The sequence below is a fragment of the Bradyrhizobium oligotrophicum S58 genome (assembly GCF_000344805.1).
In the GTDB taxonomy this organism is placed as follows: Bacteria; Pseudomonadota; Alphaproteobacteria; order Rhizobiales; family Xanthobacteraceae; genus Bradyrhizobium; species Bradyrhizobium oligotrophicum.
The window spans coordinates 2,742,801-2,858,143 of sequence record NC_020453.1; the positions used below are offsets into that span (position 1 = coordinate 2,742,801).

General features: G+C 64.7%; 99 protein-coding genes and 2 pseudogenes (2 of these 101 cut by a window edge). 40 read left to right on the forward strand and 61 right to left on the reverse strand.

What is annotated here, in order from left to right; all coding sequences use genetic code 11:
• From S58_RS11915 to S58_RS11935, 5 genes are all read right to left on the reverse strand, one after another.
• A protein-coding gene (locus S58_RS11915) for a phenylacetate--CoA ligase family protein (protein WP_015665558.1) crosses the window boundary here: on the reverse strand, positions 1–305 show its 5' end (the start). Its footprint begins 916 nt before the window's first position; only the first 305 of its 1,221 coding nucleotides appear in the window; it begins with the start codon at positions 303–305; the stop codon falls past the left edge of the window.
• Positions 306–432: 127 nt separating this feature from the next.
• Positions 433–1,269 carry an ABC transporter ATP-binding protein gene (locus S58_RS11920; protein ID WP_015665559.1) on the reverse strand — a complete coding sequence of 279 codons (837 nt, stop codon included), beginning with the start codon at positions 1,267–1,269 and terminating at the stop codon, positions 433–435.
• Between the two features lie 163 nt (positions 1,270–1,432).
• Complete coding sequence (locus S58_RS11925; RefSeq protein ID WP_015665560.1) at positions 1,433–2,719, reverse strand: ABC transporter substrate-binding protein; 1,287 nt, start codon at positions 2,717–2,719, stop codon at positions 1,433–1,435.
• A 58-nt stretch (positions 2,720–2,777) separates the two neighbouring features.
• Positions 2,778–3,851: a branched-chain amino acid ABC transporter permease gene (locus tag S58_RS11930; RefSeq protein WP_015665561.1), complete on the reverse strand. Its 1,074-nt coding sequence runs from the start codon at positions 3,849–3,851 to the stop codon at positions 2,778–2,780.
• Between the two features lie 4 nt (positions 3,852–3,855).
• A complete protein-coding gene (locus S58_RS11935; RefSeq protein WP_015665562.1) occupies positions 3,856–4,749 on the reverse strand; it encodes a branched-chain amino acid ABC transporter permease in 894 nt (297 codons plus the stop codon).
• A gap of 89 nt (positions 4,750–4,838) precedes the next feature.
• Here S58_RS11935 and S58_RS11940 point away from each other — a divergent pair, with 89 nt between their 5' ends.
• Positions 4,839–5,204: an endonuclease domain-containing protein gene (locus S58_RS11940; RefSeq protein ID WP_042340707.1), complete on the forward strand. Its 366-nt coding sequence runs from the start codon at positions 4,839–4,841 to the stop codon at positions 5,202–5,204.
• Between the two features lie 245 nt (positions 5,205–5,449).
• Here the strand turns inward: S58_RS11940 and S58_RS11945 are convergent, their stop codons facing one another.
• Together S58_RS11945 and S58_RS11950 are read right to left on the reverse strand one after the other, a co-directional pair.
• The gene (locus S58_RS11945; RefSeq protein WP_015665564.1) at positions 5,450–7,381 is read right to left on the reverse strand and encodes a long-chain fatty acid--CoA ligase; all 1,932 of its coding nucleotides are present in this window, start codon (positions 7,379–7,381) and stop codon (positions 5,450–5,452) included.
• Entirely contained in the window at positions 7,378–8,247 is an 870-nt protein-coding gene (locus S58_RS11950; RefSeq protein ID WP_042339271.1) for an ABC transporter ATP-binding protein, read from the reverse strand. Before S58_RS11950 ends, S58_RS11945 begins: the two co-directional genes overlap by 4 nt.
• A 282-nt stretch (positions 8,248–8,529) precedes the next feature.
• On the opposite strand from S58_RS11950, the gene S58_RS11955 reads away from it, so the two are divergent.
• Together S58_RS11955 and fcl are read left to right on the forward strand one after the other, a co-directional pair.
• Positions 8,530–9,204: a Crp/Fnr family transcriptional regulator gene (locus S58_RS11955; RefSeq protein WP_015665566.1), complete on the forward strand. Its 675-nt coding sequence runs from the start codon at positions 8,530–8,532 to the stop codon at positions 9,202–9,204.
• A 21-nt stretch (positions 9,205–9,225) separates the two neighbouring features.
• Positions 9,226–10,203 carry a GDP-L-fucose synthase gene (gene fcl, locus S58_RS11960; protein WP_083938574.1) on the forward strand — a complete coding sequence of 326 codons (978 nt, stop codon included), beginning with the start codon at positions 9,226–9,228 and terminating at the stop codon, positions 10,201–10,203.
• Positions 10,204–10,332: 129 nt separating this feature from the next.
• Here the strand turns inward: fcl and S58_RS11965 are convergent, their stop codons facing one another.
• On the reverse strand, positions 10,333–11,175 hold the full coding sequence (locus S58_RS11965; RefSeq protein WP_015665568.1) for a uroporphyrinogen-III synthase: 843 nt from the start codon (positions 11,173–11,175) through the stop codon (positions 10,333–10,335).
• A gap of 154 nt (positions 11,176–11,329) precedes the next feature.
• On the opposite strand from S58_RS11965, the gene purU reads away from it, so the two are divergent.
• A complete protein-coding gene (gene purU / locus S58_RS11970; RefSeq protein WP_015665569.1) occupies positions 11,330–12,193 on the forward strand; it encodes a formyltetrahydrofolate deformylase in 864 nt (287 codons plus the stop codon).
• Between the two features lie 12 nt (positions 12,194–12,205).
• Here purU and S58_RS38975 read toward each other — a convergent pair whose 3' ends face one another.
• Positions 12,206–12,502 (reverse strand): hypothetical protein, encoded by a 297-nt coding sequence (locus S58_RS38975; RefSeq protein ID WP_015665570.1) that lies wholly within the window; start codon positions 12,500–12,502, stop codon positions 12,206–12,208.
• Positions 12,503–12,786: 284 nt separating this feature from the next.
• Here S58_RS38975 and S58_RS11980 point away from each other — a divergent pair.
• The 6 genes and pseudogenes from S58_RS11980 to S58_RS12005 all read left to right on the forward strand — a co-directional run bounded on the left by S58_RS11980 (position 12,787) and on the right by S58_RS12005 (position 19,106).
• Positions 12,787–13,969 (forward strand): annotated as a pseudogene (locus S58_RS11980) (ABC transporter substrate-binding protein).
• A gap of 239 nt (positions 13,970–14,208) precedes the next feature.
• Complete coding sequence (locus tag S58_RS11985; protein ID WP_015665572.1) at positions 14,209–15,078, forward strand: branched-chain amino acid ABC transporter permease; 870 nt, start codon at positions 14,209–14,211, stop codon at positions 15,076–15,078.
• 7 nt (positions 15,079–15,085) lie between these two features.
• Positions 15,086–16,123, forward strand: a complete 1,038-nt coding sequence (locus S58_RS11990; RefSeq protein ID WP_015665573.1) for a branched-chain amino acid ABC transporter permease — start codon at positions 15,086–15,088, stop codon at positions 16,121–16,123.
• Entirely contained in the window at positions 16,120–16,866 is a 747-nt protein-coding gene (locus S58_RS11995) for an ABC transporter ATP-binding protein (RefSeq protein WP_015665574.1), read from the forward strand. Before S58_RS11990 ends, S58_RS11995 begins: the two co-directional genes overlap by 4 nt.
• Positions 16,866–17,582, forward strand: a complete 717-nt coding sequence (locus tag S58_RS12000) for an ABC transporter ATP-binding protein (RefSeq protein ID WP_015665575.1) — start codon at positions 16,866–16,868, stop codon at positions 17,580–17,582. The genes S58_RS11995 and S58_RS12000 overlap by 1 nt, the downstream gene beginning before the upstream one ends.
• A gap of 405 nt (positions 17,583–17,987) precedes the next feature.
• Entirely contained in the window at positions 17,988–19,106 is a 1,119-nt protein-coding gene (locus S58_RS12005) for a cobalamin-independent methionine synthase II family protein (RefSeq protein ID WP_015665576.1), read from the forward strand.
• A 139-nt stretch (positions 19,107–19,245) separates the two neighbouring features.
• Here the strand turns inward: S58_RS12005 and S58_RS12010 are convergent, their stop codons facing one another.
• From S58_RS12010 to S58_RS12030, 5 genes are all read right to left on the reverse strand, one after another.
• Entirely contained in the window at positions 19,246–20,316 is a 1,071-nt protein-coding gene (locus tag S58_RS12010; protein ID WP_244440748.1) for an acyltransferase family protein, read from the reverse strand.
• 164 nt (positions 20,317–20,480) lie between these two features.
• Positions 20,481–21,173 (reverse strand): SGNH/GDSL hydrolase family protein, encoded by a 693-nt coding sequence (locus tag S58_RS12015; protein WP_015665578.1) that lies wholly within the window; start codon positions 21,171–21,173, stop codon positions 20,481–20,483.
• 116 nt (positions 21,174–21,289) lie between these two features.
• A complete protein-coding gene (locus S58_RS12020) occupies positions 21,290–21,667 on the reverse strand; it encodes a DUF2147 domain-containing protein (RefSeq protein ID WP_015665579.1) in 378 nt (125 codons plus the stop codon).
• Between the two features lie 186 nt (positions 21,668–21,853).
• A complete protein-coding gene (locus S58_RS12025; protein WP_042339276.1) occupies positions 21,854–23,527 on the reverse strand; it encodes a caspase family protein in 1,674 nt (557 codons plus the stop codon).
• 166 nt (positions 23,528–23,693) lie between these two features.
• The gene (locus tag S58_RS12030; protein ID WP_244440749.1) at positions 23,694–24,794 is read right to left on the reverse strand and encodes a retropepsin-like aspartic protease; all 1,101 of its coding nucleotides are present in this window, start codon (positions 24,792–24,794) and stop codon (positions 23,694–23,696) included.
• 152 nt (positions 24,795–24,946) lie between these two features.
• Here S58_RS12030 and S58_RS12035 point away from each other — a divergent pair, with 152 nt between their 5' ends.
• From S58_RS12035 to ahcY, 3 genes are all read left to right on the forward strand, one after another.
• Positions 24,947–26,296 carry a hypothetical protein gene (locus S58_RS12035; protein ID WP_042339280.1) on the forward strand — a complete coding sequence of 450 codons (1,350 nt, stop codon included), beginning with the start codon at positions 24,947–24,949 and terminating at the stop codon, positions 26,294–26,296.
• A 55-nt stretch (positions 26,297–26,351) separates the two neighbouring features.
• Positions 26,352–27,548, forward strand: a complete 1,197-nt coding sequence (gene metK, locus S58_RS12040) for a methionine adenosyltransferase (protein WP_015665583.1) — start codon at positions 26,352–26,354, stop codon at positions 27,546–27,548.
• A 189-nt stretch (positions 27,549–27,737) separates the two neighbouring features.
• Positions 27,738–29,159, forward strand: coding sequence for an adenosylhomocysteinase (ahcY, locus tag S58_RS12045; RefSeq protein ID WP_015665584.1), 1,422 nt, complete (start codon positions 27,738–27,740; stop codon positions 29,157–29,159).
• A gap of 71 nt (positions 29,160–29,230) precedes the next feature.
• Here ahcY and S58_RS12050 read toward each other — a convergent pair whose 3' ends face one another.
• Positions 29,231–30,109 (reverse strand): urea carboxylase-associated family protein, encoded by an 879-nt coding sequence (locus S58_RS12050; RefSeq protein WP_015665585.1) that lies wholly within the window; start codon positions 30,107–30,109, stop codon positions 29,231–29,233.
• A gap of 127 nt (positions 30,110–30,236) precedes the next feature.
• Positions 30,237–31,277 (reverse strand): hypothetical protein, encoded by a 1,041-nt coding sequence (locus tag S58_RS12055; protein WP_042339284.1) that lies wholly within the window; start codon positions 31,275–31,277, stop codon positions 30,237–30,239.
• 295 nt (positions 31,278–31,572) lie between these two features.
• On the opposite strand from S58_RS12055, the gene S58_RS12060 reads away from it, so the two are divergent.
• Positions 31,573–31,752: a hypothetical protein gene (locus S58_RS12060; protein WP_015665587.1), complete on the forward strand. Its 180-nt coding sequence runs from the start codon at positions 31,573–31,575 to the stop codon at positions 31,750–31,752.
• Between the two features lie 6 nt (positions 31,753–31,758).
• On the opposite strand, the gene S58_RS12065 is transcribed toward S58_RS12060, so the two are convergent.
• The 3 genes from S58_RS12065 to S58_RS12075 form a co-directional block, all read right to left on the reverse strand.
• Complete coding sequence (locus S58_RS12065; protein ID WP_042339287.1) at positions 31,759–32,364, reverse strand: cytochrome b/b6 domain-containing protein; 606 nt, start codon at positions 32,362–32,364, stop codon at positions 31,759–31,761.
• A gap of 43 nt (positions 32,365–32,407) precedes the next feature.
• Complete coding sequence (locus tag S58_RS12070; protein ID WP_042339290.1) at positions 32,408–32,683, reverse strand: PepSY domain-containing protein; 276 nt, start codon at positions 32,681–32,683, stop codon at positions 32,408–32,410.
• Between the two features lie 185 nt (positions 32,684–32,868).
• A complete protein-coding gene (locus S58_RS12075; RefSeq protein ID WP_244440750.1) occupies positions 32,869–33,651 on the reverse strand; it encodes a DUF6881 domain-containing protein in 783 nt (260 codons plus the stop codon).
• Between S58_RS12075 and S58_RS39300 the strand changes: the two genes are divergently transcribed.
• The 4 genes from S58_RS39300 (at position 33,650) to S58_RS12090 (ending at position 36,587) form a co-directional block, all read left to right on the forward strand.
• Positions 33,650–33,784, forward strand: a complete 135-nt coding sequence (locus S58_RS39300; protein ID WP_015665592.1) for a hypothetical protein — start codon at positions 33,650–33,652, stop codon at positions 33,782–33,784. The genes S58_RS12075 and S58_RS39300 overlap by 2 nt on opposite strands.
• 162 nt (positions 33,785–33,946) lie before the next feature.
• Positions 33,947–34,438 carry an AAA family ATPase gene (locus tag S58_RS12080; RefSeq protein ID WP_015665593.1) on the forward strand — a complete coding sequence of 164 codons (492 nt, stop codon included), beginning with the start codon at positions 33,947–33,949 and terminating at the stop codon, positions 34,436–34,438.
• Between the two features lie 24 nt (positions 34,439–34,462).
• Positions 34,463–35,713 carry an alpha/beta hydrolase family protein gene (locus S58_RS12085; protein WP_015665594.1) on the forward strand — a complete coding sequence of 417 codons (1,251 nt, stop codon included), beginning with the start codon at positions 34,463–34,465 and terminating at the stop codon, positions 35,711–35,713.
• A gap of 13 nt (positions 35,714–35,726) precedes the next feature.
• Positions 35,727–36,587, forward strand: a complete 861-nt coding sequence (locus S58_RS12090; RefSeq protein ID WP_015665595.1) for a lysozyme inhibitor LprI family protein — start codon at positions 35,727–35,729, stop codon at positions 36,585–36,587.
• 27 nt (positions 36,588–36,614) lie between these two features.
• Here S58_RS12090 and S58_RS12095 read toward each other — a convergent pair.
• Both S58_RS12095 and S58_RS12100 read right to left on the reverse strand, forming a co-directional pair.
• Positions 36,615–37,347, reverse strand: a pseudogene (locus tag S58_RS12095) (alanyl-tRNA editing protein).
• Between the two features lie 162 nt (positions 37,348–37,509).
• On the reverse strand, positions 37,510–38,229 hold the full coding sequence (locus S58_RS12100; protein WP_015665597.1) for a hypothetical protein: 720 nt from the start codon (positions 38,227–38,229) through the stop codon (positions 37,510–37,512).
• Between the two features lie 98 nt (positions 38,230–38,327).
• On the opposite strand from S58_RS12100, the gene S58_RS12105 reads away from it, so the two are divergent.
• A complete protein-coding gene (locus tag S58_RS12105) occupies positions 38,328–39,839 on the forward strand; it encodes a flavin-containing monooxygenase (RefSeq protein ID WP_277996611.1) in 1,512 nt (503 codons plus the stop codon).
• Positions 39,840–40,084: 245 nt separating this feature from the next.
• Here the strand turns inward: S58_RS12105 and S58_RS12110 are convergent, their stop codons facing one another.
• On the reverse strand, positions 40,085–40,537 hold the full coding sequence (locus S58_RS12110; protein WP_042340710.1) for a MarR family winged helix-turn-helix transcriptional regulator: 453 nt from the start codon (positions 40,535–40,537) through the stop codon (positions 40,085–40,087).
• 100 nt (positions 40,538–40,637) lie between these two features.
• On the opposite strand from S58_RS12110, the gene S58_RS12115 reads away from it, so the two are divergent.
• The 3 genes from S58_RS12115 (at position 40,638) to S58_RS12125 (ending at position 43,891) form a co-directional block, all read left to right on the forward strand.
• On the forward strand, positions 40,638–42,560 hold the full coding sequence (locus S58_RS12115) for an FAD-binding monooxygenase (protein ID WP_015665600.1): 1,923 nt from the start codon (positions 40,638–40,640) through the stop codon (positions 42,558–42,560).
• Positions 42,561–42,688: 128 nt separating this feature from the next.
• Complete coding sequence (locus S58_RS12120; protein ID WP_015665601.1) at positions 42,689–42,934, forward strand: PilZ domain-containing protein; 246 nt, start codon at positions 42,689–42,691, stop codon at positions 42,932–42,934.
• Between the two features lie 87 nt (positions 42,935–43,021).
• Positions 43,022–43,891, forward strand: a complete 870-nt coding sequence (locus S58_RS12125; RefSeq protein WP_042339296.1) for a tetratricopeptide repeat protein — start codon at positions 43,022–43,024, stop codon at positions 43,889–43,891.
• Between the two features lie 3 nt (positions 43,892–43,894).
• Here S58_RS12125 and S58_RS12130 read toward each other — a convergent pair whose 3' ends face one another.
• Genes S58_RS12130 through cpaB form a run of 4 tightly spaced genes read right to left on the reverse strand, consistent with a single transcriptional unit; the run spans position 43,895 to position 48,218 of the window.
• The gene (locus tag S58_RS12130) at positions 43,895–45,163 is read right to left on the reverse strand and encodes an AAA family ATPase (RefSeq protein ID WP_015665603.1); all 1,269 of its coding nucleotides are present in this window, start codon (positions 45,161–45,163) and stop codon (positions 43,895–43,897) included.
• Positions 45,160–45,897 (reverse strand): CpaD family pilus assembly protein, encoded by a 738-nt coding sequence (locus tag S58_RS12135; RefSeq protein WP_015665604.1) that lies wholly within the window; start codon positions 45,895–45,897, stop codon positions 45,160–45,162. Before S58_RS12135 ends, S58_RS12130 begins: the two co-directional genes overlap by 4 nt.
• 33 nt (positions 45,898–45,930) lie before the next feature.
• The gene (locus tag S58_RS12140) at positions 45,931–47,400 is read right to left on the reverse strand and encodes a type II and III secretion system protein family protein (protein WP_015665605.1); all 1,470 of its coding nucleotides are present in this window, start codon (positions 47,398–47,400) and stop codon (positions 45,931–45,933) included.
• A gap of 17 nt (positions 47,401–47,417) precedes the next feature.
• Positions 47,418–48,218, reverse strand: coding sequence for a Flp pilus assembly protein CpaB (gene cpaB / locus S58_RS12145; RefSeq protein WP_015665606.1), 801 nt, complete (start codon positions 48,216–48,218; stop codon positions 47,418–47,420).
• Positions 48,219–48,851: 633 nt separating this feature from the next.
• Here cpaB and S58_RS12150 point away from each other — a divergent pair.
• From S58_RS12150 to S58_RS12155, 3 genes are all read left to right on the forward strand, one after another.
• Positions 48,852–49,541: a PilZ domain-containing protein gene (locus S58_RS12150; protein WP_015665607.1), complete on the forward strand. Its 690-nt coding sequence runs from the start codon at positions 48,852–48,854 to the stop codon at positions 49,539–49,541.
• Between the two features lie 177 nt (positions 49,542–49,718).
• Entirely contained in the window at positions 49,719–49,874 is a 156-nt protein-coding gene (locus S58_RS38400; protein WP_015665608.1) for a hypothetical protein, read from the forward strand.
• 223 nt (positions 49,875–50,097) lie between these two features.
• Positions 50,098–51,027 carry an aspartyl/asparaginyl beta-hydroxylase domain-containing protein gene (locus S58_RS12155; RefSeq protein ID WP_015665609.1) on the forward strand — a complete coding sequence of 310 codons (930 nt, stop codon included), beginning with the start codon at positions 50,098–50,100 and terminating at the stop codon, positions 51,025–51,027.
• 1,177 nt (positions 51,028–52,204) lie between these two features.
• Here the strand turns inward: S58_RS12155 and S58_RS12160 are convergent.
• The 3 genes from S58_RS12160 to galE form a co-directional block, all read right to left on the reverse strand.
• The gene (locus S58_RS12160; RefSeq protein ID WP_015665610.1) at positions 52,205–52,906 is read right to left on the reverse strand and encodes a fumarylacetoacetate hydrolase family protein; all 702 of its coding nucleotides are present in this window, start codon (positions 52,904–52,906) and stop codon (positions 52,205–52,207) included.
• Positions 52,907–52,936: 30 nt separating this feature from the next.
• Entirely contained in the window at positions 52,937–54,742 is a 1,806-nt protein-coding gene (locus S58_RS12165) for an ABC transporter ATP-binding protein (protein WP_015665611.1), read from the reverse strand.
• Between the two features lie 102 nt (positions 54,743–54,844).
• Positions 54,845–55,858 (reverse strand): UDP-glucose 4-epimerase GalE, encoded by a 1,014-nt coding sequence (gene galE, locus S58_RS12170; protein ID WP_015665612.1) that lies wholly within the window; start codon positions 55,856–55,858, stop codon positions 54,845–54,847.
• Positions 55,859–55,985: 127 nt separating this feature from the next.
• On the opposite strand from galE, the gene S58_RS12175 reads away from it, so the two are divergent.
• Positions 55,986–57,035, forward strand: a complete 1,050-nt coding sequence (locus tag S58_RS12175) for a glycosyltransferase family 4 protein (RefSeq protein WP_144058299.1) — start codon at positions 55,986–55,988, stop codon at positions 57,033–57,035.
• Here the strand turns inward: S58_RS12175 and S58_RS12180 are convergent.
• From S58_RS12180 to waaF, 3 genes are read right to left on the reverse strand one after another with little or no spacing between them, the layout of a single operon-like run.
• Entirely contained in the window at positions 57,017–57,547 is a 531-nt protein-coding gene (locus S58_RS12180; RefSeq protein WP_015665614.1) for a D-glycero-alpha-D-manno-heptose-1,7-bisphosphate 7-phosphatase, read from the reverse strand. The genes S58_RS12175 and S58_RS12180 overlap by 19 nt on opposite strands.
• On the reverse strand, positions 57,548–58,144 hold the full coding sequence (locus S58_RS12185) for a D-sedoheptulose 7-phosphate isomerase (RefSeq protein WP_173424423.1): 597 nt from the start codon (positions 58,142–58,144) through the stop codon (positions 57,548–57,550). It abuts the gene before it with no gap.
• Positions 58,145–58,201: 57 nt separating this feature from the next.
• Positions 58,202–59,266 carry a lipopolysaccharide heptosyltransferase II gene (gene waaF, locus S58_RS12190; RefSeq protein WP_015665616.1) on the reverse strand — a complete coding sequence of 355 codons (1,065 nt, stop codon included), beginning with the start codon at positions 59,264–59,266 and terminating at the stop codon, positions 58,202–58,204.
• 149 nt (positions 59,267–59,415) lie between these two features.
• Between waaF and rfaD the strand changes: the two genes are divergently transcribed.
• From rfaD to S58_RS12210, 4 genes are read left to right on the forward strand one after another with little or no spacing between them, the layout of a single operon-like run.
• A complete protein-coding gene (gene rfaD, locus S58_RS12195; protein ID WP_015665617.1) occupies positions 59,416–60,396 on the forward strand; it encodes an ADP-glyceromanno-heptose 6-epimerase in 981 nt (326 codons plus the stop codon).
• 39 nt (positions 60,397–60,435) lie between these two features.
• Positions 60,436–61,908 carry a D-glycero-beta-D-manno-heptose-7-phosphate kinase gene (gene rfaE1, locus S58_RS12200; RefSeq protein WP_015665618.1) on the forward strand — a complete coding sequence of 491 codons (1,473 nt, stop codon included), beginning with the start codon at positions 60,436–60,438 and terminating at the stop codon, positions 61,906–61,908.
• Complete coding sequence (locus tag S58_RS12205; RefSeq protein ID WP_015665619.1) at positions 61,905–63,182, forward strand: O-antigen ligase family protein; 1,278 nt, start codon at positions 61,905–61,907, stop codon at positions 63,180–63,182. The genes rfaE1 and S58_RS12205 overlap by 4 nt, the downstream gene beginning before the upstream one ends.
• A gap of 1 nt (position 63,183) precedes the next feature.
• On the forward strand, positions 63,184–65,097 hold the full coding sequence (locus tag S58_RS12210) for a polysaccharide biosynthesis protein (RefSeq protein ID WP_015665620.1): 1,914 nt from the start codon (positions 63,184–63,186) through the stop codon (positions 65,095–65,097).
• Here S58_RS12210 and S58_RS12215 read toward each other — a convergent pair.
• The 11 genes from S58_RS12215 to S58_RS12265 all read right to left on the reverse strand — a co-directional run bounded on the left by S58_RS12215 (position 65,083) and on the right by S58_RS12265 (position 79,301).
• Positions 65,083–66,093, reverse strand: a complete 1,011-nt coding sequence (locus S58_RS12215; protein WP_015665621.1) for an MraY family glycosyltransferase — start codon at positions 66,091–66,093, stop codon at positions 65,083–65,085. The genes S58_RS12210 and S58_RS12215 overlap by 15 nt on opposite strands.
• Positions 66,090–67,247, reverse strand: a complete 1,158-nt coding sequence (locus S58_RS12220) for a glycosyltransferase family 4 protein (RefSeq protein ID WP_042339304.1) — start codon at positions 67,245–67,247, stop codon at positions 66,090–66,092. The genes S58_RS12215 and S58_RS12220 overlap by 4 nt, the downstream gene beginning before the upstream one ends.
• Positions 67,248–67,397: 150 nt before the next feature.
• On the reverse strand, positions 67,398–70,271 hold the full coding sequence (locus S58_RS12225) for an NF038122 family metalloprotease (protein WP_015665623.1): 2,874 nt from the start codon (positions 70,269–70,271) through the stop codon (positions 67,398–67,400).
• 193 nt (positions 70,272–70,464) lie between these two features.
• Positions 70,465–72,594 carry a TIGR04372 family glycosyltransferase gene (locus S58_RS12230; protein WP_042339308.1) on the reverse strand — a complete coding sequence of 710 codons (2,130 nt, stop codon included), beginning with the start codon at positions 72,592–72,594 and terminating at the stop codon, positions 70,465–70,467.
• Positions 72,591–73,658, reverse strand: coding sequence for a glycosyltransferase family 2 protein (locus S58_RS12235; protein WP_015665625.1), 1,068 nt, complete (start codon positions 73,656–73,658; stop codon positions 72,591–72,593). Before S58_RS12235 ends, S58_RS12230 begins: the two co-directional genes overlap by 4 nt.
• A 39-nt stretch (positions 73,659–73,697) precedes the next feature.
• Positions 73,698–74,447 (reverse strand): ABC transporter ATP-binding protein, encoded by a 750-nt coding sequence (locus S58_RS12240; protein ID WP_015665626.1) that lies wholly within the window; start codon positions 74,445–74,447, stop codon positions 73,698–73,700.
• A 36-nt stretch (positions 74,448–74,483) separates the two neighbouring features.
• A complete protein-coding gene (locus S58_RS12245) occupies positions 74,484–75,326 on the reverse strand; it encodes an ABC transporter permease (protein WP_015665627.1) in 843 nt (280 codons plus the stop codon).
• 159 nt (positions 75,327–75,485) lie between these two features.
• Positions 75,486–76,751: a class I SAM-dependent methyltransferase gene (locus S58_RS12250; RefSeq protein ID WP_015665628.1), complete on the reverse strand. Its 1,266-nt coding sequence runs from the start codon at positions 76,749–76,751 to the stop codon at positions 75,486–75,488.
• 71 nt (positions 76,752–76,822) lie between these two features.
• A complete protein-coding gene (locus tag S58_RS12255) occupies positions 76,823–77,563 on the reverse strand; it encodes an SDR family NAD(P)-dependent oxidoreductase (protein ID WP_015665629.1) in 741 nt (246 codons plus the stop codon).
• Positions 77,560–78,096: a WbuC family cupin fold metalloprotein gene (locus S58_RS12260; protein WP_015665630.1), complete on the reverse strand. Its 537-nt coding sequence runs from the start codon at positions 78,094–78,096 to the stop codon at positions 77,560–77,562. The genes S58_RS12255 and S58_RS12260 overlap by 4 nt, the downstream gene beginning before the upstream one ends.
• Positions 78,093–79,301 carry a methyltransferase domain-containing protein gene (locus S58_RS12265; protein ID WP_015665631.1) on the reverse strand — a complete coding sequence of 403 codons (1,209 nt, stop codon included), beginning with the start codon at positions 79,299–79,301 and terminating at the stop codon, positions 78,093–78,095. The genes S58_RS12260 and S58_RS12265 overlap by 4 nt, the downstream gene beginning before the upstream one ends.
• Before the next feature lie 150 nt (positions 79,302–79,451).
• Here S58_RS12265 and S58_RS37480 point away from each other — a divergent pair, with 150 nt between their 5' ends.
• The 3 genes from S58_RS37480 to S58_RS12275 all read left to right on the forward strand — a co-directional run bounded on the left by S58_RS37480 (position 79,452) and on the right by S58_RS12275 (position 82,153).
• A complete protein-coding gene (locus S58_RS37480) occupies positions 79,452–79,676 on the forward strand; it encodes a hypothetical protein (protein ID WP_144058300.1) in 225 nt (74 codons plus the stop codon).
• Between the two features lie 5 nt (positions 79,677–79,681).
• Positions 79,682–79,951, forward strand: a complete 270-nt coding sequence (locus tag S58_RS12270; protein ID WP_244440752.1) for a hypothetical protein — start codon at positions 79,682–79,684, stop codon at positions 79,949–79,951.
• Between the two features lie 153 nt (positions 79,952–80,104).
• Entirely contained in the window at positions 80,105–82,153 is a 2,049-nt protein-coding gene (locus S58_RS12275) for a TIGR04372 family glycosyltransferase (protein WP_244440753.1), read from the forward strand.
• A 148-nt stretch (positions 82,154–82,301) separates the two neighbouring features.
• On the opposite strand, the gene S58_RS12280 is transcribed toward S58_RS12275, so the two are convergent.
• Positions 82,302–84,440 (reverse strand): TIGR04372 family glycosyltransferase, encoded by a 2,139-nt coding sequence (locus S58_RS12280; RefSeq protein WP_015665634.1) that lies wholly within the window; start codon positions 84,438–84,440, stop codon positions 82,302–82,304.
• A 545-nt stretch (positions 84,441–84,985) separates the two neighbouring features.
• On the opposite strand from S58_RS12280, the gene S58_RS12285 reads away from it, so the two are divergent.
• Genes S58_RS12285 through S58_RS12295 form a run of 3 tightly spaced genes read left to right on the forward strand, consistent with a single transcriptional unit; the run spans position 84,986 to position 90,005 of the window.
• A complete protein-coding gene (locus S58_RS12285; protein ID WP_015665635.1) occupies positions 84,986–86,947 on the forward strand; it encodes an acyltransferase family protein in 1,962 nt (653 codons plus the stop codon).
• Between the two features lie 27 nt (positions 86,948–86,974).
• Positions 86,975–88,060 carry a hypothetical protein gene (locus tag S58_RS12290; RefSeq protein WP_042339312.1) on the forward strand — a complete coding sequence of 362 codons (1,086 nt, stop codon included), beginning with the start codon at positions 86,975–86,977 and terminating at the stop codon, positions 88,058–88,060.
• Positions 88,038–90,005 (forward strand): acyltransferase family protein, encoded by a 1,968-nt coding sequence (locus S58_RS12295; protein WP_015665637.1) that lies wholly within the window; start codon positions 88,038–88,040, stop codon positions 90,003–90,005. Before S58_RS12290 ends, S58_RS12295 begins: the two co-directional genes overlap by 23 nt.
• A 5-nt stretch (positions 90,006–90,010) precedes the next feature.
• On the opposite strand, the gene S58_RS12300 is transcribed toward S58_RS12295, so the two are convergent.
• On the reverse strand, positions 90,011–90,985 hold the full coding sequence (locus S58_RS12300; protein ID WP_015665638.1) for a TylF/MycF/NovP-related O-methyltransferase: 975 nt from the start codon (positions 90,983–90,985) through the stop codon (positions 90,011–90,013).
• An 18-nt stretch (positions 90,986–91,003) separates the two neighbouring features.
• On the opposite strand from S58_RS12300, the gene S58_RS38980 reads away from it, so the two are divergent.
• Positions 91,004–92,428 (forward strand): TylF/MycF/NovP-related O-methyltransferase, encoded by a 1,425-nt coding sequence (locus tag S58_RS38980; RefSeq protein ID WP_244440754.1) that lies wholly within the window; start codon positions 91,004–91,006, stop codon positions 92,426–92,428.
• A 21-nt stretch (positions 92,429–92,449) separates the two neighbouring features.
• Here the strand turns inward: S58_RS38980 and S58_RS12310 are convergent, their stop codons facing one another.
• From S58_RS12310 to S58_RS12380, 15 genes are all read right to left on the reverse strand, one after another.
• Entirely contained in the window at positions 92,450–93,400 is a 951-nt protein-coding gene (locus tag S58_RS12310) for a TylF/MycF/NovP-related O-methyltransferase (RefSeq protein ID WP_015665640.1), read from the reverse strand.
• A gap of 684 nt (positions 93,401–94,084) precedes the next feature.
• On the reverse strand, positions 94,085–94,747 hold the full coding sequence (locus tag S58_RS12315) for a class I SAM-dependent methyltransferase (RefSeq protein WP_015665641.1): 663 nt from the start codon (positions 94,745–94,747) through the stop codon (positions 94,085–94,087).
• Between the two features lie 27 nt (positions 94,748–94,774).
• Positions 94,775–95,827, reverse strand: a complete 1,053-nt coding sequence (locus S58_RS12320; RefSeq protein WP_244440755.1) for an aminoglycoside phosphotransferase family protein — start codon at positions 95,825–95,827, stop codon at positions 94,775–94,777.
• The gene (locus S58_RS12325; RefSeq protein ID WP_015665643.1) at positions 95,805–96,422 is read right to left on the reverse strand and encodes an HAD family hydrolase; all 618 of its coding nucleotides are present in this window, start codon (positions 96,420–96,422) and stop codon (positions 95,805–95,807) included. Before S58_RS12325 ends, S58_RS12320 begins: the two co-directional genes overlap by 23 nt.
• 9 nt (positions 96,423–96,431) lie before the next feature.
• Entirely contained in the window at positions 96,432–97,469 is a 1,038-nt protein-coding gene (locus S58_RS12330) for a zinc-binding dehydrogenase (protein WP_015665644.1), read from the reverse strand.
• Positions 97,470–97,477: 8 nt separating this feature from the next.
• Positions 97,478–98,401 (reverse strand): transketolase family protein, encoded by a 924-nt coding sequence (locus S58_RS12335; protein WP_015665645.1) that lies wholly within the window; start codon positions 98,399–98,401, stop codon positions 97,478–97,480.
• The gene (locus S58_RS12340; protein ID WP_015665646.1) at positions 98,398–99,246 is read right to left on the reverse strand and encodes a transketolase; all 849 of its coding nucleotides are present in this window, start codon (positions 99,244–99,246) and stop codon (positions 98,398–98,400) included. Before S58_RS12340 ends, S58_RS12335 begins: the two co-directional genes overlap by 4 nt.
• A 45-nt stretch (positions 99,247–99,291) precedes the next feature.
• Positions 99,292–100,290, reverse strand: coding sequence for a GDP-mannose 4,6-dehydratase (locus S58_RS12345; RefSeq protein ID WP_015665647.1), 999 nt, complete (start codon positions 100,288–100,290; stop codon positions 99,292–99,294).
• Between the two features lie 12 nt (positions 100,291–100,302).
• On the reverse strand, positions 100,303–100,911 hold the full coding sequence (locus S58_RS12350; RefSeq protein ID WP_006608947.1) for an SIS domain-containing protein: 609 nt from the start codon (positions 100,909–100,911) through the stop codon (positions 100,303–100,305).
• The gene (locus S58_RS12355; protein WP_015665648.1) at positions 100,908–101,846 is read right to left on the reverse strand and encodes an NAD-dependent epimerase/dehydratase family protein; all 939 of its coding nucleotides are present in this window, start codon (positions 101,844–101,846) and stop codon (positions 100,908–100,910) included. The genes S58_RS12350 and S58_RS12355 overlap by 4 nt, the downstream gene beginning before the upstream one ends.
• A 108-nt stretch (positions 101,847–101,954) precedes the next feature.
• Positions 101,955–102,677 carry a nucleotidyltransferase family protein gene (locus tag S58_RS12360; RefSeq protein WP_015665649.1) on the reverse strand — a complete coding sequence of 241 codons (723 nt, stop codon included), beginning with the start codon at positions 102,675–102,677 and terminating at the stop codon, positions 101,955–101,957.
• A gap of 21 nt (positions 102,678–102,698) precedes the next feature.
• Positions 102,699–104,204 carry a PfkB family carbohydrate kinase gene (locus S58_RS12365; RefSeq protein WP_015665650.1) on the reverse strand — a complete coding sequence of 502 codons (1,506 nt, stop codon included), beginning with the start codon at positions 104,202–104,204 and terminating at the stop codon, positions 102,699–102,701.
• Positions 104,205–104,706: 502 nt separating this feature from the next.
• Positions 104,707–105,816: a hypothetical protein gene (locus S58_RS12370; protein WP_015665651.1), complete on the reverse strand. Its 1,110-nt coding sequence runs from the start codon at positions 105,814–105,816 to the stop codon at positions 104,707–104,709.
• 153 nt (positions 105,817–105,969) lie between these two features.
• Positions 105,970–107,094, reverse strand: a complete 1,125-nt coding sequence (locus S58_RS12375) for a hypothetical protein (RefSeq protein WP_015665652.1) — start codon at positions 107,092–107,094, stop codon at positions 105,970–105,972.
• A gap of 72 nt (positions 107,095–107,166) precedes the next feature.
• The gene (locus tag S58_RS12380; protein ID WP_015665653.1) at positions 107,167–108,669 is read right to left on the reverse strand and encodes an MBOAT family O-acyltransferase; all 1,503 of its coding nucleotides are present in this window, start codon (positions 108,667–108,669) and stop codon (positions 107,167–107,169) included.
• A gap of 575 nt (positions 108,670–109,244) precedes the next feature.
• On the opposite strand from S58_RS12380, the gene S58_RS12385 reads away from it, so the two are divergent.
• From S58_RS12385 to asnB, 3 genes are all read left to right on the forward strand, one after another.
• On the forward strand, positions 109,245–110,306 hold the full coding sequence (locus S58_RS12385) for a hypothetical protein (RefSeq protein WP_144058301.1): 1,062 nt from the start codon (positions 109,245–109,247) through the stop codon (positions 110,304–110,306).
• Between the two features lie 474 nt (positions 110,307–110,780).
• Positions 110,781–112,745 carry a TIGR04372 family glycosyltransferase gene (locus tag S58_RS12390; protein ID WP_042339321.1) on the forward strand — a complete coding sequence of 655 codons (1,965 nt, stop codon included), beginning with the start codon at positions 110,781–110,783 and terminating at the stop codon, positions 112,743–112,745.
• A 38-nt stretch (positions 112,746–112,783) separates the two neighbouring features.
• Complete coding sequence (asnB, locus tag S58_RS12395) at positions 112,784–114,754, forward strand: asparagine synthase (glutamine-hydrolyzing) (RefSeq protein WP_015665658.1); 1,971 nt, start codon at positions 112,784–112,786, stop codon at positions 114,752–114,754.
• 1 nt (position 114,755) lies between these two features.
• On the opposite strand, the gene S58_RS12400 is transcribed toward asnB, so the two are convergent.
• On the reverse strand, positions 114,756–115,343 hold the 3' portion of the coding sequence (locus tag S58_RS12400) for a lysylphosphatidylglycerol synthase transmembrane domain-containing protein (protein WP_015665659.1). It continues 375 nt past the right edge of the window; 588 of the gene's 963 nt are visible here — the last part of the coding sequence; its start codon lies off the right edge, out of view — the gene reads right to left on this strand; the stop codon is at positions 114,756–114,758.

The window sequence follows — 115,343 nt, forward strand, 5'->3', positions numbered from 1 at the left end:
GCGGCCTCCGGCTCGAAGATCGGGCCGGGCGAGGTGAACAGACGCGAGAACGCGCCCGGCGCCTGCGCGACGAAGCCGCCGAACGGCGGTGCCGCCTTGTGCAGGGCGGGGAGCTCGGATTTGCGCAGCACCGGCAGCTGCGCCAGCGCGGCACGGGTCGTGATGTCGGCGGGATTGATGCCCTGCAGCAGCGCGGCGTAGGCCGGCGCTGTCATCGCCGCGCGCAGCACATCCGGCAGGCGGCTGAACAGGTCCTGCTCGCGGAGGGCGGGATCGCGGGTCTCGAGGGCGTCGTAGTGGGTCATCGTACCCAGTCCTTGAATCTTGCGGTCGTCATGCCCCGGGCTTGTCCCGGGCATCCACGTCGTTCGTCGTTGCGGCTCGTGCGTGGATGGCCGGGTCAAGCCCGGCCATGACGAGGAGACATATCGGCTACAGCCACCGCTTGCGGCGCTTGAAGCTCTTCAGGTTCTTGAAGCTCTTGCGCTGGTCGCCGGCGCCGCCGAGGTAGAACTCCTTGACGTCCTCATTGTCGCGCAAGCTGTCCGCGCTGCCGTCGAGCACCACCTTGCCCTGCTCCATGATGTAGCCGTGGCTCGCCACCGACAGCGCCGCGCGCGCGTTCTGCTCGACCAGCAGGATGGTGACGCCGAGATCGCGGTTGATCTCCTTGATGATCGCGAAGACTTCCTTCACGAGCAGCGGCGACAGGCCCATCGACGGCTCGTCCATCAGGATCATCTTCGGCCGCGCCATCAGCGCGCGCCCGATCGCCAGCATCTGCTGCTCGCCGCCGGAGAGATAGCCGGCGAGGCCCGTGCGCTCCTTCAGGCGCGGGAAATAGTTGAACACCATCTCGATGTCGCTGTTGACCTCGCGATCGCTCCGGGTGAACGCGCCGAGCTTGAGGTTTTCCAGCGACGTCATGTCGGATACGATGCGGCGGCCCTCCATGACCTGGAAGATGCCGCGGCGGACGATCTTCTCCGGATCGATGCCGTCGATGCGCGCGCCGTCAAACATGATCTCGCCGCGCGTGACTTCGCCATCCTCTGTCTTGAGCAGGCCCGAGATCGCTTTCAACGTCGTCGACTTGCCGGCGCCGTTGGCCCCGAGCAGCGCGACGATGGCGCCCTTGGGCACGTCGAGACTGAGCCCGCGCAGCACGAGAATGACGTCGTCATAGACGACCTCGATGTTGCGGACGGAGAGCAACGGGGCTGCGCTCGCGGTCGCATTTGCATTGGGCTTGTCGAGGGTCTCAACCATGTCCGTTCACCTCACTGTCGTCCCCCGCGAAGGCGGGGGACCCAGTATTCCAGAGACACCGATGCTCGATCGAGAGGCCGCGGCGTACTGGATCCCCCGCCTGCGCGGGGGATGACGATCGTGTGCAGCTGCCGCTGGTCTGGCTCAGCAGCAGCTCATCAGCTTACCACCCGGCCCATTCCGCTTTGCGCGGCAGCTCGATGGTCTTGACCTTCTCGAGCTTGATGGTGCCCTTGGCCATGATGTCGTTGAGGTCGCCATCGGTCGCGCCGGTGACCTTGGCGCGATAGAGGTCGACCTTCATGGTGCCGCGGTGGTCCTTCTCGGTCCATGTCGACGGGCTGCAGACGCCCTCCATGCCCGCGGGCACCCAGTCCTTCTTCTGGTGGAATCCCTTGGCGACGTTCTCGCCGGTGGCACCGCCGTTCTTGGCCGCCCACTCGATCGCCTCCTTCATGTAGAGCGACGAGCAGACCGCGGCGACATAGTGCACCGGGCGATAAACCTTGCCGGTGGGATCGGACATCTTGGAGATCTCCATGACCGTCTTCATGCCCGGCGCATCGCCGCCCCAGCCCACCGCCGTGCGCAGCGGAAAGATCACGCCATCGGCGGCATCTCCCGCGGTCTTCGCGGCGTTCTCGTCCATGCCCCAGACGTTGGACAGGAACTGCACCTCGACGCCGGCATTCTTGCAGGCCTTCATCACGGAGATGTTCGAGGCTGCGGTGTTACCGAGATACGCGTAGTTGGCGCCGGAGCTCTTCAGGCTCAGGCACTGCGCGCTGTAGTCTCCGGGCGCGAGCGCGAACACCAGCGGCGGCAGCACCTCGAAGCCGAGCTCGGTGGCGAGCGCTTCGCCCGCCGCCTTCGGTGCGTTGGGGTAGGGGTGGTTGGCGCCCATGTGGACGAATTTCGGCTTGCCCGGCTTGCCCTTGGCCTTCCAGTCCTCGGCCGCCCAGGTCAGCTCGGCGCGCAGCGCGTCGGAGTAGCTCGGGCCATAGAAGAAGTTGTAGGGCGCGGGCTTGGCCTTGCCGCTGGCTCCTTCCGGATCGGTCAGCGCGGCGGCGTACGAGCCGGACATGTCCGGGATCTTGTCATTGGCGAGGAAGCCGGTCAGCGCCTCGGTGTCCGCCGTGCCCCAGCCCATGATCGCGGCGACCTTGTTGTCCGGCGCCGACCACTTCTTGTACAGCGCGATCGCGCGCGGTACCTGGTAGCCATAGTCGTTGCTGTCGACCGCGAGCTGCTTGCCGCCGATGCCGCCGTTCTTGTTGACCCAGGCGAAGGTGTCCGCGACGCCCTGGCCATAGGGCGTGCCGACGTCGGACGTGCCGCCCGAGAGATCCTGCAGATGGCCGATCGCGATCTGCTGCGCCTGGGCCGAAGAGGCGAATGCGCCCGCCAATAGCGTCAGTGCCGCCGAGCCGAGCCATGATTTGATCGTCATAGTGCTTCCTCCTGTGGTGCGTCCGGGCCGGATTGTCGCCGGTCCCTGTTGGTTGGAATCAATGTGAGAACGGATAGAGCTTCCAGTAGGTCTTGATCTGGCGCCAGCGATGCGCGAGGCCGTCCGGCTCGAACATCAGGAAAGCGATGATGATCAGGCCGATCGCGATCTCGCGCAGGAACGTGATGTTGTTGTTGAGCGCGAGCGCCTTGTCGATCGCGCCGCCCTTGAGAAAATGACTGAGCCACTCCATGGCTTCTGGCAGCAGGACCACGAAGGCGGTCCCCATCAAGGTGCCCATGATCGAGCCGGTGCCGCCGATGATGATCATCGCCAGGAACAGGATGGAGCGCTCGATGCCGAAACCTTCCTGCGAGATCACCAGCTGGTAATGCGCATAGAGCGCGCCGGCGATGCCGGCGAAGAAGGCGGCCAGCCCGAACGACAGCGTCCGGTACTTGGTCAGGTTGATGCCCATGATCTCGGCGGAGAGATAATGGTCGCGGATCGCGATCAGCGCGCGGCCGTCGCGGGTGCGCATCAGGTTGGTAACCAAGAGATAGCAGACCAGCACATAGGCCAACACGACGTAGAAATATTGCCGGTCGCCGCGCAACGTGTAACCGAAGATTGAGAACGGATTGGCGGAAGCCGGCACTGAGCCGCCGGAGAACCACTCGGCGCGGGAGAAGAAGTCGAGGAGGATGTATTGCGCGGCGAGCGTGGCGATGACGAGATACAGCCCCTTCAGCCGCGCCGCCGGAAGGCCGAAGACCAGCCCGACCAGCGCCGTGATCACGCCCGCGAGCGGGATCGCGAAGAACACAGGAATCGCGTAGGCGTTGTTGATATAGGCCGAAGTGAAGGCGCCGAGCAGGAAGAAGCCGGCTTGCCCAATCGAGATCTGGCCGGTGAAGCCGACCAGGATGTTGAGGCCGAGCGCTGCGATCGCGAAGATGCCGATCTGGATCGAGACCGACAGCCAGTACTCGGAGAACACCTGCGGCGCGAAGCACAAGAGGATCGCCCCGGCGATCGCGAAATTGCGGCTGGTCCTGGTCGGGAAGATCGTGGTGTCGGCCGCGTAGGAGGTGCGGAAGTCACCGGCGGGGATCGTAGAGCGTGCAACCATGATTTTAGATCCGCTCGATGTCTTTGGTGCCGAACAGGCCGTAGGGCTTGATCATCAGGATGATGATCAAGACGTAGAACGGCGCGATCTCGTAGAGATTGCCCCAGTGCAAATATTGGCTGTCGACGTATTGGGCGACGTTCTCCAGGAGCCCGATGATGATGCCGCCGAGCACGGCGCCGCCGACCGAGTCGAGGCCGCCGAGGATCGCCGCCGGGAACACCTTGATGCCGTAGGCCGACAGGCCCGACGACACGCCGTTGACTACAGCGACGACGACGCCGGCCACGGCGGAGACCGTCGCCGAGATCGCCCAGGCCATCGCGAACACGTTCTTCACGGAGATGCCGAGCGATTGTGCGACCTGCTGGTTGAAGGCGGTGGCCCGCATGGCGAGGCCATATTTGGAGGCCTTGAAGAACCAGGCCATGCCCAGCATCATCAGCACCGAGACAACGAGGCTCATGACGTAGACGGTCTGGATCTGCAGCCCGAACAGATCGACCGCCGTGCTCGCGAACACCGGCGGGAACGGCTGCGGGTTGACCCCGAACATCCACTTCAGCGCCGCCTGGAACACGGTCGACAGCCCGATCGTCACCATGATCACGGAAATGATCGGCTCGCCGACCATCGGCCGGAGGATGACGACCTGCACCGCGATGCCGAACGCGAACATGAAGACGAGTGTCAGCGGCATGCCGACCCAGAACGGTACCTGGTATTTGGTCAGCAGCAGCCAGCACACCCAGGCGCCGATCAGCAGCAGCTCGCCTTGCGCGAAATTGACGACCTGCGTCGCCTTGTAGATCAGCACGAACGACATCGCGACCACGCCGTAGAGCGTGCCGACCACGAGGCCGTTGACCAGGAGCTGGAGCAGGAAGGAGGTGTTCATGATGGTGCGCGAGGTGCTAACCTCTCCTCGCCTGCGGGGAGAGGTCGGATTGCATCGAAGATGCAATCCGGGTGATCGGGACCATCCACATGCGCCCTGGTAATGAGGTCAAGACGAAGCGCGCGAGACGATTGCGGGGAAACTCGACCGACGCGGAGGCCGCGATCTGGTATCATCTCCGTGGCCGAAGGCTTCACGGGTACAAATTTGTTCGACAAGAGCCGATAGGACTCTACACGGTCGACTTTGTTTGCCGGGATCGTCGACTGATTGTCGAAGTCGACGGTGGGCAGCACGCTGATAGCCAGACTGACGTTGCGCGGGACACTTGGTTGAGGGCGCACAACTACAGGGTTTTGCGATTCTGGAACAACGACGTGCTCGGCAACTTGGACGGTGTTCTCCAGACGATTGCCACCGCCCTTGCGGAGGCCCCCCCTCACCCGGAGCGCTGACGCGCTCCGGCCTCTCCCCGCAAGCGGGGAGAGGCAAACGCCGCGGCTGCCACCGAGGTCTAGCCGAAAAGTCATGTCGGCCTGCGGAGACCATCGGGACGCTAACCTCTCCCCGCTTGCGGGGAGAGGTCGGATTGCATCGAAGATGCAATCCGGGTGAGGGGGGCTCTCCGCGCAGGAGGTGTTCGACACCGAAACGCCCCTGATGGCGCGAGCAGAAGCAGGACTGATGCGAACGCTCGTCATCATTCCGCGGCCTCCGCCATGCCGCCATGCCCGCCCAGATCCACCACCTTGAGCGTGGTGCGGATGCGTTGGGTGGTGCCGTCCTGGAAACGGATCACGGCGTCGACGGGGATCGCCGGCTTGCCGCCATAGATTCCATTGATGATATCGGCGTATTTCTCGTTGATGACGCTGCGGCGGACCTTGCGGGTGCGGGTCAGCTCGCCGTCGTCGGCGTCGAGCTCCTTGTAGAGCAGGAGGAAGCGGGCGATGCGTTGCGCCGGCGGCAGGTGCGCATTGACGGTCTCGACCTCCTTCTGCAGCAGTGCGTAGACCTCGTTGCGCGAGGCGAGGTCGGAATAGGTCGTGAAGGCGATGCGGTTCTTCTCCGCCCATTTCGAGATGATGGAGTAGCGGATGCAGATCATCGCGGCGAGATGCTCGCGACCGGCGCCGAGTACGACGGCCTCAGCGATATAGGGCGAGAACTTCAGCTTGTTCTCGATATATTGCGGCGAGAAGCGCTCGCCGCGCGCGGTCTCGGCGAGGTCCTTGATACGGTCGATGACGACGAGTTGCTTCTCGCCGTTGAAATAGCCGGCGTCGCCCGAATGCATCCAGCCGTCCTTGATATCGGCGGTCGAGGCTTCCGGTGCCTTGTAGTACCCTAAGAACATGTTGGGATGGCGCACCAGGATCTCGCCGATGCCCTGGCTGTCGGGCTGGTCGATCCTGATCTCGATGTCGTCGGCCATCGGCACCCCGGTGGTATCAGGATCGACCTTGTCTTGGGGATGCAGCGTGTAGGCGCCGAGCAGCTCCGTCTGGCCGTACAATGTCCGCAGCGGCACGCCCATGGCGCGGAAGAACTTGAAGGTGTCGGGCCCGAGCGCCGCGCCGCCGGTCGCGGCCGAGCGCAGCCGCGTGAAGCCGAGCCGGTCGCGCAACGCGCGAAACAGCAGCATATCGGCAAGGCCGGAATGCTGACCCTTCTCCAGCGCGGCAAGGCCGGTGGTCATGCCCAGATGATACAGCCGCTGCTTGAGCGGCGAAGCGTCCATGACGGCGGCGCGGACGTCGGCCGCGATCTGCTCCCACACCCTTGGTGCGAACAGCACGAAGGTCGGCGCGACCTCGCGGAAATCGTTCATCATCGTATCCGGCTCTTCGACGAAGTTGACCTTCATCCGGCAGAGCAGACCTTTGCCGAGCACGTAGACCTGCTCCATGATCCAGGGCAGCGGCAGCACCGAGACGTATTCGTCCTCAGGTCCCTTCGGATCGAAGGCGAGATAGGTAGCGCAATGCTTCAGCACGCGCCCGGCCGACAGCATCGCGAGCTTGGGGTGCGAGGTGGTGCCCGAGGTGGTGCAGAGAATGGCGACGTCGTCACCTACGGTCGCATCGACCATCCGGTCGTACAGATCAGGCTCGCGCGCGGCACGGGCGCGGCCCATCTCGGCGAGCTTATCAGCCGGCAGCAGCCGGCGATCATCATATTTCCGCATGCCGCGCGGATCGGAATAGACGATGTGCTTGAGCGCCGGCACCCGCTCGGCGAGGTTCAGGAGCTTGTCGACCTGCTCCTCGTCCTCGGCGAACACCAGCCGCGCCTCGCCATAGTTCAAGAGATAGGCGGCTTCGTCGTCGAGCACGTCGCGGTAGAGACCGAGGCTAAAGGCCCGGATCGCATGGGCGGCGATTTCTGCCGCGACCCAGTCTGGCCGGTTGTCGCCGATGATGCCGATCACGTCGTCCTTGCCGAGCCCGAGCTCGACCATGCCGAGCGCGAAGTCGCGCACCCGGGTCTGGTAGTCCGCCCAGGTGAAGGTGCGCCAGAGACCAAGATCCTTCTCGCGCAGCGCAATCTCGCGGCCGTGTTCTTGCGCATTCAGCCGCAGCAGCTTCGGATAGGTGTCGGCCTGTCTGACGCGACCCGCATAGTCCATCATGCCGCGTCCTCCGCGATGGACGGCGCCTCGTCGGGATCGACCAGCAACTCGTCCTCCTCGCCGAGATAGGCGCGCTTGACGTGGGGGTCGGCGAGCACGGCTGCGGGATCGCCCTCTGCGATCTTGCGGCCGAAATCGAGCACCATGACGCGGTGGGAGATGTCCATGACCACGCCCATATCGTGCTCGATCATGACGACCGTCATGCCGTATTCCTCGTTGAGGTCGACGATGTAGCGGGCCATGTCCTCCTTCTCTTCGAAATTCATGCCGGCCATCGGCTCGTCGAGGAGAATGAGATGCGGCTCGAGCGCCATCGCGCGGGCCAGCTCGACGCGCTTGCGCAGGCCGTAGGAGAGGGTGCCGGCCGGCGCCTTGCGCACCGATTGCAGGTCGAGGAAGTCGATGATCTGCTCGACCTTCTCGCGGTGCTTCAACTCCTCGCGCCGTGCGCCGGTGAGCCAGTACAGCGAGCCGGTCAGGAAGTTGTTCTTCAGCAGGTGGTGGCGGCCGACCATGATGTTGTCGAGCACGCTCATGTGGTGGAACAGCGCGAGGTTCTGGAAGGTGCGGCCGATGCCGATGTTGGCGCGCGCGTTCGGGGGCAGGCCGGTGATGTCGCGGCCGCGATGGAACAGGCGGCCCTCGGTCGGCTTGTAGCGGCCGGAGATGCAGTTGACGATCGAGGTCTTGCCGGCGCCGTTCGGGCCGATGATAGAGAACAGCTCGCCCTCGCGCACGCCGAAGCTGACGTCGGTCAGGGCTCGCACCCCACCGAAACGCAGCGAGACTCCGCGCGCTTCCAACGTATAGTCCAAGTCGTCCTCCCGAAGTCCTTGTCGGCGCTTGGCGCGCTCTTCAAGCATCGTGTCGCGACGAAGCCTCGTCGCATCGCCGCGATCCTATCCCGCTCGCCGGTTCCGCGCCATCCGACGAATGACGGGCCGGGCGATCGGTCATTTTGCCGCATCGCAGACCGGTCGGCTGCATCGGCGCTGGGGATGCCCAGCTCGAATGCGGTGGTCCTCGATAGGGGAAAGCGCTATCAGGAACTGTCTTGCGCCTGACAATTCCCAGGCAAAATTCACCACGGGATTGTTGCGATGCAATATGGTCGCCCGCGAGATTCGAAGTGACGAGATGACGGTTTGATCTCTCCCGATACCCTGCTGCGTGTTGCGCCCTGGTCGCGCCATCTCAAGCCCGAGGAGGTCGACGCGGCCTCTGCGGGGATCGTCGAGCGCTCCTTCGCGGCCAACGAGCACATCTTCTTGCGCGGCGACCAGTTCGACTATTGGACCGGCATCGTCACCGGTCTCGCGCGCATGAGCACGGTCTCGCGCGGCGGCAAGGCGACGACCTTCGCCGGCATGTCGGCGGGTGCCTGGTTCGGCGAGGGCAGCGTGCTGAAGAATGAGCCGCGCCGCTACGACGTGGTGGCGCTGCGCGACATCAGGGTCGCGCTGATGGAGCGGCCGACTTTCATGTGGCTGTTCGAGAACAGCGTCGGCTTCAACCGCTTTCTGGTCACCCAGCTCAACGAGCGGCTTGGCCAGTTCATAGGCCTCGTCGAGGTCGGCCGGACGCTGGACGCAACGGCGCGGCTCGCCCGCAGCATCGCCTCGCTGTTCAACCCGATCCTCTACCCGAATACGACCCGTCACTTGGAGATCACCCAGGAGGAGATCGGCGCCTTGTCGGGGCTGTCGCGGCAGAACGCCAATCAGTGCCTGAAAACGCTGGAGCGCGAGGGCCTGCTGCGCGTGGAATATGGCGGGGTCACCGTGCTCGATCTCGACCGCCTGCGCTGCTATGGAGACTAGATCTGCTGTACGACCGAATTGATGAGACACGTGAGGAGTTGCCCTGTGGCGTCAAGCTTTGATCTCGCGGGTAAGCGCGTCTTCGTCGCCGGCCATCGCGGCATGGTGGGCGGCGCGTTGGTGCGGCGCCTGGCGCGGGAGGGCGTCGAGCTCGTGACGGCGTCGCGCAGCGAAGTCGATCTGCGCGATCAGGCGGCGGTGTTTGCGTGGTTCGCTTCGGCGAAGCCGCAGGTGGTTTTCCTGGCCGCGGCGAAGGTGGGCGGCATCGTCGCCAACAACACGCTGCGCGCCGAATTCATCTACGACAACATCGCCATCGCCACGAACCTCATCCACGCTTCGCATGTGAACGGCGCCGAGAAGCTGATGTTTCTCGGCTCCTCCTGCATCTATCCGAAGCTCGCCGCCCAGCCATTGCGCGAGGATTCGATGCTCACCGGGCCGCTGGAGCCGACCAACGAACCTTATGCGATCGCCAAGATCGCGGGCATCAAGATGGTCGAGGCCTATCGCAGCCAGTATGGCGCCGACTTCATCAACGTGATGCCGACCAATCTCTATGGCCCCGGTGACAACTATCATCCCGAATACAGCCACGTCGTCGCGGCGCTGATCCGGCGCTTCCACGAGGCCAAGCTCGCCGATGCGCCCGAGGTCGTGGTCTGGGGCACCGGCACGCCGCGGCGCGAATTCCTCTATGTCGACGACATGGCGGATGCCTGCGTGCACCTGATGAAGACCTATTCGGATCACGAACTGGTCAACATCGGCACCGGCGAGGACATCACAATCGCCGATTTCGCCCGTGTGGTCGCCGCCGCCGTGGGCTATCAGGGGCGGATCGGCTTCGATCCCTCACGGCCTGATGGCACGCCACGCAAGCTGCTCGACGTGTCGCGTCTGGCAAAGCTCGGCTGGCGCGCGACGACCTCATTGGAGGACGGCATCGCCCGCGCGTATCGCGCGTTCCTACAGGAGACGGGGCAGGCCGCCGCCTGACACTCCGCTGTCGTCCCGGCCTTGGGCCGGGACCCATAGCGCGGACGCTATCGGGGAACGGGGCTGGTAGTTACCTGCCTCATCACGGTTGGTGGCTATGGGGCCCGGGTCAAGATCGGGACGACATCTTTAGTGAGGCCCCGCCCGGGGCGTCTTCCCGCCCAGCGTGGTCATCATGGCGGAGATCAGCGGCTTCATGAAATAGGCCTCGCCTGCCGGCGTGATCGACGGCGTGAGCCCATGAGCTGCGAGATCTTCGGTGACGACGGGGCCAACCGAGGCGATCGGCGTGCGCGCCAACCCCTGCCGCAGCCGCTCTTCCACGCCGTGGGCCTTGGCAACGTCGAACAATCGCCGCGGCTGGCCGGAGCTCGTCAGCGCGATCGCATCGACCTTGCCTGCCGTCATCTCGTCGATGGCGGTGAGGATGTTCGCATCCGCCGCCTTGGCGTCATAGACATAGGGCAGCACGGGGGCGACCTCGGCACCACCAGCCTTGATCGCACCGATCAGCGCTGTGTGATCCTTGTCGGGATAGAGCTGCAGGCCCAGCCGGTGGCCCTTGAGGTCGTACCGCGCCAGCAGCTCGGCGACGCCGTCGGAGGTCGGCTTCTCGGTGGTGATCTGCGGCTCGAGCCCGAGCTCGCGCAACGCGCGTCCCGGCTTCGGACCGCGGGTGAACTTGCGGGCCTTTCCGAGCGCGGCGATGAACTCGGTTTCGACGCCGATTCGTCGTACCACCGTCATCAGCCGTCGCAGGCCCTCGCCGGTCATCAGGACCAGGTCGTCGAACGGCGCGGCGATGGACCGGCGGATCCACGCCTCGATCGGCGCCGGGTCCGGCGCATCCTGGATCGTGAACATCGGACACTGCAGCACGTCGGCGCCTTGCTCCGCGAGCAGCCGCGAAAATTGCGCTTCCTCGCGCGTTTCCAGGATCAGGATGCGGGTGCCGGCGAGTCTGTCAGCCATGATGGTGCTCGAGCGAAATCAACCACGGTTTGTTCATCCTGACGCCTTTTGGAGCGTTGGCGCAAGGGTGCCGGGGGTGATAGAGCAGGGCGCGACAACGGCGGCTCAACCCCGCTGCACGCTTCATCATCATCCCGCCGGTTATCTCATCGCCATGTCCGACCACCAATACGTCCTGACCCTGTCCTGCCCGGATCGTCCCGGGATCGTTTCGGCCGTCTCCACCTTTCTCGCCCACAATGGCCAGAACATTCTCGACGCCCAGCAGTTCGGTGATTTCGAGACGGGGCACTTCTTCATGCGCGTGGTGTTCACGGCCGCCGATCTCGCCGTCAACCTGCCGGCGTTGCAGACCGGCTTCACCGCAATCGCCGACCGCTTCGCGATGGACTGGCAGATGCGCGATCGCGCCGGCCAGCGCCGGGTGATGCTGCTGGTCTCGAAGTTCGACCATTGCCTGGTCGACATCCTCTATCGCTGGCGCACCCGCGACCTGTCGATGATCCCGACCGCGATCGTCTCCAATCATCCGCGCGAGACCTATGCGGGTCTCGATTTCGGCGACATCCCGTTTCACCACATGCCGGTCACCAGGGACACCAAGCGCGACCAGGAGCAGGCGATCCTGAAGCTGGTCGACGACACCAAGACCGATCTGGTCGTGCTCGCGCGCTACATGCAGATCCTGTCGGACGAGATGTCGGCGAGCCTGTCGGGCCGCTGCATCAACATCCACCATTCGTTCCTGCCGGGCTTCAAGGGCGCCAAGCCCTATCACCAGGCTTATGAGCGCGGCGTCAAGCTGATCGGCGCCACCGCCCACTACGTCACCCGCGATCTCGACGAAGGCCCGATCATCGACCAGGACGTCGAGCGCATCAGCCATCGCGACACGCCCGACGACCTCGTGCGCAAGGGCCGCGACATCGAGCGCCGCGTGCTGGCGCGGGCCATCCGCTATCACCTCGAGGATCGCGTCATCCTCAACGGGCGCAAGACAGTCGTCTTCATGGATTGATGCCGCCGACCGTCACCGGCCGGGGACGGTCGCCTGGGCGTTGGCGTTGGACTGCGTCTCCTTGTCGCGCTCGGCGGCCGGCATCTGCCGCTGCCGCTCGCGCTCCTGCATGAACCGGTCGTACTCGACGGTGCCCGGCCGGGGCGGGGCACCCGCCGGCAGGCCGCCTGCCCATTGCGGCATGACATCGCCCATGCCGGCGCCGACCTTTTCGTTGATCGACGAGCAGCCAGACAGGGCCGGCGCGACCACCGCCAGCAGCACCATCGCGACAACAAGCTTGATCTGGGTTCGGCGACTGGCCGGCATCGAGGGGGGACCTTTCGTGCTGCGGGCGACCCGCGGCCGGACCCTAACGACTTGCCATCAATTGGCAAAATTTGGCTATTCGCGGACGGAGTATCTTTATACCTCAATCGGCTTCACTGGTCCATTTCGGAAACCAATCGTCCACGAAGCCCCCCATGATCGCCATTGACAAGACCCTGCCAAGTCCGCAGCGATGCGCGCGCGATATCGTGAACGACATCGCACGGTTAAGACAACAATGGCCGGGGGCTTTCGGTCCTGAACCGACCAGGGAGGTAGTTTCAATGTTCGTGCGAAACAAGACACTGACGTTGGCCGCCAGTGCGGCGTTTGCCGCGGTTGCGCTCGCGTCCGGTGCGGCGCGGGCCGACGACGTGTTCAAGATCGGCCTGATCGTGCCGATGACCGGCGGCCAGGCGTCGACCGGCAAGCAGATCGACAACGCGATCAAGCTCTACATGCAGCAGAACGGTGACACCGTCGCCGGCAAGAAGATCCAGGTCATCCTCAAGGACGACGCCGCGCTGCCCGACAATACCAAGCGGTTGGCGCAGGAGCTGATCGTCAACGACAAGGTCAATGTGATCGCGGGCTTCGGCGTGACGCCGGCGGCGTTCGCGGCCGCGCCGCTGGCCACCCAGGGCAAGATCCCGGAAGTCGTGATGGCGGCCGGCACCTCTGTCATCACCGAGAAGTCGCCCTACATCGTGCGCACCAGCTTCACCCTGCCGCAATCCTCCACCATCATCGGCGACTGGGCGGTCAAGAACGGCATCAAGAAGGTCGCGACGCTGACTTCCGACTACGCGCCGGGCAACGACGCGCTGGCCTCGTTCAAGGAGCGTTTCACCGCCGGTGGCGGCGAGATCGTCGAGGAGATCAAGGTCCCGCTGGCGAATCCGGACTTCGCGCCGTTCCTGCAGCGCATGAAGGACTCCAAGCCGGATGCGATGTTCGTGTTCGTGCCCGCCGGCCAGGGCGGCAACTTCATGAAGCAGTATGCCGAGCGCGGGCTCGACAAGAGCGGCATCAAGGTGATCGGGCCGGGCGACGTCACCGACGACGACCTGCTCAACGACATGGGCGACGCCGTGCTCGGCGCCGTGACGGCGCACATCTATTCGGCGGCGCATCCCTCGGCCAAGAACAAAGGAGTTCGTCGCCGCCTACAAGAAGGCCTTCAACAGCCGCCCCGGCTTCATGGCGGTCGGCGGCTACGACGGCATCCATCTGATCTACGAGGCGTTGAAGAAGAGCGACGGCAAGACCGACGGCGATTCGCTGCTCGCGGCGATGAAGGGCATGGCCTGGGAAAGCCCGCGCGGCCCGATCTCGATCGATCCGGAGACCCGCGACATCGTCCAGAACGTCTACATCCGCAAGGTCGAGAAGGTCGACGGCGAGCTCTACAACGTCGAGTTCCAGACCTTCGATTCCGTCAAGGATCCGGGCAAGGCGAAGAAGTGACGCTGCTTTAGCAGCGCTGGGCGCACGGACAGTGCGCTCCCTCCCACCGCTTGCGGGGGAAGGCTGGGGTGGGGGCGCCCCCACGGCACAATCTTCGTGTGGAGGGAAGTCCCCCACCCGCATCGCATCTTCGATGCGATCCGACCTCCCCCGCAAGCGGGGGAGGCACAGACCGAGCAAAGCATCACATGCGTGCCCTTCAGACGAAGGGATGAGATCGGGGACCGAACCAACCTGCCATGACCGCCATCCTCACCAACCTGTTCGACGGCGTTGCCTACGGCATGTTGCTGTTCGTGCTGGCCTGCGGGCTCGCCGTGACGCTCGGCCTGATGAACTTCGTCAATCTCGCCCATGGCGCCTTTGCCATGGCCGGCGGCTATGTCTGCGCCGTGCTCGTCAATCGGATGGGCTGGCCGTTCTTCGCCGCCCTGCCTCTCGCGTTCGTCGCGAGCGCCGTCATCGGCGCGGCTCTGGAGCGCACGCTGTACCAGCATCTGTATGCGCGCAGCCATCTCGACCAGGTGCTGTTCTCCATCGGACTCGTCTTCATGTCGGTCGCGGCGGTCGACTATGTGATGGGATCCTCCCGCATCTTCATCAAGCTGCCGGACGTGCTGCAGGGCCAGTTCGACATCTTCGGCGTCGGCGTTGGCCGCTACCGTCTCATGATCATCGCGATCTGCGGCCTGCTCACGGTGGGGCTGCAACTGGTGCTCTCCAGGACCCGGTTCGGCAGCCGCCTGCGCGCCGCGGTGGATGACCCACGCGCGGCGAGCGGGCTCGGCATCAACGTCCCCCAGGTGTTCGCTTTCACCTTCGCCTTCGGCTGCGGGCTCGCCGGCCTCGGCGGTGCGCTGAGCGCGGAGATCCTCGGCCTCGATCCATATTTCCCGCTGAAATTCATGATCTACTTCTTGATCGTGGTCACGGTCGGCGGCTCGTCCTCGATCACCGGCCCGTTCCTGGCCTCGCTGCTGCTCGGCATCGGCGACGTCGCCGGCAAATACTACGTGCCGAAGCTCGGTCCCTTCGTCATCTACACCATCATGATCGTGATCCTGATCTGGCGTCCGAACGGCCTGTTCGGTCGCACGGCGACGCGGTGAGGATCGCATGACGACGAATGCACAAACCGACGTCGGCTTCCACGCGAAGCAGCATGGCCGTTGGCACTGGAGCGAGTTCGCCTTCTGGATCGTCGTGCTGGCGGTCGGGCTGGCGTTCCCCTCGCGCTATCTGATCATGACCGAGATCCTGCGGCTGGCGCTGTTTGCGATGTCGCTCGACCTGATCCTCGGTTATGCTGGCATCGTCTCGCTCGGCCACGCCGCCTTCTTCGGCGTCGGCGCCTATTGCGCCGGACTGTTGTCGGTCCACGGCATCATCAACGAGCCGGTGCTGGCGCTGATCGTCGGCGGCCTTGCCGCCATGGTGCTCGGCTTCGCCACCAGCTTCCTCGTCATCCGCGGCGTCGACCTGACGCGGCTGATGGTGACGCTTGGTATCGCGCTCCTGATGGAAGCCTTGGCGGAGCGCTTCTCCAACATCACCGGCGGCACCGACGGTCTGCAGGGCATCGACATCCAGCCGATCTTCGGCGTGTTCGCTTTCGATATGTTCGGCAGGACCGGTTTCTTCTATTCGCTCGCGGTGCTGTTCGTGCTGTTCCTGCTGGCGCGAACCATCGTGCATTCGCCGTTCGGCCTGTCGCTGCGCGCCATCAAGAACAATCCGCTGCGCGCCGCCGCCGTCGGCATTCCCGTCAATAAGCGTCTGATCGCGATCTACACCGTCGCGGCGTTCTATGCCGGCATTGCCGGCGCGCTGTTCACCCAGACCACGGCGCTGGCCTCGCTCGACGTGTTCTCGTTCGAACGTTCCGCCGACCTCGTGCTGATGCTGGTCATCGGCGGCTCCGGCTATCTCTATGGCGGCTTGATCGGCGCCGCCGTGTTCCGGATGCTGCAGGAGCTGTTCCAGTGGATCACGCCGCAATACTGGATGTTCTGGATCGGCCTCGTGCTCGTCGTGATCGTGCTGGTCGGCCGCCATCGCATCCACGCCTATGCACTGTGGCTGCCCAACCTGATCCTGAAGCAGATCGCCGGCCGCAAGGCCGCGGTGGCCCTCACCGATAACGAGGCGCCATGACCTACGCATTGGAAACCCGCGGTCTCGACAAGCATTTCGGCGGCCTTCACGTCACCCGCGATCTGTCGCTCAAGATCGCGCCCGGTGCACGGCATGCGCTGATCGGGCCGAACGGCGCCGGTAAGACCACGGTCATCAACCAACTGACCGGCGTGCTCGAGCCGAGCGCCGGGCGCATCCTGCTCGAGGGCCAGGACATCACCGATCTGCCGGTGCACAAGCGCGTGTTGCGCGGCCTGTCGCGCACCTTCCAGATCAACCAGCTCTATCCGGATCTGACCCCGCTGGAGACCATCGGCCTTGCCGTGTCCGAGCGGCTCGGCGGTGGCGGCAACTGGTGGCGGCGCATGGGCACCCGCGACGACATCAATGCCGAGATCGCCGAGACGCTGGAGCGCTTCCGCCTGCTCGATGTCATGAACGATCGCACCTCGACCTTGCCGTATGGCAAGCAGCGCCTGTTGGAGATCGCGGTCGCGATCGCAGCCAAGCCGCGCGTGCTGCTGCTGGACGAGCCCGCCGCCGGCGTGCCCGAGGGCGAGCGCAAGGATATTCTGGCCGCCGTTGCCGCGTTGCCGCGCGACGTCACGGTGTTGCTGATCGAGCACGACATGGACCTCGTCTTCTCCTTCGCCGACCGCATCTCGGTCCTGGTCTCCGGCGCTTTGCTGGTGGAAGGGCCGCCTGACGAGGTCGCGCGCGATCCGCAGGTGAAGGCGGTCTATCTCGGCGAGGCCGCGTGATGACCGATCTGCTGACAATCGAGAATCTCCGCGCCGGCTACGGCCAGGCGGTCGTGCTGCCGAACATGTCGCTGGCCCTGCCGGAGGGCCAGGTGCTGGCGCTGCTCGGCCGCAACGGCACCGGCAAGACCACGCTGATCAATTCCATCGTCGGCGTCACCCGCCGCTTCTCCGGCAAGATCGCGCTGGCCGGCGCTGACATCACCAGCCTGCGCGCTGACCAGCGCGCCCGGAGCGGCATCGGCTGGGTGCCGCAGGAGCGCAACATCTTCCGCTCGCTCACGGTCGAAGAGAACATGACCGCGGTGGCGCAGCCCGGCCCGTGGACCGTCGAGCGGGTCTACCAGATGTTTCCGCGGCTGAAGGAACGGCGCAACAATTTCGGCAACCAGCTCTCCGGCGGCGAGCAGCAGATGCTGGCAATCGGCCGCGCGCTGACGCTCAATCCGAAGGTGCTGCTGCTGGATGAGCCGACCGAGGGGCTGGCACCGATCATCGTCGAGGAGCTGCTGGCCGCGATCGGCACCATCAGCCGCGCCGGCGGGCTGTGCTCCATCATCGTCGAGCAGCATGCGCAGAAGCTGCTGGCGCTGGCCGATCGCGTCGTGATCCTGGAGCGCGGCACCATCGTGCATGACGCGCCGTCGAGCGCCTTGAAGGCGGATCCGGCGCCGCTGGAGCGGCATCTCGGCGTGGCCAGCGCCGCGGCGCACTGATCCGGTTGAAAAGCTTGAAGGAGAGCTCTGTAACGGCCATTTTGGTTGCAGGATCGGTTATGCTCGCGTCCAGGGATGCGGTTTTGATGGCCGTTCCGAGAGAGGCTGGGGAAACCCTAACTGCATCTGTATGCAGGAATCAGGCATGAACGCTGTTCTCGCCTGTAGGGCGCGGGACGCTGACGCGATCGCCCGCAGTTATGCCGGCGGACGGTCGCAAAACAGGCTATTTCGCGATTTGGAAACCGTACCTGAACAGAATTGTATACCGGCCGGATACGAGGTAGGTGATGGACCTTGGCCTGCGCCCTGAACGGCAGTTGACCACGGGACAGCGCGCCACGGCAGATCATGACCGATCCAACAAGCTTACTCAACGAATCGACCCTTCCAAGGAGTGAACAGATGCAACGCACCAAGCCCCCGTTCCGCGCCGATGAAGTCGGCAGTCTGTTGCGCCCGCAGAAGATCAAGGAGGCCCGCGCCAGGCTCGAGAAGGGCGAGATTTCGGCCGACGATCTCAGCAAGATCGAGGACATGGAGATCGAGAAGGTCGTGCACCGCCAGGCCTCGACCGGCCTCAAGCTCGCGACCGACGGTGAATTCCGCCGCTCCTGGTGGCATTTCGATTTTCTCGCCAAGCTGACCGGCTGCGAGCTGTTCCATCCCGACGCCGGCATTCAGTTCACCGGCGTGCAGACCCGCCACGATGCGGTGCGTGTGATCGACAAGCTCGATTTCCCGGCCGATCATCCGATGCTCAATCACTTCCGCTTCCTGAAGAAGCACGCCGACACCGCACATGTGACGGCGAAGATGACGATCCCGTCGCCCGCCGTGCTGCACTTCCGCGGCGGCCGCAAGTCGATCTCCAAGGACGTCTATCCCGATCTCGACGCCTTCTATGAGGATCTCGGCAAGACCTACCGCAAGGCCGTGAAGGCGTTCTACGACGCCGGCTGCCGCTATCTGCAGTTCGACGACACCGTCTGGGCCTATCTGTGCTCGCAGGAGGAGCTGCAGAAGGCCCGGGAGCGCGGCGACAATCCGGATGGCCTGCAGCAGATCTATTCGCGCATCATCAACTACGCGATCGCCGAACGTCCGGCCGACATGACCATCACCACCCATGTCTGCCGCGGCAATTTCCGCTCGACCTGGATCTCCTCGGGCGGCTACGAGCCGGTCGCGGAGACCATGCTCGCCAACACGAACTATGACGGCTACTTCCTGGAATATGACAGCGAGCGCGCCGGCGGGTTCGAACCGCTGCGCTTCCTGCCGAAGGGCAACAAGGTCGTCGTGGTCGGTCTCGTCACGTCGAAGGTTGGCGAGCTCGAGAAGAAGGACGATATCAAGCGGCGCATGGAGGAGGCGTCGAAGTTCGCGCCGCTCGATCAGCTCGCGCTGTCGCCGCAATGCGGCTTCGCCTCGACCGAGGAAGGCAACATCCTGAGCGAAGAAGAGCAGTGGGCCAAGCTGCGCCTCTGCGTCGAGCTCGCCGAGGAAATCTGGGGCAAGTAGTTGGAGCCCAACTCGGCTCCGCTTGTTGGTGAGGTCGTCGAGCCGGACCAGGCCATGCCTGGTCCGGCTTTTTCGTGCTCTGACTGCGCAGAATTGCTTCGATGAAGCGGAATGCCAGGACGTGGCGTCTCGGCTGACATCAGTTCTGTCGAAGCGGAACCGGACTTGTCTGCCCTGCGTTCTGCCGGCGCAGCAGAGTATTGCGGATCAACCGCTGGGCCGGCGCTTCGAACCAGCGAAAAGTGAGATACGCGGCGACCAAGGTCGAGACCACGAAAGCCACCCAGAACAGATGATCTCGGTAGGGGATCGGCCGCTCCAGCCATGCAAAGGCGAGGGCGATCATGAGCTGAATCGGGAAGTGCAGCAGATAGCAGGAATAGGTCATGTTGCCGGCGGCCTGCAGCAGGTCCTCCACGCGCTGGGGCAAAGCGAAGTGGCGCGCGCAGACGAACAGCAGGATCGGCGTGTAGACGAGCAGGAGGGCTCCGGTGAGTTCGCCGGGGTCGACGTCGGCTAGCCAGAGTGCCACGGGCACTGCCAGGGAAGCACACCCTGCTATCGCTTCCAGCTTCGGCCGAAACGGAGAATTGGCGACGGCCAGCCGGGCCATCGCGGCAAGTCCGCCCGCGTAGAAGAAAACGAAGCATTTGCCGACCAGCGTGCCGCTCATGATCCCGGCCAGGATCACCGCGAGGTTGAGCAGCGGCGACGCCGGTACGATGCGCAGCGTCAGGAAGAACGCCGCATAGACCAGGATCTCGACTGAGACGGACCAGATCGGTCCGTTGAAGCTTGCCCCGGTGACCTTCAGCCAGTCGCTGGCCATGAAGAGCTGCGGGACGAAGTGGGAGACGTCGTTGTCCTGATAGACGAAGAAGAAGCCATGGCCCGCAACATAGACGACCTGCAGCACTGCGACCAGCACCAACGTGGCGAAATGGAGCGGATAGAGCCGCGACAGCCGATAGACGAAGAAGGTCCATCCGTCCATCCTGCCGTCCGCAACGACCGAGCTGTACTTCCAGAAGAAGATGAAGCCTGAGATGCACCAGAAGATCACGACGCCGCTCTGACCGGCCTCGTAGAATGGAAACAGTGCGCGGTAGAACGGCAGCTCGCTTCTGACGAGACCGACCGGTGCGTCGGCGACGAAGGCAAAGTGCTGATAGTGCCACAACAGCACCGCGACGGTTGCGAGAAAGCGCAATCCCTCCAATCCCAGCAGCTTCTGAGGCTCAGGCGTTGTCGACGTTTGGGGCGTGAGCATAAGGTTCAACAACCTTTGATGAAGGGCGCTTGCCCATTCTATCTTGAGTGAAAATGAAGGAATCTTTTCGCTTGGAGAGAGCGCGACGCGGAGGCACTTCGGCCTCAGCCGCAGGCGAGTTCCGTGCCGCGCTGGATGGCCTTGTCCCAGGAGCGATAGCCCGCCGTATTCAGATGAATGCCCTCGAGCGTGAATGGCGCCTCCAGAGGCGGCAAGGATAATAGAGTTGCGTTCGTATTCTGTGCAATTTTTGGTAGAGTTGTGCGATAGCTGGTGATTGCCGCCATCGCTGTCTCCGCCATCGCCGGCGTAAAGGGCCCGCGCGCCTCGACCGGGGGAAACTCGAGGATGAAGAGTCGTTCGGTCAGTTTCGACAGGTCGTGCAACAACGCCTCGTAGCGGTCGGCGAAAGCGGCGCTGGTGGCGGGCGGCGAAAAGGTCAGCGCATCGTTGACGCCGAGCGACACGATGATGGCGTAGGGCCGTCTGGTCCCGAGTGCGCCCTTGAGCCAGCCAGAGAGGTCGCTGCCTGTCGTCGCGCCAGCAAGACCAGCGTTGACGATGGGATGGCCGCAGGCGCTGGGCGGCAAGGTCGCGGCTTCGACGATGCTGTCGCCGAGCACGATGATGGGATCATCGATGCGAGCTACGGTGTAGTTAACGACGATTTGACGAATGTCGCGATGGTTCCCGCCGGACGGCGCCGCTCCGCGGCGCCCAAGCGCGAATGAGGCGGCTGCCGTGACAACCACGGCGAAGAGCACGACGCCCAGCCGCACCTGCGTGTTCCCTGCCATCCCCTAAGTCTGCGCTCCGTTTCCAAAGTTCGTGCCAAATTACCGCACGTTCAGTTACGAACTTCGAAACGGAGCCAAGCCGATTTGAGTATCAGCTCGAAGTTGCGATCGCTGATCTAATTCGCCCGCGTCCAGGTCGAGGAGCGGCAGATCACGCCGCCGAAGGCGCAGCCGGAGGTCGTGAGCGTGCCGCCGGATAGCGACATCTTGGCGTCGTAGGTCTTGCCGTCGTCGGGATTGCTGTAGCTGCCGGCCCAGGCGTTGGGTCCGGTTGATTTCATGCCGGAGAACAGCCGCTGGCCGACTTTGGCCGGCGTGTCCGTGCCTTCCTTGATCCAGACCAGCGTGCCGCAGATGGCGCCGCCGCAGGGCGCGAACTTCACTTTCGACGCGCCGCTCTCGCGTAGCCAGACGCCACTGACGTCGTCGGCGAGCGCCGGGCTTGCGGCCATCGCCAGCGAGAAACCAAATCCAAGAACGAAACGACCGATCATGCGAGCCTCCCCTGCATCCTTCGAGACGAAAATTGTTGCCTGCGGATCGTGTCGGCGACGCGGCATGCCGACGACGATGAGCTTCGTCTCTGTTGGTCGATCAGGATATCAGGATTCGGGGATGCTGCATCCCGGTTCGATGGTGGCTGCCGTGGTCGGCTGTCGCAGCGCCGAGAAGCCGCCGGTCTATTTTGCCGCGAGATAGACCTCGCCGAGCAGCGACGAGTTCGACCACGGCACCTGCTTGTTCTTCGTGCTGGCGACCACCTCGGCGCGCACCCGGGTCAGCATCTGCTGCACTTCGAGTCCCGGCGTGCCGATATGGCGCGACAGCGCAGCCGAGAACGGGCTGTTGTCGCCCTCGCCGTCTAGCGCGACCTTGCCGGGCGCAGTCGCGAACGCGATCAGCGTGCCGGCGCCCGATGTCGCGCCGGAGCCGAGCGCAGCCGGTGCGGCGAGCCCGCTCGCGCTGAGGCTCCTGCCCGGACCGGCGCGCGCGACCTCGGGCAGAGCGAACGGATTGTTGCGGCAGGCATCGAGAATCAGAATGTTGGTGCGGATCTGATCGTCCAGCCCGGCCAGGATCTGGTCGATGTCGACCATGGCCGTGACGACATCGCTGCCGGTGGACAGTTCGACGTCGGTGGGTACGAGATAGTTGCGTCCGTCGATCTGCACGCCATGCCCAGCAAAATAGACCACGGCGACCTGTGCCCGCGCCGCCTCGCGCAGGAAGTCGCGTGTCGTTGCCTGCATCGCTGCGCGGTCGAGATCGATGCCTTCGACCACCGTGAAGCCGATCTCGCGCAGGCTCCTGGCGATCGCGCGTGCATCGCGTGGCGGATTGGGCAGCGGCTGCACATGCGCATAGGCGCCGTTGCCGATGACCAGCGCCATGCGCTGTCCCTGCGCAACTGCGACCGGCTCTGCGGAGGAGGGCGCCGCCATATCCGCGCGCTGCCGCGGTTGAACGGCCGGCTCCGACAGCAGCGACAGCCGCACTTTGGCGGTGGCCTGGTTGGCCCTGCTGCCGGCGTCGGACGCGACCGGCTGCAGCGCCGCGGCATAATCCGCCTTGGCCGCATCGAACTCGCCCTTGGCCTCGTACGCCAACGCGCGATGCACGTGAGCCGCGATGACGACGCTCCCGGGCGGCGTCATGACGTTGACCGGCGGATTCTGCGCCAGCCGCACCGCCTCGGAGCCGTCGGCGATGGCGCGCTCGATGTTGCCCTTGGCGCGCCAGATCACGCTGCGGTTGATGAACGGCGAGGCCAGCGCGGGGTCGAGCCGGATCGCCTCGTTGATGTCGGTGAGCGCATCGTCGAGCTCGCCGAGCGCCTCCTTGGAGATGCCGCGGTTCTGCCAGGACAGTGCTGACTTCGGCATCAGCCTGATGGCCTGGTCATAGTCGGCGATCGCCTTGGCGTAGTCACCGGTGCCGCGATAGGCATTGCCGCGGTTGTGGAAGATGGTGCCGCTCGGCGGACCGCTCTTGAGAGCGTCATTGAAGTCGGCGATCGCGATCTCATACTCGCCTTTGTCGTAGTAGGCGGAGCCGCGCAGATTGTAGATGGCCTGGGCGGGCTGCAGCCGCAGCGCCTCGGCCGCATCGGCGATCACGTGCGCATAGTCGCCTTTCTTGTTCCAGCCGACCGCGCGCCAGAAATAGATCGTGGCCAGCTGGGCCCCGGAAAATACTTTCAGCGCGATGATCTTGTTGCAGGCCGCGATCATCTGATCCGCCGGCGTCGTCTCGGTGGTACAGAGCGGCCCGAGCTGGGAACGGGACTGGGCGGAGGCTGGCTGCGCAAGCAGGGCGGCAAGTAGAGGCAGGTACAGCAGCAGCCAACGGCGCATCGGCACGGACCGGAACGGGAGGAGGGGAAGCCTTCCGTTTTGTTGCGGCCGGTGATCCCGAGGTTCAACAAGCAAAAGGGAGACGCGGGCATCCCTGGATGCCGCACATGGGCGCTGACCATTGCCCACGACCGATCGCGTTGCCCGGGAGCGAATCTGGGCTGCGCTAGGGTTTCTGAACCCGGCGGGGACGAACCTCGACGAAGTCGGCGGCGATCTGGACGTCGAAGCGTGAGAGGAAGCTCATGCCCAGCAAGCCGTCGATCCCGGTGCCGTAGTCCTTCCGCTCGCCGTCCTGAACCGCGACTGGAATCCCGGTCGCCTGGAGCGAATTGAGCTTGATCTTGTCCGCCCGGGACAGCCGCGCCTTCGTTTCTCCGTTGGCCGTGATCAGCGTGATGTCGCTGCCACCACTCTGAGGCAGCTTGGCCCGCTCGGCGAAGGCGGCGCGAACCGACACGTAGCTCGCGCCGGTGTCGAGGATGAACGATCCCTTGACGCCGTTGACCTCCGCCTTGACCACGACGACGTTCTTCTGTCCGCGCAGGGGAAAGCGCTCGTGATGCGCGTCGGTCGAAGCAGCGCAATTGCCCTGGCGCTCGTAGTCGGCGATCATCCGCTGGGTCTGGCTGGTATCCCGGGCGCGCGGATCGAACGAGACCCACAGGCTGATCGGCGCCACCGCTTCACAGTAGCGCTTCAGCGCCGCATAGGCCTCGGCCATCTGCGTGAACACACGGCTGGCCACCCGGGCCTTGTCCGGCGAGAGTTCAATCGTGTCCGAATAGTCGGCAAGTGCGCGCTGGTGGTCGCCTGCACCGGCGAGCGCCGTCGCGCGCAAATAATGCGCCTCCCGGTTCGATGGGGCACGGCGGACATACTCGTCGGCGACCTCGACGGCTTTGGGATAGTCGGTCAGCTTCATGTAGGTGTCGGCGGCGCGTTGCAACGCCGTGAGCGGGGCGCCGCATTCCCTGACGAAGCGGAACAGGCCTTCCGCCGCCTGGCGGCGGTAGCCGAGCTTGTCGAGCATCAGGGCGAGATCGCCGACGCTCTTCTGGTCGCAGGGCTCACGCTTCAGCTCCTGAAGACGCAGCCAGATGAAGGGATCGCGGGCGGCCGGCACCGGTAGCGGACCGAGGCGCTCGTAGACAGCCGCAAAGACCTCGTCTGGATTTTCGTCGAGGTAGCCCGCGGCAGCGGGTCCGAACATTGCGCTCAGCAGCAAGGCCGCTGCCGTCAGCGCGGACCCGAAATATCTCGACATGCTCACCCCAACGTTGATCCGGCGGGAACTCTATAGCCTCAAAGAGTGATGGAACAAGGTACCGTCCCACGGCTTCCCTTGGTGGGCAGATGGTGCTAGACGGTTGGGCGAAGGGGCGTCTGCCCACCATCATTTCCCACTTATTCGGGCCGATGAAGAACGACCAGTTGCTCGCCCAGATCACGGAGTTCTGCCGCCAGTCCGACATGGCGGAGTCGACGTTCGGCCGGCGGGCCGTCAACGACGGCAAGCTCGTGCAGCGGTTGCGCGAGGGGAAGCGTATCACCATCGATACGCTGGATCGCATCCAGGCCTATATCGCGGCGTCCACCGGCACCCTGCCGCCGCCGCGGCTCGACGTCGTGCCGGAGAAGCGCGACCCCAAGAGCAATTTCCGCTTCTTCGAGAACCGCCAGAAATACCTGCTGTTCGTGCACACCTGCAGCGAGAAGCGGGTGGTGGCGGAGCGGGTGGGCCTCGAACTCGCGAGCATCCATCCGCGCCCGCCAGCGCTGCGGCTGTTCGATGCCGGCGTGGGCGACGGCACGGTGCTGTCGAAGGTGCTGCGGACGATGCATGGCCGCTTTCCGCACATCCCGTTCTATGTCGCCGGCAAGGAGCTGAGTCTCGAGGACGTCCGGCTGACGCTCGAGAAAGTGCCGGACCGGCTGTTCGAGCATCCGGCCTCGGTGTTCGTGTTCACCAACATGAACTATGCCGAGGCGCCGTGGCTGACGCCGGCTTCGCCGTCGGTGGCCGCCTCGATGATCTGGCACGAGGTCGTGCTGCAAGGGGATTCGTCCGGCGATTTCGAGACCCAGATCGCGGCGCTGAAGCCGTTCCTGGAGCAGAACTGGCGCGCCAACGTCTCCCAGCGCACCGGGATGCCGGTCTATGAACGGCCGATCGCGCTGGTGCTCTACCGCGAGGACCACCGCTTCCTGCTCGACGGCATCATCCCCAGGGCCGGGCGGGTCGAGGCCAATTTCGACCTGATCATCGCCTCGCAGCCCTACCGGGCCCGCTCTTCAGTCAATTTCCGCGCCAAACGCATCATCGCACCACTGGCGCGGGCCTTGAAACCGGGCGGCCGGCTGATCGGAATCCACTCCCACGGCCAGGATCCGGGGCTGGAGATCATCCAGGCGGTGTGGCCGGGAGAAAATCCTTTCTCGGTCAGCCGCCATGAGCTATTGCGCGCCGTGAAATACGAGCTGGGCTCCAGTGGGCGGGACTTAAATTTTAACGCCTATGCGGACAATCGCTCGATTTTCAGGTATGAGATGGAGGCTCTGCCCAACGAGGTCACCGGTGCGATCGGAACCTCGACGGCCTTTGCAGCCTGGAACGCGGCGGTGTATGTCGCGCAGATCGAGGAAGACCGCCTGACCGAGGTGGCCCACTCGTCTCGTGCGCTCGATGCCGCCAGAGAGGTTCTGCGAAAGCATAACGGGCTGTGGTTCTACGACGAGTCCTACGTCATCTCGCGGCGTCGCGACTGACATCCTTGGGATCAATACAAACGACCGCCGTGGGCGGCGAAGAAGGGGTTGCTTGATGCGCGCGTCTTATCTGTTCACCTCGGAGTCGGTGTCCGAGGGCCATCCGGACAAGGTCTGCGACCGTATTTCCGACGAGATCGTCGACCTGTTCTACCGCGAAGGGCCGAAGGCCGGCATCGACCCCTGGCAGATCCGCGCCGCCTGCGAGACTCTCGCCACCACCAACAAGGTCGTGATCGCCGGCGAGACCCGGGGCCCGTCCTCGGTCACCAACGAGCACATCGAGCACGTCGTCCGCGAGGCCATCAAGGACATCGGCTACGAGCAGGCAGGCTTCCACTGGAAGACCTGCGACATCGAGATCCTCCTGCATCCGCAGTCCGCCGACATCGCGCAGGGCGTCGACGCGCTGCAGCCCGGCGAGCGGAAGGAAGAGGGTGCCGGCGACCAGGGCATCATGTTCGGTTACGCCACCAACGAGACCCCGGACCTGATGCCGGCGCCGATATTCTACGCCCACAAGATCCTGCGTCTGATCTCGGAAGCCCGTCACTCCGGTGTCGAGAAGGTGCTCGGGCCGGACTCCAAGAGCCAGGTCACCGTGCAGTATGAGAACGGCAAGCCGGTCGGCGTCCGCGAGATCGTGGTGTCGCACCAGCATCTGGTCGAGGACATGACCTCGGAGCAGGTGCGCGAGCGTGTCGAGCCTTATGTGCGCAAGGCGCTGCCGGAAGGCTGGATCACCCCGAAGACGATCTGGCACATCAATCCGACCGGCAAGTTCTTCATCGGCGGTCCCGACGGCGACGCTGGCCTCACCGGCCGCAAGATCATCGTCGACACCTATGGTGGCGCGGCCCCGCATGGCGGCGGCGCCTTCTCGGGCAAGGATCCGACCAAGGTCGATCGTTCCGCGGCCTATGCCGCGCGCTACGTCGCCAAGAACATCGTTGCCGCCGGTCTTGCCGACCGCTGCACGCTGCAGCTTGCCTACGCGATCGGCGTGGCGCGTCCGCTCTCGATCTACATCGACACCCATGGCACCGGTAAGGTGCCGGAGGATCGGCTCGAGAAGATCGCGGCCGAGGTGATGGATCTCACCCCGCGCGGCATCCGCAGCCACCTCGACCTCAACCGTCCGATCTACGCGCGCACCTCGTCCTACGGCCATTTCGGCCGCACGCCGGACAATGAGGGCGGCTTCTCCTGGGAGAAGACCGACCTCGCCGAGGCGTTCAAGCGCGCGGTGTAAGCGCTACCGGCCGGAAGCGGCCGAGATGTTTGAGGCGTCATGGCCGGGCTCGTCCCGGCCATCCACGTCTTGAGTACGGTGACTGCTACGACGTGAAGACGTGGATGCCCGGCACAAGGCCGGGCACGACGAACCATTGTTGTTCGATTTGCTGAATGTCGCGTTCGCGCGAAGACAGAGGATGATCTCATGACCGCCAAGCCAGGTTTCAACGACTATATCGTCAAGGACATGTCGCTCGCCGAGTTCGGCCGCAAGGAGCTCTCGCTGGCCGAGACCGAGATGCCGGGCCTGATGGCGACGCGCGAGGAATACGGCCCGAAGCAGCCGCTGAAGGGCGCGCGCATCGCCGGCTCCCTGCACATGACCATTCAGACCGGCGTGCTGATCGAGACGCTGAAGGCGCTCGGCGCCGACATCCGCTGGGTCTCCTGCAACATCTACTCGACCCAGGACCACGCCGCCGCCGCGATCGCCGCCGCCGGCATTCCGGTGTTCGCCGTCAAGGGCGAGACGCTGGCCGAGTATTGGGACTACACTGCAAAACTGTTCGACTGGCATGGCGGTGGCCATCCCAACATGATCCTCGATGACGGCGGCGACGCCACCATGTACGTTCATCTCGGCCTGCGCGCCGAGAACGGTGATACGGCGTTCCTGGACAAGCCGGCTTCCGAGGAAGAGGAAGTGTTCTTCGCGCTGCTGAAGAAGCAGCTCAAGGAGAAGCCGAAGGGCTACTTCGCCGGCATCGCGGCGTCGATCAAGGGTGTCTCGGAAGAGACCACCACGGGCGTGCACCGTCTGTACGACATGCAGAAGGCCGGCACCTTGCTGTGGCCGGCGATCAACGTCAACGACAGCGTCACCAAGTCGAAGTTCGACAACCTCTATGGCTGCCGCGAGTCGCTGGTCGACGGCATCCGCCGCGGCACCGACGTGATGATGTCGGGCAAGATCGCGATGGTCGCGGGCTTCGGCGACGTCGGCAAGGGCTCGGCCGCTTCGCTGCGCCAGGCGGGCTGCCGCGTCATGGTGTCCGAGGTCGATCCGATCTGCGCGCTGCAGGCGGCGATGGAGGGCTATGAGGTCGTGACGATGGAGGACGCCGCGCCGCGTGCCGACATCTTCGTGACCGCCACCGGCAACAAGGACATCATCACCATCGAGCACATGCGCGCGATGAAGGATCGCGCCATCGTCTGCAACATCGGCCACTTCGACAACGAGATCCAGGTCGCCTCGCTGAAGAACCTGAAGTGGTCCAACATCAAGCCGCAGGTCGACGAGATCACCTTCCCAGACGGCAAGCGCATGATCCTGTTGTCCGAAGGCCGCCTCGTGAACCTCGGCAACGCGATGGGCCATCCGTCCTTCGTGATGTCGGCGTCGTTCACCAACCAGACCTTGGCGCAGATCGAACTCTACGCCAACAACAAGGACGGCAAGTACAAGAAGGAAGTCTACGTGCTGCCGAAGTCGCTGGACGAAAAGGTCGCGATGCTGCATCTCGCCAAGATCGGCGTGAACCTCACCAAGCTGCGCCCCGACCAGGCCTCCTACATCGGCGTCAAGCCGGAAGGCCCGTTCAAGTCGGACCACTACCGCTACTGAGATCCGGCGCTACGCGCGGCGGAGAAGCGAAGGCCGGGGCATTGCCCCGGCCTTTTGCGTTTTGCGACCTGTCAGCGGGACGCGACGGCGTCCGCCCCGTGGCCGCGATGATAGTCGCTCTGTCGCGGCCATGGCCAATCGGCGAGCGTCGTCCGGTCCGGCTCGAAGATCTCGATTCGCAAGGGGTAGCAGGCCGCGGCGTCGCTCGAATGCGTCGTGCCGCAGTCGCCGCCGGGACACGCGGACAGCGCGCCGAGCAGATCGATCTCGGCGAACAGCTCGATGAAGTCGCCAGGCCGCACCGGGCTCGCCTTCATGAAATACTGCTGCGTGTCGCGGGTGAAGCCCGTGCACATGAAGACGTTGAGCACGTCGTGAACGTGATGTTCCACCGTCCGCGGCTCTGCATTCACCGCGCCGGCCAGCGCCCGCGCCAGATTCGAATGACAGCAGAAATCGTAGTCGGTCCCGCTGAGCAGACGGTTTGTATAGGGATCGCAGCGGGTGCCGATCACGTCGTGGATGCCGGCGCCGTCTGCATCGAAGCCATACCAGCCGAGTGTGTCGTGGCTGATCGTGGCCATCGGCCGCAGGCTCGGCATCGTGCTCCACAGCCGGTCGCCGGTCGAGACATGCGTCGCGTGCAGCGCGCGGGTCTTGCCGCTGAAGAAGCGCTCGGACAGGTCATGCGCGCTCCAGAGGTTGAGGTCACCGACCTGCGGCCCGTCGGTGCAGACGATGCGAAAGAACTGCCCGCGCGTGACCCGAAAAGCGCGAGCATCGCGCGGCGGCACGATGACCTCACTGACCCGGGTCATGCTCTGCCGCGCGGTCTCGAGCATCGCCATATTCGGCGTCGGCAGCGTTCCGGTGGGATAGACGATCGCAGGGCGGGCCGCACGCCGGGCTGCGGCATCAGCGGGTTCGGGCGGACGTTGATGTAACGGCATGGCGATCTCGCAGCGTGGCGGGAATGGGCGACGCCGTCATCATAGCGCGGTCATAGCGTTTCGGCCGGAGCTATCGGCGGAAAGCGCGCGACCGTCCCGTGTCGTTCCGCGGCCCCGGCGCTGCGTCTTACCCCGTCCGCCGTGTGCCCAGCGCCGAGGCGCGCACAGCCTTGGCGCGCTTGGCCGCGGGGTGGTCCTGCCTGGCTGCGAGACGCTTGTGCTTTCTCGTCTCGGCCGCAGCCACCTTCACAGCCGGTCCGCGATGCTTGGCGTATTCCTCGCCGTCGACCGGGCCGACATGCGGCGGGTCGCGGTCGAGATAGGGGCGGCCGACACCAAAACTCCTGCCGTTGGCATCGACCCATTTCCACAGCTGTTCCGTCGCCACCCAGCGCTGCGCGCGCGTCGCGCCATTGACGCTGACGATGTCGGCCGCGAGGCCATGGCCATAGCCGCCGCGCAGGCTGCCGCCATGATAGGAGCGGTTCGTCGCGGCCTTCAGGCCGCTGGCGATCTCCTGGCGATAATCGTCGCGGAAGGCGCTGGTGATCCCCGGGCAAAGTCCCGCCTGCTCGGCGGCGTGCAGCGCATGAAACAGCTTCAGCTTGAAGCCGCGGTCCATGCCGCCGATCACGTACTCCATCATGGTGCGGCCGACGCGGTCGGCGGCCTTGGGGTCCTTCCAGGTGAAATCATTGTCCACCAGCTTGGTGAAGCTTCGCGTCACCTTGACCATGCGGCCCTTGCGCTTGACCGTGACGACGCGGCGCTCGGTCTCCCTGATCTTGTCGAGCTTCGGCGCGCGCTCATACAGCGCCCACAGATAGCGGTCGACGCAGACGTCGATGACCGGACATTCGTCGAGGATCTCGGTGCGGTCGGCGCTGGCGACGGCGGGCTGAGGTGCCTCGGTTGCTGCACTCGGCGGCGCCTGTTCGTCCGGAGCCAGGATGACCGATGGCGTGATCGATGCCGTCGTCAACGCAGGTTCGGCCGTCGTGGGCTGCGCCGCCATCTGCTCGACCGTCGCGGCCGAAGTGGCCTCTGCGACGTTCGGCGGCGACGTCGCCTCGAGTTCGGCGGCGCCTGCGGGCCACGCCATGATGCAGCCGGCGAAAACAACCGATCGGCACAACGCACGTGTGGTGAACTGCTGTGAGCTCATCATCCGGCCTCCCCAAAATCCCGGCCCCTGCGAACAGGTGCGGTCAGGCATCCGATACCAACGATTGTTCGGTGCATCGCGGTGAGGCGCAACCACGCAGCGTCGCTGATGCGCAGCTTTTGCGTGAACTGTGGCTTGTGTGCAACGATCCGAAGTTCCCGGTGTGGCGCCTCGGACTGCTGTTCAGCATGCGCACGCCCCGACGGCGGCGGCGCAGACTCCACGCCATCACGCCGACAGGTTGCCGCCCGTAGCAGCACGGCGTAGTCTGCCTGTACTGGTTCGGGGAGCTGATGTCATGAGCACCATCGAGATCATCATCGGTCGCACGCGGCTGATCCGGGACTACGCGCCCGATGATTCGATCTGGTCATTGCCCGAAGAGAAACGCGAGCGTCAGGCGCTGGCGGACGTTCAGCGCGATCTCGCCATCGGTGCGGACCGCTTGGCGCAGACGCCCTACGCCGTACGGGGCTGAAAGCCGTCAGCGATCGACCGGCGTCGTCGTTGTGCGAGGGCCGCGCCTCAGCAGCTTGCGTCCCGTCAGCATGGCGCGTGCAAGATTTTCACGCTGCAGCCGGCTGACCAGCACGACACCGGCGACGTGCAGCACGACGAGCGGGATCAGGAGATACGACGTCGCCTCGTGGGTGTCCTCGACCCACCAGATGCCGAAGAAGCGCACGGTCACCTGCATCGCGCCGGTGGCGGCGGAGACGATGAGCAGCAGTAGCAGCGCGAGCTGCATCGCGGTCCCGGCGGGGTTGAGGCCGAGATAGCGTCCGGTCCTGCCGCGCCGCAGATTCCACAAATAGGCCGGCGTGGCGCGCAGCCGGACACCGAGGCTGCGAAAGCGCGAATGGCGTGTGCCGAGTACGCCCCAGACCAAACGAAAAGCGAGCAGTCCGAGGATCGCGTAGCCTGCAAGCCGGTGCAGGCCGTCATGGACGTTCGGCGTCACCCAGGCGACCAGCACCAGTATTGCCAGCATCCAGTGCCATAGGCGCAAGGGAAGATCCCAGACCTGCACGGTCTCGGCAGGGTCTGGGTCTCGCAAGCTGGCTCTGGGGTTCGTCCCGTGCATGGTCATCACGTCGCGTCATGCAGAGCTGCACGACGCCACGTCGTTCCAACTACTTGGCGATCGTATGCTTCAGGCTGAGATCCTCCGGGCTGTAGAACAGCTCGTACAGCTTGCCGCCCTTGACGCCGTAGACCTCGTAGCAGCTGCCCTCGACCTTGGAACGGCGCACCTCGTAGCCGGCGTCCTTGGCCTTCGCCTCGGCCTCGCTGGCCGGCTTCCACGACGCCTTGTCGAGCTTGGTGCAGTCCTTGTAGCCGTCGGCCATGGCCGGCGTGACGGCGGCGAAGCCAGCGAGTGCGACAGCGGCCGCAATGGTCAGTCTCATCAATCCCTCCAATGAGCAAATTCAAAACACGATGCATCGTGGGCTCAGTGGAGACGGCAATGGCGAGGAGCTGTCAACGGAGCGGCAGCTGGAATTGCTCTTAGAGCTCTTCCAGATTCGTGAGGGAGCTACGATTCAAGGGGCGCGATGAAAGCCGTCGCACCCGCGACGTTAAGTCTCGCTGATCACTTGAAGCCCAGCGCCGCATGCCAGACTGCCTCGAACTCGGAAGCCGAGATGTCGTGGGCGGCAAATCCGGGAACGGCATTGATTTCGGAGATGGTCGAAATCGGGCCCTCGGGCATCATGTCGCGCCAGTTGGCATGGGCGTAGCTGCAGGTTTCGAGACGGCTGTCGCCATACTTCCTGATCCACCGCAGCGGATAGCGATCACGGTCGAGTTCGCCATAGCACTCGATCTCAAAATCCTCGTCCCGGGGATTGATTGTGTGCATATAGCTGTCCGGCGGTCCAACGGAGGGCGGCGGTGGCAGGGCGCGCGGGTACTTGATGAAGTCGAGAGCAAATTGTTGACTTTCTGCCGGAGCTATCCAGCTCGTGTCATGCTCCGTCAGCGCAAGCGTCCTAAGGATTTCGGTGAGCAATACGGCAACCCCATGTGTGGCGAGCTCGAAGCCCTCGATGTAGGCCGTCGGCCCCCTCCCGCCGTGATGTTCGATCGCGTGACGCAGCTCCATGAGAAGAATAATGCGACCTGAGGCGAGCCTGAGCAGCACGCCCGATGCTTCGCCGAGGCAGTCCTCGTCCCAGGTCTCGACGGTCCAGCCATGGTTCGCTGCCAGATCGGCAAGCCGCCGCGACATGGTCACGATCGGCATGTCGACGTTCGGAAAGCGATAGTCAAAGACCTGTTCGACGGGCGGCATGGCAGAGGGCTCGCTATTGATCCATCGTCGCGAGCGCGGCGCGATCGGGGTATCGCATAGGACGGGAAGGATCTCTGCCATGAGGATATCTGTCAATCTGGGACTGGTCATGCAGGTGACGGAGCCCGGCCACGACGAAGCGAAAGAAGCCGATTACGCGATTGCTCTGTCCGGCGTGGACGTCAACCATCTGGACGCCGTCGTCACGATCTGACACAAATATGCGATGACCTCTCGCGTCCACATTGCAGCCGCTGCCATTCGCAGCCGAATTACCGACCCGGCCTGATCCGTCGGGCCGGGCGAGTCTGCCTGTGAACATCGTCCGTGAACGTCCTAGGCGTCCGAGGCGGCGCCGCGCGTGAGGTCTGCATCCATGTCTCCCAACCCACCCACGCTGCACCTCGTGTGCGGCAAGATCGCCGCTGGCAAATCGACGCTCACGGCCGAGCTAGCCCGGCGCCCGAGCACCGTCGTGGTCGCGGAGGATGAATGGCTGGCGCGGCTCTATCCCGGTGAGCAGACCACCCTGGCCGACTACGTACGCAATTCGTCACGGCTCCGTGCCGTGATGGGGCCGCATGTGGTGGCGCTGCTGCGCGCCGGCGTCTCGGTCGTGCTCGACTTTCCCGCCAACACGGTCAAGAGCCGCGCCTGGATGCGCGACCTGTTCGAAGCGGCCGGCGCGCCGCATCGGCTGCACCATCTCGACGTGCCCGACGAGGTCTGCAAGGCGCGGCTGCGCGCGCGCAACGCGGAGGGGCGCCACGCCTTTACGGTCACCGACGAGGAGTTCGATCTGTTCACCTCCTACTTCGTGGCGCCCACGGCTGAGGAAGGATTCGACGTGATCGTACATCGGCCGTAACGTCGGGGAGGGGGAGATCGGGTCATGCGCACGGTGTCGGCGTTGCTCGCGGCGGTGGTGGTTGTGATGATGCGATTTGCTGTTGCCCAGCCGCTGACGGTCGATCCGGAGACGATCGTGCCGCTGCCGCCGGCGTTCGAGATCGAGCCGCCGGCGCCGGACGTCCCACCTGACATGGCGCGCTTTCTCGGCGCATGGATCGGCACCTGGCACGACGACCGCCACATCCTGGTGGTCGAGCGCATCCGCGCCGATGGGCGCGCGAATGTGGTGTTCGCGCAGTCGGACTCCGCGTTCTACGGCGCCAATCGCGAATGGTGGCGCGACGAGGCCGTGATCACCGACGGCGTGCTGGTGATGACCGGCTTTCGCATTTTCCGTTACGCGTTCGACGGTCCGGATCGGCTGTTCATGACGGCGACCCTCAAGAACGGCGGTGTCACCTCCGGCGCACTGGTTCGCGCTGACGCGGCGCACCTGGCCGCCGGCGCGCGGCCGGATGACTGGCCCTGGCCGGGCGAGCGGGTCTGGATCCCGCATCTCACGCTGCGGACGCCCGACGGCAGCCGGCCGATCAGGATGGAGGCGACCTATTACCCGCCACCGGGGCCGGGGCCGGCACCGCTCGCGATCTTCACCCACGGCTCCGATGTCGGCCGCAATCAGCTGCGCAGCTGGTCGTTCGCGACCGAGGCGCACTGGCTGCGCGACAACGGCTTTGCCGTGCTGACGTTCATGCGGCGTGGCCGCGGCCGCTCCGAGGGCATCAATGGCGAGGAGGATTTTGGCAGGGACCATGATGGCCATCTCATCGACGTCTCGGCCGGGGTGGCGCAAGCGGTCGAGGATCTGGACTCCGCGATCGCCTTCGGCCGCACCTTGCCGGGCGTGCGTGCCGGGCCGGTGCTGCTCGCCGGACAGTCGCGTGGCGGCTTTCTCGCCATGCATTATGCCGGCCTGAAACCCGCGGAAGTGATGGGTGTCGTGAATGTCGTCGGCGGCTGGTACCCTTACGGTCCCGTCACCACGCCGTACTACGCCAATGCCGGCCGCGGCGCCGCCGGCAAGGTGCCGCAGCTCTGGCTTTACGCCGACAACGACCGGCTCTATCCGGAGACGCTGATCAAGGAGTATCACGCGGCCTTCGCGGCCGCCGGCGGCACCGTCCGCTTCGAGCTGCTGCACGGCGTGCCCGGCGACGGCCATCTGCTGCGACTCTATCCCGACCGCTGGCGCGCCGTCGGCGATGCGTTCCTGGCGTCGCTCGCGAAGTAAGTGAGAGATTCTTATGAGAATAGTCGTCTATGCTCTGGTGCTCGCCTCCGGTCTTGGGCTGGCGCCACAGGCGCTCGCCCTTGATTGCGGGAAGGCGCAGCAGCCGGTCGACAAGACCATCTGTTCCACGCCGGCGCTGAAGAAGGCGGACGACGCCATGAGCGCCGCCTATTTCAAGCTGCTGCGCGAGACGACAGACCCTGATTTCCACGAGGCGCTGATTCGCAGCCAGCGGCGCTGGCTCAAGGTGCGGTCCGGCGGCGTCGATCGGTTCGGCGCCGCCGAGAGCGATCCTGACGCGCAACAGGATGACGCCAGCGTCCTATTGGGGTTCACGCGCAATCGGTTGGCCGAGCTGCAGTCCGGCAGGCTCATCCGCACCATGGAGCGACAGCGGGCCGCGGCTGCGAAGGACAGCGGTGGCGCTTTCGCCGGCTACGATACGGCCTGCTACGTCTTGCCGCCGCCTTACGGCCGCTGGAGTTTTTCATGCTTCAGCACAGCTCACCGCCAGCAGCATGACCGCATCTGCAGTGTGTCCACGGAGTGGGCCACCGGTCACATGACGGAATACCGGTATCTCAGCGTCGCGAAGGACGGCCGCCCGGTCCTTGTTGCAGGCTGCTCAGCTGGAGAATCCGACGTCGAGCGCTGCCCCGAGCCCGACGATGATGCCGAGGCGAAAGCGATCGCGCATTGGAATACGGCGCCTTCGAACGCGAGCTACGTTGCGCCTCGGCCCGACCAGCTCTGGAAATATGATCCCGATGTCGATCCGGAGCCCATTGCCGCTCCATGGATGCAGGACTGCCTGTTCGCGCCGGCGTTTCCGCCGCCGGGGCAGAGCCGATCGGCGCCGGCAGCCAAGCCGTGATGGCGGCCCAAGCTGCGCGGGCCGGCTTTAATCGCTTTCCAACCCGATCCTGAACCTCCGATTCTGCCGTCCCTTGTTGTCCACCTTGAGAATGCGCACCCGTCGCGCGTGCGCCGTCGAGACCAAGTGCGTGCCGCCGCAGGCCTGGCGGTCGAGGCCGTCGATGTCGACGATGCGGATCAGGCCGTCGGCCTTGGCGCGGCGGCGCGACCGATTTGGCGCGAAACAGCCCGGCGGTGGCTTGCGCGTCGTCATAGGGCATGTCGAAGGCGCGCACCGGGCGATCGTCGGAGATCGCGGCGTTCACGGCGTTCTCCACCGCGCGCAACTGTTCGGGCGCGACCTTGGGCAGGTCGAAGTCGATGCTGAACTCGTCGTTACAGGTCATGCGGACGCCGGTCAGCAGCGCGCCGTCGAACAGTGTGTAGACGGCGCTGTTGACGAGATGCGCCACGGTGTGCTGCTCGCTCATGCGCTGCCGGAACGCCGGATCGACGCGCAGCGCGATCGAGCCGTCCGGGATGGCGTCGTCACCGATCAGGTGCCAGATGCCTTCCGCGGTTGGCTCGAAGCCCGTGACGTCGCGGACGAGACCGTTCCATGTGATTTTGCCGCGGTCCGGCAGCTGGCCGCCGCCGCCGGGATAGAACGGCGAATGGGCCACCAGCACCGCGCCGGGGCGCGCGTCGAGCGCCGTGATGTCAAGCTCCAGCACGTCGGAATGATCGACGGCGTAGGGGCGGGGCAGGAAGTCGGTCATTCAAAGAGCCTCGTTTGCAGAGTAGCCCGGATGAGCGCAGCGACATCCGGGTTCACCGGGACGGCGCGTGAAACCCCGCATATCGCTGCGCTCATGCGGGCTACGAAGCCTCTCTGGACATACGCAGCATCGCCACTCTGCGCAAATTCCCCATCTTGCCCTTCACCGGCACGCCGCGACCGTGAACCACGCCATGCCGAACGCGCCGTCGTGCAGGCGGAGGCAGACGGTGTCGCCGGGTTGCAGCCGCTCATACAGCTCCTGCTGCACATGCGCGTCGGTCGGTGTCGCGAACGGGCCCCAGGGCTCCAGCGTGAGCTGATAGGTCGCAAGCCGGCTGTGGCCGAGATGCTTGGCGAGCACGCGACTGCGCAGCAGCGCCGGCGCGGAGTGGTCGAGCGCGGCGTTGAACTGGCCGAGCGCACCGAACGCATAGGCGCCGACGAACAAAGCGGCGAGCAGCAGCCGCCAGCCGCGCCGGCGCAGCTGGGTCTCGAACCGGGCGGCGACGATCAGGAAGATGATCGCGACCGCGATCGTAAAGGCCGTCAGCGGCAGCCAGCTGACGAGGTTGACGTCCGACAGCGTGCGCGCGGCGAGCGTGCCGGCCGCCACGATGCAGCCGGTGCCGAGATTGGCGCCGTAGCCCGAGCCGAGACCGATCCGGAACCGGTCGGGGAAGCGCAAGGTGAGGATCAGCGCCAGCAGCGGGACGATGGTGACCACTGCGATCAGCTGGCCGGCTGGAAAGCTCGGGAACAGCGACCAGGCCGCGAGTCCGATCGTGGCGATCGAAAAGCCGAGGCCGACGCGCTGCGCCTGCACACCGCTGCGGTCCCGGCTGTCGCCGGGCCTGTCGTCGCGCGGGTGGGGGTGGTCCATCGCCAGATCCGTCTCGAGGGTGTTCTCCGCTGATAGCGGAGGAGGGTTGACCGAATGCGAACGTGCCGCCGATTTGACAGCGACAGGCCGGGTTGCGACTGTCTACAGGCAAACCAAGAAGCTCGACCAGGGAACGCCAGGAAAACCTCATGTCAACTGAGCATGTCGACGTGCTGATCGTCGGTGCCGGGCTGTCCGGCATCGCCGCCGCCTATCATCTGCAGCACAAATGTCCGGGCAAGCGCTTCGCCCTCCTGGAGGGGCGCGGTGCGCTCGGCGGCACCTGGGACCTGTTCCGCTATCCCGGCATCCGCTCGGACAGCGACATGTACACGCTCGGCTATTCGTTCAAGCCGTGGACCGATCCGAAAGCCATCGCCGACGGGCCGCAGATCCTCAAATATGTCCAGGACACCGCGACCGAGAACGGCATCGACCGCCACATCCGTTTCAATCATCGCGTCCGCCGCGCCTCGTGGTCGAGCGCGGACGCACGCTGGACGGTCGAGGCCGAGCGGCAGACGGCGCAGGGCACGACGGAAACCGTGTCGATGACATGCGGCTTCCTTTTCATGTGCTCCGGCTACTACCGCTATGAGAAAGGCTATCTGCCGGACTTCAAGGGCATGGCCGATTTCAAGGGCCGCATCGTGCATCCGCAGGCCTGGCCCGCCGACCTCGACTATGCCGGCAAACGCGTCGTCGTGATCGGCTCCGGTGCGACGGCGGTGACGCTGGTGCCGGCAATGGCCAAGACCGCGGCGCACGTGACGATGCTGCAGCGCTCGCCGACCTATGTCGTGTCGCGCCCGGCGCAGGATGCGCTCGCCAACAAGCTGCGCGAGCACCTCCCGGCTGGTCTCGCCTATCATCTGATCCGCTGGCGCAACGTGCTGTTCGGGATGTATTTCTTCCAGCTCAGCCGCCGCAAGCCGCAGCGGGTCAAGCAGCTGATATTAGGGGGCGTGCGCGCCGCGCTTGGCCCCGACTACGACGTCGCCACCCATTTCACGCCGCGCTACAACCCGTGGGACCAGCGGTTGTGCCTGGTGCCGGATGGCGACCTGTTCAGGACCATCCGCGAGCAGCGGGCGTCGGTGGTGACAGCCGGGATCGACACGTTCACCGAGCGCGGCCTGCGCCTCTCCGACGGCCGCGAGCTCGAGGCCGAAATCGTGGTGACCGCGACGGGGCTGGTGCTGCAGGTTCTCGGCGGCATCGAGGTCGTGGTCGACGGCCGCACGGTCGATTTTGCCAAGACGCTCAACTACAAGGGCATGATGTATTCCGACGTGCCCAACATGGCGGCCACCCTCGGCTACACGAACGCATCGTGGACGCTGAAATGCGATCTCACCTGCGAATATGTCTGCCGTCTCCTCAACTACATGGATCGCCATGGCTATCGCCAATGCGTGCCGCACAACGACGACACCACCGTCACGCCGCTGCCGTCGCTGAGCTTCAGCTCCGGCTATGTGCAGCGCTCGATTGCCGACCTGCCCAAGCAAGGCTCGAAGCGGCCGTGGCGGCTGTACCAGAACTACGCGCTGGATATCGTCTCGCTGCGGTTCGGCAAGGTCGATGATGGGGTGATGCGGTATTCGTGAGGCGTGCGCCGGCCGAGAATCGTCTGCTTGGCAGCGAACTCGGGCCTCATGGTTCGAGACGGCGCTGCGCGCCTCCTCACCATGAGGGGCGGGGGGGGGGCCGTCTCGCCAGAAAATCTCGCTACAAAGTCGATCCTCATCCTGAGGAGCCCGCCGGAGGCGGGCGTCTTGAAGGATGGCCGCAGTGACGGTGTGAGCGCCTCGCTGCTTGGTGCAACTGTCCGCATTGCTCGATGCCGCAATGATCACCGCTCCGGCGTCCCCTCCCGCAGCGGCGCGCGGCTGAGGTCGTTGGCGGCGGCGATGGCCTTCTGCAGCAGGCGGGTCAGCTGGGTTGCCTCGGCCTCGCTGAGGCCGCGCACCATCAGCCGCTGCGCGGCTTCGACGGCTGGCGTGACCGCCGCCAAAGTTTGCTGGCCGTCCTCCGTGATCAGCAGTTCACGTGAGCGGCGGTCGCGCGCGCTCGCCTGGCGCACGACGAGGCCTTTCTGCGCGAGACGGTCGATCACCCCGGTGATGGTGGTGCGGTCATAGGCGATCAGGCCGGCCAAAGTGATCTGGTCGATCGCCGGGTTGGCCGCAATTGCCGCCAGGGCCGCATATTGCACCGGCGTCAGGTCGAAGCCGGCCGCCTCCACCTCCGCCAGGAACACCGCCACCGCGATCTGCTGAAACCGGCGCGCCAAGTGCCCCGGCATCTCCCGCATTTCGGTCAAATCGAATCTCCTGCCTCTGCTTGACAAGCATACTGATGATCAGCATACTGATCAATAGGGAAGAGCGAGAGAGGGTGGTCACGTGCAGTTTCATCTGAATGGATTCCAGCCGGGTGATCCCGAGATCTTCGATGCGGCCGAGCGCGTGGCGAGCCAGGGCGCTTCCGGTCCGTTGCCGGCCGAGGTGGATGTGCTGATCGTCGGCTGCGGGCCGGCGGGTCTCAATCTCGCGGCGCAGCTGTCGGCTTTCCCCGGCATCAGGACCTGCATCGTCGAGCAGAAGCCGGGCCGGCTGCTGCTCGGCCAGGCCGACGGCATCGCCTGCCGCACCATGGAGATGTTCCAGGCCTATGGCTTCGCCGAGCGGGTGCTGAAGGAGGCGTGCTGGATCAACGAGACCACGTTCTGGAAGCCGGACGATGCGAACAGTGCGCACATCGCGCGCAGCGGCCGGGTGCAGGATGTCGAGGACGGCCTGTCGGAGATGCCGCATGTGGTGCTCAACCAGGCGCGGGTGCACGACTTCTTTCTCGACGTCATGCGCCGCTCGGCGGGCAGGCTCGAGCCGCATTATGCGCGCCGGCTGCGCGATCTCCAGGTCGATCCGGCCGCAGGCGCTGACGAGCGCGCGGTGACAGCGACCTTCGACCGCATCGATTCTGATCATGAAGGCCAGGTCGAGACCATCCGCGCGCGCTACGTCGTTGGCTGCGACGGTGCGCGCAGCACCGTGCGCAAGGCGATCGGCCGCGAGCTGCATGGCGATTCCGCCAATCACGCCTGGGGTGTGATGGACGTGCTCGCGGTGACCGATTTTCCCGACATCCGCTTCAAGTCGCTGATCCAGTCGGCCAAGGACGGCAGCCTGCTGGTGATCCCGCGCGAGGGCGGCTATCTCGTCAGGCTTTATGTCGAGCTCGCCAAGCTGGACGTCGGCGAACGTGTCGCCGGCCGCAACATCACGGTCGAGACGCTGATCGAAAAGGCGCAGCGAATTCTTGCGCCTCATACGCTCGACGTGAAGGAGGTCGCCTGGTGGTCGGTCTATGAGATCGGCCAGCGCATCACCGACAAGTTCGACGACGTGCCGGAGGCCGAGGTCGCAACACGGCTGCCGCGCGTCTTCATCGCCGGTGACGCCTGCCATACCCACAGCCCGAAGGCAGGGCAGGGCATGAACGTGTCGATGCAGGACACGTTCAATCTCGGCTGGAAGTTGGCCGCCGTGCTGGGCGAGCGGTGCGGGCCGCAGCTGTTGCACAGCTACTCGGCCGAGCGCCAGGCGATCGCGCAGGAGCTGATCGATTTCGATCGCGAATGGGCCGCGATCCTGGCGTCTGCCGCCAAGCAGGGCGGCGCCGACGCAGCAAAGACCCAGGACTATTTCGTCCGCCACGGCCGCTACACCGCGGGCACCGCGACGCACTATCGGCCCTCGCTGCTGACCGGCGATGCGACGTTTCAACAGCTCGCACCGGGTTTCGTGATCGGCAAGCGCTTCCACTCGGCGCCCGTCATTCGCCTCGGCGACGCCAAACCGGTGCATCTCGGGCACGTCGTTCAGGCTGACGGCCGTTTCCGCATTTTCGCATTCGCAGGCGCTGAGAACCCGGCCGCGCCGGAGTCCGCCATCCGCCGCTTGTGCAAATTCCTCGGCGAGCAGGCGGCCTCACCGCTGCGGCGCTACACGCCCGAGGGGGCCGACATCGATGCCGTGATCGACCTGCGCGCCGTGTTCCAGCAGGCACATCGCGAACTCGCCCTCGAGACCATGCCGGAGCTGTTGCTGCCGAAGAAGGGGCGCTACGGGCTGATCGACTACGAGAAGATGTTCTGTCCCGATCTCAGGAGCGGCCAGGACATCTTTGCGCTGCGCGGCATCGATCGTGCCGCCGGGTGTATGGTCGTCGTGCGTCCCGACCAGTATGTCGCCGACGTCATGCCACTCGACGACGTCGGCAGGCTTGTGGCCTATTTCGACGGTTTCATGCTGCCGGTCCGCTGAGCGGGCGAAGAAGGTAAACGAAATGCAAATCGTGCTGCCGGATTCCCGGACCTCGCGCTAGCCAGATCCCAATGTTTCCTCGCTACAAGCGAGGTCTCCGGATGGACGATTAAGTGGGTGAGATGTTGATGTTGGCGAACCGTCGCAAAAGCGAACGTCGGCTGTGCAAGAGGATCGCGAAGATTCACTACGGCAATGGCAGCCTGCCACGTGACTGCACGGTCACGGATATTTCCGCCGGCGGCGTCAAGGTGATCGCCGAATTCGTCGAGATTCCCCCGCAATTCACGATCGTTTTCGCGCCTGACCATCAGCGCAAATGCCGGCTGGCCTGGCGCATCGGCTGCGAGTTCGGCGCCGAATTCATCGATTGAGGCGCGCGCCGGTCGCGCCTGCTTAACGGGACCTTAGGGTTAATCTGCCAGCCTCTCGGGCATCTGGTCCCGAGATAGTTCAGTTGCATGCGTACCCGGCCATCCTGCTCTCCATCTTTGTTGCGGCCGGCGGCGTTCGCGCTGTCGTTTGCGGTCGTGCTGCTCGGCCTCGGTGCCTGCCAGACCACCGATCTCCAGGAGGTCACGGGGGCGCTGGGCGGCAATGCCGAGAAGAGCCGGCCGGCGACCAGCGATCCGCGCGCCGAACTCGCCGAGCTGCGCGAGCGTTTTCGCGCCACGCCGAACGATCCCGAAATCGCGCTCCGCTATGGCAGCGCGCTGCGTGCCACCGGACAGCGCTCGCAGGCTGTCGCCGTGCTGGAGCAGGCGACCATCGCAAGTCCAGGTAACAAGGTGCTGCTCGCGGGCTACGGCCGGGCCTTGGCCGACAACGGCAATTTCCAGCAGGCATTCGACGTGCTGAGCCGGGCGCATTCGCCCGAGGATCCCGACTGGCGCATTCTCTCCGCGCAGGGGGCCACGCTCGATCAGCTCGGCCGCAACGAGGAGGCGCGGCAGTACTACGCCACCGCGCTGAAGATCGCGCCTGATGATCCTTCGGTGCTGTCCAATCTCGGTCTGTCCTATGCGCTCTCCAGCGAGCTGCCGAAGGCCGAGGAGCAGCTGCGCAAGGCGGCCGCGCAGCCGGATGCGAGCCCGCGGGTCAGGACCAATCTCGCCGTGATCGTCGGCCTCCAGGGCCGCGCGAGCGAAGCGGAGAGCATCGCGCGGACGGGGCTGCCGCCGGAGCAGGCCAGCGCCAATGTCGCCTATGTGAAGCGCATTCTCGAGCGCCGGAAGATCGCGCAGCGCGAGCTGTCGCCGCGCCGCGACCGCCCTGTGGCAGGCGAGCCGGACAAGGCGCTGGCGCGGGCGCTCAGCCGCACCGACGATTGAACATTACTTCGCGCCGAGGAGTCTGGCGATCGGCGCCAGCAGCGAGCTGCGCTGCGGCTTCGGATCGATCCGGCCGGTCATCCGGTTCGCGATGTCGAGAAACAGTTTCGGCGTGCGATTGAGCGCCGCGACTTCGGCGATCATCTGGCCGTTGTTGGCGGCGGTGCCGAACAGCTTGCAGTCGAACGGAATGATCGCGACCGGCTCGGCCTCGACGGTCTTGGCGAAGCGCTTCAGATCGATCTCGGGCCGCTTCGGCATGCCGACCTGGTTCAGGCAATACAGCGGCGGCCGGTCGTTGGGCCGCGAGGATTTCAGCACGCTCAGCAGGTTCTTGGCGTTGCGCAGGTTGGCCAAATCGGGCTCGGCGACCACCAGGATGTCGTCGGCATTGATCAGCGCGTGCCGCGTCCAGGCCGACCATTGGTGCGGCACGTCGAGCACGATGCACTGCTGGGTCATGCGCAGGGTATCGAAGATCGCATCGAACGCATCGGCGCCGAAATCATAGACGCGCTCCAGGGTGGCGGGCGCGGCGAGCAGGTTCAGATGCTCGGTGCATTTGGCGAGCAGGCGCTCCATCAGCGCGGTGTCGGGCCTGTCAGGCTGGAACACCGCGTTGGCGATGCCCTGCAGCGGATCCTGGTTGTAGTCGAGGCCGGCGGTGCCGAACGCCATGTCGAGGTCGATGACGACGGAATCTAGCGTCAGGTCGCGCGCCATGCTCCATGCGATGTTGTGCGCGACGGTCGAGGCGCCGACGCCGCCCTTGGCGCCGACCACGGCGATGATGCGGCCGGTGATGACGGCCTCCGACGCCGAGAACAGGCTGCAGATCGAGCGGATGATGTCGATGGTCTCGACCGGGCCGACCACGTAGTCGTTGACGCCGCGCCGGACGAGCTCGCGATAGGCGACGCCGTCGCTCATGCTGCCGATCAGCACCACGCGGGTGCCGGGATCGCAGACGCTGGCGAGATCGTCGAGCCCGCCGACAATGTCGCCGCCGGGCTTGGTCTCCAGCACGATCACGTTGGGCGTCGGCTGCGAATGATAGGTCTCGATGGCGCGCGGCATGCCGCCCGCCTTGATGGTGATGTGCGCCTTGCCGAGCCGGCGGTCCTGGCTGGCCGCCAGGATCGCCGCCGAGGTCTGGTCGGTTTCGCAGAACGCCTGCACCGAGATGCGCGGCACCGGCGCGATGTGATCGTCGAGAGCCGGGCCGCTCGGCCCGGGCTGCTCATCCTGGCTCTGACGGGACGCGTTGATCATTTGCCTGTTTCGCTGAGCTTGGCCTTGTCGGATTCCGGATAGGCCACGGCGGTCGACTCGCCCTTGCGGTACTTCTCGAACAAAGCGGAGCGGCGCGGCGTGTAGGCGGCCATCTCCGAGCGCGGCTGCTCGAGATCCGCCGGATTGTCGATCATCGCAGCCAGATTGCGCTGCGTGGCACAGCCGAAATTCTGGTAGTGCAGATTGTTGCTGTAGCCGGGATTGTTGATGTTCGGCCCGAGATCATCCGGCCACAGGCCGCAGGGGCCGGCGACCGCGGCGATCTTCGGATAGCTCAGCCGGATCACCGCGAGCTGCCGCGGATCATCGGGCATGGTGTTGCGCATCGTGATCGCGTGAGAGGGAACGCCGCCGGCGGTCAGCGTGGCGCGGATCTCGCGATAGGCGTCGGCTGCGGCGCGGGCATTCGGCGTGCCTGCCGGCACCTCCGCCACGATCCCGCCGGTGCCTTCGCGCAGCCACGAGCGGGCGAGGCCTACGACGTCGGCGCGCTGCTGATAGGTCAGGCCGCCGCGGCCGTTGCCGACGAAGATGACCGTCGACTGCCGGCCTTCCTCGATCGCGATCGGATGGCGGACCTTGTAGTCATCCGGGATCGTCGCGACGACTTCGCCCGTCGTGTAGTTGCAGGCGCCGAGCGTCAGCGCGAGGCCGGTGAGTACGCCGAGCCGGCGCCAAGCGCGCCCGTTTTTAGCTGCAGAAGATCCCGACATGTCCGTTTCCCCCGTCCCCGTGATCTCGCCGTCTCAGTCGATGATGAAGCCGAAGCCGGCCGGCTGGCCGGTCGCCGCATCGACCCGCGCGGCGATGCCGTAGAGCCGGTTCATGCGGCCGAGCAGCGCCGATTCCGCGTCCGTCGCCGGTGCAAAGCCGTCATCCGGCCGCGACAGCTCCTTCTGCGCCACCGCGCGCACGACATAGGGCGTCACCATCACCATCAGCTCGCTCTCGTCGTTGACATAGTCCTGGCTGCGGAACAGCTGGCCGAGGATCGGCAGCTGGTTCAATCCAGGCAGTCCGTTGACCGCCTGCTTGGTCTGGTTCTGAATGAGCCCGGCCATCGCCATCGAGCCGCCGGACGGAATCTCCAGCGTGGTCTCGGCGCGACGGGTGCGGATGGCGGGAATGGTGATCGAGTTGGTCGTGCTCGACGACAGCGCCTGCGACACCGTGATCGCGTTGTCGTTGGAGAGCTCGGAGACCTCGGTCATGACGCGCAGGCTGATGCGGCCTTCGCTCAGCACCACCGGCGTGAAGTTCAGCGAGATGCCGAATTTTTTGTAGGTGACCTGGGTGGTGCAGACATGGGTGGTGGGGTCGCAGGCATAGCCGCCGGGAATGGGGAATTCGCCACCGGCGATGAAGGTCGCGGATTCGCCTGAGATCGCGGTCAGGTTCGGCTCGGCGAGGGTCTTGACGACACCCGCGGTTTCCATCGCGCGCATCGTCGCCGAGACCGACGACAGCCCGCCGCCGGTGACGTTCATGCCGTTGCCCGACACCAGCGACTTGCCATAGGCGGTGAACGGGTTGCTGTTGTTGAAGTTCACGACCGCCGTGCCGTAGGTCATGCTGGCGCTGAGATCGATGCCGAGCTGCTTGACGATCTCGCGGCGGACCTCCGACACGTTGACCTTCAGCATCACCTGGTCGCGGCCGCGCACGACGATCGAGTTGACGACCTTCTCGGTGCCGCCGACCAGCCGCGCCGCGATCTCGCCGGCCTGCTGCGCCTCGACCGGGCTCGACACCGAGCCGGTCAGGAGCACGCCGTCGCCGACGCCGTCGATCTTGACGCCCGGAATGCTCTGGCTCAGCGCCTGGCGCACGCCGTTGAGATCGCGCTTGATCGCGATGTCATAGGCTGCGACCTGCTGGCCCTCGCCATCGAAGAACACGACGTTGGTCTGGCCGACGGCCGCGCCGATGATGTAGGCGCGCCGCGCCGAGCGCACGACGGCGTTGGCGATCTTGGGATCGGCGACCAGCACGTCCTTGACCTCCTGCGGGAAGTCGACGACGACCGATTTGCCGATGCCGAGCGAGAGGTAGCGAACCTTGGACGAGCCGACGGAAACGACCGGCGTGTCCAGCCTGTCCTCGGCGGCCTTCACCGGCGCGAGCGCCGGATTGAGCACCAGAGCTGCGGCTGCCGACATGGATAGCGCGCGGACGAGCCACGTCCCGATCTTCGCGCGTTGATGCCCACCCATCATCTTCCCCGTCCTTTCGATCACTTCTGCGCCGTGAGCGAGCTCGTGATCCCATAGCGAATGATCTCGATGGCGCTGCCCCGCCGCGCCATCTGCGTCTCGGTCTTGTTGGTCTCGCCTGCGTTGACGTCGGCGATGCTGCGCAGCGCCAGCGCCAGCGAGCCGGACTGCCGCGCACGTGCCAGCGTCTCGGCCTGCTCGGGCTTGAGCTCCAGCGTCACGGTCTTGCCGACGACGTTGTTCTGGCCTTCCTTCTCCTTTGGCGCCTGGTCGATCGCCAGCACGCGAACATTGGAGAGAATGATTTCCGAGCTGACGAAGTCGGCGGCGCCCGGCCTGTCCGGGTTCTTGTCGCGCTTCGACAGAATGACGTCGACGCGGTCGTTCGGCAGGATGAAGCCGCCGGCGCCGGTCTCCGGCGAGATCTCGGTGGAGATCGCGCGCATCCCGGCCGGCAGGATCGCCGCCATGAAGCCCGAGCCGTCGGACTTGACCAGCTTCTGCTCGCGGATGGGCTCGCCGATCACGAACGGCGCGCGCGCGATGCTGCCGACGAGCTGGCTTGCAGCCTCCGGCCGATCACCGCGGCGAATGAAGATGTTGCTCGCGGCTTCCGGCCAGGTCTGCCACACCAGATCGCCGGGCTTGATCGGCTGCCCCAGCCCGATGTCGCCCTTGGCCACCAGCACGTCGACGGTCGGCAGCTGCACGACGGGCGCCACCGGCGCCTGCGGCTGGCCCTCGGAGTTGCTGACGAGATAGGCCGCAACGCCGCCCGCGCCGAGAGCGATGGTTAACACCACGATGCGTGCGGTCATCATACGCGTGACTACTCTGCTTACTCATACGCCGGGACGAACGCGCGAGCCGACTGACAGCCGTTCCCCTCACTTACGACTAAGCAGCAATGGTATAAGCGATATTGCACACAGCCCGCTGCAAAGGCTGCCGGGCGGAACGATTGCACAAGTGGTGAACAGGTTGTTAGCGAGGCGATAGCGTAACGACGCGAATGTGTTAGCTGTTTGTGCGCAGCGCGCTTGCGCGGGGAAGTAGTCCGACTAGCAACCCAAGCCGACCGCCGGTTGCGGCGCATCCCGCCGACACGATGAGTTCTGACCGGCGTGATGCCGTCGGGACGGCGCGCCGGGGGTTCGCTAGCGCAGCCGCGGAGAGGTCGGGCCGGGGGCAGTCCCCGTATTCGGACGGCCTCGCATTTTCAGGAAGCGGAAACGGGTTGGCCATACGATTCCGTTGGGCGGGATTTCCATTCAAACTATTCAGAGTTCCTTAGCGTTTTGCGCGCACGGTCCGCGCATGACGGCTGGTATCTATCTACGCGATATAATACGCCCAAAAATGCACGCAGAAATTGCAATTCGCGTGCCGCGCTGCCTTGGGAGCAGGGCGATGGCCGGCCGGGGGATGTTGGTTGGTTCAAGGGGAGGCGTGCAATGTCAGTTGCCCGATTCCTGAGGCAGCGCGCCGTCAGGATTCAGACGGCGGGGTCCTACACACTTCCGAACTGGTATGATCCGCAGGGGCGGCTGCGATCCTTCGCCTGTCGGACGACACGCGTATCGCCGTTTCGTGCGCTGCTGGACGTGCCCGTCGTCGGCAAGGTCGGCGATCGGCTGACGTCGTATTTCCGCGAGTTCGGGACGTTCGAAGGCGAGATCAGCGACACCGTCCATGGCGGCTTCCTGCTCGAGCTCGAGATGACGCGCGCGGAGCGCGCCAGGCTCGCCGAGAAGCTCGTCTGGCTGGAGAAGAAGCAGAAGGATCCGACGGTCCGCGACGCCCGGCGCGAGGCGCGCTTCGTGCCGGACTCGCCGCATTCCGCGCTGACGCTGGCGGACGGCCGCTGCATTCCGTGCTTCGTGATCGACGCCTCGATGTCGGGGGCGGCGGTGTCGGCGGCAGTCCAGCCGGAGATCGGAACGCCGCTCGCCGTCGGCGGCTGCGTTGGCCGCGTCGTCCGGCATTTTCCCGACGGCTTCGCCGTCAGGTTCGTCGATCACCTGGGAAGCACGAACGAGCTCGAGCGCCGCGTCATCACGCCGCCGATCCGCCCGCGCCAGAGGCTCGCCGCCCACGCCGGCGATGGCCGGATCGAGACGCCCGAGGATTTCTTCCTGGTCTGACCACGTCGCTCGAGGACGGTTCGACCCGCGAAGCCCGGCATGCGCGGTTTCGCGTATTTGGCGCGGGCTGGAATCGAGGCATGGAACTGGCGGCCCCTGCGCACGGTTAACGCGGTGTTAAGCGACATCGTGAACCCTTGGCGTGCCGGGTTCGCATGCTTAGGGAGGACCAGTCCCATGGAAGCCCAGAAGACCGCGGTGGATGCCGTCGTCATCCTGACCGGCTGCGATCGCGATGCCGCGGCCGCTTTCATCAGGCGCATGTACCAGTCTGGCGTCAGGGATCCCAAGCGGCTGACCTTCAAGGGGCTGCAGGAGATGGCCCGAGGCTAGCGCGATCGCCCATCCCCGGGCGGCACTGTTGCAGCCGGGTCACGCCCTGAGAACTTCAACTCCGGTTGTGCTCACAACCCCTGCGCGCAGGGATGCGGTCGGCCGCACTTGCGGCTAGATTGAGGCCCTTGCGGCTGGCATCAGAGCACCATCTTCGATCTCGCCCAGAAGGCGATATGGTTCTGCGCAACACGCTCTGAGCGGCCGGTTATGGGACCCGGAGATGCTGAGACAGCTTTTTGCACCCCAGCTCGTTGGCCTCTACATCCTGATCGGCGCAACGATCTACGTTCACTACCGCGGCAAGGAGCGGCTGCGCTTCGCGCGCCAGCTCGGGGATCACTCGACCTATCTCGCCCCCTATAACGTGCTGATGTATGCCGGCTCGGCCGTGCCGAACACGCCGGTCATCCCGGTCGAGCAGTTTCCGGAGCTGAAGACGCTGACCGACAATTGGCAGGAGATCCGCGAGGAGGCGGTGCGCCTGTTCGACGAGGGCTTCATCCGCGCCGCCGCCGCGAACAATGATTGGGGCTTCTACTCGTTCTTCAAGAGCGGCTGGAAGCGCTTCTATCTGAAATGGTACGACGACTTCCTGCCCTCGGCGCGCACGCTGTGCCCGAAGACGGTGGAGCTTCTGAACGCGATCCCGACCGTGCACGGCGCGATGTTCGCGATGCTGCCGCCCGGCGGCAAGCTCGGCGCCCACCGCGACCCCTTCGCCGGCTCGCTGCGCTATCACCTGGGGCTGGTGACGCCGAACTCCGACAAGTGCCGCATCCTGGTCGACGGCGTGCCCTGCGTCTGGCGCGACGGCGAGGCCTTCATGTTCGACGAGACCTTCCTCCACAGCGCCGAGAACGCGACCGACGTCAACCGCATCATCCTGTTCTGCGACGTCGAGCGCCCGATGAAGCTCGGTTTCATGACCTCAATCAACCGCTGGGTCAGCCACCACATCGTCAAAGCCTCGGCCACGCAGAACGTCGAGGGCGAGCATGTCGGCGTGCTGAACAAGGTGTTCGGCAAGCTGTATGAGTTTCATTTGGCCACACGCAAGGTGAAGGCGTGGAACAGGACGGTGTACTACACGGCGAAGTACACGCTGACGGTGGTGATCGTGGGTGCGATCGTGGTGTCGGCGTTTCGGTGAGGTAGGGGTAGAGTAGGGCGGATTAGCGGAGCGTAATCCGCCGTCTTCGCTCGGGGACGAATGACCACTCGCATTTTGGTGAAGATTTTTGCCCGTCGCCCAAATCACCTCTCCCTCGCCAGTTCCTGTCAATATGTTCTGAAAAACATAAATCTCTTGGCCGCGTCCCCAAATCAGCATTACTGTCCCGTCCATCCCGTTGCACGGTAGGGGACGGTTCGCGGTCGTCACGGACGTTGGCAGCGGGATGCGGTGGACGCGGGCGGGCGCAGTGCTGTTGGCACGGACGAACGTCGGCTCGCGGACGGTGAAGGCGTGTGGTTCTGATACTCCGACGCTAGTATCAACTTGGCGACGACGCCTAACGGCGTCGCGCTGGGGATGGTGGCCAGAAAGCCCGGTGCACCAGGAAGAGCGCGCTATAGCCTGTTAAAACCATCGCGCGGGGAGGGCCGGGTGTGTTCGGCCAGACCTGTGGTACCTGCCGCCTGCATTTTTTTCGCAGGCGGGCCACGGGCGCGGCCAGCGCCCGGCCTTCCCTGCGCCCTCCATCTGGAGAGGGCGGGAATTGGAGCATAGCTCGGGCGCGCAATGCGTCGCGAGAGCGTGGATGCTCGTTCCCTGGATCAGCCCGATGCTGTTTGAGATTGTGGATCAGATGATGCCGCTTGCGTGATGGCGAGCGCGGCGACGTTTGCGCCGAAGGGCGTAGGTGGAAGCCATCCAGAGTCCTCGTGACGCCCTGGAGCGCTTCGCTGCGCTCGCAACGACGGCGGACGCGGCGCGCCGCGCGGGCGGTGAGCTCCCCTCCCCCTTGCGGGGAGGGGTTGGGGGTGGGGGTCCCCGGGCGCTGACCTGAGTTGAAAGCGCGTCGCCGTGTCCCGAATGGTGGTGCTTCGGATGCGCGAGGAAGCCGGTTCGATCGAACCGCGCTGGAACGTCGATGTGAGAGTGAGGACGCTGCGCGAGTTCTTCTTGGTTCATCGAGAGAGCGGGACTCGTGGACCGCCACCCCCGCCCCCTCCCCGCAAGGGGGAGGGGAGTCGACTGCCTGTGCGGCGGATTTTGTGCGTGGCCTTGTGCAGGACGACCCATGAAAGCATGACGACCAATGAAAAAGGCCGCGCTGGGCGCGGCCTTTTTTGTAGATCGAAGTGCGAGAAGCGTCGGCGCCCCGTTACTTCGCCGCCGGCCCGATCGACACCTTCAGCGTGCCGACGCCGTCGACGCCGCATTCGATCTTGTCGCCGGCGACGATCGCCGCGACGCCGGCGGGGGTGCCGGTCATGATGATGTCGCCGGCGGCGAGTTCGACCTGCTGGGACAGCTTCCAGATGATCTCGGGCACGTTCCAGATCAGCTCGGAGAGGTCGCCGGTCTGCCGCTCGGTGCCGTTGACCGACAGCCAGATCTTGCCCTTCGACGGGTGGCCGATCTTGGCCGCGGGCACCACAGCGGAGCAGGGCGCGGAATGGTCGAACGACTTGCCGACCTCCCAGGGGCGCTGCATCTTGCGGGAGGCGAGCTGCAGGTCGCGGCGGGTGAGGTCGATGCCGACGGCGTAGCCGTAGACGTGGTCAAGCGCCTTGTCGGTCGGAATGTTGAGGCCGCCGCTCTTGAGCGCCACCACCAGCTCGACTTCGTGATGCATGTCCTGGGTCAGCGGCGGGTAGGGGATCACGGCGCCGTCCGGCTCCAGCATGTCGGCATGCTTTGCGAAGAAGAACGGCGGATCGCGCTCGTCATTGCCCATCTCGCGGATGTGCTCGAGATAGTTGCGGCCGACACACCAGATGCGGCGGACCGGAAAGACGCCGGCCTCGCCGACGACGGGGAGGGACGGCTGCGGCAAGGCCGGGATGACGGTGGAGGCGCTCATGAAAGGATCTCGGTGCGGTGGGACGGACGATCAGGACGTGGCGGCCAGGGGAATGACGACGGGCCCCATGTCGCGCTGTTGCAGGCGGAAGAACGAAGCATAGCGGCCGCCACGGCGCAACAGATCGTCATGCCGGCCGCGCTCGACGATCTCGCCGGCCTCGACCACCAGGATGGCGTCGGCGTTCATGATCGTGTGCAGGCGATGTGCGATGACGATGGTGGTGCGGTTCTGGCAGAGATGCTCGATCGCCTCCTGCACCTGGCGCTCCGACTCGGAATCCAGCGCCGCGGTGGCCTCGTCGAGCAGGATGATGGGGGCGTTGCGGATCAGCGCGCGCGCGACCGCGATGCGCTGGCGCTGGCCGCCGGAGAGCTGGGTGCCGTGCTCGCCCACCGGCGTGTCGTAGCCGAGCGGGAAGCTCATGATGAAGTCGTGGGCGCAGGCGGCCTTCGCGGCGTCGATGATCTCGGCCTCGGTCGCGCCCGGCCTGCCGAAGGCGATGTTGGCGCGGATGCTGTCGCGGAACAGATAGACGTCCTGGCCGACATAGGCGGCCTGCTCGCGCAGGGAGCGGCGCGACACCTTAGAGATCGATTGGCCGTCGATCAGGATGTCGCCCGCGGTCGCCTCGTAGAACCGCAGCAGCAGCGCCAGCACCGTCGACTTGCCGCCGCCGGACGGGCCGACCAATGCGGTGACCTTGCCGGGCTCGGCTGTGAAGCTCATGCGGTTGAGCACCGGCTCGTTGTCGCGATAGGCGAAGGAGACGTCGCGCAGCTCGATCTTGGCCTGGGAGAGCTTCAGCGCCGGCTTGTCGTCATCCGGCTGCTCGCTGGCCGGGCTGTCGACCACCTCGAGCAGCATGCGGGCGCCGACCAGCTGGCTGTTGAGATCGATGTTGAGCCGCGCCAGCCGCTTCGCCGGCTCGGTCGCCATCAGGAAGGCGATCATGAACGAGAAGAACTGGCCCGGCGTGGCGTCGAGCGCGACCACGGAATAGCCGGCATACATCAAACAGCCGGCGACGGCGAAGCCGCCGAGCATCTCCATCAGCGGATTGGAGCGGTTCGACACCCGCGCCATCTTGTTGGCGTTGCGCTCGACGACGGCGATGTTCTCGTCGATGCGCGCGCGCATCGTGTCTTCGAGCGTGAACGCCTTGACGGTGCGGATGCCCTGCAGCGATTCCTGCATCGTCTCGAGGATGTCGGCGGTGCCGGTGAACTGGTTGTAGGCGAGGCCCTTGATGCGCTTGACCAGCTTGCGCAGCACCAGCATCGCCGGCGGGACCACGAGCAGGCCGAGCAGCGACATCCAGGGATCCTGCAGGACCATCACGCCGATCATGGCGATCAGGGTCACGAGATCGCGTCCGATGGCGTTGATCAGCATGTTGAGGATGTCGGTGATCGACTTGGCCCCGGCGGTGAGCCGCGCCAGGAACTCCGACGAATGGCGCTCGGAGAAAAAGCCGACGCTCTCGTTCATCAGCTTGGCGAACAGCTGCCGCTGATTGTTGGCGAGGATGGCGTTGGAGATCTTGGACAGGATGACGGCGTAGCCGTAGGTGGTCACGCCCTTGACGAACAGCAGCAGCACGGTGACGCCGGACAGCACGACGATGCCCGGGATGCTCTTCTCGACATAGGCCTTGTTGATGACCTGGCCGAGAACGTAGGTCGCCGCGGCGCTGGCTCCGGCCGCCACCGCCATCAGCGCGAAGGCAGTGAGATAGCGGCGCCAGTAGACGAGGCCCTGTTCCATGACCAGGCGCCGGACCAGGATCGCGGCGCCATAGGGATCGTCGGTGATCTTCTTCGGAAATTCGGCCATTCTGGTCCCTGGCCGCCGGGGCAAATCGCCGGGCGACCAGGAGTGCTTGCCCGCTCGGGGCGGCTTTTTCAAGCCCCCCGAGGACCGGCTAAGTCGTTGATTCTAGGCCGAGGCCCGCTGCAGCGCGCCGCTGTGGCGTTCCAGGAACAGTTTCTCCTCCCAGGCCAGCGCGTGGGCCGCGATCGTTTCCAGATCGTCATAGGCCGGCGTCCAGTCGAGCAGCGCCTTCAGACGGCTGGTATCGGCGACCATGCTCACGATGTCGCCGGGCCGGCGCGGCGCATATTGGACCGGAATGGCGCGGCCGGAGACGCGCCTGACGGCCTCGATGGTCTCGAGCACGGAATAGCCGCGGCCATACCCACAATTCAGCGTGACCGAGGCGCCGCCGGTGCGCAAATAGGCCAGCGCGGAGCGGTGCACCTGGGCGAGATCGCAGACATGGATGAAATCGCGGACGCAGGTGCCGTCGGGCGTCGGATAATCGGTCCCGAACACGTCGATCTTGGCGCGCTGGCCGGTCGCGACCTCCATCGCGATCTTCATCAGATGCGTGGCGCCGACGGTGGCGAGCCCGATGCGGCCCTGCGGATCGGCGCCGGCGACGTTGAAGTAGCGCAGCACGACGTAGTTCAGCTCATGTGCCGCAGCCGCGTCGTGCAGCATGATCTCGGCCATCAGCTTCGAGGTGCCGTAGGGCGAGGTCGGGCGCGTCGGCGCGGTCTCGGGCACCGGAACCTCGTCCGGATCGCCGTAGACGGCGGCGGTCGAGGAGAAGACGAATCGGCTGACGCCGCGCTTGACCGCCGCATTCAAGAGGCTGCGCGTGGTCATGGTGTTGTTGCGGTAATACAGCAGCGGGTCGCGCACCGATTCCGGCACCACGACGGAGCCGGCGAAATGGATGATGCTGTCGACCCCGTGCTGGCTGATGACGCCATCCACGAGATTTTCATCACCGGCATCGCCGATGAACAGCGGCACGCTGTCCGGCACGAAGCCGGAAAAGCCGGTCGAGAGATTGTCGATCACCACGACGCTTTCGCCGGCCTCAGCCAACGCGAGCACCATGTGGCTGCCGATATAGCCGGCGCCGCCTGTGACAAGCACGGTCATTGTTTGACACGATCCCTGTTTGTTTTGCCCGACGCTAACGCTGCCGCGGTGAAGGACGCGTTGCACCGAGCGCGAACTGGCGGCGATGCTTAATGTTGCGTATAGGGGACCGCTGCAATTGGAGTTGATGGTGCAAGCCGAGCCTGTTTCTGCCGCCGATCTCGACGTGATCGTGCCCAACCTCCACCGCCGCTATTCCGGCGTGACGGCGACCAACCGGATGGTGGCGCCGAAGCTGGCGCGTCGCGTGCGCGCGGCCTGGCTCGGCTCCTACGCACCGGAGGGGATTGCGCGGATGCGCGCGCGCGATCTGTTCGGGCTGTGGCGCCGGCGGCGGCCGCTGATCTGGCACGCGCGCCGCAACGACGAGATGATCGTCGGCGTGCTGCTGCGCGCGCTCGGCTGGCCGTTCAAGCTCGTGTTCACCTCAGCCGCGCAGCGCCATCACAGCTGGATCACGCGCTGGCTGATCCGACGCATGGATGCGATCATCGCCACCAGCGACATCTCGGCATCCTATCTGAAGCGCGCGGCGACGGTGGTGACGCATGGCGTCGATACCGAGATCTACGCGCCGCCGGCCGATCGCGCCGCGGCCTTCGCCGAGAGCGGACTGCCGGGCAAGTACGCCATCGGCTGCTTCGGCCGCGTGCGCGCGCAGAAGGGCAGCGACGTGTTCGTCGCCGCGATGTGCCGGCTGTTGCCGCGCTATCCGGATTTTTCCGCCGTGCTGGTCGGCGCCGTCACGCCCGAACAGATGCCGTTCGCGAGCGAACTGCGCAAGCAGATTGCAGCGGCAGGCCTGGAGCAGCGCATCGTCATCACCGGTGAGCTCGACATCGCCGATGTTCAGCGCTGGTACCAGCGCCTCACCATCTACGCGTTCACCTCGCGCAACGAAGGCTTTGGTCTCACGCTGATCGAGGCGATGGCCGCCGGCGCGGCGCTGGTCGCGGCGCGTGCGGGGGCGGCGGAGATCGTGGTCGAGGATGGCGTGACCGGAATGCTGGTGCCGCCGGGCGATATCGATGCGCTGGTCACCGCGATCGAGCCGTTGATGCAGGATCCGGCCGCGGCGCTTGCAATGGGAGCGCGCGCGCGGACGCGCGTGGTGGAGAAATTCAGCCTCGAGGCCGAGGCCGACAAGATCGCAGCGGTCTATCGGGGGCTGGTCTGAGAAAGGACATCCGTCACGAATGCATCGAGGTCGCCGCCCGCGAACAGGAAGCCGGGCAGGCCGGCGGCCTCGGCGGCCGCAATGTCGGAGGCACGGTCGCCGATCACGAAGCTGCCCTCGCGCCTGATGGGCCAGTGCTGCATCAGATCGAGGATCATGCCCGGCTGTGGCTTGCGCCAGGGATGCTCGCGCAGATATCGCTCGACCGAGCCTTCGGTGTGATACGGGCAATAGCGGATGTCATCGATGACAGCCCCCTGCGCTGCGAGCTCGGCCCGCATCCAATCATGCAGGCCCAGCACGTCGTCTTCCGTGAACAGCCCGCGCGCCACGCCGGACTGGTTGGTGAACAGGAAGACGTGATAGCCGGCCTCATTGAGCCGCCGGATCGCCTTGGCCACATTCGGCATCCAGCGGATGCGCTCACGCGTGCCGATGTAGTCGTCGTCATGATTGATGACGCCGTCGCGATCGAGGAACGCCGCGGGCTTCGGGAGGACGGCAGTCGTCATCTAGGCCTCGTCCTGCATCAGCGCCGCCTCGACCACCTCGCAGATGCCATGCGCCGTCGCGAGATGGATCTGCTGGATCAGCGGCGTGTCGTCGCTCGGCGCAACCAGCAACTCGTCGCACAGCTCGCCCATGGCGAGGCCCTTGGCGCCGGTGAAGCCGACCGTGACCAGCCCACGCTCGCGCCCCTTGCGCAACGCATTGAGGATGCTCGGCGAGCGACCGGAGGTCGAGATCGCAAGCAGCACGTCGCCGGCTGCGCCGAGCCCTTCGACCTGGCGGGCGAAGACGTGATCGAAGCCGTAGTCATTGCCGATTGCGGTCAGCGCCGAGGTGTCGGTGGTCAGCGCGATCGCCGCATAAGCCGGCCGCTCCTGCTTGTAGCGGCCGACGATCTCGGCGGCGATGTGCTGGGCATCCGCCGCGCTGCCGCCATTGCCGACGATCAGCAGCTTGTGGCCGCCGCGCAGCGCGGCGACGATGTTCGCTGCGATCCGCCCGGCGCTGGCGAGCATCGCTGCGTCCTGTGCCGCGCGCTCCATGGCCGCGTGGGAGCGGGCGAGATGGCTGGCGATGAGGTCGTCCGGTGCGCGGGTCACGATGGCGGCTCGGGTTGTGTTGAGGCCGGTGTATTGGGCGCGCCGCCGCTTCGCAAGCTAGTGCGCGGCCGGAGCCGCCACGTCGGTCAGCACCTGCCGGGCGATGGCGGCGACGTCGGCGGCCGGGATGTCGCGCATGCAGCGGTGGTCGTTCATCCGGCAGACCGGCCGGTGGCACGGCTGGCAGGGCACATGCGTCTTGGTCTGGATCGTGGCGGCAAGGCCGTTCAGCGGTCCCCAGAGGTATGGGCTGGTGGGGCCGAAGATGCCCATGGTCGGCGTGCCCAGCGCCGCTGCGATGTGCATGAGGCCCGAATCATTGGAAATGGCCACCCCGGCTGCCGCCATCGCCAGCACGCCGTTGCGCAGGTCGGTTCCGGTCAGGTCCCGAACGGCGGGGCCGCCGGCGGCGACGATCTCGGTGGCGAGCGCCTTCTCGCCGGGGCCGCCGACCACCCAGACCTCGAGGCCGGCTTGGCGCAGCAGCCGGGCCGCCTCACCGTAATAGGGCCAGCGCTTGCCGGAGCCGACGGAGCCGGGGGCCAGCGCCACGGCCGGGCGGCTCCCCAGGCCATTGGCCTCGCGCCAGCGCGCGACCTCCTCCGCCTGTACCCGCAACTGAGGCACGGGCCATTCTGGCGGCAGCGGGGCGTGGTCGGGCAGGGCCAGCGCGGCATTCTTGTCGATGAAGCGGGGCAGCGCCTTCTCGCCCCAGCGCCAGCGGTTGAGCAGCCCGAAGCGGAACTCGCCGACGAAGCCCACCCGCTCCGGGATGCCCGCGAGCGTCGGCGCCAGTGCCGATTTCCAGGTCCGCGGCATCACCAGGGCGGTCCGATAGTGGCGCTCGCGCAACATGGTGGCGAGCTGCCACTGCCGGGCGAGCGCCAGCCGGCTGCGCGGCAGGTCCCAGACGATGCCGGAACGAACGCCGGGCATGTAATCGACCAGCGGCGCGCACAGCGAGGTCACCAGCAGGTCGACCGGCCGATTCGGCCAGCGCTCCTTCAGCACCCGCACCACGGTGTGGCCGCGGACGAAATCGCCGATCCACATATAGGGGATGATCAGGATCGGACTGGTGTCGCTAGCGTCCACCTCGATCTTGGTCGAATTCGAATTCATTCTTTGCCTGCCTGGCTCCGGGGCGCTGGTAGCCGCTCGGCCGCCGCAGGTAAAGTGGGCCCGGGCTGGCCATCACCAAAGCGCTTACACTTTGCCGTCGCATGCGCTACGCGAAAGCGGGGTTTTTCGGGATCAGGGCAGGTGACGGAATGTTGCTGGTGACCGGCGGCGCCGGGTTTATCGGATCGAACCTAGTGGCAGCGCTCAATGATGCCGGCCGTACTGACGTGATCGTCTGTGACGAACTCGGCAGCGAGGGCAAATGGCGGAACCTTGCCAAGCGTCAGCTCGCCGACGTCGTACCCCCATCCGATCTGGGCGAGTGGCTGAAGGGCCGCAGGCTCGATGCCGTCCTGCACATGGGCGCCATCTCCGCCACCACGGTCGTCGACGGTGACCTAGTCATGGAACGCAATTTCCGCAGCTCGCTGCGGCTGCTCGACTGGTGCACGGCGAGCGCCACGCCGTTCATCTATGCCTCCTCTGCAGCGACCTATGGCGACGGCGCGCAGGGCTTCGTCGACGAGCCGTCGTTGGCCGCGCTCAAGACGCTGCGGCCGATGAATCTGTACGGCTGGAGCAAGCATCTGTTCGACATGGCGATCGCCGCGCGCGTCGAACGGGGCGAGCAGCTGCCGCCGCAATATGCCGGGCTCAAGTTCTTCAACGTGTTCGGTCCCAACGAGTACCACAAGGGATCGATGATGAGCGTGCTGACCCGCCGCTTCGACGACATCAAGGCCGGGCACACTCTGCAGCTGTTCAAGTCGCATCGGGACGGCATCGCCGACGGCGACCAGCGCCGTGATTTCATCTATGTCGACGACGTCGTGCGGGTGATGATGTGGCTGCTGGCCTCGCCCCCCGTCTCCGGTCTCTTCAACGTCGGCACGGGCCAGGCCCGCAGCTTCAAGGACATGATGCTGGCGGCCTATGCGACGCTCGGCGCGACGCCCCGGATCGAGTACATCGACATGCCCGAGGCGATTCGCGGCAGCTATCAGTATTTCACCCAGAGCAAGGTCGACCGGCTGCTGGCCGCCGGCTACAACGGCGGCTTCACGGCCCTCGAGGACGCGGTCGCCCACTATATCGGCGGCTATCTCGATTCCGCCGACCGCTTCCGCTAGACGAATTGTTTCATACCAACTGCACCGAGACCGCCGCTGATGTTCGACTTTGACGATCTCTCACAAGCGATCGCCCGCCAGACGGTGCTGTGCGTCGGCGATCTCATGCTGGATGAGTTCGTGTATGGCGAGGTGTCGCGGATTTCTCCGGAGGCCCCGGCGCCGGTGATTGCCGTCCAGCGCAGCGAGACCAACATTGGCGGCGCCGGCAACGTCGCGCGCAACATCGCCGCGCTTGGTGCGCGTTGCATCTTCGTCGGCCTGGTCGGCGACGACGCAGCGGCCGCTCAGCTCGAGGCCGAGCTGGCCAAGGAGACCGGCATCGAGAGCGTGCTGGTGCGCGATCCGTCGCGGCCGACGACGCGCAAGGTGCGCTTCGTCTCCGAGCATTTTTCCACCCACATGCTGCGCGCCGACTGGGAGCGCGCGGCGCCGGCGTCCGGCGACATCGAGCAGAAGCTGATCGAGGCGATCCTGCCGCTGCTCGCACGCGCCGACATCGTGCTGCTGTCGGACTACGCCAAGGGCGTGCTGACGGCGCGCGTGCTGCGCAACGTCATCGACGCCGCACGCAAGGCCGGCAAGCGCGTGATCGTCGACCCGAAGAGCGCGAATCTCGCGATCTATCGTGGCGCCAGCGTACTGACGCCGAACCGCAAGGAGTTTTCGGAGGCGACCCGCAGCCGCGCCGAGACGGAGCAGGAGATCGCCGCGGCCGCCCAGGATGCGATCTATCTGGCGGACTGCGAGGCCATCCTGGTGACGCAGAGCGAGCGCGGCATGACGCTGGTCCCGCGCCAGGGCGACTCTATCCATGTGCCGGCCTATCCTGTGAAGGTGCGCGACGTCTCCGGCGCGGGCGACACCGTCGTCGCCGTTCTCGCCGCGACGCTCGCGGCCGGCGCGGTCTGGGGGGACGCGTTGCGGATGGCGAGCGCAGCCGCGGCGGTCGCCGTCAGCAAGCAGGGCACGGCCAGCGTCACGTCGGCCGAACTGCGCCGAAAGATCTTGCCGCATTCGTATCGTGCTGCCGAGGAGAAGATCATCGAGAGCGATGGCGAGCTTGCCGCCCGTGTCGAGGGGTGGCGAGCAGAGGGCCTGCGTGTCGGCTTCACCAATGGCTGCTTCGACATCCTGCATCCCGGCCACGTCAAGGTGCTGACGGCTGCGCGCGCCGCCTGCGACCGTCTCGTGGTCGGGCTGAACAGCGACGCGTCCGTGAAGCGGCTGAAGGGCGAAGCCCGTCCGGTGCAGGACGAGCGCGCGCGTGCCGAAGTCCTTGCGGCACTCGAGGCGGTGGATCTCGTCGCGATCTTCGCCGAGGACACGCCGCTGCGCCTGATCGAGCTGGTGCGACCGAGCGTCCTGGTCAAGGGCGGCGACTACACCCGCGAGCAGGTGGTCGGACACGAGGTCGTCGAGGCCGGCGGTGGGCAAGTCGTTCTGATCGATATCCTCCAGGGACACAGCACGACCGCGCTGGTCGACCGCGCGCGGAGCGAGGTGCAATGAGCGCGCTGGCCGGTCATCCCGCGCCGGCGCTGCTGGCGCGCCGCTGGCGCGATCCCGCGGCGTGGCGGACCACCGTCGATGTCGTCGCTGTTCTGCTGGCGGCCTCGCTGCCATGGTCGACGTCGCTGGTGTCGATCCTCGGCGTCGTCATGCTGGTCACGATGCTGCCGTTCCTCGATGTCGAACGCCTGCTGCAGACATTGAAGCGGCCGATCTCGCTGGCGCCGATCGCGCTGTTCCTGCTGGCGCTGGTCGGAACCTTGTGGTCGGACGCGGCCTGGGGCGCGCGGCTTTATGCGGTCGGGCCGGCCGCCAAGCTGCTGGTGCTGCCGGCGCTGTTCTACCACTTCGAGCGCTCCGAGCGCGGCCTGTGGGTCTTCACGGCCTTTCTCGCCTCCTGCGTGCTGATGGTCGTGATGTCGACGGCGGTCGCGTTTAATCCGGCGCTGGCGCTCAAGGCCAATGCCGATCGCGGGATCTTCGTGAAGAACTATATCGACCAGGGCCAGGAATTCTCGCTCTGTGCCGTGGTGCTGGCCTATCCCATCGCGCAGCTGCTGCGCGCCCGCCGTTTCGCGCCGGCCGGTCTTCTGACCGCGATCATGATCGCCTTCCTCGCCAACATGATCTTCATCGTCGTCTCGCGCACCGCGCTGGTGACGATCCCGATCCTGCTCGCGGTGTTCGGCCTGATCCACCTGAAATGGCGTGTCAACCTCCTGATCGCGGTCAGTGCTGTCATGCTTGCTTTGGCCGCATGGTCCGTGTCGCCGCAGTTGCAGGGCAAGGTGGCCACCTTCACCAGCCAGTATCAGGATTACAGGAACGACCGCGGCATCACCTCGATCGGTGAGCGGCTGGAGTTCTGGCGCAAATCGCTGCGCTTCTTCGCCGACGCGCCGCTCATCGGGCACGGCTCAGGTTCGACGCGCCATCTGTTCGAGCTGGCCGCGAGCGGGCGCACTGACCTCGCCGCCAGCACCGTGGTCGGCAATCCGCACAACCAGACGCTCTACATCGCCATCCAGTGGGGCGCGCTCGGCGTGATCATTCTCTACGCCATGTGGGGCGCGCATCTGCTGTTGTTCCGCGGCGACGGGCTGGTTCCCTGGATCGGCCTTCTCGTCGTGGTGCAGAACGTCTTCACCTCGCTGTTCAACTCCCACATCTTCGATTTCCATGAGGGATGGATGTATGTGATCGGCGTCGGTGTCGCCGGGGGCATGCTGCTGAAGGGCCGCTCGACCCCAGAGCCGGCGCGGGGATCGGTTTGACATGACGCGTTTGTCTCAGCTGACCTCCCGCAATATGTTGATTGCCGCGCATGACCTGCTGGTCAGCGTCGCCGCGCTGTTCGCGGCGTTCTATATCCGCTTCGAAGGCGCCAGCACGTTCTGGGAGCGGGTGCCGCTGCTGCTGCAGCTCCTGCCTTATTTCATCGCCTTCAGCTTCGTCGTGTTCTACTTCTCCAACCTGCTGACGACGAAGTGGCGGTTCATCTCGCTGCCGGATGCGCTCAACATCGTTCGCGTTGCAACCGTGCTGACGGTCGCGCTGCTGGTGCTGGACTACATCATCGTCGCGCCGAACGTGCGCGGCACCTTCTTCTTCGGCAAGCTGACGATCATCCTGTATTGGTTTCTGGAGATCTTCGGGCTGAGCGCGCTGCGCTTCGCCTATCGTTATTTCCGCTACACGCGGGTGCGCCGTCATGCGCGGTCCGAGGACGCGGCGCCGGCGCTCCTGATCGGCCGTGCAGCTGATGCCGAGGTCGTGCTGCGCGGCATCGAGAGCGGCGCGGTCAAGCGGATCTGGCCGATTGGCATTCTGTCGCCGTCGACGGCCGATCGCGGCCAGCTGATCCGCGGCGTCCCGGTGCTGGGTGGGATCGACGACGTCGAGGATGTCGCTGCTGACTTCGCCCGGCGCTCCCGCCCGATCGCACGCGCTCTGATGATGCCGACGGCGTTCGATCCCGACTGCCATCCGGAGACCTTCCTGATGCGCGCCCGCAGGCTGCGCCTGATCGTCAGCCGGCTGCCGTCGCTGGAGAGCGGTGATGCGCCGCGGCTGGCTCCGGTCGCGGTCGAGGACCTGCTGCTGCGGCCGAGCGAGACCATCGATTACGGCCGGCTGGAAGGACTGGTACGCGGCAAGGCGGTGGTCGTCACCGGCGGCGGCGGCTCGATCGGCGCCGAGATCTGCCAGCGCGTCGTGGCGTTCGGTGCGGCGCGGCTGCTCATTCTCGAAAACTCCGAGCCGGCGCTCTATGCGATCACCGAGGTGCTCGCGGCTGACACCGAAGCCAACGTGGCCGTCGAGGGGCGCATCGCCGACATCCGCGATCGCGACCGGGTGTTCGCGCTGATCGGCGAGTTCAAGCCGGATCTCGTGTTTCACGCGGCTGCGCTGAAACATGTGCCGATCCTCGAACGCGACTGGAGCGAGGGCGTCAAGACCAACATCTTCGGCTCGATCAACGTGGCCGATGCCGCCGTGGCGTCGGGCGCTGACGCCATGGTGATGATCTCGACCGACAAGGCGATCGAGCCGGTCTCGATGCTCGGTCTCACCAAGCGTTTTGCCGAGATGTACTGCCAGGCGCTCGATCGCCAGCTCGCCGAGCGCTCGTCGGGCCGGCCGCCGATGCGGCTGATCTCGGTGCGGTTCGGCAACGTGCTCGCTTCGAACGGCTCGGTGGTGCCGAAGTTCAAGGCCCAGATCGAGGCAGGCGGTCCGGTCACGGTGACCCACCCGGACATGGTGCGCTACTTCATGACCATCCGCGAGGCCTGCGACCTCGTCATCACGGCGGCCTCGCACGCGCTGGCGCCGCAGCGCCCGGATGTCTCGGTCTACGTGCTCAACATGGGTCAGCCGGTGCGCATCGTCGAGCTCGCCGAGCGCATGATCCGCTTGTCCGGTCTGCAGCCGGGCTACGACGTCGAGATCGTGTTCACGGGCATCCGTCCGGGCGAGCGCCTCAACGAGATCCTGTTTGCGAGCGAGGAGCCGCCGGTCGAGATCGGCGTTGCCGGCATCATGGCGGCGACGCCGAACGAGCCGCCGATGCAGACGCTGAAGGCTTGGATCGCGGCCCTCGATCAGGCGATCGCGCGCAACGATCCCGTCACGATCAAGTCGGTGCTGAAGGATGCCGTGCCGGAGTTCGGCTCAAGCGCCGCGTGAGCGCGGCCGCGAGAAGCGGCGGAGCACGAAGGCAACCGCGCCGAGGCCAATCACGAGCAGAATGGCGTCGGCTGCCATCGAGCGCAGCGCAATCGAAACGCTGGCGAGCACGGCGAGGGCGATATTGAGGGCGAACACTTCGCCGACCACGCCAGCGACCGTGAAGCCGTTGTCGGTGGCGCGCTGGTAGAAGTGCGTGCGGTGCGCGGCCCAGAACGGCTCGCGGCGTGCCATGCGCCGCAGCAGGGTGAACGTGGCATCGACGAGATAATACAGCGGCAGCAGCAGCGCCGCAGCGACGAAGCCTTGCCAGGCCAGGTGCAGCAGGCACCAGCCGAGCAGGAGACCGATCGGCAGGCTGCCGACATCGCCGAGAAACACCTTGGCGACGGGGCGGTTGAACGGTGCGAAGCCGAGCATCGCCCCGCCAAGCGCCGCGGCGATGGCCGCTATCGGCCACGGCAGCCATCCAGAGATGCCGACCAGAGCCAGCGTTGCGGTGATCGGCACGGCTTCGGCGACCGTCATCAGGTCGAGCCCGTCCATGAAGTTGACGAGGTTGACGAACCAGAGGCCGGCGATCAGCAACAGCGTACGCTCGAGCACCAGCGGCACCGGAAACAGCCTGAGATCGTCCGGCGCGGTGAAGACCACGAGGCCGACGGCAAGCCCCTGCAGGATGAACCGCGGCAGCACCGGGATCGGCCTGATGTCGTCGACCAGGCCGACCAGCGCCAGCATCGGCACGGCGATGAACAGCATGACCAGCGGCGCGAAGCCCCACACCGATGCAAACGCCCCGCCGACCACGAGCGTCGCGCCGATCACGGCGATCCCGGCGCCCTGCGGCGTCGGGATCGTGTGCGAGGAGCGCGCGTTCGGCCGCGCCAGCGCATAGCGCTGCAGCACCGGCCGCAACAGCAGGATCACGACTGCGCAGATCACAGCCGCGAGCAGGGCGACGACACCGAGGATTGCGGCCGGATTGGCGATCATGAGTCAGCGCTCGATGTCGAGGTGAGGCGATCATACAGCGCCACTATCGAGCGACCGATGATCCTGGCCGAGAGCTTATCCTCGACCAGCTGCCGAGCGGCCTGTCCGTAGCGGGCGCGCAGCTCGGGCGATGTCGCAAGCTGGGCCATCGCCTGGGCGAGTGCAGTTGGGTCCTCGACTGGCACCGACAGCCCGGTCTGGCCATGGATCGCGATCTCGCGGCAGCCGGGAGCGTCGGTGGATATCAGCGGCCGGCCGCAGGCGGCGGCTTCGAGCAGGCTGACCGGAAGCCCTTCGCGATGCGACGGCAGCACGGCGATGTGGCAGCGTCGCCAGAGCTCGGTGATGTCCTTGATCTGGCCGAGCAGGGTGATGCCGGGCTCGTTCCGCCAGGCTTCGACTTCCAGGGCCGAGACCGACGCCGGGTTGGCCGGATCGGGGGAGCCGGCGATCAGCAGCTGATCGTCGCGGCCCCGCTGGCGCAGCAGGCGGTGCGCCGCCACCAGCGCCCGGACGCCCTTGTCGGTCAGCAGCCGTCCCGCGAAACCGAAGGTGATCGGTCCGTTCGGTTCGGGCAGCGGCTGGAAGCGGTCGGTGTCGACGCCGGAACCGGGAATCAACGTGATCTTGTCGGCCCGGACGCCCATCGCCTGCAGCGCGTCGCGATCGTCCGGGTTCTGCACCAGCACGCAGCTCGGCGCCCGGTTCATCAACCGCGGCAGCAGCCACAGCAGGCCCTGCTTGAGCAGCCGCGAGCGCCAGCTCGCCGAGGTGAAGACATAGCCGAGGCCGGTCATGGCATTGACGACCGGCGTCGCGCGCCCGAGCGCCGCAAGCGACCCCAGCACGCTGGACTGCAGCCCGGAATGATGCACGACGTCCGGGTTGATCGCAGCCTCGACGGCGCGGATGGCGCGGATCGTCGGCAGCGCTGAAGACGGCGACAGGCCGCCGCGGCGGAACGGGATCGGGTGCAGGACGAACCGCTCGGCCGCGATCGCGGCCGCGCCCGCGTTGACGTTGGTCGCGACATGCACCTCGTAGCCGGCATCCCGCGCCGCCCGCGCCATCGGCAGGCGATGCATCAGGAAGGCGAAATCCTCGTTGGCGACGTAGAGCAGGCGGCGCGGCGAAGCGGAGCGGGGCAGGGACATCAAACTCACGGTCTCAGGCGGTGTCGGCGCCGTATAGGCCAAGAGGGGCCTGCGCGCGAGCCGTTATCTGCCGCGAGACGGGCGGAAAACCGCCCGTCGGCGCCCGTGGCGATGACCAGCCGGCGCAGGCGGTTCGCGACCCGGCCGGCCTCAGACCAGGTGGAAGCTCGACAGGTGGGACAGCAGCTCGGCGGCCGACACATGCTGGATGGTGATGGTGTCCAGCGCCGCATCGGTGATGACGGCGTTGCCCGCCGCGTCGTCATGGATCGCGGCCTGCAGCGCGGACTGGTCCGCGAAGATGCTCTGGCTGAACACGATCTTGTCGGTGCCGGGATTGAAGTCCGAGACCGTCACCTGACCGAAATGCTCGGCGAACACGAAGGCGTCGTGCCCCTGCAGCGACACCGATGCCGTGCCGGCTGCCGGCGTCGCCGGGCCGGAGATCATCGTGCCGCCTTGGCCGTCAGCGGCGAAGTGGAAGTTGTCCGGCGACAGGGTTCCCAGGAATTGCACCGACGTGCCGTTGGTGCCGTCGCTGACCGATAGCACGCCGTTCACGCCGCTCGATATGACGTGCAGCGACGCGTAGGCGATGCCCTTGAGGTCGACCTGATCGGCCGCGCTGCCGAACCCGATCAGATAACCACTGAAATCTGCCGACGCCGTCAGGTTCTGACCGCCGGCAGGCGTTGTCGATTGTGGGGCTGCCAGCAGCGGGCTGCTGGAGGAGGGGACGCCGATCGTGCCGTCGCCGTTGAAGTCCTGATGGAACAGCGTTTCGAGGTTCTCAGCCGTCGTACTCGTCCCTGATACCCACCCGCTGAGGTTTGTCTTGTAGTTGCCGTCGCTATCCGCGGTCGTGAAGGTGAACTGACCGGTGGTCGGATCTTTCCAGGCAATGTCGTAGTCGGATCCGACCTGAATAGCGCCGATCGGAATTGTGTTGCCGAGCTGGCCGACGACCACCGGCGCGCCGCCGATCTTGATCATCGGGCCGGACCCACCGGTGTAGAGACCATAGTTGTTGCCGATCTGGACCAAGCTGGTCGATCCATCGGTCTGAATGACGATTGGTGCGGATATGCCGATCACACCGTCGCTATTGAAGTCCTGGTGAAAGGTCGTTTCGAATGTTTTGGCCGTCGCGCTCGTTCCCGACACCCATCCGCTGAGGTTGGATGTGTAGTTGCCGTTGCCGTCGGCAGCAGTGAAGGTGAACTCGCCGGTCGTCGCATCCTTCCAGGCAATATCGTAACCGGACCCGACCTGGATGGCGCCGATCGGGGTCGTGTTGCCGAGCTGGCCGACGACCACCGGCGCGCCGCCGATCTTGATCGTCGGGCCAGAGCCGGCAGTGTAGAGTCCGTAGTTGTTGCCGACCTGGACCAGGCTGGTCGATCCGTCGACCTGGATGACCGTAGCGACCGGCCCGATCGTGCCGTCGCCGCTGAAATCCTGACCGAAGACGATTTCTTCGGACATCGCCGTCGCGCTACTCCCGGACACCCATCCGCTGAGATTGGACGTGTAGTTGCCGTTGCCGTCGGCAGCAGTGAAGGTGAACTGGCCGGTGGTCGAATCCTTCCAGACGATGTCGTAGCCGGACGAGGTGTGAATCGCGCCGATCGGGGCGGCATTTCCCAACTGGCCAACAACGACGGCGGCACCGCCAATCTTGATCGATGGACCCGAGCCGTTGACGTACATGAAATATTGGTCGGCGATCTGGAGCAGACTCGTGTCGCCGTTGGCGTGGACAAGCGACGCAGTGACTCCGACGGACCCGTCGTGATTGAAATCCTGCCCGAAGGTTGTTTCCTGGAGTTCAGAAGTCAAACTATTTCCCGAGACGATGCCGGAAATGTTCGACGTGTAGTTCCCGTTATTGTCGGCGGTCGTGAAGGTGAACTGATTCGTACCTGCAACCTGCCAAGCGATGTTGTATCCGGAGCCCGTCTTGATGGCGCCTACCGGCGCGACGCTGCCGAATTCACCGACCGTGACGGGCGTGCCCCCGTACTTCATTTCAGGGCCGGTTCCGGTCGTCCCGCTGATGAGATAATAGCGGTTTCCCACCAACGTCAGGCTGGTGTCGCCGTTCGTCTGGATCACCGTGCCGGATGAGCCGGTCAGGTGAAACCCGAGTGCATCGAGCTGCTTGAGATCCACCGCCGTCAGCGTCTGCAGCGTGCTGTAGGTGTAGAACTCGTTGAACGGATCGTTGCCGCCCTGCACGCCGCTGTTCAGGAAATCGCTCGGGTCGGACGACTGGCCGTAATCGGCGAGCTTGGTATAGCCGCCGTCGAGGGAGAAATACGCGGTCGACGCCGTGGCGCCACCGGTCATCAGGCGCGCGCCTGGGCTCGAAAAACGATAGAAGTCGAAAATGTCCGGCTGCGGACCGTAGGGGACGCGGCCGAACGCATGCGTGAGCTCGTGCAGGGCCACGCCGACCAGCAGGCTCGAATTGATGTCGGTGGCGAACGTCGCGCTGCCGTCGTCGGTGGTGGCGTCGTTGGCGCCGAGCCCGCCCCACAGCTTCAGCTGCGAATTCCACACCGCGACGTAGGATTGTCCCTGGATGGTGGATCCCGCGGGCAAGGCGTTGAAGGTGGTGTCGCCTGGGCTGGCATAGTTGATCAGGTTGGACCTGACGGTCGAATAGCCCATCCATTGACCGCCATCAGGACCGGCCGCCGCGCCGCCGCCGACGCCGCTGTAGTCGATCTTGATGTTGACGGTGATGCGATCCGAGATCATCGAGGTGAGGATCGCCGCGGCCTGCTGAATGCCGGCCCGGAAGCTTGCGGGCGCATTCATCGCCGCCGTGTCGAACAGCAGATTGATGGTCAGCCCGCCGGCGCTCACCGCAGTGATCGCGCCAACTCCGCCAAAATCGCCCTGCGCCATCTGGGCTTCGACCGCCTCTTCGGGCAGTTCGACCGGGTTCGACGGCGGAGCGACGCCCGCCTCATACACGGTCGAGATCGTGGACGATTGTGAGTTGGACACCCCGGGCATTGCCTCAGTCCCAGCTATTCACATGAACGGCGCATGGCTCGATCGTGTCGACCCGCTGCCGAGCCGATTCGCGACCATCCCAACTTACAGGGCAACGATCTTGCTTGGGGGTTAATGGGTGCTTCGAGGCACCGGAAAACGACCGGCGATGGCTGCTGCGGGCGTTCATCGAACCCAGGTTTGGCCGGGGCGTTCAGCCCAGCAGCTCGGGCAACCGCTCCAGGAATGCCGGCACTGGTAACGCGGCACCGAAATTGTAGGGGTTGTCAGCCAGCGCGGCGTGGTACCGATCGAGCAGCGGTCCGCCGTCGCGGAGCGGCCGAACACGTTCATCGAGGCAGTCGAGCTTGTAGCGCACTCCCTCGGTGATGTCCTGCGCGGTATTGGGGTGGATATCGAGCCCGTGGCGCGACAGCACTGCTGTGTCGATCAGGAGCGCCTGCAGCGGCTGGCGATAGGTCTCACGCAGCGACAGATAGCGCCGTGCGCGACGGTCATAGACCGGGCGCAGGGTGAAGTCGGTGCGCTCGTGCCAGAACTGGCAATCATTCGAGATGCAGTTGACCAGCAGCATCGGTGTTCCCAGCGCCTGCACCGCGGTGGTCAGGCCTGACGTCGTTCCGACGAACAGGCGGGCGGCGGCGCAGAGATACAGATCCATCTCCGCCGATTTGATGTCGCTGTGGGCGTAATCGAACACGCCCGTCATGCCACGCAGTGGCGTCATGCTGCGGTCGCCGAGGCGAATGACGGCACCGCCGCGCGCGACGATGTGCGAAATGGCCTCGAGATAGTCGCCGACATTGGCGGAGCGATGCTGACGCGTGGTGCCCGGGCCGTCACCATGATAGCCGCCCTCACGAATGTGCATGGCGACGAACCAATCAGCCGTGACCCCTGCGGCGCGCAACTTGGCAGTGCCGGATTCCATCAGCTCCGAGGGAACGTTCACGAGCGGCCCGCGCTGCTGCGCGGCCCAGGCCACCTGCGCGCGCGATGCCGCGTGAGCCCACGGCTCGGCCATACCGTCCTTGCCGCGGACGGCGATGAACTGGTCCCCGACCAGCCGCTGATACGGCAGGAGATCGTCGACCAGAACGGGATCCTCGATGATCGTGACGTGCGTTGCGAACAGCCTGAGAAAGGGCTGGTTGACCACCTTGCTTGGTGGCGCGAGCAGGACGTAGTTGGCGCGCGGCAGCATGCCGAGCGCTGCCATGCGCAAATGACAGTCGATGAAGCCGATGTGGCCGATCAGCGTTACCCATTCATAGCCGAGCAGCCGAACCGGAAGACCGGGTACGAAGATGCCGCTCGTGGCGGCGATGCGCTGGACCAGCGCCTCGGGAATCGACCATGTCCGCGCCAGCGCGTCCTGCTGATCGAGCGCCGCCTGGTAGCTGCGAAACGTGTCGTCGTAGCGGCCCTGATGATAGAAGTTCTCACCGAGCTGGATCAGATTGTCGTAGATCAGCAGCTCGCCGGCATTCGTGAGCTCCCAGGAGCTTGGCGTATATGTCGATGGATCGTAACCCCCGGCATAGTTCTGGTGCGCCATCACCGAACGCGGGTCGCGTTCGACGGACGCCTTGAAGCATTCCGCTGCCTGCCGATGATCCTTCGCCAACGCGTGCACGGCGCCGAGCTTGCGCAGCGCGTTGCTGTCGCCCGACGCTGCGGCGGCTTGCAGAAAATGGGCGGCGACGGCGAGATTGCCGCGATACATGTGAGCGACGCCGACCGCGAAATTGATTGCAAAGCTGTCGATGGCCTCGGGGCGCGGCACGTCGCGCACGATCCGGTCATAGGCACTGCACAGCGCCAGCGTGGTGAAATAGGCCTGCGCGCCCATGCCAGCCCGGGACCTGACATTGCCGCGGAAAATCAGGTTCAAGATCCGCACCGCACGCAGCGCACTCGGCTTGCGGCTGGCGGCGAGATGGACCTGCGCGGCGGCGGCAAGCGTGGTCGAGATGAGCCGTGCCAGCAGCCGGCCGGCAACAGCCCCCGTTGCGAGTTGCCGGTCCATCAGCCGAAGCAGGGCTGCCCCCGCAGAGCCAGCGATGAGCCTGCTGTCGAGGAGATTGGCGGCGCGGGTGGTCACCGGCAGCAATTGGCGGCGCCGGGCGCTCAGGAAGGCATAAAGCCGAAATGCGGATCTGGTCAGCCAAGCCTTGATCAGCCAGGCTTTGGCGCCCGAGCCGCGCTGCGATGTCTGGGGTGTGGGCCGTGGCTGTATTGGCCTCGGACCCGCCGGCGACGTTTCCGCCGGGCGCTCGCTCAACCGGTGTCGGAGGGAGGCGAAGGGAGCACGCTGGGTCATGGCGCGCGGTAGGCGGAGCTGGCGGATACGATCGTTCGCCGGACGCCGGTCTGGGCCAGCAGGCGCGTCAGCGACATGGGCCGTGTCCGCAGGGTAGTCCACGCCAGCGCCGCGACGCGGCCGACGGTGCCAAGGCTCAACAGAAGCCGAAGCAGGCTTCGGTCGAAGGCGTTGCCGCCGAGCAGGGCAGCGGCGCGCGCCGCCTTGGCCGAGGGCTCGCTCGCGCCGTCCAGCACCATTCGCACCGCGCCGAAGCGATTGCGGCGTGCGAAGAGAGCGTCGTATCCCCTCGGAAACAACTCGCTTCCCGCGATCAGGGCGCCGATGTCGGCCAGCTTGGTGTTCAGCGATATCGGATCGGTCGCCGTGGCCGTCGAGTAGTTCTGGCCGTGGATGCGCCAGTAGCCCAGGGCGTCGGCAATGAAATAGCAGCCAAATGTCAGCGCCAGTTGCCGCGCGAGAAAAGCGTCCGAGAACGAGCCGAGCTTCACGTCGAAACCGTCGAGCGCCCGCAGCGCGCTGCAACGATAGAGTGACGTGGTGCCGGAAAAGTAGTTGTCGCCGAACCGCAGGATCCGGCGGACGTCGGCCGGCGTCAGCATCGCCGATGTCGAGGCAGGCAGCATCATCGGCCGCAACCTCCGCTGCCTGGAAGGGCCGTTCGGTCCGATGATCTCGCAGCAGGCGAATACGAGACCGGCCTCCGGGAAGCGCGCGGCTTGCGCCATGGCCTTTTCGAGATAGGTCGGATGCAGCGCGTCGTCAGCCCCGAGAAAGCCGATCCATTCGGTGTCCGCAGCAGCCAGGGCTTCGTTTTGTCCGCGGACGACACCCTGGTTGGTCTGGTGGCGGATCAGCTGCCAAGTCGGCCGATCCGCCAGGAAACGCGAGATGACCGCAATGCTGTCGTCAGTCGAGCAATCGTCGATGATGATCACACGATCGGGCGCCCGGGTCTGGCTGGCGATGCTTCCGAGTGATTCCGGCAGGTAGTGCGCGTGGTTGAAGTTCGGAACGACCAGCGTGACGGTCGGCGAACCCGGAGGGGCGATCATCGTGGTCATGTCTCAGTGAGCGCCATGCCGCATCATCGACCCCGCCAATCAGACCGTCGGCAGCTCTTTCAGGACATCGTCGATGGCACCGAACGCGCGCACGCGTCCGCCGTCGAGATAGAGCCCGAGATTGCAGGTATCGCGCAACAGGCCATGATCATGGGAGGCCAGCACGACGATGCCCGAGCGCAACGTGATCTCCTGCAGCCGACCATGCGTTTTCTTGCGGAACTGGGCGTCACCGACCGCAATCCACTCGTCCATCAAGATGATGTCGCCATGGATCGAGGCTGCGATCGAGAACACCAGTCGCAGCAGCATGCCCGAGGAATAGGTCCGGATCGGGAGCTCGAGATAGTCGCCGAGCTCTGCAAACTCGGCGATCTCCGGCACACGCTGCTCGATCTCCTCGGGGCTGAGGCCGAGAATGAGGCCGCGCGTCCGGATGTTCTCGTATCCCGACGCCTCTTCGTCCATGCCAAGTCCGATGTCGAACATGGGGACGTTGCGGCCGACCACGCGCAATGACCCCCGCGTGGGCTCGTAGATGCCGGCGAGGACCCGGATCAGCGTGGTCTTGCCGGCGCCGTTGTGGCCGACGAGGCCGAGCCGGTCGCCGCGGTTCAGCGTGAAGGTGATGTCGTCGAGCGCCTGTACGAACTGGAACGCGCCTTGGCTCTTGGAGACGCGGCCGCCGACGCGGGAGGCCGCCTTGATCGCCAGATGACGAAAGGAACGCGCGTTCGGCGGCGCGACGGGGAATTCGATGCCGATGTTCTTGGCTTCAATCAGGGGCATGAGAGGCTGATCCAGAAGTAACGGGTGCCCTGACCATCAGGCCCAGTACACGACGCGCGAACGATAGCGCGTGTAGATATAGATCATGGCGGCCGTCAAGACGGCGACGAAGCCGATGGCACCCGCCCAGGTCGCAAGGTTGGGAACGTCGCCCATCAACGGGCCACGCGTCACCGCCAGCAGATAGGCAATCGGGTTGATCGCGACGATGAATTCGCCGCCGCGGATATGCGACGGCTCCCAGATGATCGGCGAGATGAAGAACAGCAGCTGCAGCACCGCGGCCATGACCGGCGGCACGTCGCGGTAGCGCACGCAGATCATCGAGACGACCACCGAGGCGCTGACGACGAAGACATAGACGATCATCAGGCCGATGATTCCGAACAGAGCGCCGAAGCCAATGGACCAGGGGTAGACCAGCCAGATGAACGGGATGATGGCGATGTTGTGCAGGAAGATGATCAGGTTGCGCTGAACCATCCGCATGATGTGGATCAGGATCGGCATGTCCACCGCTTTGATCATGCCGCCGGCATTGATCATCGTGTAGCAGGCTTCGCTCAAGGAGGAGGAGATGAAGCCCCAAATGGTCATGCTGACCATGAAGTGCGGCAGATAGGTCTTCATGTCGGCGCCGAGGAAACGGCCGGCGACCGAGCCCATGATCAGGGCCGTAATCGCGTTGGTTGCCGTGATCCACCACGGTCCGAGCAGCGTCCGGCGGTATTTCGACCGGATGTCGCCGGCCGCAAGCGCGCGCCAGGTGACGTGGCGCGTCACGAACGGGGCAATGTCCTCGCGGCAACGCGCCCAGGAGATGCGACGCCGATCCGCAACCACGATCCGCTCGACCTCTCCGTCGGTCACGGTGGTCATTCTGCTCACCTCGCCTATGCCGTAAGTACTTGACGTAGCAGTTTAAATTCTTTCGTTCCGGGCGTCGGCCGGCCGATCACGGAGCTTGCTGGACCATGTTACGCGAGAGCTGTCAACCGGTCGGATACGGGAAAGCCATGCTGCCCAGACCAAGGCTGCTCAGATCGCGGCCGTTCCCGATGCCTCGACGATCCGCGGCTCCGGCAGCGGCACCAGGAAGCGTCCGCCAGCATCCAGATAGGCCTGATTCCGCTTCAGGATCGGGTCCGCATAGATCCAGGCGAGAATCACGACGATGTCAGGCTTACGGGTGGCGAGCTCGCTGGAGGGCAGCACCGGGATGTGGGCGCCCGGGCTGAAGCGGCCGTGCTTGAGCTGGTTGTCGTCGACGATGAACTTGACCCGGCCTTCCAGCTCGAAGTGGTAGAGCAGGGTGGTGGTCGTGGTCGAGGCGCCGTAGGCGGCGACCAGCTTGCCCGCGGCAATGGCCTCGTCGAGATAAGCGAGCACCCTGCGCTTGCAATCCTCGATCGCCACGAACCAGTCCCGGTAGATCTGCGGCTTGGTGACGCCGCGCCGTTCCTCCTCGGCGATCAGCGTCGACAGCTCCGCCGAGCGCGGACGCTTGCCGGTCGATTTCGGCTGCGCGAAGGCACGGATCGAGCCGCCCTTGGTGCCGGTGCGCTCGACGTGGAACAGCGTCATGTCGTGCCGGTTCAGGAAGGTCTCGAGCGGGATCAGCGCATGATGCGAGACGTGCTCGTGGTAGATGGTGTCGAACACCATGTTGTCGATCATGTCGACGATGTAGGAGACCTCGAACACGAAGGCGCCGTCGTCGGCGAGCAGCAGGCGGATGCCCTTCACGACGTTCGACATGTTGTCGATATGCGCGAACACGTTGTTGGCGCAGAACAGCTTGGCCTCGCCCTGGTCGGCCTTGATGCGGGCCGCCAGAGCACTGGTGAAGAAATCCGGAATCGTCGGAATGCCTTCCGCAGTCGCCGTGGCGGCGATGTCGCGCGCCGGGTCGATGCCCTGCACCCGCATGCCTTCGTTCTTGAACGCCTTCAGCAGCGAGCCGTCATTGCTGCCCATTTCGGCGACGAGGCTGCCTTGGGGAATGCCGAGCCCGGACACCGCCGTTTGTGCATAGCGCTTGAAATGCTCGACCAGCCCGAGCGAAACCGAGGTGCGATAGGTGTAGTCGCGAAACAGGATGTCGGGATCGACGACGTCGAGATTCTGCAGGTGGCCGCAGTCGAGGCAGAGATAGCAGTCGAGCGGGTAGAGGTCCTGCTTCTCGTTCAGCCGGTCCGCCGTCACGAACGCATCACCGATGGCCGAGGCCCTGATCGGCAGGACGTGATCGAGCGAGGTCGATCCGCACAGGCGGCAATCGGTCTTGTGCTTGACGTGCTGCATGAATTGGCGATCCTGGGTTGGCGGTCCCTGTGCGAGGGACGGTCGGCCGAAGAGGGATTTGCGGGCGCGTTTTACAGGCCCGCGAAGCTCTTGGCGACCTCTTCTTGCCAGACTGTGGACACGCCGCCATCGAGGAACAGGCTCTGCCCGTTGATGAAGGAGGCGCGCTCGCTGCAGAGGAAATCGAGCGCGTCCGCGCATTCCTCGGCCGTGCCGAGCCGGCCCAGCGGGACCAGCCGCCGGTAGGTGTCCATCAGCTTTTCATTCTGCTCGTAGAAGATGCGCGATTCGCGCTTCAGATAGGTCAGCGGCATGATGGCGTTGACGCGGATGCCGCGGCGGCCGAGCGTGGCCGCATAGTGCCGGACCATCGCGTTGAGGCCACCCTTGACGACGTGATAGCCGACCGGCTGCGAAGAGCCGACGAATTCAGCATAGACTGAACTGACCACGCCAACGGCGCGGTCGCCGCCCTCTGCAAAATGGCCGGAAAACCCCTCGATCAGGTCGCGCGAGGCGGTCAGGCCGACCTGGATTTCGCCGGCCCAGGGATCACCCTGGCCGCGGAAACGCTGGCTCAGGACGAGGTAGCGGACCGGGCCGTTGGCGTCGGCAATTTGGCTCCAGAGCCCGGCAAAGCTGTCGCTGCGCTCGAGATCCGCGGAGAAATGCTTCAGGCCGGCTTGATCGGGGAAATCGGCGGGACGCTGTCGCGACACGACGCTGACCGCGCAGCCGCGCGCCAGGAAGCGCTCGACGACCACGCGGCCAAGGCCGCGGGTGCCGCCGACCACGACGGCATGGCTGGTCATGCCGCAGCGTCCTGCAACGCGGCGACCCGGCGGACCAGATCGGCCTGGTAGGCCGCGGCCTTGGTCGCGTCATTGTCCTCGGGCGCGAAGTCGGCGAACACGCTGGCGCCGGGGCGGAACGGGCCGTTAGTGATCTCGTGCACGATCAGCAGATCGCTGCGGATGATCAGCGTGTGGAAGAACGCATTCGACATCCGGTAATAGAACGGCCGCGCGCCGCCCGGCGGCCCCAGCTCGACGACGCGTTCGATCTCGCCGTCGTCGTTGAACACGACGATGTCGACCTCGCCCTCAATGATATGGAACGCTTCGCTCTTGCCCGGGTGCTTGTGCGGCCGGATGTAGGAGCTGGAATCGATCGCGATGATCATTTCGTGCAGCGAATCATCGCCATCCGGATGGGCATTGATGCGGGCGCGCCGTTTCGGGCTGGCCTTGACCGCGGCCTTGAGCGTGTTGATCTCGGCCTGTCCGACCGCTGCAATCGGGCCCTCGGCCAGGAACACCTCGGGTGATTTTTGAACGAGGCTCATGGAGCGAGGTCCTTCGTGATTGCGTTGTCGAGCGCGGCGTAGATCGAGCGGAATTCCACGCCCCGCGCGGCGAGCGGAGCCAGCTTCTCGCGCACCTTGCCTTCGATGTGAGGTGCCACGGCAAACAGGCAGGTGGTGATCTGCCCGTCAGCCAGCAGGCGATCCGACCCTATCACGGGGACGGCGAAACCCGGTGGAAAAAAGCCCGCTTTGTCGCGGTCGTCATCGACGGCAAGCGCGAACATGTCGGCCACGCCGAAGGCGTTGGCGAACATGATGGCGTGATGTCCGATGCCGAACAGAGCGATTCGATCCCCGTCCGGCCCGGCGAGCGTCGCCAGCTTCCCGCGCAACCGCGCCCGGGTGGGAGCAAAATCGTCACGATAGGCTTGGAACAGGCTGGAAGATCCCCGCGGTGAGACCGCTGCCGGAGAGCCCTCCGCGGGCGTCAGGACGGCCGCCAGCGCATCCTCCAGGGCCCCCGGATAGCGCAGCAGGGCCAGAACGCGATAGCCGCTCTCCTCGGCCAGACGACGCAGTGTTTCCTCGACGAAATAGCAGCTGTGCTCTTCCCATAGGAAACAGTAGTCGCGCGCCGCAAGGAATTTGCTGCTGTCGGGGACCTCGATCAGCAGAAGGCCTTGGGGCGAAAGCAGGGTCTTGAGAGCCTGCAAGGCGTCGACAGGGGCTGACGTGTGCTCGATGAGATAGCGGCACGAGACGATGTCGAATGTTCCGAGCGAGGCGGCAGGAGCCGCGAGATCCGCAGCGTTGAGGCGGGCCTGCCAGGTCTCAAGATAGGGATGGCGCCCCCCGCAACCCTTCTCCTCCAGATCGAGCGACTCGATCTGCAGACCTCGCCCAGCCAGGCGGGTGAGAAGCGGCTGCTCGAAGGGGCCTGTGCCCAGCGCGCGCCCCGCAAGCGGTCTGAACGAGACGAGTCGTTCGACCAGCGCATCGAGGTGGCTTTCCGGTTCGCGGTACCTGATCCACGGCACGGCCGGAGCAACGATCTCGGGAGGCGGAGCCTCACGGAGCTGAACAAGTCGGCAAGCTTCGCATTCGACGATGTCGAGCGCCCATGAGTGATCGACGCGGCCGTCACGCGTGAAGCGGTTGCAGACTGGGAGGACGCCGAGCGTGAGAGGCTGCGTCGTGATCGGCTGGCCGCATAGCCGGCAGCCGGACGAGGATCTGGTGGGCATTGGTTCGGCTGGACCGCGAAGGGATATTGCCATTCGGAAGGAGCCGCAATAGCAGTGCAGTTGCGAACAATACAACGTAAAATGTTCAGCTTGCAACAGATGCGCGAGGGGCCAACGGTCGCGGATGCCCGGCTCGCGGATGCTTAGCTATTGGCAAACTTCGTGCCGGAGCTTGCTATTGCGGTCGTTTTCTGGATACCAGATTCGGAATCGCGCCCGGATGTATTCATCGTCGAACTGGTCAGAAAGCTGCGAACCTTCCTGATCAATTTGCCTGGTCGTCACGGCGAGATGCTACATGCGATGCTCAGGGGCTCTTGGCGGCTGTTCTTCCGTCATGCGATTTGGGATTGGCAAGAGGGGGCACGTGCGTGAAAAACATGTTTCTGACGCTCCGGACGATCCTGCGGATCGTCTGTGTGAGCACGGTCTACTTCTGTATTTTTCTCGCGCTCGGCGCCGGATTCCTCTACTCCTTGCTGGCGGGGCTGACGGCTTTCGTTTTCCTCGCGGTCGGACTGGGACGGGTTGTGCTCGAGCAGCTGGCGCTGTGGTCCACGATTCTGTTCGTTGTTGACAAATCGGGGTTGTTGCCGATCACCCAGTGGCTGCATGGGGTCATTGCGATCATCAGTCGCGGGTTGACTTGACGGTCCGGCTGAGATGCCGCCTACGCGTGTAGCTATGATTCGGTCGTCTTGGACGTCCTACGCGATGACCTTCCTCGATCTGGATTGTTCCCATGCATCCGCGGAACCGCGAACGGGTCTGAGGGGTTCAAGGGGGTGGAGGGCGGTTGGCCGATGCAGCGTTTCAAGGCGTCACTACGTGTCCTGAGTCCGATGCGCAGATCCGGTATGTTCCAGCCGCCGCCCAGGCAACGCGACCTGCTGGCCGGAATTGCACGCCTTCGAGAATTGACTTTGCTCCAGCCGCAGCGTGCGGCGCGTGCCCTCATCGCAGCGGCAGGCCGGATTCTGGGTTGGCTGCCGCCTCGCCTGGCCTTTTTGATCCTGCTGTTTTCGGAGATCGGACAACTTCGCGGGCGGCGTCTGCTCGAAAGGGCCTATCAGGTCCATGCGGCTGCATTGCTGGCGAAGAATCCGGACCAGCAATTCTCCGGACAGCTCAGGTGGTACTTTCCGATCGAGGTCGCGGAACTTCTGCTTCGGATCGGTGCTGATCGGGAAGCCTATGATCTCATCGTTCAGGATGGGCTCGTCCAATATTCGCCCGCGCTGACCAACATGATGATCCGGTCGCTGTTCGAACTCGGCGAGTTCGACAAGGCGCATTGGCTGGCATCGCAGCGGCCTCTGCGAGCGGGATCGGAAGCGGAGTGTCATCTCGCTTTCTTCAAGGGGCTGCTCGATATCATCGCGGGAGATGAGGCCGGCGCGATTGAAAGCATGTCGATTGCATGCCGCGGCTTCCCCGGCTACTTGCGTCCGCATCAAAACATGGCTTCGCGCCCGGCGCTGAGTTATGAGCCCAACCCGCTCGACTTCGCCTGCGGTGCGGCGGGCAGGCTCCATGATCTCTGCAATTTCGCCGGCCAGCGAGTCACTCACGTGGGTCGGGGCGATCTCGGGATTGGATTGTTCACGCGCGCGCTCGCCGCGCAGGAAGATTTGCGCGGCCAAGGATCGCCGGCGGTCTCGGCAGAGGTCAGCCATCTGCTTGGCCGGCTGAACATTCCCCTCGACCAATTGCGCATCCTTCCCGAGGAGTGGTCGACCCAGATCGGTCATCTCGGAATGCTCGACATCCTGTTTCGAATGCGCGAGCTGGGCTGGTGGTCCGGAAAGCCACTGATGGTCGTGCGTTTGAACCTCGTCGCCAACAAGCCGTTCATCCGGCTGTTCGAGAGATTTGCCGATATCGTCGTCATCGGGGAGACGGTCTCCGAAGCCGTGGGCGAAGAATTGCTGTCCCTGCAGCGCTGGTACGGCATGAACTTCAACGTCTTTCGGCTGCCGAACGGTGAGGTGGTGCCGTGGCAGGAGGCCGGCGCGCTTGCAATCACGCAGTGGGAGCTGGAAGGCCGGGGCCATCCGTTGCGAGACGAGTATGATCGGATCTATGGGGCAAAGCTGCAGGTGCAGCACGATTTCTGGCGGATGCGCAAAGCCTGGGGGATGAAGCCGGACGATTGGTATGTATGCCTGCATACGCGCGATGCTTCCCACTATTCAGAGACGGACGGCACCGGCCAGACCCATCGCAATTCGCCGATCGGAACGTATCTCGACGCAATCCGCGCGATCACGTCCAGGGGCGGCTGGGTCATCAGGCTCGGCGGTCCGAACTCGCCGGCGCTGCCATGCCTCGAGCGCGCGATCGACTATCCGCTCAGCCCATTCCGCTCCGAACTGATGGACATTTGTCTCATTCGGAACGCCCGGATGTTCATCGGCACCACCTCCGGGCTGACGAACGCCGCGATCAGTCTGGGCATTCCAACCGCGCTGCTGAACTGCATCACGACGGACCAGCAGTTGTGGAACAGTGACGTCCGCTTCGCACTGAAGCCGGTGCGCCTTGCCAACGGAACCATCCTGACCCAGGCGCAGCTCACCTCCAGTCCGTGGCGCTGGCGCCTGTTCGATGCCGGTGTTCTGAGCCGCAGCGGAGCTCAGCCGCAGAACAACACGTCGGACGAGATCCAGGCCGTCGCAGAGGAAGTGCTCGATCTTGCCTCCCGATGCCCGAGGAGTCCCGAGCCACAGCTCCTGGCGCGCTGGAAGAGACAGCTTTCGGCATCGCACTATTATGGCGCGGGCAGCATCAGCGCCTACTACCTTGCCAAGTACGAGAATGAATTTCTGGCGCCGGACAAGGTCTCGAACTGACGGATTTCGGCGACCGCTCTCGCATCGATATCTTCGATCCCTTGCGGAATCAGGTCGCGTTCTCATACAGACGTCGATATCGAGCTCTCAGGCCCACTCCTGGTCGTAGCAAGGTGCTGGCCGTCGCGAGATGTCGATCACGTCGAACTCATTCGCCCCTCAGCAGGTCGCTCGCGTACTTCTCCAGAAAATACCGGCTTGGCCGCGAACTGCCGAAGAAGCCCGGCACCTGGACGTGACGTTCCCAGCTGCCGTCCACGCCAGGAGCGGGGCCTTTCCGCAGGGGATCGGAGATTTCGAGCACCTCGCGCACCGTTTCCAGAATTTCGTCGGAACTGCTCTCGCTCACGACGAGCTCGGCGCGCGCCACGGATTCATGGGTCGGATAGGCCCAACGATACCGTTCCGAGGTCCACTCGCTCAGTGACAGCATCCGGCCGTCGGCCCTGTGCACGGGCTTCAGCGCAAAGCGGGTGTCCCTCGACCACAACAGCCCGATCGAACTCAACGCATTCACCATGGCGGTCGGAATGCCGAAGCTGCTTGCCACATAGGCAAAGCCGGAGGTGGTCCCGATGAACATGCGCGCACGGCGCATCAAATGAATGTCCATCTCCGGAAATGCATCGTCGCTGCGGGCATAGTCCACCACATGTTCCATTTGCGGGAACGGGGGCACCTTGCCACCGCCCATCCGGATAACCCAGCCGCCGCATCCGGTGATGTGACGGACCGCATCGAGATAGCTCGCCAGCGATGCGTTGCGGATGGATTCGCCGACGCCGTCGGTATCATTCCGGGTCTGGGCGTCCCGCACGTGCAGGCAGACGAACCAGTCGCTGTCCGCCATGCCCCATCTGCGACGGTAGTCCTGGTAGGTCAGCTCGATGCGGTTGTCGGCGAGCAGCCGGCGGTCGTAGATGTCGCGCAGCGGAAAGGTTCGTTGCCGGCTTTCCCACTGCTTGAGCGCCAGTGACCCCGCATCGTTCCAGTACACCGCACGTCCGTCCTCGAAGCGGAAGGCCTGGTGGGAATCGCCGATGAAGGGTGTGAGGCTGGCGAGCTCGTGCCATACGCCGGTGCTGACGTTCTCGCCCAGCGTGAGCGTCGGACAGATGTCGGAGAACAGCGACAGGAACGGCTTGTTGGCGATCCGGTCCTTGTAGGCCAGCAGCAGCGGCTGGCCCTGCCACCACCCCATCTCGCGCATCATCAGATGAACGTTGAGGTGGCCATTATGGCCGATCAACGCGCTCCAGTCCGGAGAGAGCAGCTTGACGTCCGACAGGTCGGTGTCGAGCTTCTTGAGAAGGGCCTTGAGCTGAGGGCTCGGAGCGGGAAGATGGCGGCGCAGGCGCTTCTGTGTCTCCGTCAGCTTGGTGTAGACCTGGGGGACGTGGAACCCTTCGCCGCTGTGGTATGTCGTCAGCAGAAGGTTGCGATAGGCGTAGAACAGGTTGATCTCGGACAGCACCTTGCGCTGCGGATGGTCGGCGGGAAACCGTTCCCAATATTGGCCGCGGTCCTCGCGTGCGGCGAGGATATCGTCGTAGCGGGCAAGGTTCAGCTCAGTGACCAGGGTCTCGATCAGTTCCTTGTTGCAGAAATATTCGTGGACGTAACGGTCGAGAGGGGCCTCGAGCGGCACGGGATCGCCGTCTCTGCGAGCATCGTATTGTCGTCCTTCGAAGGACCTCTGTTCATAACGGAAGTTCCGATGCTCCAGCATGACGTTGATCAGTTCGGCAAACCGACGCAGGTCCCGGGGGCGAAGGGCGATCCAATCGATCGTGTGGGCCTGCGCCAGCAACTCCATGAAATAGCCGGACGTCAGCTTGTTCGTCAGCCTGCCAATCGCCTCCATGAACTCATCGTCGACCCGTCCCCAATCGATGTTGGGAAACAGCTGGAGAGCATGCTTGTCCTTTTCGCACATCAGAAGGAAGAGGATCAGCTCATTGCAGTATTGATCCGAACGGGGACTGGCGAGCACCCATCCCATTTCCTTGTCCAGATCGGGTCCGCAGAAATAGCGGAACTGCCGGTCGAACTCATTTCGATGTGCATAGCGGTGAAAAACGAGTGCGACCATGAATGCCCGGCGGAACGGCAACAGCGCAAAGATCAGGTCCTTGAGGGATTCGGCCCGCTCGCCGACGACATTGAGGTACCAGCTGATCGCCTTTACGCCACGCTCAGCCAGGCTCGATTTCAGTGATCGGATCATGCCCTGCCGGCGTGGCGCGGGTTGGCCGGCCGGATCCGGATGGATGGACTCGAAGGACATTCTGGAGCCCCATGCCCGACCGCGACGGCTGCGCAGCTGATGACCATACTGCTCTTCGAATATAGCGCTATCCCGCCGGCCGCAAGCCGTCGCCGGCGGCGCTGCGCCGGTTGCGAGAGGCGGGCGGAATGTAGAACAGCCTCGAATGATCAGAGGTGGTGATCTCGGTTCGTTCGATGTCCTCGCTCTTGTCAATGGACCGGCCGGCAGATAGCCTTTGCCGGCATTTTCGTGAGTGGTCGTCGATCCAGATGCGTTTCGCAGATCGCAGATCGCGGATCTCGCAAAGGCGACGCCGCCATCGATGCGAGGCGGATCGTACGCAGAGGGGATGGCGAGGGTGCCCTGAAGACCGTCGCGGTCGTGTGGACCAACAACAGACCGGCCCTGTCGCCAGCGCGCTGCATGACATCGGGACGGTTGAGGAGGTCCCGGGAAAAACGTGTGAATATCTCCGAATTTGTCGGCAGCCGGCGGCCTTGTTGCTACGTCCTTTGGACGGATTCAGCTTTTCTGCCGAAGCTGTCCTGGAGCGCCCCGAGCCGATGAACTTTGTCCAGCCGAACCTTGCCCTCGATGAGGCCCGCGCGACGCCCCTCGGTTATCGCAAGGATATCGACGGCCTGCGCGCGGTCGCCGTGCTGCCCGTTCTGCTCTATCACGCATTTCCGGCCACCGTTCCCGGCGGCTTCTACGGCGTCGACATCTTCTTCGTCATCTCCGGCTTCCTGATCACCGGCATCATCCACAAGCAGATGCTGTCGGGTAGGTTCAGCGTCGCCGACTTCTATGCACGCCGCATCCGCCGCATCTTTCCCGCGCTGATCACGGTCGTGCTCGTCACCTTCCTGATCGCGTGGTTCGTGCTGCCGCCACGGGAGCTGAAGTCGCTCGGCACCAACATCGCCGGCGGCGCCATCTTCATCCAGAACTTCATTCTGCTCGGCCAGGTCGGCTATTTCGATCTCGCCGCTGACAAGAAACCGCTGCTGCATCTCTGGTCGCTCGCGATCGAAGAGCAGTACTACGTGGTCTGGCCGCTGCTTCTGATGCTGATCGGCGCGTGGCGGCGCAAGAGCCTTGCGATCACCTTGGCATTGGCCGCCGCCTCGTTCATCGCCTGCCTCGTCGTGCAAACGCGGGCGCCGGATCATGCGTTCTATCTTCCGGTCACCCGAGCCTGGGAGCTGATGGCCGGTTCGGCGCTCGCCTTGTGGATCGGTGGCCGGGCCATCGGCAATGAGCGGGGGCCGGCGGCGTCCATCGGTCGCGAGATCATCGCCGTGGCTGCGTTGCTGGCGATCGTGGCGGCGTTCTGGCTCTACGATCGCAAGCTGCCGCACCCGGGCTTCCTCACGCTGGTTCCGGTGCTGGCAGCCGCGGCGCTGATCGGGACGAGCGGCACGCTGGTCCATCGTCATGTGCTCGGCGCGAGCCCCGCCGTCTTGGTCGGCCTGATCAGCTATCCGCTGTATCTCTGGCACTATCCGCTGATGGCCTATGCGCGCATCCAGTTCGTCGATGGCGTCGCACCTTCGGTGATGTGGGGCATCATGACCGCCAGCGTCGTGCTGGCCTGGCTGACCTATCGCTTCATCGAGCGGCCGATCCGATTCGGGCGGCTCCATGGGACCTACAAGATCGGGGTTCTGATCTGCGGCATGGCAGTCCTTGGTTCGGCCGGTTTGATCGTAGACCGCTCTGAAGGGGCTCCAGGCAGGATTCCGCAGAGTATTCGGGGATTCATGCTGACGGGCGAAGAAACCTCAGGGCGTTGGCGTAGGGGCAAGTGTCTCTTGCTACCAGACCAGGATGCCAAGGATTTCGTTCCCGAATGCGCAGGAGACGGGCGACATCCGGTCGTGCTTGTTTGGGGCGACTCGTTCGGCGCCTCTCTCGCTCCTGGGCTCAGAGATCTTGGTGGCGAGCGAGGATTCGATCTGGCGCAGTACACTGCCTCTTCCTGCCCGCCGCTGATCGGCTTCGTGCAACCAGACAGGCCGGGATGCAAGGGAGCGAATGATTTCGTTGCCGAGCGGTTGGCTGAGCTCAAGCCCGAACTGGTGCTTCTCTATTCCACCTGGAGTTACGGGCCAAATGATGCGGTTCGCAATGGGCTCCAACGAACCGTGATGCGGTTGAAGGCGGTTGGTGTTCCGAAAGTCGTGCTGCTGGGACCGCCCGCGTCGTGGTTAGGCAGCGGCTTGCCAGCCAATCTTCTTGAATATTACTTCCGAACTCATGACCTGCTGCCGGCGCGGACGTGGTATCGCTCCAACGACAACTGGACACGCGCTCAGGAGGCGTTTCTCGAGAGTGAAGCAAAGAACTTGGGCATCGACTACATTTCTGTCCGTCGCATCATGTGCAATGATAACGGGTGCCTCGCGCGAATCGGCGACAGTGGGTCCGAGCTCACGACCTTTGATATTGGACATCTGACTTCTCCGGGGGCAATCCTCGTTGCCCGAGGGGTGCTGGACGCCTTGCCCGGCTTCGATAAATAGGCGTGTGTCTGATCGAACCGGTGCATCATGGATCGTCGGACAGAGAAGGATTGTGCTTCAGAAGATGTGGGCGAGGAGGCGGGCCTCTGCCGCGACGGCCGACGCTATCTGGGCTTCCTGCTCGGACTGACACTCGTGATGCTCGGGGGCCTCTGCCTCGTGCTGGCCGCGCGGGGCGGCGACCATTTCAGCGCGATCAGCAGGCCCGGCGACGCGGCGTGGTACCGCGACTTCGGTGGCGACGGCGTCACCGAGATCCAGGATCAGGATCTGTTCTTCCACGACATCGGCCGTTCGATCGAGCATGCGCGGCAAGCCGACATCATCATCCTCGGCTCCTCGCTGGTGTCGTTCGCAATCGACCAGAGCGTCGTTCGCGAGCGCCTCGAACAGCCTCGTGGGCTGAAGTTCTACAACATGGCGTTCGTCGGGGTCGCGAGCGGCGAGTTCGCGCGCCAGGTCGCCCGAAAGCATCATCTTCATCCGCGCCTCTGGATCGTGAATGCCGATGACGGTGGCGGTGGCGGCAGTTTCTTCCACCGCAACCTGACCCGCTCCTTCGGCGCCGACGTCCGTCCCATCCCGAGCGTCAGGCTGAGCCGCTTCGGTGCCAATTACGAGGTGATCCGGCGCAATCTGCGCTGGCGGTTCGAGGACGCGACGCGCGATGTGCGCCGGTCCTTCGCTGCTCCGAGAGCTGGTGCCATTCCGGCTTTCGAGCGCGATGATCGGACCGGCGCAGCCGATATGCGCGGGTTTCCACGCTTCCTCGCCGAGGGCAACCCTGGCGTGAAGATGACACGCGATCCGGACTGCCACAGCACGCCGGATGTCATTACCAATGCGCGCGAGCTGGTGCAGTCGCTCGGAGCGCCCGTCGTGCTCACTCTGGTGCCGAATTTCCACGGCTGTCGGACCCAGGTGCGCGAAATCGCGGACGCGATCGGCGTCGAGACGGCGATGCCGGCGCGGACCGACTATTCGAGCTGGGACGGCGGCGGCCATCTCGATCGCAAAGGCGCCGGCGACTTCACCAATGACCTGGTCAGCGCTCTGGAGACCACCAGCGCGTTCCAACGGATGCGCGAGAATGACGATCGCCGGCAGCGTTGACCACCGAACCGCTGGCAGCGTCTCGTCGCCGCAGTCGAGCACGGCGCACGCGTTGACGTACCGGCCAGACATCGACGGGCTGCGTGCGATCGCGGTGATCGCCGTGCTCGTCTATCACGCCTTCCCGCAGCTGCTGCCCGGCGGCTTTGCGGGCGTCGACGTCTTCTTCGTGATCTCGGGCTATCTGATCACGGGCATCATCGACCGCCAGTGCGCGGACAAGAGCTTCAGCTTCACGACGTTCTACGCCCGCCGCATCCTGCGGATCTTCCCGGCCCTGATCGTCGTGGTGCTGACGACGTTCCTGATCGCGTGGTTCGTGCTGCCGGTGGCCCAGATGGAAGCACTCGGGTCCGACATCACGGGCGCTGCAGCGTTCATTGAGAATTTCATGCTGCACGAGCAGATCGTCGGGTATTTCGATCCGGGCGCCGAGCGTCTTCCGCTGCTCCATTTGTGGTCGCTCGGCATCGAGGAGCAATACTACATCCTATGGCCGGCCACCTTCGTGCTGATCGCCCGCTGGCCGTCGCACAAGGTGGCGATCGTCGCAGCGCTGGGCCTCGGCTCGCTCGTGGTCTGCCTGGCGACCCCTGCCGAGCAGGCGGCCTGGGCCTTCTACGCGCCGACCACGCGAGGCTGGGAGCTGCTTGCCGGATCGCTCCTGGCGGTTTGGTTGCGGCAGCATTCCATCCTTCGAACGAGGGCCGTGAGCGGAAGCCTGCTCGCCGCGATCGCGGCGGCAGGTCTCTTCGCGGCATTCTTCAGTTTCAGCGGCGCCTCGCCCTGGCCGGGAGTCCGGACCATCATTGTCGTGATGTCCGCCATGCTCTTGGTCGCAACCGGCGACACGCTGTTTCACCGGATGTTGCGCTGGGCTCCGCTGGTCTTCGTCGGTCTCATCAGCTACCCGCTGTATCTCTGGCACTATCCGCTCCTCGTCTTCACCAGGCTGCATTTCGCCGGCGCGGCCCCGGAATGGGCACTGTTCGCAGTGCTTGGGCTCAGCGCCGTGCTGGCCTGGGTCACGTGGCGTTCCATCGAGCGGCCGCTCAGGTTCGGAGCGGCCCCGGTCGCATGGCGGGTCGGGCCGTTGCTGGCCGCCATGACCATGGTGGGGGCGGTCGGCACCGCCGCGACCACCACGCGCGGATTGCCGGTTCGGTTCGCCCCGGAGATCAGGGGATTCATGCTCTCGGGCAGCGAGACGACGTCGCACTGGCGCCGTGGCCGCTGTCTGCTGATCCTGCAACCCGCATCCGAGTTCGGCGCCGACTGCGCGGGGCAGGGAGGCCGGCCGCTGTTGCTGATCTGGGGCGACTCCTACGGGGCCGCGCTGTATCCGGGGCTGCTGCACTTCTCGCCGGAGCGCGGCTACGACGTCGCCCAGTACACGGCCTCCGCCTGCCCGCCGCTGATCGGCTACACGCTCGCGGCGCGCCCATTCTGCAAGAGCATCAATGATGACGTCGTGCAGCGGATCGGCCATCTCCGGCCGGATCTGGTTATCCTCGATGCCACCTGGGGACATGCAGAAGCCGTGCTGCGCGAGGATTTGCCGCGCACCGTGGCGGAGCTCCGGGCGACCGGCATTGGCCGGATCGTGGTGATGGGCCCCCCGCCAAGCTGGCAAGGTATCGGCCTGTCTCACAACGTGCTGGACTACTACCGTCAGACCGGCAAGATATTGCCGGAGCGAACATGGTTTCGTTCCAACGACGAGTGGACGCGCGGCCGAGAAGCGCTGCTTCGCGCGCTCGCCGGCGAAGTCGGGGTGGACTACATCTCGGTGCGCGACATCTTCTGCAACGACGAGGGCTGCCTCAGCCGGATCGGTCCCGGCGGGTCTCAATTGACGGCATTCGATGCCGCGCATCTCACGGTGCCCGGCTCCATTTTCCTGGCGAGCCGCACCCTCGACCGCCTGCTCGGTCCGTCCCGCTGAGCCGGCTATTCCGGGTCGGCCGGGATGCCGCGATAGGAGTGGATGATGAAGCGCTTTCCGGCGATGGAGTAGTCGCCGCAGTCACTGGCTTCAATATCGAACTCTGCGACCAATTCGCGCCAGGCTCGGCGTTCGCCGGTGCTTGGAAGCGCGCGATTGGCGTTCCAATCGTCGAACAGAAGCACCGCGCCCGTCGAGACCATCCCGCGCTGGAACAACGGCGCCAGAGCATCCATTGTCGACTGATAGAGATCGCCGTCGAAATGGATCAGTGCAAAACGCGTCTCCGGCGGCAGTGTCTTGACCGTGTCCGCAAACCAGCCGTCATAGATCTCGAACCGATGGGGCGGGATGATCCTGCCGATCCGCTCGCGCAGCTCCGGTGCGGCCAGCACTTTGCATCCGCCCTTTGCCCACGCCCCGGAGACCACATGGGGAGATGTCAAGTCCACAGGGGACGTGATTTCCGGCAGTCCCTCGAAACTGTCGAACAATCTCAGAACGCGAAAGGGATTCTCGCCGGATGCGCTCTTGCCCAGCGGCTGACGCTGCAGGTCGAAGACCATCGACGTGGCAAGAGTCTTCGCGGTGAAGCCTCCCATGGTGCCGAACTCGGCGACGTCGCCATAGACATGTGACCCGTTGACATACTGCACGCAGAGCGTCAGCATCTTTGCGATTTCCTGTGCCGCAACGATGAGAACGTCTTCGTAGGTATAGTAGGAGTCCGGCGAAGGAAGCTGGCGAAGCTTGTATCTCTCGAGTGCGATGTCCTGTATCGGCCGACCATCCTCGCTCGGAAGCAGAGCCGGGGCAGCGATCGCAGGCGGGGACGACATGCTCGTCCCAGGCTCCTGTTGGGCGCCATACGGCCAAGGCAATGGGGGCTCGGACATGATTGCGCGCTTGACCGAACGCAGCCAGTAGAGCGCCGCCGGCGAGAGCGCATTTGCAAGCCCATTCTTCAACGGGGTAAGCATTCAAATATCTCCGACGCGGTGTCACCCAGGCGCCATGCCACCTCGAAAGAAGCGGTCATCAAGACCGTTTCGGCCCGGCTATCCCGCTTAACGTTCCCACGATGGCTGTGCAAGGAAAAGGTCGGCCGGCGACGCCGGGCAGTTCCGTGCCTGCGAGCGCATCATCTCGAAGGGAACAGCGTGGGACGTCGATCTATCAGTGAGCACAATCGGCTTCGACACGGTCCGAGCGTTGGACAACGCGTCAGGGACCTGCCACAACTTACAGGCTCTGTGCGTCGATGTTGGGGATGGCAGGTGGGACTGATCACGACCGGGAAAGGCGTCACCAACCAGATGTTGCGATCGATTGGTTTGCAGTTGGTGCGAACCGAGACGATCGACCGGTTGGCGGCAGCTCAACGCGCCGCAGAGTCCGAAGCGCCTCCTTCCCGGGGACCGGAGCCGATCCCCGCCGAGGTGCCGGCCGCTGCCGACCCAGTTGCCGAGCAGGCGGAGGCCGCTTTTCAGAGCAGCGTTGAAGCCAACACGTTTCGCATGATGCCACGCGATGGTGAGCCGGTCGAGACGGTCGGCCGGGCGTATCTCACGACGCTGCAGCGTGAATCGGCCGCGCTGCGGGTCCAGGGCGACGAACTCGTGCGCCTGCGTCGCACGGTCGAATTGCTGACGGCCGGAGGATCTTCCGCGCAGCCTTCATCGACCCCGTCCGGGCCGCAGGCGGAGCCGGCAAGTGACGGCATCTACGTGCCGATCTACGATTTCGACGGCCTGCGGAACGATCCCTATATCGTCCACAACCACGACTTCATGCGGGATCCACGCTTCGTCGCCGCCTACAAGCGGGCCGTTCAGGCAACTGTCATCGACCATCGCTATTACTGGCGCGTGCACGTGGCGTTGTGGTGTGCCGGTCTGGCGCTCAGATTGCCGGGAGACTTCGTCGAATGCGGCGTCTGGAAGGGGCTGCTGAGCACCGCCATTGCGTCCTATTACGATTGGAATCGCGTCGGCAAGAAGTTCTTCCTGTTCGACACGTTCAGAGGTGTCGACGAAACGCAATTGGCGGACGAAGAACTGATCAACATCCCGCATTTCCGCATTGGCTACGGTGAGGACATCTACGACCACGTCGTCAGGAATTTCTCGGAGTTCAAGGACGTCGTGATTGTCCGCGGCAGCGTTCCGGAGACGCTGGCCAGCGTCGACATCGGCAGGGTTGCCTACCTCTCCATCGATATGAACAATGCGGCCCCGGAGATCGCTGCCGTGACCTACTTCTGGGACAAGCTGTTGCCCGGCGCGCCGATCCTGCTCGATGACTACGGGTTCGTGCGCTACGAGGCCCAGAAGGAAGCGTTCGACAGGTTCGCGGCGGAGCGCGGTGTCGCCATCCTGGCGCTCCCGACCGGGCAGGGCCTGATGATCAAGCCCTATTCCTGAGGCACGGCGGGGGAGGCCGGCTCAGGCCTCCCGCGGCTTCATGCCGCGATAGGAATGGATGATGAACTTCGTGCCTTGAATGGAGTAGTCGCCTGAGTGGCTGGCGACGATGTCGAAGCGGCTGACGAGGTCCGCCCAGGCCTTGCGCTCGCCGGCCTCGGGATCGGCCTCGTTGCAGTTCCAGTCATCGAAGCAGAGCACGGCGCCTTTCGAGATGAAGCCGCGTTCGAAGCAGGGAACCAGCGCGTCCATGGTGGACGAATAGAGGTCGCCGTCGAAGTGGATCAATGCGAGGCGCGTGTCATCCGGAAGCTGCTTGACCGTATCGGCGAACCAGCCCTCGTAGATCTGCACCCGGCTCGGCGGAATGATGGCCTCCACCATGGTCCGCAATTCATTGGCGCTGAGAATCCGGCAGCCGCCCTTCGACCAGGTGCCTGATTTCACATGCTGCGATTCGAGATCGACCTGCGCGGTGATCTCCGGCAGTCCCTCGAAGCTGTCGAACAGGCGCAGCTTGCGCAGCGGCTGGTTCGGCTGGTAGCGGGGATCGAACACCATCGCATTCGCCAGGGTGCGCGCGGTGAAGCCGCCCATGGTGCCGAATTCGGCGATGTCGCCTTTGACATCGGCGCTGTTGATGTACATCGCGCTCAAGGTCAGCGTTCGCGCGATCTCCTTGGCGGGCAGGATCAGGACGTCGTCGACGTCGAAGAACAAATACGGCGCGCTGATCTTGTGGGCGTCGAGCCGCTCCAGGGCTTCGGTCTGCCGTGTCCGCGGCTCGCGCACGTCTGGAGCCAGTTCTGCAGCCGGCGCAGGGGCCGGTTCAGGCTCGGCTTCTGACGCCGGAGCGGCGTGCGGCCGTTCCGGGGGCGGTTGTCCCATCAGCGCGCGCTTGATCGAGCGCAACTTGAACAGGGTCTGGGGTGGCAGACCTTCGGCAATCGCCACTTTCAATGACTTCGTCATGATAGCCCCGTTCCCTGCCGCTTACGTTGTCGGCTGCCATTTTATAGATACATTTTGCGAAGATCGCAAAAGCGGCATTCGCGCTCTGCACTCGTTTTGCGTGGGTTTCGGCCGGCGAAGTGCTGCTGGTGTTCGAGCTGGTCGGACGTGCGCGGCGACGACGAATTGGCTCGCGTCTTCAGGTGCATCACCCTTGTCCAGTCCCCCGACGAAAAATATTCCTCTTTCGTTTTTCCGAAAAATATGGTTCTCTCTCGTCATCCCGCCTCGAGCAGAGGGACGTACGCGTCGTCACGAACGTGAGGTGGGCTGCGATGGACGTGACGGCTGCGCCAGACGAGCGTAGGCGTTGCGGACGGCGAAGTCGTGTGGTCCTGGCCTCTCGACGCTGAGGTCAAGTCCGTGGTCGTTGCTTATGGGCACGCGCGGGCGATGGGGGCAAGAAAGCCCGATCCCCAGGGAGAGCACGAAGGACACCGTTAAAACCGATCGCGCGGGGAGGGCCGGATCTGTCCGGCTGTACCTGTGGTACCTGCCGCCTGCATTCTTTTGAGCAGGCGGGCCACGGGCCTCAGCCGAGGTCCGGCCTTCCTCGCGCCCTCTCGTTCCGAGAGGGCGATGATCTCAGCATCACTCGGACGCGTGGGCGTCGCGAGAGCGCCTGTCGACGCTCTCTTGTCGCGCTCATTCGAAGAAGATGAACTCGTGGTCGCCGGTGTAGCCGGAGCGCTTGAACTCGAACGCCCATTCCTCGGGGGTGTGGAAGATGCGGCAGGTGAGCTGCCAGTACATCAGGTTCACCTTCTCGCGCTCGTTGCGGTAGCCCTCGACGCAGAGGTACTTGGCGCCGCGGCTGACGCGCTCCATCTCGCGCAAGGCGGCATCGAGATCGTAGTTGTAGAGGTTGTGCAGCGTGTTGATCGAGATGACGAGATCGAAGTGCTTGTCGGGGTAGGGCAGCTTGGCCGCATTGCCGACCTGGCAGAACGGCTTCACGCTCTCCATCGTGTGCTCGACGCCGTAGGACGAGACGTCGATGCCGGCGACCTCGAGATCCGGGATGGCCTCGCGGAAATCGTGCAGGATGAAACCCTTGCCGGAACCGACGTCGAGCACGCGCATGCCCGGCTTGATGCCATAGGCCGCGATCATGGCGTCGGCGACCTTGCGCCAGCGGCCGTCATATTTGTAGCCGCCATAGCCGGTCTCGCGGCTGCCGTCCCAATAATCGTAGTCGAACTTGACCGCCATCTCGGCGACATCGGCCTTGTCGCGCTGGGTGACGCGCGCGAGATAGTCGCGCTTGGTCGATTTGTGGACGAGACTGACGAACTCGCGATAGGCCATGAAGATCTCCGGGCGTGTGAGTGTCGATTAATCGGATGTGGCGCCGATCAGGCCGAGCTGCGTCTCGGCCTTGGCGAGCTGCGCGGCGCAGCGCTGCGTCCAGGCGCCGGTGTCGGCGAAGGCGCGCCTCGTGGCGCCGAGCGGCAGGAAGTCGTTCAGGATGATGCAGGTCCATTTGACCTGATAGGCGTCGATCAGCAACCGGCAGCGTGCCACGCTGCCCGCGTCGAGCCCAAGGCCGTCCGTCAGTCGGTCGATGAAGTGCTCGTGCACGGGCAGCGGCACCGGCACCTCCGGCTGGCAGAAGAAGTCCGACACCAGCTTGGCCGGATCGTCGCGGCCGGCATATTCGAAATCCAGGAAGGTCAGCTTGCCCGCATCGTCGATCAGCGCGTTGTGGAAACCGAAATCGGACGGCGACAGGCAGACCTGATCGGCGGGGATGGCGGCCTCGAAGGCGAGCCCTTCGGCCGCGGCGCCGCGCAGGATGGTCGCCTTCACGTCGGCCCAGGCCGGCTGCAGCCGCGCCGCTACGAAGTCCCGGGCCTCCGCTACATGCGGCACGTCGGCATCGAGTGTCGCCAGCCGGGCGACGCGGCGCTCGACGGTCGCGAGGTGCTCGGCGAGCGAGAAGCAGGCTTCCGACCCCGGCGCGAGGGTGGGGCGGGGCGGGGTGTTCACCGCGAGCACGAAGTCGATCGCGGCATCGACATGAGCGGGCGCGAGCTCGATCGCGGTCAGCTTGCGCCCCTCGACGAAGCTGTAAAGGCCAGCCTGCTCGGCGCGGTCGCAGGCCAACGGCTCGGGCACGACGCGGACGCCGAGCGACCAGGCATGGCTGATGAAGCTCCATTCGGCGCCGAGCCGGTCGCGGGTGTCGCGGGCGTCGGTGAAGTAGCGCTTGAGGACCAGCGGGCCGGCTTCGGTGTCGACGCGAAACACCTGGTTGTTGCGGCCACCGGCCAGCCGCGTCAGCGCTTGTGGCGCTGCCTTGCCGGCCTGCGCGGTGAGGCGCTGCGCCAGCGCCAGCAGGGCGGCATCGGCATCCGCGCCGGCCTCAGCCGCGGTCACGGACGACATCCGCCGCGATCTCGGCCCAGGAGGCGCGACGCTCATACGGCGTGGCCTTGGTCGCGAACTGGTTCTCCGGATCGAACAGCACCTTGCGCATGCCCTCAGGGAAGCCGGTCATCCCCAGGATCTCCGGCAGGTCGTCGACGAACAGCTCGCACTCAAGCGCATGCGCCCGGGCGACCTTCTCGTCCTTGGTCAGCTCGAAGAACACCCGGTCCGGCGCGATCTGGCTGGCGGCCGATCCCATCAGGCCGCGGTCGGTCAGGAAGCCGCGCGCGGCGGCATGCATGTCGTGCCTGGGTCCGAGAATGGGGTGCTTGGTCTTATGGCTGACGATGAACAGGTCATGGCCGGCCGCCCGGGCGGCCGTGACGAACTCGGCGAACCCAGGATAGGGCGACACCAGGTCCATGCGAGCGCCGTAGACATAGCCCTGCAGCTCGGTGAAGTCGTCCTTGCGCCCGGAGCCGTTGAGGTGGTCGCGCACGCTGTTCTTGTCGCGGCCGAGGTCGGCCGGGATCAGGCCGCGCTCGAGCGCAGCCGCATGAAACACGCCGTCATAGCAGGCGATCGTGTTGTCGAAATCGATCCCGATCCGCATGGCGTGGACTTAACGCAAGGACATGTCGATCAGCGGCCGGCCGACCTTGCCGGCCGCGAGGTCCTGCAGCGCCTGGTCGGCCTGGGCGAGGCTGTAGGGCTTCGACAGGAGATCCCGCACCGGGAACCGGCCCGAGCTCAGAAGCCGGCCGTAGCGCCCGTAATCGCGATCCGGAACGCTGTCGCCGCCCCAGGTGCCGAGCAGGCTCTTGCCCTGGTTGAAGACGCCGGGGTTCAGCGTCAGCGCCGCGCCATGCTTGGCGTTGCCGATCACGACCGCGCGGCCGCCCTGCTGGCGGGTGGAATTGATTGCCTGATCCATGACGCCGGGAATGCCGGAGGATTCGACCGCGAGATCAACGCCCTGCGGCACGATCTTCTTGATCTCGGCCAGCACGTCGCCGCTGGCGTCGATCACATGCGTCGCGCCGTAGATCTGGGCGAGCGCGCGCCGCGTCGGGTTCGGATCGATGCCGATCACCGGCATCGCGCCGGCGAGCGCCGCGGCCATCAGCGCGTTCAGGCCGATGCCGCCGGTGCCGAACACGGCGACCGCGTCGCCCGGCTGCACCTTCAGCACATTGTAGACCGCGCCCATCCCGGTGGGCGCCGCGCAGCCGAGCAGCACCGCGACGTCCATCGGCAGGTCCGGCGGCAGCAGGGTCAGGCGGTTCTCGCTGACGACGGCGTGGCGCTGGAAGGTGGTGACGCCGCCAGCGTTGACCTTCTTGCCGTCCCAGTCATAGACGGCGCCGCCGGCCTCGATGCCGCTGCCCTTGATCCAGGACAGCACGACCTTGTCGCCCACCTTGACCTTGGTGACGGCGCTGCCGGCCTCGATCACGGTGCCGGTGCCCTCGTGGCCGAGGCAATGCGGGACCCATTTGTCCTCGCCCTTGTCGCCGCGCCACTCCATCACCTGCGTGCCGCAGGCGCCGGAATAGGCGATCTCGACCAGGACCTGCCCCGGCTTCAGGGCCGGCGTCTCGATCTCGGCCAGGACGAGCGGCTGGCCGGTCTGGACCAGGAGGGCAGCTTGGGTCTTCATGTGATGTCTCAGCTCAACGCGTGGATGATCTTGTCCGCGATCTGGTGGCCGGTCAGTCCCAGCACCTCGCGGGCATATTCCTGTTCACCGGATTTCTTGAAGAAGGCATCCGGCGTGCCGAAGCGCAGGAACTTCTTATGCTGCGTCTCGCTGTCGACCAGCCATTCGGACACGGCGGCGCCGAAGCCGCCGATCAGCGAATGTTCCTCGATGGTCGCGACCAGCTTGAAGCGGCTGAAGGCCTGCTTGAGCTTGTCCTCATCCAGCGGCTTCACGGTGTGGAAGCTCACGACCTCGGCGGAGATGCCCTTCTCCTTCAACTTGTGTGCGGCTTCAATGACTTCCGGCAGCATGTTGCCGGTCGAGAGCAGGCAGACGTCGCTGCCTTCCTCGATCGTGATCGCCTTGCCGATCTTGAAATCCGCGATGGGGCCCTTGTGAACCACAGGCTCACCTTTTTTGCCCATGCGGATGTAGACCGGCCGATCCTGCTGCATGGCCGCACGCAGCGCACCGCGCACCTCGAAGGCGTCACCCGGGCAGATCACGACCATGTTCGGAATCGAACGCAGGAACGAGATGTCCTCGCAGGCGTGATGGGTCGGGCCGAGGCCGGAATAGGCGAGCCCAGCGCCGACGGCGACGATCGTCACCGGGGCCTCGTGATAGCAGACGTCGGTGCGGATCTGCTCCAGGCAGCGCGTCGTGACGAAGGGCGTGATGGTGTAGGCGACCGGGCGCAGGCCGTTCATCGCCATGCCGGCGGCGACGCCCATCATGTTGGCTTCGGCGACGCCGCAGTTGAAGAAGCGGCTGGGATGCTTGTCCTTGAACTTGTCGAACAGGCGATTGCCGATGTCGCCCGAGAGCATCACGACGCGGCTGTCCTCGTTGCCGAGCTTGGTCAGTTCGTCGGCGAAAGCGTTTCTCATGACAGGCCGAGCTCCTTGAACGACTTGACGACTTCCTCAGCGGTGGGGGCGCGGTAATGCCAGTTGTTGTCGTCCTCCATGAACGACACGCCCTTGCCCTTCACGGTGTGGGCGATCAGCGCCACCGGCTTGCCAGAGCCGTTCGGGATGTTCTGCATGGCTTCCGCCAGCGCACTGACGTCATGGCCGTCGATCTCATGCGCGTCCCAGCCGAAGGCGGCCCATTTGTCGCGCAGCGGCGCCAGCATCAGGGTCTCGTTGGAGCGCGCGGTGGCCTGCCACTTGTTGTAGTCGACGACGACGCAGACGTTCTCGAGCTTCTGGGCGGCGGCGAACATCGCCGCCTCCCACACCGAGCCCTCATTGTTCTCGCCGTCCGACAGCAGCGCGAACACGCGGTAATTCTCGCCCTTGATGCGGCCGGCCAGCGCCATGCCGCAGCCGAGCGGCAGGCCGTGGCCGAGCGAGCCGGTGGCGGCCTCGACGCCGGGCAGCAGATTGGCCGGCGGATGCTCGGCGAGCCGGCCGCCGTCCTGGCAGTAGGTGTCGAGCTCTTCGATCGGGAAGTAGCCCTTCATCGCCAAGGTCGCGAACAGGGCCGCGGCGGCGTGGCCCTTCGACAGGATGAAGCGGTCGCGCAGAGGATCCGTCGGGTTCTTCGGGTCGATGTTCAGCACGTGCCAATAGGCCGCGGTCATCGCATCGGCGCAGGACAGCGACGAGGCGAGATGCGCGGCCTGCGCCTTGTGCGACATCTCGATGATCTTGCCGCGCAGCTTTGCGGCCTGCGCCTTCAGGGCGGCGGCGTCAGGCTTGGCCGCCGGGCTCCGGACTGCAACGTTCATCGTGCTCTCCAGTCGCGCCTCCTCGGGGAAGCGCAGGGGTCTCGATCAGGGTTTATGTTCGTACTTGGTCGGCAGCTTGGCCATGGCACCCTCGAAGCGTCGCGCCCAGGCGATGACGTCGTCGATGCCCTGTTCCAGCGAGAAGGTGTCGCGCCAGCCCAGTTCCGTCCGCAGCTTGAAGCTGTCGAGCGTGTAGGCGGTGTCCTTGCCGGGGCGCTCCGGGCCGATCTCGACGCAGTCCTCGAAGTTCTTGCCGAGCCGGGCCAGGATCATCTCGACCAGCGTGCGGATCGAGACCAGCTCATAGCCGGAGATGTGGTAGGTTTCGCCGAGCGTGCCCTTGCGTCCGATCTTCATCGTCGCATCCGACACGTCGGTCATGTGGATGAAGACGCGGATCGACTTGCCGCCGCCGTCGAGCCGGAGCTTCTGCCCGGTCATCGCGGCCACGATGGTGCGCGGCACGATGCGATAGAGCTGCTGGCCGGGGCCGTAGACGTTGGCCGCGCGGGTGAAGACCACCGGAAACTGGTAGTTGGCAAAATAGGTGCGCAGGCTCATGTCGCCGGCGGCGCGCGACACCGCATAGGGCGTCGACGGGTTGAAGGCTGCGTCCTCGCGTACCCAGCCCTCGGTCGAGCCGTAGACCTCGGGCGTCGTGACGTGGACGTAACGGTCGAGGCCGTCATAGTTGCGCAGGATGTCGTGCAGCCGGACTGCGGAGACGACGTTGGTCATCATCCAATGGTCGGGATACAGCCAGCTCTCGCCGACCATGCTCTGCGCCGCGAAGTTGACGACATGCGTCGGCCGCTCCGCTGCGAGCAGCGCCTTGAGCGCGTCGAGATCGTGATTGAGATCGATGCGCTTGAACCGCACGTTGCCGGGGCGCTTCTGCCACTTGTAGGGCAGGAAGGCGTCATGCGGCTCGTCGGAGCGGCTGGTCGCGATGACGTCGTGACCGGCCGCGGCCAGAAAGTCGACGAAGGTTGCGCCCGAGAAGGAGTTCGAGCCGAGGATCAGGTACTTTTCGTTCGCAGCCATCGTCCTTGCCCGTCAGACCTCGCGCGTCGTGATGATGTCGCCACGCTGGGCGTACAGCCACTGCATGATCATGTGGCCGATGACCATCTGCGCGTCCTCGGCGATCTGCATGTCGTCGACAGCGAAATGGATCGGCACGTCGGCGAGCGCCTTGGCCTTGCCGCCGGTGAAGCCGAGCACGGCATAGCTGGTCATGCCGATCTTTTTGCCCTCTTCGAGCGCCTTCAGGATGTTCGGCGAGTTGCCGGAGCCGGAGAAGGTGATCAGCACGTCGCCCTTGCGCGCGAGCACGGCGAGCTGCAGCGAGAACACCTGGTCGTAGCCTTCGTCGTTGGCGAGGCAGGTGATCACCGACGGGTTCGACGACAGCGAATGTACGCGCAGGCCGGAGCCCGGCGTCTTCGACAGCGCGTAGAGGAAGTCGTTGGCGAGGTGGTTGGCGTTGCCGCCGCTGCCGCCATTGCCGCAGAAGAACACCTGCCGGCCGGTCTGCCAGCAGTCGCGCAGATCATAGGCGAGCTTCTCGACCGGGCTCCAGTCGAAATCCTTCAGCACGGTGCTGAAGCGGCTGGTGTAGTCGGCGAACAGGCTGCCGGGGGTCTTGAAGGCCAAGACGTTCATTTCACGACCTCCTTCTCCATCCATTTCAGATTGTACCAGCGGTCTTCGTTCTTGAGCTGGCCTTGCGAGTACATGCCGATGATTTCCTTGATCGCATCCTCCACCGTCTTCTTCGGACGGAAGCCGGTCGCGAGCAGGCGATCGGAATTGACACGATAGCTGCGCGGATCGTTCGAGGGCGTCACGATGACCTCGGCCGGCACGTGCTTGGTGACCAGATTGGCAATGTCGAGGATGGAGATGTTCTCGAAGCCCGCATTGAAGACGCCGGTGTGCTCGGGATGATCGAGCAGGAACAGATAGAGGTCGGTGATGTCGTCGATGTGAATGTTGGGGCGAGTCTGGTCGCCGCCGAACACCGTGATGCGACCGTTCATCAGCGCCTGCATCGTCAGCATGTTGACGGAGACGTCGAGCCGCTGGCGCGGCGAGTAGCCGCAAACCGTGGCGGGGCGGACGATCTGGACCACCATGTCGTCCTTGTAGGACAGCACGATGCGCTCACCGCACATCTTGGTCTTGTTGTACTCGGAGATCGGCAGCAGCTCGAGGTCCTCGGTGACCTGCTCCTCTTCCTTGACGCCGTAGACGCTGCCGGAGGAGGCATAGATGAAGCGCTTGATGCCGTGGCGATAGGCGCGGTCGGCGAGTTGCATCGTGGCGAGGCAGGAGATCTCCCAGGTCAGCTTCGGGTCGAGATCGCCGCAAGGGTCATTGGCGACGCTGGAGAGATGAACGATGGCATCGACGCCGGTGAGGTCGATGGCGTCGGGATTGCGCACATCGCCCTGAACCACCGTAAGGTCGGGGTGCGGCTCGAGGAAGTTGCCGAACCACATGATGTCGAACGCGACGACCTTGTGGCCGGCCTTCAGGAGCTTCGGCACGAGCACGCTGCCCTTGTAGCCGCACGCTCCGGTCACGAATACTTTCATCTGAGCAATCCCCGTGGCTCGCCTGTCGTCTCGCCGGCTGGCGTGTCGCGCGCACATTTATACAAATTGGCGGGGGAAGGCGACCAGCCCAGCGGCGAAAATCGCCCGTCAAGCGTCCCCGCCACGGCGCGGTTCGTGATTAAACTCCAAATGGGCCCGGCGCAAGCTTTCCGGGTTGCCGATATCCCGATGATAACCGCTGGTTTCCACGCACAAAATGCGTCCCAAATAGTTGGGGATGATTTCGGTGGAGAGGTCGACGATCGGTTTTCCCAGCGCCGCGATGTCGGCGATCACGGCGGGATCGAACACATAGACCGCGCCATTGGCGAGGTTCCCAGGCGGGTTTTTGACCTTCTCGTGGAAGGCGATCACCCTGTGCTGAGCATCCAGCTCGAGAATCCCGCACGAGCTCGGATCGTCGGTCCGGAATGCGAGCATCGTCATGATGCAGCCTTCGGGGCGGTCGCGATGGGCGGCGAGCAGCCCCGCGACGTCGAAATCGGTCAGATTGTCGGCGTGGGCCACGAGGAACGGCTGGTCGCCAAACCAGGCACGGTTGGCGAGCACGGTGCCGCCGGTCCCGAGCAGTTCATCTTCGTGAACGAGATCGATCCGGTCGCGCCAGCGCGACTGCGCGACGTGGGCGTGGACCTGCTCGGCGAGCCAGTGCGTGTTCAGCAATGCGCGCTCGATGCCGCCTTCGAATACGAGGTCGAGCCAGTAGTCCAGCAAGGGCCGGTCGTGCACACGCACCAGGCATTTCGGCGTCGTATTGGTCAGCGGACGCAGCCGGCTTCCGATCCCGGCCGCGAGCAGAAGGGCACGCATGACGACATCCTATTCTTGATCTTACTCTTGGCTGAAGCCGGTCTCGTCGATTTCTCGCACCAGCTCCGCTGTCGTCAGCGGCAAATTGCCGACCCGGGAGACCTGGAGCGCTGCGGCCAGCGAGCCGAGATAGGAGGCTTGCCAGATGTCGGCGCCCGCGCGCAGGCCCATCGAGCAGGCCATGAAGAAGCTGTCGCCGGCACCGGAAACATCCTTTGGCGACGGATTGAACGCAGGCAGGCGATCCGAGGTGAAGACGCCCTCGGCCATGGTGTTGATCAGCGCGCCCTCAGCGCCGAGCGTGATCACGAGATTCTTGGTTCGGGCCCGTTCGACCAGCCGCTCGCTGATCACGGCGAGGCCGGAAATGAAGTCGTTCAGCGCCACGCGGGCTTCGCGCTCGGTCGGCGTCAGCAGGGTCATGCCCTTGAAACGCGAGACGTCGCCGGTCTGCGAGGACACCTGGCTGTCGGCTGCCATCATCACGCCCTGGGCGCGGGCGCGATCCGCGATCGCGTCGACCAGATCCTGCGGCAGGCAGCCATAGTTGAAGCAGGAGAACAGCAAAAGATCACAGGTCTTCAGAGCGCGCTCGACCGAGGTCAGCATCTGGCGCTGCAGGTCGGCATCGGAGGCGTGCTGGCGCAGGTGATTGACGCGGAGAAGCGTCTTGTTGAGCGCGCGAAAACGCTGCTTGCGCGTGGTCGGCCGGCTCTGGTCGGTGAAGGCGTTGAAGTTGACGCCATGCTGTTCCAGCGTGTTGCGGGCGAACCGCGCCGCTTCGTCGTCTCCGACCAGGGTGAAGAATTTCACGTCGGCCCCGAGGCCATGCGCATGCGCCGCGACCGCGCCGGCGCCGCCGACGAAGGTGCGGGTCATCAGCGGCGTCACGACGATGGTCGGGTCTTCCTGGGACATGCCGACCGCATCGCAGGTGACGTATTCGTCCACGATCAGATCGCCGATGACGGCCACCCGCATGCCGGAGAGCTTGCGGAGCAGATCCTTCAAATTCGAGATCTCGAAGCCGTGCCGCTTGGGGAATTCCTGCGGCTTGCGGACGGTGGAGATGTCGATGTTCGCGTCGCGTTCCAGAAGCGCGAGAGACGCAAAGCGCAGTTCACCGGACGAGAAGATCAGACGTCCGCCATAGGCGTCGACGGCCTCCTGCTCGGGATTGGCGCGGTCCTCGAACTCCTTGCCCTTGACGACGACGGTCGGCTTCAGATGCGCAATGAAGTCGGACGCCGATGTCTCCAAACGCACGACATGGTGCACAAACGCGATCGACCGCACGTTCTCGAGGCGCATGTCCTGCGTCAAGGTCACGCCGGGCGTGGAATCCGGGTTGACGCCCACGACGAGCACGTCGGCCTGCTCGGCCGCGAACTTCAAAAGCCGCAAATGTCCGGGGTGCACGACGTTGAAATTGCCTGACACGAACGCAATCGTCTGCCCAGATTCGCAGGATTCGCGAATGGTCTGGCAGGCGAGATCCATCTGCGCAGTATCGGTCACCTGATCCAAGGATTTCGCCTCCGGCTCGAGCGGGGTGAGGTCATATAGCCAGTCATCCTGCTATTCGCCCCGACTCACATCTGTAGTGCTTGTGTACTTCTGGCTTGGCACAACCGTTCCGGCACTCAGTTCCGGATTTGCCTTGATCATCGCTCAACATTGATTCCACTGTCGAAAATCAAGATCGTCACTTGATTGGCCCGATGAACATGGTGCCCACCCGTCGTTTCTCGTGTCTCTTTATCAGGTGTGCGGAGCAGCACAAACAATCCTGTGAGCATGACATTCGGTTTCTGAATTTGGATGCTCTGTTGCTCCCTCGGCAGAGCGCCCGCGCACGCCGTCGCCCGCGCTCCCGGCGGTGCACTGAATGGTCATATGCCTGGCGTTCCCAGGCCAATTGACGTTTCGTCTATTAAGCACGGTCCTCGCCATGGTTGGCGAAGGACAGGAAGCGAGGCTGAAATTCTTGTCCAAGGCCAGCAAAACCTGCGAATCAAGGCCAGCTGGTTCAGTGATAGAGGTCGAACTGTTCGCCCTTGCCCCGATCGAGGTCAGCCGTCAGAGCGCCCCGGTCGATGAGCGGGAACAGCTTGCTGAACTCGGGTCGGGTCAGCAGGGTAAGATAGGTTTTGAGCATACCCCGCTCGGAGGGATGCGCGGGATCGAAGAAGTTGTTCGAATCCTGCGATATCTCGGTGCGGCTCATGTCGAAAAACGGGATCCCGAGCCGGGCAAATCTCTCGGCGGTCTGTGGACTTTTGAGCTCGCGCCAGTGGCCGGAATAGGGCCAGTAGGCTTTGTCCGTATCGAGGAAGGCAGCCGCGCTCTCCAGGAATGGATATTGGATCGCAACCACCGAGAAGCCCCGATCGCGAGACAGTCGGGACAAGCGCTCGACCTCGCGAAACTGCCTTTCGTTAAGGTGAGATGTGCCCCAGAAAGATAGGATGTATTGAGCGCCTCGGGACAATGTCTCGGCCGACGTGCTTCGGTAGGGCGGGGCGACGATGACCGAACCGTCCTTGCGGAATCCGAACTTTCCGCGGATCGCCTCCGGACCCACCAATAGGTTGTTGTCGACTGGCTCGACTTGCGGAACCAGGAGCGCCGACCGGATCGTTTCAACGTTTCCGCTGGTCCGGATCAAGAAATCTACCACGCTGTGCAACTCCCGTCGGTGCGAATCGGGGCCCCGGTCGAAGCCCATCGTGCGTTCCTTCCGCCATGCTTCGGCAAGGATATCGTCGAACAGGAAGTAATCCAGCGCGACAATAACGACCCGCGGCTTCGCGATCGTCGTGGCACGATCTATGAAATCCACGACGTGCGCGAGCGGCCACGCCGTCAGACAGGCGTTGTAGGTGACATAAGGGCGGAACATCTGCTCGCGGGCTTGGCCGCAACGTGAACTTCCCACCAGCAGGACCTCGGGGCGAATCTGCCTGATTCGCTCGAGCTTGTAGGGCGCATAGTCCTTGAACGCACCGAGCCAGACGAGCCGGTCGCTGCGCGACTGCTCCATGGCAATTTCCGAAAGGGGGACCGTCGCGCCCAATCGCCAGGCAGCCCACTCCAAGGCTGCCAGCAGCGGCACGAATACGACAGCAAACAGCGTCATGGCTATCGCGAGGTACCGAGTCAACGGTCGCACCCATTCGATGATTTTTTATGCTGCAAGCTCGCGGCGGCAACATCCTGAAGTCGATGACGCGGGCATTCAGGCTAGTGGTGAAAACGGACTGCTGCAAGAACGCCGTCTTGCGCTCGGCGCTTAGTAGGTGGAGAGAGAGTTTTGGATCTTTGTGGGATCCATGCTCGGAAGGTAGTTCCGAAACTCCGGATCGTTGAGCAGATGGAGCATGACCCTTGCGGCGCCGGTGTCGGCCAAGTGATATGCATCCACAAAGCTGGTGGTCTCGTCCGCCATGGGCAGGCGCGCCAGATCAAAGAAGGAAATCCCGAGCTTTCGCAACCATTCTCGGGTTTCGTCGGCGGCAAACTCCCGCCAAGCTCCGAATCCGTGGGGACCGTTCTGGTCGCGATCCAGCAGGTCGATACCAGCGCGGATGAATGGCAACTGAACACCGACGAGCTTCACGCCGCGGGATCTTGCGATCTCGGCGAGTCGCGCGATCGGCTGCTTCAGCCATGGTGAGACGCCTGCTGCGCGAGGGAGAGTCTCAGCAAGCGTCTCGGCGTTCATGTAATGTAAACGCGCGTCGGCAATGTGACCGGGCGAGTAGAGGTAGGATCCATCACTGCGGAAGCCCTCCTCACGAAAGATGGATTGGGTGCCGATGAACGCGCTCGGCGCGTTCAAGTAGTTCCGGAATGTCGCCGGATGTCGCGTTGCCGTCCGCGCAAAATCCAGCAGGCTCGACCTGATATAGGTGAGAGAGTGATCGTAGTGCATCCTCCGTGCAGTTCCGAACCATTCCTCCCAGCGGTCGGCGAACAGGAAATGGTCGAGCGAGAGAATGGCGACGCGGGGGCGGAGCCGTCGCGTGGCGCGGTCGAACAGATCGACCGTCTGACTGGTGGTCCAGGCCGTGAACGAGAGATTGTAGAAGCGGTACGGCGCGAACAGTGCCGCATGAAACGTCCCTGCACGTGATGTACTGATCCAGATGACCTCAGGCCGTTCCTGCTCGAGCCTCGCCAGTTTGAACGCTGCATTATAGCGCAGATCGAACGGGAGCACGATCTGCTCCGGATGATCGCGTTGGGATTCGGCGAGATCCTGCAGTCGCATCGCCGCGCCGAAGGGGCGTGCGGCATGAAGGAGGCCGACCGGAGGCAGGTAGCCGGCGAGTGCGGAGGCCGCCAGAACTGTGGTGACATAGCGCCGCGTCGGATTTGGTGGTGGCGAGTGGTGCGGTTGAGGCGGATCCTTCATTCGGCTGCCATTCGCACCGTTGGCCCGTCGGGATGAGCGCCAGAGCGCCGCACCGAAGAAGAACGTCGGTGATCAGAACTGGAAATACAGGAACTGGGAGGTATCCCCAGCGATGATGTTCATGAGTACGGCGGCGACCAGCGCCACCGACGTGCCGATCGCCCAGGTCAGGGATGGGCGCCACTTCAAACCGAGAACGCTCCACGGCCGCGGATTGTGATAGGTCTCAAGCCCGACATTCCATCGTTCGAACATCGCGTTGACGTTGGGTAATGCGAGACATGCGGCATACCCAACCAGAATCGCGATCATCAGCCGTGGGTCGACCAGATTGGTCATCGTGATCCTGTCCGGAGAGGACAGGCCGACCATACCCTTGATCAGCCGGATGGCTGCATTCGGATTGTCGGCGCGAAAGAACACCCAGGCGAGAACCACGGCGAACTGGGTCAACAACAGCGCTGCCGCAGCGTACCAGGCCGTGCCGGCATGACGCGCAAGCGCCGGCCGCGCCTGGACGAACTTGCCCCAGCGATGGTTGATGATCAGGAACAGCCCGTGCAGGGCGCCCCAGATCACGAACGTGAAGCCGGCTCCATGCCACAGGCCGCCGAGCAGCATTGTAGTGAACAGGTTGGCGTTTCGCCGGTGCTCGCCGTGGCGGTTGCCGCCAAGCGGGATGTAGAGATAATCGCGCAGGAAGCGTGACAGCGAGATATGCCAGCGTCGCCAGAATTCGACGATGCTCTGCGACTTGTATGGCGAGTCGAAATTGAAGGGCAGCTTGATCCCGAACATGATCGATATGCCGATCGCCATGTCCGAGTAGCCCGAGAAGTCGAAATAGATCTGAAGCGAGTAGGCAAGCGCGCCGCCCCAGGCGTCGATCAGATGAAGGTGACTGGAGTTGGCAGCCTGAAATACGGGATTCGCGACCAGCCCAAAGCCGTCGGCGATGAACGATTTCTTGAACAGGCCGATCGTCAGAATCGTGAGGCCGACCGCGATGTTCTCGATCGAGATCCTTCTGCTCTCCTCCGAGCCGAACTGTGGCATCATCTCGCGATGATGGAGGATCGGTCCTGCGATGAGGTGCGGAAAATAGGTGACGAACAGCCCGTATTTGACGAAGCTCCGTTCACGTGCATAGCCGCCGTAAACGTCTGCGAGATACGCGATTTGCGTGAAGGTGAAGAATGAGATGCCCAATGGAAGCACGATCGCGAGCGACGGGTACTTCGACGCTGTCAGTGCATTGAGGATCTGGATGCCGAAATTCGTATATTTGTAGAACGCCAGCGCTCCCAGATTCAGCGTGATGGCCAATGCGAATAACCCGGTGCGCGTCCTGCCGCTCTGTCCGGCAATCAGAAGGCCCATCGTGTAATTGAAGACGATGGAGACCAGGATGACGGGAACGAAATGAATGTCCCAATAGCCGTAGAAGACCAGTGATGCCGCAGCAAGCCAGCTCAGGCGAGCCACCGCCGGCGCGAAAAAACGCGCCAACAGGAAGTACCCGGCGAACGTCACCGGCAGGAAGAGGAACAGAAACTCAAATTGCGTGAAGAGCATAACAAGTTTCTTGGTGGGCGCCGGATGCTCGGGGTGCTTTACCAACGATTGCAAGCGCTGCCAAGTTGGTGAGGTCTGATATTGCGTGATTTTCGGGGGATGTCTCTCCTCGATCCTCCACGTCAATGGGCTCCCTTCGAGCGTGGGAAGCGGGGTGCGGCCGCTTTTCCATCAGCAGGTCTTCTGCTATGGCTGCTCGAAAGTCGACGAACGGTGCCACAATGGGTTCTTGCGCATTTATTGAATCGGACGGTCGTGACTCGATGCAGGGCGCGCGCCATGCGGTTGCTCAGATGCGACGGCTGCGATTCGATCGTGCTTGGTAACCCCTATTCCCTTTCCGACGCTGCAAACGCAGGAGGGGCGCCGCCGGTGTCGTGGCTTTCTCCCGCGGAAATGATTGCAGCGACAAGCAGGCTTCCTGCGGAAGCGTCCGAGTGGCATCATGACAGGTTCGCGCGGATGCGCCGAATTCGAAGTTCGGTATTGTTTGGGCTTGCTGGTCCTCGGCCACTTGTCCTGCCCAGATTTCGGTCATCCGACGCCCAAACAGACCATCAAGCGAGATTTTCGTGATGTCGACAGCAGACGCGGCTGAAATGGGCGATACGCTGGGATCGGCGGCTTCCAGGCGCTATCTTGGCATGGTCGGCGTCGTAGGCCTCGTGGTCGTCTTGGTGCTCTTGCTGGGTGTCTCGCTGTTCTCTCACGAGGGCTGGACCCTCCAAGATGGCCTGTTGCAGATTCCGCGCAAGGAGAGCCCCGGCTGGTATCGTGATTTCGGGGGCCGCAGCATTCCGCAAATCCAGGATCAGGACGTCTTTTACAGCAATCTGGGAGGCTCGGTCGACGCCGCCAGGAATGCTGACATCGTGTTCCTCGGCCCGTCCTTCGTCAGCTATGCCCTCGATCGGCAGACGCTCGAGGAATCGCAGGCGCTCAACCGGTTGAAGATCTACAACATGGCCTTCGTCGGGATTCGGGGCGGCGAGTTTTCGCGCCGGGTCATCGAACGATGGAGGATCCGTCCGCGCCTGTGGGTCATCAATGCCGATGACCAGTTTGTTCATTTTTTCAGCAATGACTTGAATGTCACTCTCGGTCCGCAGAAGCAGCCCATCGCCGCCGTTCAGCGCAATCGACTGCGTGGATATCTCACGGTCATCGGCCGCAATCTCCACTGGCGAATCGAGGATTTGATCGCCGCGTATCAGAATGGATATTTCACACCGACGGGCCTCTATCGGAGCATCTCCGACGGAGACATGGGGCTGGATGCCAACCCTGGTTTTGTCGCTCAAGGCAACAAGCCGATGCTGTCGGCGCGGGATCCCGACTGCCATACGAATCCCGCCGTCGTGGACTATGCGAGAAGCTTCCTTGCCGAGATCGGCGGTCAGGTCGTGCTCACGCTGGTCCCGCACAGCCAGTCTTGCATGCAGCAGGCGGCCGAATTGGCAAAGGCGCTGAACGTCGAACTGATCGCGCCGCCCTTCGATGGACTGACGACGATCGACGGCGGCGGTCATCTGGATCGGTATGGCGCGCAGAAATTTACGAGCTATCTTGCTCGCGAGATCGTCAAGACCTCGGCATACAAGCAGGCATTTCCCGTTGGCCTCACTGAGGCCAGATGATAACGTGACTGCGGAGGCGAGTGGGGGCATGCCAGGCAGCGCCAGATCGGCAGCTCCAGCTGGAGCGATCGCGCCGTTTGCCATCCGAGCCGTTTGCAGTCTGATCTGTTGCACTCTGATCTGTTTGCGCTATGCATAGTGATCCGAATAGGTAGAGCTGCAGGCTATCTTCGGCTCTCGTTGTTCACGTCGATCTGTCGGTTTGCTCATTGTCATCATCATGTTCGGCTTGGCTTGTTCGCGGCACCTCTGTTATAGCTGACCGCGATCCAATCAGTTCAATTCCTGATTGAACTCTGCGGGCTGGCGTTTCCTCGTTGGGGGGCGCCGCATCGAACGCGACGGACGTACGTCCTCCTCCTGAGAAATGATCTTGGGCGCGCGCCGGACGCGACATGCAGGGCAGACGGTCCGAGCTCCGCTTTGATCCGGACGCGTTCAGTTGGGGCTACAGGTTGCGTGGAACTTGGTCGCATGAAACTGCAAGAGCACAGGTCGAAGCGCTTTGCCCGCAGGCGGCTGGTTTATCTGGTCTTTGTCGTCGTTGGGGCGGTCCTCAATCTGCTGCACCGACGTACCATGTTCCTTCTTCTGGTGCTCGCCGAAGCCGCTAGAGTTCCGCTCAGGCGGCGGCTCTGTCAGGCCTATTTCCCGTATGTCACGTCCCACCTTGCTCGTCAGCCCGGGTTTCGTTTCTCGACGGTGCTCAGCCGCTGCTTTTATAGTTCCTCAGTTCGCGTCCTTTGCAGGATCGGTGCTTACCGTGAGTTGATCGGTGCTGTCCGACGCGAGACCTTGGCATGCGATGACGCGGAGCTCAGAAGTGCGCTCGTTCGGTCGCTGTTCGAATTGGGCGAGTTTTCCGATGCGCGAGAGGCCGCGGCAGGCGCGCGCCCCGAAGAACTCGATGCGATAGGCGATCTGGCGTTCTACAAGGCGATGGTCGACGTGATCGGGGGAGATGAAGCTGGCGCGCTCGATGCGATGTTCTGGGCCTGCCGCGGCAGTGTGCACCTCTTCCGCCCTCACCAGAACATCGCGGCACGACATCCCGCGCACTATTCTCCCAACAGCCTTGATATTATCTGCGGATCTCCGGGGCGCCTGTTCGACTTGTGCAACTTCGCCGGACAGCGCGTCACCCATGTTGGCCGCGGCGAGATTGGAGTCCGGCTATTCGAGCGTGCATTGAATGCGCAACAGGAACTCCGGGACTCGCCGCCGCCCCTCTCTGAAGAGTTGAGACGGCTGCTCGGCTCGCTTGACGTGTCTCTGGAGGAGCTCCGACTCATTCCGGAGGAGTGGACCACCCAGATTGGTCATCTCGGCATGCTCGACATTCTGTTTCGCATGCGTGAGCTCGGCTGGTGGTCAGGCAAGGCTGTGATAGTCGTCCGGCCGGCGCTGATCGCCAACGCCATCTTCTTCAAGCTCTTCGAAGGGCAGGGCAAGGTGCTGGCGCTGGGGCAGACCGTTTCGGAACGGGTTGGCGAGGAATTGCTGTCGTTGCAGCGCTGGTACGGCCTGAACTTCAATGCGTTTCGGCTGCCCGATGGGCGGGCTGTTCCATGGCAGGATGCGGGGGCGATCGCCATCCAACAATGGGAGCGTGAGGGACGAGGGCATCCGCTGCGCGACAAATATGATCAGACCGCAGGCAGCGCGAACGTCGTAGCTGAGCTCTATGGCGAACTCCGCGCCCGGCATGGCATGAAATCCGATGACTGGTATGTTTGCCTGCACACGCGGGATGCTGCGCACTATCTCGAGTTCATGGGGACTGGCCAGACGCATCGTAATGCTCCGATCGAGACGTTGCTCGACGCCATTCGTCTCATCACGTCTCGTGGTGGGTGGGTCGTCAAGCTCGGTGGCCCGAACTCGCCGAAACTCCCGCCGATGGAGCGCACGATCGACTATGCGACCAGCGAGTTCAGATCCGATCTGATGGACGTCCATCTGATCCGCCATGCCAAGGCGTTCATTGGAACGACGTCCGGGCTGACGAATGTCGCGGTCAGCTTCGGAATTCCGTGCGCAGTCGTCAACGCGATCACGACCGACGCCCAGTTGTGGAACAGCAACGTCCGCTTTGCTCTCAAGCCCGTCCGGCTGGCGGATGGGGCCATGCTGACGCAGCGCCAGCTCACCAGCACGCCTTGGCGCTGGCGTGTGTTCGATGCCGCGGTGCTCGGCCGCAACGGTGCGCATCCGGAGAACAATTCGGCCGAGGATATCCTGCGCACGGTCGATGAAGTCCTGGCGATTGCCGACGGTCGGATCGCAGAGTTCGATGCTGGCCATGACGCCGAAAGGCTGCTGGCGCGCTGGAGACGGACGCTGGAATTGCCTTATTACTACGGCGCGAGCCGGCCGAGCCTTGGTTTTCTCGCGCGGCATGAGAAGGAGTTCCTTCTCGATGCCACCGAGCAAGGCTGAGCCATGCGACGGCGGCTCCTGGCATCCGTGAGGGCATCATGTGCGGCATAACCGGCCTGTTGCGACCCGGGGGCGTCGATGAGGGGCGGCTGACGGGCATCGTCGAACGGATGACGGCCGCGCTGGCGCATCGCGGGCCTGATGCGTCGGGGATTTGGGCGAAGGCCGATGCCGGCGTTGCGTTGGGGCAGCGGCGCCTGGCGATTCTCGATCTTTCCGAGGCGGGTGCGCAGCCGATGCACAGCGCCTGCGGGCGCTACACGATCACCTTCAACGGCGAAATCTACAATCACCTCGATGTCCGCGCCGAACTCGAATCCTGTGGCGGTGCGCCGAACTGGCGCGGCCATTCCGACACCGAGACGCTGCTCGCCGCCGTCCGGCAGTGGGGCGTGGAGCCGGCGCTGCAGCGCCTGATCGGCATGTTCGCCTTCGCGCTGTGGGACTCCGAAACGCGGCAGTTGATCCTGGCCCGCGATCGCTTCGGCGAGAAGCCGCTGTTCTACGGCTGGAGCGGCGCAGATCTGGTGTTCGGCTCCGAGCTGAAGGCGCTCGCGGCTCACCCTGAATGGGCGCCGTCGCTCGATCGCGCGGCGCTGACGGCGTTCATGCGCTACTCCTATGTGCCGGCTCCCGCCACGATCTGGACCGGCGTACGCAAGCTGCCTGCGGCCTCATTCGTGCGCTTTTCCGCTGATGCGGCGCCGGGGAGCTGGCCCGTGCCGCAACCCTATTGGTCGCTGCGTGGCCGTGTCGTTGCCGCGCAGGGGGACCGCATCGGCAATGAGGCGGAGGCGATCGCACGGCTGGAGCAGCTGCTGTCGATCGCCGTGAAACGGCAGTGCCTGTCGGACGTGCCGCTCGGTGCGTTCCTGTCCGGCGGCGTCGATTCCTCGACGATCGTGGCGTTGATGCAGGCCCAGGCGAACCGGCCGGTACGCACCTTCAGCATCGGCTTCACCGAAGGCGGCTACAACGAGGCCGAGGATGCGCGCAGGGTCGCACAGCATCTCGGCACCGATCATACCGAGCTCTACGTCGATGCGCGGACCGCGATGGAGGTGGTCCCGAAGCTGCCGCGCATCTATGACGAGCCGTTCGCCGACTCCTCGCAGATCCCCACACATCTGGTGGCGCAACTCGCGCGCCGGCACGTCACCGTCGCATTGTCCGGCGACGCCGGCGATGAGCTGTTCGGCGGCTACAACAGGCATGTCTGGGGCGGGGCGTTGCAGGCGCGTCTTGGCCGGCTGCCGATGCCGCTGCGGCGCGCCATCGGTGCCGCGCTCGGCGCGATCGCGCCGGAGCCGGCCGATACGATTCTCAAAGCGCTGCAGCCGGTGTTGCCGGCCCGATTGAAGGTGCGGCATGCCGGTGATCAGGTCGCCAAGCTCGGCCGCATCATCGCGGCCGACGGCTTCGATGGTCTTTATCGGACGCTGTGCTCGATCGATCAGGATCCGGCCGGGACGGTGGTGGGCGGCACGGAGCAGGAGAGTTGGGCAGGGGGCGAGATGCGGCAGCTTGCGGCGAAGCTCGATCCGCTCGACCGCATGACCCTGGCGGATTCCCTCAGCTATCTGAGCGACGACATCCTGCAGAAGGTCGATCGCGCGGCGATGGCGGTCGCGCTGGAGACGCGCGTGCCGTTCCTCGACAAGGACGTCGTCGAGTTCTCGGCCAAGGTGCCCGCCGGCATGAAGGTGCGTGATGGCCGCGGCAAATGGCTGGTGCGGCAGGTGCTCTATCGCCACGTCCCGGCGGAGATGATCGATCGGCCGAAGACGGGCTTCAGCATTCCGCTCGATGCGTGGCTGCGCGGGCCGTTGAAATCATGGGCATCGGATCTGCTGTCGCCGGAGCGGCTGAAGCGGCAGGGTCTGTTCGATCCGGTACGGGTGACGCGGATGTTCGACGAGCATGTCAGCCGCCGCCACAATCATTCCTATTGGCTGTGGAACGTGCTGATGGCGCAGGCCTGGCACGACGAATGGGCGCGCGCCGCGTAGGTCAGTCTTCGACCGTCGCGGGAACGGCGAGGCGGCCGGCGCCTTTTTCGGCGCTGAGAATCCACACCAGCCCGCCCATGCCGCCGACGATGAAGTAGACCGCGCCGAACAGGATCGAGACCACGGTGCCGTCGGCCGGCACCAGGCCGGCATAGCCGAATGCGACCATCATCGTCGCCTCGCGCACGCCCCAGCCGGCGATCGAGATCGGCAGCATCGTGATCAGCATGATCGGCGGGGTCAGCAGGAACAGTTGTTCGAATGCGGCTGGCGCCGCGATGGAGCGCACGGCGCACCAGGCGATGACGACGGCGAGCACATGGATCGACAGCGACAGCACGGCGATCTTTGCAGCCGTGCCGGGGCCGAAGATCACCTTGTTCGCGATCACCGAGCAGGCATAGACGTGGCGCGTCGGCCACCACGCCTTCATCCATGCCGCCGGCAGATAGCCGATGGTGAGGAAGCCGACGCCGGCCGCAAGCGCTGCGGCATCGACCAGCACCAGGGCGAGCCGCCCGTGCTCGTCGGCGATCATGCCGTAGCTCCAGGGCAGGCTCGCGACGATGATCAGCGCCAGCGCGATGAA

Coding starts and splice junctions, on each gene's coding strand:
- S58_RS11920 (WP_015665559.1), bottom strand. CDS start 1,269: ATGGTTGAGACCCTCGACAAGCCCAATGCAAATGCGACCGCGAGCGCA.
- S58_RS11925 (WP_015665560.1), bottom strand. CDS start 2,719: ATGACGATCAAATCATGGCTCGGCTCGGCGGCACTGACGCTATTGGCG.
- S58_RS11930 (WP_015665561.1), bottom strand. CDS start 3,851: ATGGTTGCACGCTCTACGATCCCCGCCGGTGACTTCCGCACCTCCTAC.
- S58_RS11935 (WP_015665562.1), bottom strand. CDS start 4,749: ATGAACACCTCCTTCCTGCTCCAGCTCCTGGTCAACGGCCTCGTGGTC.
- S58_RS11940 (WP_042340707.1), top strand. CDS start 4,839: ATGCGCCCTGGTAATGAGGTCAAGACGAAGCGCGCGAGACGATTGCGG.
- S58_RS11945 (WP_015665564.1), bottom strand. CDS start 7,381: ATGATGGACTATGCGGGTCGCGTCAGACAGGCCGACACCTATCCGAAG.
- S58_RS11950 (WP_042339271.1), bottom strand. CDS start 8,247: ATGCTTGAAGAGCGCGCCAAGCGCCGACAAGGACTTCGGGAGGACGAC.
- fcl (WP_083938574.1), top strand. CDS start 9,226: ATGAGACACGTGAGGAGTTGCCCTGTGGCGTCAAGCTTTGATCTCGCG.
- S58_RS11965 (WP_015665568.1), bottom strand. CDS start 11,175: ATGGCTGACAGACTCGCCGGCACCCGCATCCTGATCCTGGAAACGCGC.
- purU (WP_015665569.1), top strand. CDS start 11,330: ATGTCCGACCACCAATACGTCCTGACCCTGTCCTGCCCGGATCGTCCC.
- S58_RS38975 (WP_015665570.1), bottom strand. CDS start 12,502: ATGCCGGCCAGTCGCCGAACCCAGATCAAGCTTGTTGTCGCGATGGTG.
- S58_RS11985 (WP_015665572.1), top strand. CDS start 14,209: ATGACCGCCATCCTCACCAACCTGTTCGACGGCGTTGCCTACGGCATG.
- S58_RS11990 (WP_015665573.1), top strand. CDS start 15,086: ATGACGACGAATGCACAAACCGACGTCGGCTTCCACGCGAAGCAGCAT.
- S58_RS11995 (WP_015665574.1), top strand. CDS start 16,120: ATGACCTACGCATTGGAAACCCGCGGTCTCGACAAGCATTTCGGCGGC.
- S58_RS12000 (WP_015665575.1), top strand. CDS start 16,866: ATGACCGATCTGCTGACAATCGAGAATCTCCGCGCCGGCTACGGCCAG.
- S58_RS12005 (WP_015665576.1), top strand. CDS start 17,988: ATGCAACGCACCAAGCCCCCGTTCCGCGCCGATGAAGTCGGCAGTCTG.
- S58_RS12015 (WP_015665578.1), bottom strand. CDS start 21,173: ATGGCAGGGAACACGCAGGTGCGGCTGGGCGTCGTGCTCTTCGCCGTG.
- S58_RS12020 (WP_015665579.1), bottom strand. CDS start 21,667: ATGATCGGTCGTTTCGTTCTTGGATTTGGTTTCTCGCTGGCGATGGCC.
- S58_RS12025 (WP_042339276.1), bottom strand. CDS start 23,527: ATGCGCCGTTGGCTGCTGCTGTACCTGCCTCTACTTGCCGCCCTGCTT.
- S58_RS12030 (WP_244440749.1), bottom strand. CDS start 24,794: ATGTCGAGATATTTCGGGTCCGCGCTGACGGCAGCGGCCTTGCTGCTG.
- S58_RS12035 (WP_042339280.1), top strand. CDS start 24,947: ATGAAGAACGACCAGTTGCTCGCCCAGATCACGGAGTTCTGCCGCCAG.
- metK (WP_015665583.1), top strand. CDS start 26,352: ATGCGCGCGTCTTATCTGTTCACCTCGGAGTCGGTGTCCGAGGGCCAT.
- ahcY (WP_015665584.1), top strand. CDS start 27,738: ATGACCGCCAAGCCAGGTTTCAACGACTATATCGTCAAGGACATGTCG.
- S58_RS12050 (WP_015665585.1), bottom strand. CDS start 30,109: ATGCCGTTACATCAACGTCCGCCCGAACCCGCTGATGCCGCAGCCCGG.
- S58_RS12055 (WP_042339284.1), bottom strand. CDS start 31,277: ATGATGAGCTCACAGCAGTTCACCACACGTGCGTTGTGCCGATCGGTT.
- S58_RS12060 (WP_015665587.1), top strand. CDS start 31,573: ATGAGCACCATCGAGATCATCATCGGTCGCACGCGGCTGATCCGGGAC.
- S58_RS12065 (WP_042339287.1), bottom strand. CDS start 32,364: ATGACCATGCACGGGACGAACCCCAGAGCCAGCTTGCGAGACCCAGAC.
- S58_RS12070 (WP_042339290.1), bottom strand. CDS start 32,683: ATGAGACTGACCATTGCGGCCGCTGTCGCACTCGCTGGCTTCGCCGCC.
- S58_RS39300 (WP_015665592.1), top strand. CDS start 33,650: ATGAGGATATCTGTCAATCTGGGACTGGTCATGCAGGTGACGGAGCCC.
- S58_RS12075 (WP_244440750.1), bottom strand. CDS start 33,651: ATGGCAGAGATCCTTCCCGTCCTATGCGATACCCCGATCGCGCCGCGC.
- S58_RS12080 (WP_015665593.1), top strand. CDS start 33,947: ATGTCTCCCAACCCACCCACGCTGCACCTCGTGTGCGGCAAGATCGCC.
- S58_RS12085 (WP_015665594.1), top strand. CDS start 34,463: ATGCGCACGGTGTCGGCGTTGCTCGCGGCGGTGGTGGTTGTGATGATG.
- S58_RS12090 (WP_015665595.1), top strand. CDS start 35,727: ATGAGAATAGTCGTCTATGCTCTGGTGCTCGCCTCCGGTCTTGGGCTG.
- S58_RS12100 (WP_015665597.1), bottom strand. CDS start 38,229: ATGGACCACCCCCACCCGCGCGACGACAGGCCCGGCGACAGCCGGGAC.
- S58_RS12110 (WP_042340710.1), bottom strand. CDS start 40,537: ATGCCGGGGCACTTGGCGCGCCGGTTTCAGCAGATCGCGGTGGCGGTG.
- S58_RS12120 (WP_015665601.1), top strand. CDS start 42,689: ATGTTGGCGAACCGTCGCAAAAGCGAACGTCGGCTGTGCAAGAGGATC.
- S58_RS12125 (WP_042339296.1), top strand. CDS start 43,022: ATGCGTACCCGGCCATCCTGCTCTCCATCTTTGTTGCGGCCGGCGGCG.
- S58_RS12130 (WP_015665603.1), bottom strand. CDS start 45,163: ATGATCAACGCGTCCCGTCAGAGCCAGGATGAGCAGCCCGGGCCGAGC.
- S58_RS12135 (WP_015665604.1), bottom strand. CDS start 45,897: ATGTCGGGATCTTCTGCAGCTAAAAACGGGCGCGCTTGGCGCCGGCTC.
- S58_RS12140 (WP_015665605.1), bottom strand. CDS start 47,400: ATGATGGGTGGGCATCAACGCGCGAAGATCGGGACGTGGCTCGTCCGC.
- cpaB (WP_015665606.1), bottom strand. CDS start 48,218: ATGATGACCGCACGCATCGTGGTGTTAACCATCGCTCTCGGCGCGGGC.
- S58_RS12150 (WP_015665607.1), top strand. CDS start 48,852: ATGTCAGTTGCCCGATTCCTGAGGCAGCGCGCCGTCAGGATTCAGACG.
- S58_RS38400 (WP_015665608.1), top strand. CDS start 49,719: ATGGAAGCCCAGAAGACCGCGGTGGATGCCGTCGTCATCCTGACCGGC.
- S58_RS12155 (WP_015665609.1), top strand. CDS start 50,098: ATGCTGAGACAGCTTTTTGCACCCCAGCTCGTTGGCCTCTACATCCTG.
- S58_RS12160 (WP_015665610.1), bottom strand. CDS start 52,906: ATGAGCGCCTCCACCGTCATCCCGGCCTTGCCGCAGCCGTCCCTCCCC.
- S58_RS12165 (WP_015665611.1), bottom strand. CDS start 54,742: ATGGCCGAATTTCCGAAGAAGATCACCGACGATCCCTATGGCGCCGCG.
- galE (WP_015665612.1), bottom strand. CDS start 55,858: ATGACCGTGCTTGTCACAGGCGGCGCCGGCTATATCGGCAGCCACATG.
- S58_RS12175 (WP_144058299.1), top strand. CDS start 55,986: ATGGTGCAAGCCGAGCCTGTTTCTGCCGCCGATCTCGACGTGATCGTG.
- S58_RS12180 (WP_015665614.1), bottom strand. CDS start 57,547: ATGACGACTGCCGTCCTCCCGAAGCCCGCGGCGTTCCTCGATCGCGAC.
- waaF (WP_015665616.1), bottom strand. CDS start 59,266: ATGAATTCGAATTCGACCAAGATCGAGGTGGACGCTAGCGACACCAGT.
- rfaD (WP_015665617.1), top strand. CDS start 59,416: ATGTTGCTGGTGACCGGCGGCGCCGGGTTTATCGGATCGAACCTAGTG.
- rfaE1 (WP_015665618.1), top strand. CDS start 60,436: ATGTTCGACTTTGACGATCTCTCACAAGCGATCGCCCGCCAGACGGTG.
- S58_RS12205 (WP_015665619.1), top strand. CDS start 61,905: ATGAGCGCGCTGGCCGGTCATCCCGCGCCGGCGCTGCTGGCGCGCCGC.
- S58_RS12210 (WP_015665620.1), top strand. CDS start 63,184: ATGACGCGTTTGTCTCAGCTGACCTCCCGCAATATGTTGATTGCCGCG.
- S58_RS12215 (WP_015665621.1), bottom strand. CDS start 66,093: ATGATCGCCAATCCGGCCGCAATCCTCGGTGTCGTCGCCCTGCTCGCG.
- S58_RS12220 (WP_042339304.1), bottom strand. CDS start 67,247: ATGTCCCTGCCCCGCTCCGCTTCGCCGCGCCGCCTGCTCTACGTCGCC.
- S58_RS12225 (WP_015665623.1), bottom strand. CDS start 70,271: ATGCCCGGGGTGTCCAACTCACAATCGTCCACGATCTCGACCGTGTAT.
- S58_RS12230 (WP_042339308.1), bottom strand. CDS start 72,594: ATGACCCAGCGTGCTCCCTTCGCCTCCCTCCGACACCGGTTGAGCGAG.
- S58_RS12235 (WP_015665625.1), bottom strand. CDS start 73,658: ATGACCACGATGATCGCCCCTCCGGGTTCGCCGACCGTCACGCTGGTC.
- S58_RS12240 (WP_015665626.1), bottom strand. CDS start 74,447: ATGCCCCTGATTGAAGCCAAGAACATCGGCATCGAATTCCCCGTCGCG.
- S58_RS12245 (WP_015665627.1), bottom strand. CDS start 75,326: ATGACCACCGTGACCGACGGAGAGGTCGAGCGGATCGTGGTTGCGGAT.
- S58_RS12250 (WP_015665628.1), bottom strand. CDS start 76,751: ATGCAGCACGTCAAGCACAAGACCGATTGCCGCCTGTGCGGATCGACC.
- S58_RS12255 (WP_015665629.1), bottom strand. CDS start 77,563: ATGACCAGCCATGCCGTCGTGGTCGGCGGCACCCGCGGCCTTGGCCGC.
- S58_RS12260 (WP_015665630.1), bottom strand. CDS start 78,096: ATGAGCCTCGTTCAAAAATCACCCGAGGTGTTCCTGGCCGAGGGCCCG.
- S58_RS12265 (WP_015665631.1), bottom strand. CDS start 79,301: ATGCCCACCAGATCCTCGTCCGGCTGCCGGCTATGCGGCCAGCCGATC.
- S58_RS12270 (WP_244440752.1), top strand. CDS start 79,682: ATGTTTCTGACGCTCCGGACGATCCTGCGGATCGTCTGTGTGAGCACG.
- S58_RS12275 (WP_244440753.1), top strand. CDS start 80,105: ATGCAGCGTTTCAAGGCGTCACTACGTGTCCTGAGTCCGATGCGCAGA.
- S58_RS12280 (WP_015665634.1), bottom strand. CDS start 84,440: ATGTCCTTCGAGTCCATCCATCCGGATCCGGCCGGCCAACCCGCGCCA.
- S58_RS12285 (WP_015665635.1), top strand. CDS start 84,986: ATGAACTTTGTCCAGCCGAACCTTGCCCTCGATGAGGCCCGCGCGACG.
- S58_RS12290 (WP_042339312.1), top strand. CDS start 86,975: ATGGATCGTCGGACAGAGAAGGATTGTGCTTCAGAAGATGTGGGCGAG.
- S58_RS12295 (WP_015665637.1), top strand. CDS start 88,038: ATGACGATCGCCGGCAGCGTTGACCACCGAACCGCTGGCAGCGTCTCG.
- S58_RS12300 (WP_015665638.1), bottom strand. CDS start 90,985: ATGCTTACCCCGTTGAAGAATGGGCTTGCAAATGCGCTCTCGCCGGCG.
- S58_RS12310 (WP_015665640.1), bottom strand. CDS start 93,400: ATGACGAAGTCATTGAAAGTGGCGATTGCCGAAGGTCTGCCACCCCAG.
- S58_RS12315 (WP_015665641.1), bottom strand. CDS start 94,747: ATGGCCTATCGCGAGTTCGTCAGTCTCGTCCACAAATCGACCAAGCGC.
- S58_RS12320 (WP_244440755.1), bottom strand. CDS start 95,827: ATGTCGTCCGTGACCGCGGCTGAGGCCGGCGCGGATGCCGATGCCGCC.
- S58_RS12325 (WP_015665643.1), bottom strand. CDS start 96,422: ATGCGGATCGGGATCGATTTCGACAACACGATCGCCTGCTATGACGGC.
- S58_RS12330 (WP_015665644.1), bottom strand. CDS start 97,469: ATGAAGACCCAAGCTGCCCTCCTGGTCCAGACCGGCCAGCCGCTCGTC.
- S58_RS12335 (WP_015665645.1), bottom strand. CDS start 98,401: ATGAGAAACGCTTTCGCCGACGAACTGACCAAGCTCGGCAACGAGGAC.
- S58_RS12340 (WP_015665646.1), bottom strand. CDS start 99,246: ATGAACGTTGCAGTCCGGAGCCCGGCGGCCAAGCCTGACGCCGCCGCC.
- S58_RS12345 (WP_015665647.1), bottom strand. CDS start 100,290: ATGGCTGCGAACGAAAAGTACCTGATCCTCGGCTCGAACTCCTTCTCG.
- S58_RS12350 (WP_006608947.1), bottom strand. CDS start 100,911: ATGAACGTCTTGGCCTTCAAGACCCCCGGCAGCCTGTTCGCCGACTAC.
- S58_RS12355 (WP_015665648.1), bottom strand. CDS start 101,846: ATGAAAGTATTCGTGACCGGAGCGTGCGGCTACAAGGGCAGCGTGCTC.
- S58_RS12360 (WP_015665649.1), bottom strand. CDS start 102,677: ATGCGTGCCCTTCTGCTCGCGGCCGGGATCGGAAGCCGGCTGCGTCCG.
- S58_RS12370 (WP_015665651.1), bottom strand. CDS start 105,816: ATGACGCTGTTTGCTGTCGTATTCGTGCCGCTGCTGGCAGCCTTGGAG.
- S58_RS12375 (WP_015665652.1), bottom strand. CDS start 107,094: ATGAAGGATCCGCCTCAACCGCACCACTCGCCACCACCAAATCCGACG.
- S58_RS12380 (WP_015665653.1), bottom strand. CDS start 108,669: ATGCTCTTCACGCAATTTGAGTTTCTGTTCCTCTTCCTGCCGGTGACG.
- S58_RS12385 (WP_144058301.1), top strand. CDS start 109,245: ATGTCGACAGCAGACGCGGCTGAAATGGGCGATACGCTGGGATCGGCG.
- S58_RS12390 (WP_042339321.1), top strand. CDS start 110,781: ATGAAACTGCAAGAGCACAGGTCGAAGCGCTTTGCCCGCAGGCGGCTG.
- asnB (WP_015665658.1), top strand. CDS start 112,784: ATGTGCGGCATAACCGGCCTGTTGCGACCCGGGGGCGTCGATGAGGGG.